Source organism: Burkholderia cepacia, from assembly GCF_001039005.1.
In the GTDB taxonomy this organism is placed as follows: domain Bacteria; phylum Pseudomonadota; class Gammaproteobacteria; order Burkholderiales; family Burkholderiaceae; genus Burkholderia; species Burkholderia theae.
The window spans coordinates 56,384-138,008 of sequence record NZ_LDWR01000067.1; the positions used below are offsets into that span (position 1 = coordinate 56,384).

The 81,625-nt window shown below is 67.2% G+C and carries 75 protein-coding genes and 1 other RNA gene (1 of these 76 only partly in view); 54 read left to right on the plus strand and 22 right to left on the minus strand.

Annotated features, from left to right (window positions below; translation table 11 throughout):
- From accC to VL15_RS33870, 5 genes are all read right to left on the minus strand, one after another.
- Positions 1–847, minus strand: the 5' portion of a protein-coding gene (accC, locus tag VL15_RS33850) for an acetyl-CoA carboxylase biotin carboxylase subunit (RefSeq protein ID WP_048251162.1). Its footprint begins 521 nt before the window's first position; the window shows 847 of its 1,368 coding nt (coding positions 1–847); its start codon is at positions 845–847; its stop codon lies off the left edge, out of view.
- A gap of 84 nt (positions 848–931) precedes the next feature.
- Positions 932–1,402, minus strand: coding sequence for an acetyl-CoA carboxylase biotin carboxyl carrier protein (accB, locus tag VL15_RS33855; RefSeq protein WP_048251163.1), 471 nt, complete (start codon positions 1,400–1,402; stop codon positions 932–934).
- A 66-nt stretch (positions 1,403–1,468) separates the two neighbouring features.
- The gene (gene aroQ, locus VL15_RS33860) at positions 1,469–1,921 is read right to left on the minus strand and encodes a type II 3-dehydroquinate dehydratase (protein WP_011350880.1); all 453 of its coding nucleotides are present in this window, start codon (positions 1,919–1,921) and stop codon (positions 1,469–1,471) included.
- A gap of 194 nt (positions 1,922–2,115) precedes the next feature.
- A complete protein-coding gene (locus VL15_RS33865; protein WP_048251164.1) occupies positions 2,116–2,667 on the minus strand; it encodes a TlpA family protein disulfide reductase in 552 nt (183 codons plus the stop codon).
- Between the two features lie 7 nt (positions 2,668–2,674).
- A complete protein-coding gene (locus VL15_RS33870) occupies positions 2,675–3,319 on the minus strand; it encodes a hypothetical protein (protein WP_048251224.1) in 645 nt (214 codons plus the stop codon).
- A 235-nt stretch (positions 3,320–3,554) separates the two neighbouring features.
- Here VL15_RS33870 and mpl point away from each other — a divergent pair, with 235 nt between their 5' ends.
- The 17 genes from mpl (at position 3,555) to pyrF (ending at position 22,149) form a co-directional block, all read left to right on the plus strand.
- The gene (mpl, locus tag VL15_RS33875; RefSeq protein WP_048251165.1) at positions 3,555–4,940 is read left to right on the plus strand and encodes a UDP-N-acetylmuramate:L-alanyl-gamma-D-glutamyl-meso-diaminopimelate ligase; all 1,386 of its coding nucleotides are present in this window, start codon (positions 3,555–3,557) and stop codon (positions 4,938–4,940) included.
- Positions 4,937–5,506 (plus strand): YqiA/YcfP family alpha/beta fold hydrolase, encoded by a 570-nt coding sequence (locus VL15_RS33880; protein WP_048251166.1) that lies wholly within the window; start codon positions 4,937–4,939, stop codon positions 5,504–5,506. Before mpl ends, VL15_RS33880 begins: the two co-directional genes overlap by 4 nt.
- A gap of 80 nt (positions 5,507–5,586) precedes the next feature.
- Positions 5,587–7,680, plus strand: a complete 2,094-nt coding sequence (locus VL15_RS33885) for an RNB domain-containing ribonuclease (protein ID WP_048251167.1) — start codon at positions 5,587–5,589, stop codon at positions 7,678–7,680.
- Positions 7,677–8,543: a shikimate dehydrogenase gene (aroE, locus tag VL15_RS33890; protein ID WP_048251168.1), complete on the plus strand. Its 867-nt coding sequence runs from the start codon at positions 7,677–7,679 to the stop codon at positions 8,541–8,543. Before VL15_RS33885 ends, aroE begins: the two co-directional genes overlap by 4 nt.
- 14 nt (positions 8,544–8,557) lie before the next feature.
- Positions 8,558–9,295 (plus strand): monofunctional biosynthetic peptidoglycan transglycosylase, encoded by a 738-nt coding sequence (mtgA, locus tag VL15_RS33895; RefSeq protein WP_048251169.1) that lies wholly within the window; start codon positions 8,558–8,560, stop codon positions 9,293–9,295.
- 423 nt (positions 9,296–9,718) lie between these two features.
- A complete protein-coding gene (locus VL15_RS33900) occupies positions 9,719–11,329 on the plus strand; it encodes a S10 family peptidase (RefSeq protein WP_048251170.1) in 1,611 nt (536 codons plus the stop codon).
- 82 nt (positions 11,330–11,411) lie between these two features.
- Positions 11,412–11,810 (plus strand): EF-hand domain-containing protein, encoded by a 399-nt coding sequence (locus VL15_RS33905; RefSeq protein ID WP_048251171.1) that lies wholly within the window; start codon positions 11,412–11,414, stop codon positions 11,808–11,810.
- Between the two features lie 348 nt (positions 11,811–12,158).
- The gene (locus tag VL15_RS33910) at positions 12,159–13,058 is read left to right on the plus strand and encodes an IclR family transcriptional regulator (RefSeq protein ID WP_048251172.1); all 900 of its coding nucleotides are present in this window, start codon (positions 12,159–12,161) and stop codon (positions 13,056–13,058) included.
- Positions 13,055–14,080, plus strand: a complete 1,026-nt coding sequence (locus VL15_RS33915) for a 2-dehydro-3-deoxygalactonokinase (RefSeq protein WP_048251173.1) — start codon at positions 13,055–13,057, stop codon at positions 14,078–14,080. The genes VL15_RS33910 and VL15_RS33915 overlap by 4 nt, the downstream gene beginning before the upstream one ends.
- A 23-nt stretch (positions 14,081–14,103) precedes the next feature.
- Positions 14,104–14,781 (plus strand): 2-dehydro-3-deoxy-6-phosphogalactonate aldolase, encoded by a 678-nt coding sequence (locus tag VL15_RS33920; RefSeq protein ID WP_048251174.1) that lies wholly within the window; start codon positions 14,104–14,106, stop codon positions 14,779–14,781.
- Positions 14,781–15,560, plus strand: coding sequence for an SDR family oxidoreductase (locus VL15_RS33925; RefSeq protein WP_048251175.1), 780 nt, complete (start codon positions 14,781–14,783; stop codon positions 15,558–15,560). The genes VL15_RS33920 and VL15_RS33925 overlap by 1 nt, the downstream gene beginning before the upstream one ends.
- 102 nt (positions 15,561–15,662) lie before the next feature.
- Positions 15,663–16,658, plus strand: a complete 996-nt coding sequence (locus VL15_RS33930) for an arabinose ABC transporter substrate-binding protein (RefSeq protein WP_048251176.1) — start codon at positions 15,663–15,665, stop codon at positions 16,656–16,658.
- Positions 16,659–16,726: 68 nt separating this feature from the next.
- Positions 16,727–18,238, plus strand: coding sequence for an L-arabinose ABC transporter ATP-binding protein AraG (gene araG, locus VL15_RS33935; protein ID WP_048251225.1), 1,512 nt, complete (start codon positions 16,727–16,729; stop codon positions 18,236–18,238).
- Positions 18,239–18,308: 70 nt separating this feature from the next.
- Entirely contained in the window at positions 18,309–19,325 is a 1,017-nt protein-coding gene (gene araH, locus VL15_RS33940) for an L-arabinose ABC transporter permease AraH (protein WP_048251177.1), read from the plus strand.
- Between the two features lie 29 nt (positions 19,326–19,354).
- Positions 19,355–20,170 (plus strand): SDR family NAD(P)-dependent oxidoreductase, encoded by an 816-nt coding sequence (locus VL15_RS33945; RefSeq protein WP_048251178.1) that lies wholly within the window; start codon positions 19,355–19,357, stop codon positions 20,168–20,170.
- 50 nt (positions 20,171–20,220) lie between these two features.
- Positions 20,221–21,282 (plus strand): aldose 1-epimerase, encoded by a 1,062-nt coding sequence (locus tag VL15_RS33950; protein WP_048251179.1) that lies wholly within the window; start codon positions 20,221–20,223, stop codon positions 21,280–21,282.
- A 39-nt stretch (positions 21,283–21,321) separates the two neighbouring features.
- The gene (pyrF, locus tag VL15_RS33955) at positions 21,322–22,149 is read left to right on the plus strand and encodes an orotidine-5'-phosphate decarboxylase (protein ID WP_048251180.1); all 828 of its coding nucleotides are present in this window, start codon (positions 21,322–21,324) and stop codon (positions 22,147–22,149) included.
- A gap of 60 nt (positions 22,150–22,209) precedes the next feature.
- On the opposite strand, the gene VL15_RS33960 is transcribed toward pyrF, so the two are convergent.
- Genes VL15_RS33960 through thiL form a run of 3 tightly spaced genes read right to left on the minus strand, consistent with a single transcriptional unit; the run spans position 22,210 to position 24,275 of the window.
- The gene (locus tag VL15_RS33960; RefSeq protein WP_034186407.1) at positions 22,210–22,710 is read right to left on the minus strand and encodes a CinA family protein; all 501 of its coding nucleotides are present in this window, start codon (positions 22,708–22,710) and stop codon (positions 22,210–22,212) included.
- Positions 22,711–22,741: 31 nt separating this feature from the next.
- Positions 22,742–23,287 (minus strand): phosphatidylglycerophosphatase A, encoded by a 546-nt coding sequence (locus VL15_RS33965; RefSeq protein ID WP_048251181.1) that lies wholly within the window; start codon positions 23,285–23,287, stop codon positions 22,742–22,744.
- The gene (thiL, locus tag VL15_RS33970) at positions 23,277–24,275 is read right to left on the minus strand and encodes a thiamine-phosphate kinase (RefSeq protein ID WP_048251182.1); all 999 of its coding nucleotides are present in this window, start codon (positions 24,273–24,275) and stop codon (positions 23,277–23,279) included. The genes VL15_RS33965 and thiL overlap by 11 nt, the downstream gene beginning before the upstream one ends.
- Positions 24,276–24,411: 136 nt before the next feature.
- Between thiL and VL15_RS33975 the strand changes: the two genes are divergently transcribed.
- The 4 genes from VL15_RS33975 to VL15_RS33990 all read left to right on the plus strand — a co-directional run bounded on the left by VL15_RS33975 (position 24,412) and on the right by VL15_RS33990 (position 29,097).
- Positions 24,412–26,754 carry an NADP-dependent malic enzyme gene (locus VL15_RS33975; protein WP_329955979.1) on the plus strand — a complete coding sequence of 781 codons (2,343 nt, stop codon included), beginning with the start codon at positions 24,412–24,414 and terminating at the stop codon, positions 26,752–26,754.
- A 377-nt stretch (positions 26,755–27,131) separates the two neighbouring features.
- On the plus strand, positions 27,132–27,563 hold the full coding sequence (locus tag VL15_RS33980; RefSeq protein WP_048251184.1) for a ribonuclease domain-containing protein: 432 nt from the start codon (positions 27,132–27,134) through the stop codon (positions 27,561–27,563).
- A 16-nt stretch (positions 27,564–27,579) separates the two neighbouring features.
- Positions 27,580–28,146, plus strand: coding sequence for a barstar family protein (locus tag VL15_RS33985; protein WP_048251226.1), 567 nt, complete (start codon positions 27,580–27,582; stop codon positions 28,144–28,146).
- Between the two features lie 207 nt (positions 28,147–28,353).
- Positions 28,354–29,097 (plus strand): hypothetical protein, encoded by a 744-nt coding sequence (locus VL15_RS33990; protein ID WP_048251185.1) that lies wholly within the window; start codon positions 28,354–28,356, stop codon positions 29,095–29,097.
- A 19-nt stretch (positions 29,098–29,116) separates the two neighbouring features.
- Here VL15_RS33990 and VL15_RS33995 read toward each other — a convergent pair whose 3' ends face one another.
- Genes VL15_RS33995 through speE form a run of 3 tightly spaced genes read right to left on the minus strand, consistent with a single transcriptional unit; the run spans position 29,117 to position 31,225 of the window.
- A complete protein-coding gene (locus VL15_RS33995) occupies positions 29,117–29,884 on the minus strand; it encodes a 16S rRNA (uracil(1498)-N(3))-methyltransferase (protein ID WP_048251186.1) in 768 nt (255 codons plus the stop codon).
- A 17-nt stretch (positions 29,885–29,901) separates the two neighbouring features.
- On the minus strand, positions 29,902–30,318 hold the full coding sequence (locus VL15_RS34000) for a VOC family protein (protein WP_048251187.1): 417 nt from the start codon (positions 30,316–30,318) through the stop codon (positions 29,902–29,904).
- Positions 30,319–30,367: 49 nt separating this feature from the next.
- Complete coding sequence (gene speE / locus VL15_RS34005) at positions 30,368–31,225, minus strand: polyamine aminopropyltransferase (RefSeq protein WP_048251188.1); 858 nt, start codon at positions 31,223–31,225, stop codon at positions 30,368–30,370.
- Positions 31,226–31,442: 217 nt separating this feature from the next.
- Between speE and tkt the strand changes: the two genes are divergently transcribed.
- Together tkt and gap are read left to right on the plus strand one after the other, a co-directional pair.
- Positions 31,443–33,515 (plus strand): transketolase, encoded by a 2,073-nt coding sequence (tkt, locus tag VL15_RS34010; RefSeq protein ID WP_048251189.1) that lies wholly within the window; start codon positions 31,443–31,445, stop codon positions 33,513–33,515.
- 87 nt (positions 33,516–33,602) lie between these two features.
- Positions 33,603–34,613, plus strand: a complete 1,011-nt coding sequence (gene gap, locus VL15_RS34015) for a type I glyceraldehyde-3-phosphate dehydrogenase (RefSeq protein ID WP_014898111.1) — start codon at positions 33,603–33,605, stop codon at positions 34,611–34,613.
- Positions 34,614–34,690: 77 nt separating this feature from the next.
- On the opposite strand, the gene VL15_RS34020 is transcribed toward gap, so the two are convergent.
- A complete protein-coding gene (locus VL15_RS34020; RefSeq protein WP_048251190.1) occupies positions 34,691–35,581 on the minus strand; it encodes a LysR family transcriptional regulator in 891 nt (296 codons plus the stop codon).
- A gap of 151 nt (positions 35,582–35,732) precedes the next feature.
- Between VL15_RS34020 and VL15_RS34025 the strand changes: the two genes are divergently transcribed.
- Together VL15_RS34025 and VL15_RS34030 are read left to right on the plus strand one after the other, a co-directional pair.
- The gene (locus VL15_RS34025; protein WP_048251191.1) at positions 35,733–36,506 is read left to right on the plus strand and encodes an SDR family NAD(P)-dependent oxidoreductase; all 774 of its coding nucleotides are present in this window, start codon (positions 35,733–35,735) and stop codon (positions 36,504–36,506) included.
- Between the two features lie 9 nt (positions 36,507–36,515).
- Complete coding sequence (locus VL15_RS34030) at positions 36,516–37,574, plus strand: L-idonate 5-dehydrogenase (protein WP_048251192.1); 1,059 nt, start codon at positions 36,516–36,518, stop codon at positions 37,572–37,574.
- Positions 37,575–37,669: 95 nt separating this feature from the next.
- On the opposite strand, the gene VL15_RS34035 is transcribed toward VL15_RS34030, so the two are convergent.
- A complete protein-coding gene (locus VL15_RS34035) occupies positions 37,670–38,869 on the minus strand; it encodes an MFS transporter (RefSeq protein ID WP_048251193.1) in 1,200 nt (399 codons plus the stop codon).
- Positions 38,870–39,179: 310 nt separating this feature from the next.
- On the opposite strand from VL15_RS34035, the gene cynR reads away from it, so the two are divergent.
- A complete protein-coding gene (cynR, locus tag VL15_RS34040) occupies positions 39,180–40,070 on the plus strand; it encodes a transcriptional regulator CynR (RefSeq protein ID WP_048251227.1) in 891 nt (296 codons plus the stop codon).
- Positions 40,071–40,100: 30 nt separating this feature from the next.
- Here the strand turns inward: cynR and VL15_RS34045 are convergent, their stop codons facing one another.
- Positions 40,101–40,823, minus strand: a complete 723-nt coding sequence (locus tag VL15_RS34045) for a FadR/GntR family transcriptional regulator (RefSeq protein ID WP_080971041.1) — start codon at positions 40,821–40,823, stop codon at positions 40,101–40,103.
- A 215-nt stretch (positions 40,824–41,038) separates the two neighbouring features.
- Here VL15_RS34045 and VL15_RS34050 point away from each other — a divergent pair, with 215 nt between their 5' ends.
- From VL15_RS34050 to VL15_RS34060, 3 genes are all read left to right on the plus strand, one after another.
- A complete protein-coding gene (locus tag VL15_RS34050; RefSeq protein ID WP_048251228.1) occupies positions 41,039–42,361 on the plus strand; it encodes a C4-dicarboxylate transporter DctA in 1,323 nt (440 codons plus the stop codon).
- Between the two features lie 107 nt (positions 42,362–42,468).
- Positions 42,469–43,476, plus strand: coding sequence for an allantoicase (gene alc, locus VL15_RS34055; RefSeq protein WP_048251195.1), 1,008 nt, complete (start codon positions 42,469–42,471; stop codon positions 43,474–43,476).
- Positions 43,477–43,489: 13 nt separating this feature from the next.
- A complete protein-coding gene (locus VL15_RS34060; protein ID WP_048251196.1) occupies positions 43,490–44,014 on the plus strand; it encodes an ureidoglycolate lyase in 525 nt (174 codons plus the stop codon).
- 172 nt (positions 44,015–44,186) lie between these two features.
- On the opposite strand, the gene fur is transcribed toward VL15_RS34060, so the two are convergent.
- On the minus strand, positions 44,187–44,615 hold the full coding sequence (gene fur, locus VL15_RS34065) for a ferric iron uptake transcriptional regulator (RefSeq protein ID WP_011350926.1): 429 nt from the start codon (positions 44,613–44,615) through the stop codon (positions 44,187–44,189).
- Between the two features lie 141 nt (positions 44,616–44,756).
- Between fur and bamE the strand changes: the two genes are divergently transcribed.
- From bamE to VL15_RS34110, 9 genes are all read left to right on the plus strand, one after another.
- The gene (bamE, locus tag VL15_RS34070) at positions 44,757–45,575 is read left to right on the plus strand and encodes an outer membrane protein assembly factor BamE (RefSeq protein WP_048251197.1); all 819 of its coding nucleotides are present in this window, start codon (positions 44,757–44,759) and stop codon (positions 45,573–45,575) included.
- 65 nt (positions 45,576–45,640) lie between these two features.
- Positions 45,641–46,438, plus strand: coding sequence for a 4-hydroxy-tetrahydrodipicolinate reductase (dapB, locus tag VL15_RS34075; protein WP_048251198.1), 798 nt, complete (start codon positions 45,641–45,643; stop codon positions 46,436–46,438).
- Positions 46,439–46,456: 18 nt separating this feature from the next.
- Positions 46,457–47,125, plus strand: a complete 669-nt coding sequence (locus VL15_RS34080; RefSeq protein WP_048251199.1) for a MotA/TolQ/ExbB proton channel family protein — start codon at positions 46,457–46,459, stop codon at positions 47,123–47,125.
- Positions 47,126–47,149: 24 nt separating this feature from the next.
- Positions 47,150–47,608 carry an ExbD/TolR family protein gene (locus tag VL15_RS34085; protein ID WP_048251200.1) on the plus strand — a complete coding sequence of 153 codons (459 nt, stop codon included), beginning with the start codon at positions 47,150–47,152 and terminating at the stop codon, positions 47,606–47,608.
- Positions 47,609–47,861: 253 nt separating this feature from the next.
- A complete protein-coding gene (gene leuS, locus VL15_RS34090) occupies positions 47,862–50,456 on the plus strand; it encodes a leucine--tRNA ligase (RefSeq protein ID WP_048251201.1) in 2,595 nt (864 codons plus the stop codon).
- 38 nt (positions 50,457–50,494) lie between these two features.
- On the plus strand, positions 50,495–51,046 hold the full coding sequence (lptE, locus tag VL15_RS34095) for an LPS assembly lipoprotein LptE (RefSeq protein WP_048251202.1): 552 nt from the start codon (positions 50,495–50,497) through the stop codon (positions 51,044–51,046).
- Between the two features lie 18 nt (positions 51,047–51,064).
- A complete protein-coding gene (gene holA / locus VL15_RS34100) occupies positions 51,065–52,159 on the plus strand; it encodes a DNA polymerase III subunit delta (RefSeq protein WP_048251203.1) in 1,095 nt (364 codons plus the stop codon).
- Positions 52,160–52,296: 137 nt separating this feature from the next.
- Positions 52,297–53,568 (plus strand): glutamate-5-semialdehyde dehydrogenase, encoded by a 1,272-nt coding sequence (locus tag VL15_RS34105; protein ID WP_048251204.1) that lies wholly within the window; start codon positions 52,297–52,299, stop codon positions 53,566–53,568.
- Positions 53,569–53,585: 17 nt separating this feature from the next.
- The gene (locus VL15_RS34110; RefSeq protein ID WP_006760213.1) at positions 53,586–54,008 is read left to right on the plus strand and encodes a CopD family protein; all 423 of its coding nucleotides are present in this window, start codon (positions 53,586–53,588) and stop codon (positions 54,006–54,008) included.
- A gap of 87 nt (positions 54,009–54,095) precedes the next feature.
- Here the strand turns inward: VL15_RS34110 and VL15_RS34115 are convergent, their stop codons facing one another.
- Entirely contained in the window at positions 54,096–54,944 is an 849-nt protein-coding gene (locus VL15_RS34115) for a MurR/RpiR family transcriptional regulator (RefSeq protein WP_027783542.1), read from the minus strand.
- Positions 54,945–55,237: 293 nt separating this feature from the next.
- On the opposite strand from VL15_RS34115, the gene edd reads away from it, so the two are divergent.
- The 4 genes from edd to VL15_RS34135 all read left to right on the plus strand — a co-directional run bounded on the left by edd (position 55,238) and on the right by VL15_RS34135 (position 59,842).
- On the plus strand, positions 55,238–57,094 hold the full coding sequence (gene edd / locus VL15_RS34120) for a phosphogluconate dehydratase (protein ID WP_048251205.1): 1,857 nt from the start codon (positions 55,238–55,240) through the stop codon (positions 57,092–57,094).
- Between the two features lie 19 nt (positions 57,095–57,113).
- Positions 57,114–57,740: a bifunctional 4-hydroxy-2-oxoglutarate aldolase/2-dehydro-3-deoxy-phosphogluconate aldolase gene (gene eda / locus VL15_RS34125; RefSeq protein ID WP_048251206.1), complete on the plus strand. Its 627-nt coding sequence runs from the start codon at positions 57,114–57,116 to the stop codon at positions 57,738–57,740.
- Between the two features lie 223 nt (positions 57,741–57,963).
- Complete coding sequence (locus VL15_RS34130; RefSeq protein WP_048251207.1) at positions 57,964–59,325, plus strand: GntP family permease; 1,362 nt, start codon at positions 57,964–57,966, stop codon at positions 59,323–59,325.
- Between the two features lie 13 nt (positions 59,326–59,338).
- Complete coding sequence (locus VL15_RS34135; RefSeq protein WP_048251208.1) at positions 59,339–59,842, plus strand: gluconokinase; 504 nt, start codon at positions 59,339–59,341, stop codon at positions 59,840–59,842.
- 74 nt (positions 59,843–59,916) lie between these two features.
- Here the strand turns inward: VL15_RS34135 and VL15_RS34140 are convergent, their stop codons facing one another.
- The gene (locus VL15_RS34140) at positions 59,917–60,564 is read right to left on the minus strand and encodes a TetR/AcrR family transcriptional regulator (protein ID WP_048251209.1); all 648 of its coding nucleotides are present in this window, start codon (positions 60,562–60,564) and stop codon (positions 59,917–59,919) included.
- A gap of 275 nt (positions 60,565–60,839) precedes the next feature.
- On the opposite strand from VL15_RS34140, the gene VL15_RS34145 reads away from it, so the two are divergent.
- Entirely contained in the window at positions 60,840–62,261 is a 1,422-nt protein-coding gene (locus VL15_RS34145) for an NAD(P)/FAD-dependent oxidoreductase (protein WP_048251210.1), read from the plus strand.
- A gap of 70 nt (positions 62,262–62,331) precedes the next feature.
- Here the strand turns inward: VL15_RS34145 and purB are convergent, their stop codons facing one another.
- A complete protein-coding gene (gene purB / locus VL15_RS34150) occupies positions 62,332–63,720 on the minus strand; it encodes an adenylosuccinate lyase (RefSeq protein ID WP_048251211.1) in 1,389 nt (462 codons plus the stop codon).
- Positions 63,721–63,949: 229 nt separating this feature from the next.
- On the opposite strand from purB, the gene VL15_RS34160 reads away from it, so the two are divergent.
- The 6 genes from VL15_RS34160 to VL15_RS34185 all read left to right on the plus strand — a co-directional run bounded on the left by VL15_RS34160 (position 63,950) and on the right by VL15_RS34185 (position 69,790).
- A complete protein-coding gene (locus VL15_RS34160; RefSeq protein WP_048251213.1) occupies positions 63,950–64,903 on the plus strand; it encodes a LysR substrate-binding domain-containing protein in 954 nt (317 codons plus the stop codon).
- Between the two features lie 263 nt (positions 64,904–65,166).
- Positions 65,167–66,453, plus strand: a complete 1,287-nt coding sequence (locus tag VL15_RS34165; protein ID WP_048251214.1) for a Glu/Leu/Phe/Val family dehydrogenase — start codon at positions 65,167–65,169, stop codon at positions 66,451–66,453.
- 219 nt (positions 66,454–66,672) lie between these two features.
- Complete coding sequence (locus VL15_RS34170; protein WP_048251215.1) at positions 66,673–67,566, plus strand: glutamate/aspartate ABC transporter substrate-binding protein; 894 nt, start codon at positions 66,673–66,675, stop codon at positions 67,564–67,566.
- 84 nt (positions 67,567–67,650) lie between these two features.
- Positions 67,651–68,391: an amino acid ABC transporter permease gene (locus VL15_RS34175; RefSeq protein ID WP_048251216.1), complete on the plus strand. Its 741-nt coding sequence runs from the start codon at positions 67,651–67,653 to the stop codon at positions 68,389–68,391.
- Entirely contained in the window at positions 68,391–69,068 is a 678-nt protein-coding gene (gene gltK, locus VL15_RS34180) for a glutamate/aspartate ABC transporter permease GltK (protein WP_048251217.1), read from the plus strand. The genes VL15_RS34175 and gltK overlap by 1 nt, the downstream gene beginning before the upstream one ends.
- Positions 69,065–69,790: an amino acid ABC transporter ATP-binding protein gene (locus VL15_RS34185; RefSeq protein WP_046544940.1), complete on the plus strand. Its 726-nt coding sequence runs from the start codon at positions 69,065–69,067 to the stop codon at positions 69,788–69,790. The genes gltK and VL15_RS34185 overlap by 4 nt, the downstream gene beginning before the upstream one ends.
- A 122-nt stretch (positions 69,791–69,912) precedes the next feature.
- On the opposite strand, the gene VL15_RS34190 is transcribed toward VL15_RS34185, so the two are convergent.
- Entirely contained in the window at positions 69,913–75,183 is a 5,271-nt protein-coding gene (locus VL15_RS34190; RefSeq protein ID WP_048251218.1) for an autotransporter outer membrane beta-barrel domain-containing protein, read from the minus strand.
- 646 nt (positions 75,184–75,829) lie between these two features.
- The gene (locus tag VL15_RS34195) at positions 75,830–76,741 is read right to left on the minus strand and encodes a class II glutamine amidotransferase (protein WP_048251219.1); all 912 of its coding nucleotides are present in this window, start codon (positions 76,739–76,741) and stop codon (positions 75,830–75,832) included.
- Positions 76,742–76,946: 205 nt separating this feature from the next.
- Between VL15_RS34195 and pyrC the strand changes: the two genes are divergently transcribed.
- Positions 76,947–78,011, plus strand: a complete 1,065-nt coding sequence (gene pyrC, locus VL15_RS34200) for a dihydroorotase (RefSeq protein WP_048251220.1) — start codon at positions 76,947–76,949, stop codon at positions 78,009–78,011.
- Between the two features lie 137 nt (positions 78,012–78,148).
- Positions 78,149–78,560: RNase P RNA component class A (rnpB, locus tag VL15_RS39160), an RNA gene on the plus strand.
- A gap of 70 nt (positions 78,561–78,630) precedes the next feature.
- Here rnpB and VL15_RS34205 read toward each other — a convergent pair.
- Together VL15_RS34205 and VL15_RS34210 are read right to left on the minus strand one after the other, a co-directional pair.
- Positions 78,631–79,095 carry an OsmC family protein gene (locus VL15_RS34205; protein WP_196319659.1) on the minus strand — a complete coding sequence of 155 codons (465 nt, stop codon included), beginning with the start codon at positions 79,093–79,095 and terminating at the stop codon, positions 78,631–78,633.
- A gap of 420 nt (positions 79,096–79,515) precedes the next feature.
- Positions 79,516–79,818 (minus strand): DUF1090 family protein, encoded by a 303-nt coding sequence (locus VL15_RS34210; protein ID WP_048251222.1) that lies wholly within the window; start codon positions 79,816–79,818, stop codon positions 79,516–79,518.
- Between the two features lie 311 nt (positions 79,819–80,129).
- On the opposite strand from VL15_RS34210, the gene rplM reads away from it, so the two are divergent.
- The 3 genes from rplM to erpA all read left to right on the plus strand — a co-directional run bounded on the left by rplM (position 80,130) and on the right by erpA (position 81,551).
- Positions 80,130–80,558, plus strand: coding sequence for a 50S ribosomal protein L13 (gene rplM / locus VL15_RS34215; protein ID WP_009687896.1), 429 nt, complete (start codon positions 80,130–80,132; stop codon positions 80,556–80,558).
- A gap of 10 nt (positions 80,559–80,568) precedes the next feature.
- Positions 80,569–80,961 (plus strand): 30S ribosomal protein S9, encoded by a 393-nt coding sequence (gene rpsI / locus VL15_RS34220; protein WP_048251223.1) that lies wholly within the window; start codon positions 80,569–80,571, stop codon positions 80,959–80,961.
- A 218-nt stretch (positions 80,962–81,179) separates the two neighbouring features.
- Positions 81,180–81,551 carry an iron-sulfur cluster insertion protein ErpA gene (gene erpA / locus VL15_RS34225; protein ID WP_011350956.1) on the plus strand — a complete coding sequence of 124 codons (372 nt, stop codon included), beginning with the start codon at positions 81,180–81,182 and terminating at the stop codon, positions 81,549–81,551.
- The last annotated feature ends 74 nt before the right edge of the window (positions 81,552–81,625 follow it).

Genomic DNA, 81,625 nt, shown 5'->3' on the forward strand with positions numbered 1-81,625 from the left:
CGTTGTTCTCGTACAGGAATTCGAACGTGCCCGCGCCGAGGTAGCCCATCTTCTTGCATGCGTCCGCGCAGCGGTCGCCGATGCGGTCGATCAGGCGGCGCGGAATGCCGGGCGCCGGTGCTTCCTCGATCACCTTCTGGTGGCGGCGCTGCATCGAGCAGTCGCGCTCGCCGAGCCAGATCGCGTTCTTGTACGCGTCGGACAGCACCTGAATCTCGATGTGGCGCGGGTTCTCGAGGAACTTCTCCATGTACACCTGCGGGTTGCCGAACGCACGGCCGGCTTCCTCGCGGGTCATGTTGACCGCGTTGACGAGCGCGGCCTCGGTGTGCACGACGCGCATCCCGCGACCGCCGCCGCCGCCGGCGGCCTTGATGATGACCGGATAGCCGATCGCGCGCGCAATCTTCACGATCTCTTTCGGATCGTCCGGCAACGCGCCTTCCGAACCCGGCACGCACGGCACGCCGGTCTTGATCATCGTCTGCTTCGCGGTGACCTTGTCACCCATCATGCGGATCGTTTCCGGGCGCGGGCCGATGAACGTGAAGCCCGACTGTTCGACGCGCTCCGCGAAATCGGCGTTTTCCGACAGGAAGCCGTAGCCGGGGTGGATCGCCTCGGCATCGGTGACTTCCGCGGCGCTGATCAGCGCCGGCATGTTCAGGTAGCTCAGGTTCGACGGGGCCGGGCCGATACAGACGGCTTCGTCCGCGAGGCGCACGTACTTGGCTTCCTTGTCGGCTTCCGAGTAGACGACCACCGTCTTGACGCCGAGCTCGCGGCACGCGCGCTGGATGCGCAGCGCGATTTCACCGCGATTGGCAATGAGGATTTTTTCAAACATAGCGAGTATTCGTCTCTTCGAGGGGCGCGCGAACGGCGCCTGGCGAGCATCGGCGGCGCGCGGCCGGCTGGCCGCGCGGCGGGCTTAGCCGATCACGAAAAGCGGCTGGCCGTATTCGACGGCCTGGCCGTTCTCGACGAGGATTTCCTTGACCACGCCGGCCTTGTCCGACTCGATCTCGTTGAGCAGCTTCATCGCTTCGATGATGCAGATCGTCTGGCCTTCCTTGACCGTGTCGCCGACCTGGACGAACGGGTCGGCGCCCGGCGACGGTGCGCGATAGAACGTGCCGACCATCGGCGACGTCACGACATGGCCCTGCGGGACGGCGGGCGCTGCAGCGCCTGCCGCCGGCGCAGCGGCACCTTCGGCCGGCAGCGCGACCGACGGAGCGGGCGCGCTGAATTGCGGGGCATACCCAGCCGTCGGCTGTACGTAGACCGGCGGCGCGTTCTTGACGATGCGCACCTTGCCTTCGCCTTCCGTCACTTCCAGCTCGGAGATGCCGGATTCGGAGACGAGGTCGATCAGAGTTTTCAGCTTACGAAGATCCATCGGGAATTCCCCTTTCAATACGTAAAAGCGCCGGTTAGGGGCCGGCGCTGAATCTAGATCGCGAAATCAGCCGCGCGACGTGCCTTGCAGCTTGTCCAGCGCGTACTCGAGCGCGTACAGATAACCTTTCCAGCCGAGCCCGCAGATCACGCCTTCGGCCTGGTCGGAAAAGTAGGAGTGGTGCCTGAACGCTTCGCGGCGATGCACGTTCGACAGGTGAACCTCGACGAACGGGATGCCAACGCCGGCGATCGCGTCCCGGATCGCGACGCTCGTATGCGTATACGCGGCCGGATTGATCAGGATGAAATCGGTCTGTTCCTCCCGCGCGGCCTGGATGCGGTCGACCAGCGCACCTTCATGGTTGCTCTGGAACGACGACAGTTCGGCACCGGCTTCCCGGGCGCGTGCGGCAAGCGCCTGATCGATCTGCGCCAGCGTGACGCGGCCGTACACCTCCGGTTCCCGGGTGCCGAGAAGGTTCAGGTTGGGGCCGTGCAGCACCAGCAATCGTGTCATGGTCGCTTCTATTTCTGCGGAATTGCGCGAACTTTAGCGCTATTTAGAGAATTTTGTCTAGTTTCGCCGAACGGCCGCGCGCGCCGGACCCGCAAGAATTACCGGTGCGGATGCAAAGTATCGGCGAATTCACGTGAAATTGCGGCGATCGACCCACAAATCGCCGCCAACGTGCGGGCTGCCGTTCGGGCAGATTACAGCGCGTCGAGCGTCTTTTTCAACTCGGCCGGCTGGATTTGTCCCAATTTTGTCTCGCGAATCTTGCCGGTCTGGTCGATGACGACCGTGAACGGCAATGCGCCGGCGGTATTTCCAAAATTACGGGCCAGATCGGCGCCGGCATATCCACTGACGAAAACCGGATAGTCGACCTTCACTTTCTGCAGAAAGTTCTTCACGTTCTGCCCGGAATCGACACCGATCCCGATGAAACGGATGCCTTTCTGCTTGTACTGGTGCGACAGCGCGACGAGCTCGGGCATCTCCTCGACGCACGGGCCGCACCACGATGCCCAGAAATTGACGACGACCTTCTGGCCCTTGAAGGCCGCCAGCGTGGCCGGCTTGCCGTCGACGTCGGTCAACGACGACGCCCACAACTGGTCGACCGGGTTGCCCTGTGCGGCGGGCGCGGCGACGGCGATACCGACGTCGGTACTGCCGCGGAACCAATGGCCGGCGGTCATCCCGCCGGCAACGGCGGCGGCCGCGACCACCGCGAGCGTGATCATGCGTTTCATCATCATCGTTGAATCATTCCGGTTCGGAAGGGGCCTTGCCTGCCTCGACGAGCGCGCGCAGCGCGGTGGCATCCGCGCGGGCGACGCGGCCGCGCGCGTCGGCCTTGACCGCGCCGCGCAGGTCGTCGCTCGCATAGAGCGCGAGGTGGATGCCGATTGCGTCCACGTCGCGCCGCGGGCGCCACAGGAAACTCAGCGTCTCGACGTCGTTGCGGCCCGCGAAGTGCCGCGTCTCGGACACGTCGTACTGGACGTTCTGGTTCAGCAGGTAAATGGAGACGTCCTTCGGGTTGTCGGTGAATGCCTGCAAATGAATGTCCGAATGCGCGTTCGCGGTGCCGTTCAGCACGGCGCCCGTCACATAAGGACGGAACTCGGCGAGCCGCTGCATCCAGTCGAGCGCGACCTCGCGCAGGCGGCGCAGTTCGTCCGGCTGCGTGTCGCTCTGGAACAGGGCGAGGTACTCGCGCAGTTCTTCCTCGATCTGGTCGTTATCCGGCAGCCATTCGCCGGCAACGCGCGAATCGCCCAGCAACTGGCGCGCGGCCTTGCGTTTCGCGCTGGCGTAGTCCAGGCCGTCCTCCGCGATCAGGCGGGCGGCGGACTGGGCGATTTCCTCGCGGACGCGCCGCGGGTCGACAAGAGGTTTGCGAGACATGATCCGGCAATCATACTCGATCGCTGCAGCGCCCGAGCACGGGTACGGCCGCCTGCCGCCCGGCGCGCAGGCGCCGTTCGCGCGCATCGTTCGGGCCGCCGGGCATGGCAGGCCGTCAGTTACAATACTGCTCTTTGTGTCGCGGCGACGAGCGCCGGTCGCACGGCCTGTCCGGCGCGCCGCAGACGCATCTTTTCCGAATCGACGGCGCCCGGCGGCGCGAAAGCATTCATCTATGCACATCCACATTCTTGGCATCTGCGGCACCTTCATGGGCGGTCTCGCCGTACTCGCGCGCGAGGCGGGCCACACGGTGACGGGTTGCGACGCGGGCGTCTATCCGCCGATGAGCACGCAGCTCGAGGCGCAGGGCATCACGCTGACCGAGGGCTACGGCGCCGAACAGATCGACCTGAAACCGGACCTGTTCGTGATCGGCAACGTCGTCACGCGCGGCAACCCGCTGATGGAGGCGGTCCTCGATCGCGGCCTGCCTTACGTATCGGGCCCGCAGTGGCTCGGCGAGCACGTGTTGGCCGGCAAATGGGTGCTGGCGGTGGCGGGTACGCACGGCAAGACGACCACGTCGTCGATGCTCGCGTGGTTGCTGGAAGACTCGGGGCTGAACCCGGGTTTCCTGATCGGCGGCGTGCCGCTGAACTTCGGCGTGTCGGCGCGGCTTACCGATTCGAGCTTCTTCGTGATCGAGGCCGACGAATACGATACGGCGTTCTTCGACAAGCGCTCGAAGTTCGTCCACTACCGGCCGCGCACCGCGGTGCTGAACAATCTTGAATTCGATCACGCCGACATCTTCCCGGATCTCGCCGCGATCGAGACGCAATTTCATCATCTCGTGCGTACCGTGCCCGGTGTCGGCCGGATCGTCACGAACGGTCGCTCGGACGCGCTCGAGCGCGTGCTGGCGCGCGGCTGCTGGAGCGAGGTCGAGCGGTTCGGCGTCGACGGCGGCTGGCAGGCGCTGCCGGCCGAGGATGGCGTGCCGGTCGACGAGCGCTTCGCGGTGTATTCGCACGCCGAACGCGTCGGCGAAGTCGCGTGGCAGGTGCAGGGCGATCACAACCGGATGAACGCGTTGGCGGCCATCGCCGCCGCGCGCCACGTCGGCGTGCCGCCCGCGCAGGCCGCCGCGTCCCTCGCATCGTTCCGCAACGTGAAGCGCCGCATGGAAGTGCGCGGCAGCGTGGATGGCGTGACCGTCTACGACGACTTCGCGCACCATCCGACCGCGATCGAAACCACGATCGCCGGCCTTCGTGCGCGCATCGGCCGCCAGAATGCCCGTATCCTCGCGGTGCTTGAGCCGCGCTCGAACACGATGAAGCTCGGCGTGATGAAGTCGCAATTGCCGGCGAGCCTGGCCGATGCCGATCTCGTGTTCGGTTACGGCGCGCCGACGGGACGCGACGCGCTCGGCTGGAATCTTGCCGAGGCGCTTGCGCCGCTCGGCGGCAACGCGCGCGCGTTCGACGATCTCCACCTGCTGGTGAAGGCCGTCGTCGAGGCTGCCCGCCCGGGCGACCACGTGCTCGTGATGAGCAACGGCGGCTTCGGCGGCGTGCACCAGAAGCTGCTCGATGCGCTCGGGAGCCGCACGTGATCCTGTATCTGCACGGCTTCCGGTCGTCGCCGGAATCGCAGAAGTCGCGGCTACTCGCCGCGCGCATGGCCGAACTCGGCCGCACGGACGAGTGGCGCTGCCCGTCGCTGTCGGTGTCGCCGCTCGAGGCGATCGCCGTCGCGGAAGCCGAGGTCGCGGGCGCACGCGACGTGACGGTGATCGGCAGTTCGCTCGGCGGCTATTACGCGACCTGGCTGGCCGAAAAGCACGGCTGGAAGGCCGTGCTGCTGAATCCGGCCATCGTGCCGCAGCGCGATCTCGAGCAGCATCTGGGCGAACAGCCGCTGTGGCACGGCGGCGGCACGATCGTCGTCGAGCGCCATCACCTGCACGAGCTCGACGCGCTGCGGGTGCCGGCAATCACGCGTGCCGAACGCTACTATCTGTTCGCGGCGACCGGTGACGAAGTGCTCGACTACCGCGAGATGCTGGCCCATTACCCGGGCGCGAACACCCGCGTGATCGACGGCAGCGATCACGGGATCAGCGAATTTGCCGATTATGTCGACGACGTTCTCGCGTTTTGCGACGGAAAAGCGCGATAAACCGGCCCTGTGCCGATCGAATCCCCATCATCATGCGGCGCCGCCGACGCGGCGCCCGGCAGTCTGAACGAGAGTACTGAGTGAACGTTTTCTTCGAGGAATCGGGCAGTTTCAAGGCGGGCAGCGTGCTGTCGCGCCAGGGCGACGCATTTCAGGTCGAGTTGCCCGGCGGGCGGCGTGCGAAGGTGCGCGCGAAAGACGTGCTGATCGAATTCGACAAGCCGGCCGCGGGCGAACTGATGCAGGAGGCCGACACGGCCGCGCAGCAGATCGATCTGGATTTCCTGTGGGAATGCGCGCCGTCCGACGAGTTCGCGTATACGGCGCTGGCCGCGGAGTACTTCGGCGCGACGTACGGCCCGGTCGAGCGCGCGGCACTGGTGCTGCGGCTGCACGGCTCGCCCGTCTATTTCCGCCGCAAGGGGCGCGGCCAGTACCAGCGCGCGCCGGAAGAGCAGCTCAAGATGGCGCTCGCGTCGCTCGAGCGCAAGCGCCAGCAGGCGCTCGTCCAGGTGCAGTATGAAGAGGAACTGAAGGCCGGCAAGCTGCCGGACGCGTTCGCGGGCAAGGTGCTCGGGCTGCTGACGCGGCCGGACAAGAACGCGATCGAATACAAGGCGATGGAAGCCGCGGCCGGCGCACGCGGCGTGTCGCCGGCGCGCCTGATGCTCGACTGCGGCGGCATCGCGTCGCCGCGCGCGTTGCACGAGGCGCGCTTCCTCGCGGAGTTCTTCCCGCACGGCACGGGCTTTCCGCCCGTCACGGTCGGCGCGCTGCCGGACGACCTGCCGCGCGCGGACGTCGAGGCTTTCTCGATCGACGACATCACGACGACCGAAATCGACGACGCGTTCTCGGTCGAGCACCTGTCCGACGGCCGCGTGCGGATCGGCGTGCACATCGCTGCGCCGGCGCTCGGCATCGTGCGCGGCGACGCGGTCGACGCAATCGCGCGCACGCGCCTGTCGACCGTCTACATGCCGGGCGACAAGATCACGATGCTGCCGGACGACGTCGTCGACGTGTTCACGCTGAAGGAGGGCGATTACCGCCCGGCGCTGTCGCTGTACATCATCGTCAACCGCGAAACGCAGGACATCGTCGCGAACGAGACGCGCGCCGAACTCGTGTTCGTGAAGAACAACCTGCGTCACAACACGCTCGACGAGCTCGTCAACGAAGAGACGCTCGCGGCCGGCACCGGCGAGTATCCGCACAAGGACGACATCGCCGTGCTGTGGCCGCTCGCGCAGGCGCTGTTCGAGAAGCGCCAGCTTGCGCGCGCGGGCTACGGCCTGAAGCGCGAAGTGCAGCGCAACACCGACTACAACTTCTACGTCGACGGCGAGCACGTGTCGATCACGCCGCGCCGTCGTGGGTCGCCGCTCGACCTGATCGTGTCGGAGCTCGCGATCCTCGCGAACTCGACCTGGGGCGCGTTCCTGCACGACCACACGGTGCCCGGCATCTACCGCTCGCAGCGCGGCTTCGGTGCGCCCGGCCCGAAGCGCACGCGGATGCAGACGACGGCCGCGCCGCACGAAGGCCTCGGCGTGCCGCAGTACGCGTGGAGCACGTCGCCGCTGCGCCGCTACGTCGACCTCGTGAACCAGTGGCAACTGCTCGCGTGCGTGCAGCATGGTGTCACCGCGAAGCTCGCCGCGCCGTTCAAGCCGAAGGACGCCGACCTGTACGCGGTCGTGCAGGGCTTCGACGATACCTACACGGCCTACGCCGACTACCAGCGCCGGATGGAGTATTTCTGGTGCCTGCGCTGGCTCGCGCAGGAGCAGAAGAAGCAGGTCGTCGCGGCGGTCGTGAAGGGCGATCTCGTGCGCCTCGAGGAAATTCCGCTGCTGCTGCATGTGCCGGGGCTCGGCGTGCATGCGCGCGGCACGCGCGTGCTGCTCGACGTGATGTCGCTCGACGAGCTGACGATCGAGGCGTCGGTGCGGTTGCTGAACGTGCTCGATGCGCCGACCGTGACGAGCGGCGATGCGGCCGAGGAAGAGGATGACGCCGAAGCCGGCGACGACACGCTGATCGACGCGGAAGACGCCACGGCGGAAACCGAGGCGGAAGCGCTGGCCGAAGCGGACGGTGCGACGGCAGGCGTCGACGGCGAAGCCGCGAGCGGCAACGGCAACGATAGCGAAGAGGGGCGCGCATCATGAATGCGGCTGCGTCGACGAGCGGCGCCGACCGCTACGTAGTGTTCGGCAACCCGGTGGCGCACAGCAAGTCGCCGTTCATCCACGCGCAGTTCGCCGCGCAGACGGGCGAGCCGATCGACTACACGCACCGGCTCGCGCCGGTCGACGGCTTCGAGGCGGCCGTGCGGGCGTTCGTCGCCGAAGGCGGTCGCGGCGCGAACGTGACGGTGCCGTTCAAGCTCGAAGCGCATGCGCTCGCCGATATGCTGTCGCCGCGCGCGGCGGCGGCGGGCGCGGTGAACACGTTGCGCATCGACGCCGACGGCCGTATCCACGGCGACAACACCGATGGCGTTGGCCTCGTGCGCGACATCGAGTCGAACCTCGGCGTGTCGCTCGCGGGCGCGCGCATCCTGCTGCTCGGCGCGGGCGGCGCCGCGCGCGGCGTCGTGCTGCCTTTGCTCGACCGCGCACCGCTGTCGATCACGATCGTGAACCGCACCGCGAGCAAGGCCGAGGCGCTCGTCGGCCAGTTCATGCAGGCCGCGCACGATGCGGGCTGCACGCTCGCGGGCGGCGGCCCCGACGTGGTGCGCGCGGAGCCGTACGACGTGATCGTCAATGCGACGGCCGGCAGCCTCGACGCGGCGCTGCCGGCGTGCGACCCGGCCGCGTTCGGCGCGGGCACGCTGGCGTACGACATGATGTACGGCGCGCAGCCGACCGTGTTCATGCAGCATGCTGCGTCGCTCGGTGCGCGCACGGCCGATGGGCTCGGGATGCTCGTCGAGCAGGCGGCCGAATCGTTCTTCATCTGGCGCGGCGTGCGGCCGGACGGTGCACCGGTGCTTGCCGCGCTGCGCCAGGCGCTCGCGGCGAGCTGAACGGAGCGCGGCAGGTGGCGGCGGTGAGCGGCACGCAGCGCACGCGGACGGTCAGCCCGGCCCGCTGGATCGTCTATGCGGGGGCGGTGTTCGCGGGCGCGTGGCTCGCGACGCAACTGTTCTATCTCGCGCAGATCGCGCTGTGGTCGTTCGTGAATCCGGGCTCGACCGCGTTCATGCGCACCGACGCATGGTGGCTGTCGCGCGAGCAGCCGCCCGCGCAGATCCAGCACCAGTGGGTGCCGTACGACCAGATCTCGCGCAACCTGAAGCGCGCGCTGATCGCGTCGGAAGACTCGACCTTCGCGACCAACAACGGCTACGACGTCGACGCGATCCTGCAGGCGTGGGAGAAGAACAAGGCGCGCGGCCGGATTGTCGCGGGCGGCTCGACGATCACGCAGCAGCTCGCGCGCAACCTGTTCCTGTCGCGCGAGAAGAGCTACATCCGCAAGGGACAGGAGCTCATCATCACGTGGATGCTCGAAACGGTGCTCGACAAGGAGCGGATCTTCGAGATCTACCTGAATTCCGTCGAGTGGGGGCGCGGCGTGTATGGCGCCGAGGCGGCCGCGCGCTATTACTACAAGATCCCCGCGAGCCGGCTCGGCGCGTGGCAGTCGGCGCGCCTCGCGGTGATGTTGCCGAAGCCGCGCTGGTTCGATGCACACCGCGGCTCGGCCTACCAGGCGCAGCGCGCGGCGATCATCGCCCGCCGAATGGGCGCGGCCGCGCTTCCGCAATCCGAGTGAGCGGCGCGTTCGCGCCGCCGCATTGTCCGTTTCGCCGCCGACGCGCCGTTTGTGCGCTGCGGCGCATTCGTGTCGCGCGCATTTCGGGCCATATCCTTTAGACGAATTCGTCTATTTCGCTTTACTGAGCAATGCGCGCGATCGCGCGATTTTATTGGGCGATATGGCACGAAATCCGCGCTTTTTTAGTATTGCCGAGTAAACGCGAAAATCGATGAAAGGCGCATGAAATGCAACGTTTCATGAATCGAAGTGTTTCTGAAAGGTGTGCGCTGCACCGGTCTCCCGCCAAATATTTCAAAATTTTTCAAAGCTGACGGGCTCGCGTATATTGGCCAGCGCCTCGGCTTATCGGCCGCAATCGAGGCGGGGGGCGGCTTATCCGGCTGCTCGACACAAAAACATCCGAGAAGGAAAGCAACAATGCCAGCGAGCAAAGCCAAGCTGTTGTTGGGGGTTGTGTTCTCTTCGCTGATTCTGACGGCCTGCAACGACGACGTGACGTCGTCCGCCGCGACCAGCGCCGACAATTCAGCTGATCCCGCCAGCCAGGTGGACAGGGCGTACAACGATCCCAACAGTTATTCGTCGAGCGCGACCGCGTCGCTCGACGCGTCCGCCGCGGTGGAAAAGGCCGCCGTCACGCATCACCAGATCACGCTGAACGGCAAGACGATCCATTACACAGCCACGACCGGCCACCTCGTCGCACGTAATCCGCAGACGGGCGCGCCCGAAGCGTCGTTCTTCTACGTCGCCTACACGGCCGACAACCAGCCCGCGGCGAAGCGGCCCGTCACGTTCCTGTACAACGGCGGCCCCGGCTCGGCATCGGTGTGGCTGCACCTCGGCTCGTTCGGCCCGCGGCGGATCCAGACGGGCGACCCGAACGCGAACACGTCGACGTTCCCGTTCGTCGACAACCAGGAAAGCCTGCTCGACACGACCGACCTCGTGTTCGTCGATGCAATCGGCACCGGCTTCTCCGAAGCGATTGCGCCGAACACGAACCAGTCGTTCTGGGGCGTCGACCAGGACGGCGGCGCGTTCCGCGATTTCGTGGTCCGCTACCTGACCGTGAACCAGCGCAACGATTCGCCGAAATACCTGTTCGGCGAGTCGTACGGCACGCCGCGCACCGACGTGCTCGCAAACCTGCTCGAGACGGCCGGCGTGAAGCTCGCCGGCCTCGTGCTGCAGTCGTCGATCCTGAACTACAACACGAACTGCGACATGGCGAGCGACTACATCGGCAACTCGAACAACGGGTCGAGCCCGGTGAGCTGCGCGGGCTTCGTGCCGTCGTACGGCACCGTCGGCGCGTACTACCAGCTCGACAACCCGAACCCGTCGAACCTGCCGCAGTATGCGGACCAGATGCGGCTGCTGACGGCCGGCAGCTACGCGCCTGCCGTGAACGCGTACCTCGCGAGCCATACGCCGCCGCCGCCGAATCTGGTCACGACGATGGCGAACTCGACCGGCGTGAAGCAGGCGCTGTGGAACGCGAACTTCAACGTGATCCCGACCTTCTTCGACAACAGCTTCCAGTTGTCGCTGGTCCCGGGCACGCTGATCGGTCGCTACGATGCGCGCGTGAACGTGCCGGTATCGAGCCCGCTGGCGTCGGGCGGCGATCCGTCGAGCACGTACATCACGCAGCCGTTCACCGACACGATCGGCCGCTACCTGCCGAACGAGCTGAAATACACCGCGCAGTCGGCCTACTCGTTGAGCAGCAATGCGATCAACACGTGGGACTGGACGCACGACGGCCTCGCGATGCCCGACACGATCCCCGATCTTGCCGCGGCGCTGACGCTGAATCCGTCGCTGAAGGTGCTGTCGCTGAACGGGTATCACGACATCGCGACGCCGTTCTACCAGACCGAGCTCGACCTCGCGCGGCTCGGGTCACAACCGAACCTGACGATCAAGGACTATCAGGGCGGACACATGGTCTATCTCGACGATACGTCGCGTCCGCAGGAGAAAGCCGACCTCGTGACCTTCTACAACGCGGCCGCGCACTGATGCGATGCGCGAGGCCGGCGACCGGCGCCCACGGTGGCGCGTCGCCGGCCGTCGACGACCTCATTCCAGACTGGAGCCTGATATGAAGAATCGTTTCATCGTCGTTGCCGCGGCGCTCGTTTGCGCCGGCGCCGCAGCATCCGTATCCGCGTTCGCGCAGGCGAGCGACACCGCCGCACCGGCGCGCGCGCGCCAGGCGCAGCTCGGCGATCCGTACGTGCCGCCGGCCGCACGCAAGCCGACGGCCGGCACGCAGACGACGGGCGCCGCGCTGCATGCGCAGGTGGTGCGCAAGCTCGCGCGGCAGTTCGACGCGGCCGATACGCAGAGCACGGGTTCGATCACCGAGGCGCAGGCGCGCGCGGCCGGCCTCGGTTATGTCGCGAACCACTTCCGGCAGATCGACTCGGGCGGCAATGGCCGCGTGTCGTTCTCCGACGTGCAGCGCTACATGCAGGCACGCAGCACAAGCCAGCAGTAAGCGCGACGTATGTGGACAAACGGGGGCGGAACCTGCGTGACAGCGGGTTCCGCCCCCGTGCACTTGGCGCGGTCGTTTTATCTCGCATGTGGCGGATGTCCGCCGAATTCTCATTATCTGGGCAACGCATTCAAATATTGGAGGCAAGTGCGTGCGCTCCTACAATCCGAAGCACATCGACAGCTTCGGACCCACGCATCGCGCGGCGCCCGACGCACACGGAGACACATTCCATGAAGTTCGCCGGGCGCTTCCCTCGGTGCATCGACCGCCGCCACGCCGCAGCACCGGACGCAGTTCCGGCGCCGCGCGAGCGGCTTCACCGATTCCGTTGAAGAAGCCCGCTCCATGACCAAGATGCCCGTACCCCTTGCCCTCGACACCCGGCGCGCGACGCCGGACGATACGTCGCTGACCGACAGCATCGGCGCGACCAGCACGCCGCTCGATCTCGCCGCGCAGCAGGCCGGCACGCAGACGCTGCTGCGCGGTCTCGCGATCCTCGAGGCGATCGCGAACGGCGCGCGCGACATGCGTGCGATCGGCGCCGCGCTCGGCACGACGCGCAGCACGACGCACCGCCTCGTCAGCAGCCTCGTGCAGGCGCGCTACCTGCGCCAGGTGCAGGGCGGCTACCTGCTCGGTCCGAAGCTGATCGAGCTCGGCACGATCGCGCTCGAACAGATGCCGCTCACCGCGGTGGCGCGGCCGCATCTCGAAGCGCTCGCGGAAGCGACGCTCGACACGATCCATCTCGGCGTGCGCGACGGCGACGACGTGCTGTACATCGACAAGATTCCCGGCACGCGAGGCCTCGAGATGCGCTCGCGCGTCGGCCACCGGATGCCGCTCGCATCGACGGGCATCGGCAAGGCGATGATGCTCGACCTCGATCCCGATCTGTGGCGCTCGCTGTTCGAGGCCGCACGGCGCGCGCTGGCCGGCGTCAATTTCAAGCCCGACAACCGGCCCGAGACGAGCGCGTTCCTGCAGCGCATGGCCCATTACGCGGCCGGCGGCTATACGTTCGATCTCGAGGAGAACGAGGCGTCGATCCGCTGCGTCGCCGCGCCGATCCGCGACGCATCGGGCGCGGTGGTCGCGGCCGTATCGGTCGCAAGCACGATTCCGTACATGCCGCATGACCGGATGGACGAACTGATTCCGCTCGTGCAGCGCGAAGCGCGAGCGATTTCCGCGGAACTGGGCTGGAGCCCGCCGCAGGGTACCCGCAGGATCAAACGATGACGACTTCGACCCGGCCCGTTCCGGATGCCAGCTCCGCCACCCCGTCGCTGATCGCGCTCGACTGGGGCACGACGTCGCTGCGCGCCTATCTCTACGATGCGCATGGCGCGCTCGTCGACTCGCGCAGCCGTGCGGCAGGCGTGATGCATGTCCCGGGCGGCGGCGCGCGCGCGTTCGACGCGGTGTTCGAGGAAGCGTGCGGCGACTGGCTCGACCGCACGCCCGGCCTGCCGGTGCTCGCCGCCGGAATGGTCGGCAGCGCGCAGGGCTGGCGCGAGGCGCCGTACGTCGCGGTGCCGGCCGGTGCCGACGCGCTCGTCGCGGGCCTCATCACGGTGACGACGTCACGCGGCGCGACGGTATCGATCGTGCCGGGCGTGATCGCGACGGGCGAATTGCCCGACGTGATGCGCGGCGAAGAAACGCAGATATTCGGTGCACTCGCGAGCGATCCCACGCTTGGCACCGATCGTTCAGGGGTACTGATCGGCTTGCCGGGCACGCACGCGAAATGGGCGTGGGTGAAGGACGGGCTGATCGAGCGCTTCCAGACCTTCATGACGGGCGAGCTGTTCGCGGTGCTGCGCGATCACACGATACTCGGCCGCACGATGCGCGCGGGCGCGTCGCCCGACCACGCGGCGTTCGTGCGCGGCGTGTCGGTCGCACGCGGCGCGCAGCGCACGGGGCTGCTCGCGACGATTTTCAGCACGCGCACGCTCGGGCTGACCGACCGGCTCGCGCCCGATGCGCAGGGCGACTACCTGTCGGGCCTGCTGATCGGCCATGAACTCAATGCGCTCGACGCGATGCTCGCGGAGCGCGGCATCGCGCTCGCGGCCCAGCCGCTGCTGTTGATCGGCGACGACGGCCTGTGCGCGCGCTACGTCGCCGCGCTCCGCGAATTCGGCCACACGCATGCACGAGTCGTCGCGCATGCGACCGAGCGCGGCCTGTGGCGGATCGCGTCGCGCGCCGGGCTCGTGCGTGCGGACGGCGAGCCCGTCTTCGCCGACCAATGAACCGATTGCAGAGGAACCCCGTCATGCCGTCCGACCTTACGTTGCCCGCGCCGTACACGCCCCACGCCGCACTGATGCGCGCGTTCGATGCGTGTCCGCTGATCGCGATCCTGCGCGGAATCACGCCCGCCGATGCGGCCGACCATGGCCTTGCGCTCTACGAAGCCGGCTTCCGGATCGTCGAGGTGCCGCTCAACTCGCCGGACCCGTTCGGCAGCATCGCGGCGCTGCGGCGCGCGCTGCCCGACGACGCGATCGTCGGTGCCGGAACCGTACTGCGCGCCGAGTATGTCGACCGCGTGCAGGACGCGGGCGGCGCGCTGATCGTGATGCCGCACAGCGACGCGGCCGTGATCCGCCGCGCCCGCGAGCGCGGCCTCGCGAGCGCGCCGGGTGTCGCGACGCCGACCGAAGCGTTCGCGGCGCTCTCGAACGGCGCCGACGTGCTGAAGATGTTCCCGGCCGAGCAGCTCGGCGTGATCGTCGTGAAGGCGTGGCGCGCGGTGATCGACCGCGCGGTGCCGCTGATCCCGGTCGGCGGCATCTCGCCCGACAACATGCAGCCGTTCCTCGCGGCCGGTGCGAACGGCTTCGGGCTCGGCTCGGCGCTGTACCGGCCCGGCCAGCCGGCCGACGCGACCGCGGCGAACGCGCGCGCGTTCCAGGCCGGATTGCGCGTCGCGCGCGGCGGAGCCGCATGATGGGCCGCCTCGCGGGCAAGGTCGCGATGGTGACGGGCGCGGGCCGTGGCATCGGTGCCGCGATCGCCCGTGCGTTCGCTCGCGAGGGCGCGGCTGTCGCGCTCGTCGATCTCGACTTCCCGCAGGCGCAGCACACGGCCGCCGCGATTGCGCACGACATCGACGGCGCGCGCGTGCTGCCGCTGCATGCGGACGTCGCGCGGCAGGATGCGGTGCGCGCCGCGCTCGTGCAGACCGAGGCGGCGTTCGGCCCGCTCGACGTGCTGGTGAACAACGCGGGCATCAACGTGTTCGCCGATCCGCTGACGATGACGGACGACGACTGGCGCCGCTGCTTCGCGGTCGACCTCGACGGCGTGTGGCATGGCTGCCGCGCGGCGCTGGAAGGCATGGTCGAACGCGGCCGCGGCAGCATCGTGAACATCGCATCGACGCACGCGTTCAGGATCATCCCGGGCTGCTTTCCGTACCCGGTCGCGAAGCACGGCGTGCTGGGCCTCACGCGCGCGCTCGGCATCGAATACGCGGCGCGCAACGTGCGGGTGAACGCGATCGCGCCGGGGTACATCGAGACGCAGCTCACGCGCGACTGGTGGGACGCGCAGCCCGATCCGGCCGCCGCGCGCGCCGAGACGCTCGCGCTGCAGCCGATGAAGCGGATCGGCCGGCCGGAGGAAGTCGCGATGACGGCCGTGTTCCTGGCGTCCGACGAGGCGCCGTTCATCAATGCCGCGTGCATCACCGTCGATGGCGGGCGCGCGGTGCTGTATCACGACTGACGCAACGATTCGAAAGACCGCACGTGCGAAGGCCGCGCGCACGCTGCGTCGAAACCAACAAGCGGCTGCATCCTGTTCGATGAAGACAAGGAGACACTGGAGATGAAACGCAGAACGTTCGTTACGCTGGCCGCTGCGGCCGCGGTGGTGATGGGGAGCCCGGTCGCGCACGCGGCCGATCCGGTCAAGATCGGCTTTCTGGTGAAGCAGCCGGAAGAGCCGTGGTTCCAGGACGAGTGGAAGTTCGCCGAGGCGGCGGCGAAGGAAAAGGGCTTCACGCTCGTGAAGATCGGCGCGCCGTCCGGCGAGAAGGTGATGAGCGCGATCGACAACCTGTCCGCGCAGCAGGCGCAGGGCTTCATCATCTGCACGCCCGACGTGAAGCTTGGGCCGGGCATCGTCGCGAAGGCGAAGTCGCACAACCTGAAGATGATGACGGTCGACGACCGCCTCGTCGACGGCGCGGGCAAGCCGATCGAGTCGGTGCCGCACATGGGGATCTCCGCGTACAACATCGGCAAGCAGGTCGGCGACGGCATCGCGGCCGAGATCAAGAAGCGCGGCTGGAACATGAAGGACGTCGGCGCGATCGACATCACCTACGAGCAGCTGCCGACCGCGCACGACCGCACCAGCGGCGCGACCGACGCGCTGGTGGCCGCCGGTTTTCCGAAGGCGAATGTGATCGCGGCGGCACAGGCGAAGACCGACACCGAGAACGCGTTCAACGCGGCGAACATCGCGCTCACGAAGAACCCGCAGTTCAAGCACTGGGTCGCGTACGGCCTGAACGACGAGGCCGTGCTCGGCGCGGTGCGCGCGGCTGAAGGGCGCGGCTTCAAGGCGGACAACATGATCGGTATCGGCATCGGCGGTTCCGATTCGGCGCTGAACGAATTCAAGAAGCCGCAGCCGACGGGCTTCTACGGCACCGTGATCATCAGCCCGAAGCGCCATGGCGAGGAAACCTCGGACCTGATGTACACGTGGATCACGCAGGGCAAGGCACCGCCGGCGCTGACGCTGACGACGGGCATGCTCGCGACGCGCGACAACGTGTCGAAGGTGCGCGAGGAGATGGGTCTCGCATCGAAGTAAGCGGCCCGCCGGCTGCCGCGGCGATGCGGCGGCCGGCGGTCGATCGATTTCGGAAGTGGGGAGACGACGTGTCAGCGGCACTGCGTTTTGACAATATCGGCAAGGTATTTCCCGGCGTGCGCGCACTCGACGGCATTTCGTTCGACGTGCATGCGGGCGAGGTGCATGGCCTGATGGGCGAGAACGGCGCGGGCAAGTCGACGCTGCTGAAGATTCTCGGTGGCGAATACCAGCCCGATGCGGGCAGCGTGCTGGTCGACGGCCAGCCCGTGCAGTTCGCGAGTGCGGCCGCGTCGATCGCGGCCGGCATCGCGGTGATTCACCAGGAGCTGCAGTACGTGCCCGACCTGACGGTCGCGGAAAACCTGCTGCTCGGCCGCCTGCCGAACGCGTTCGGCTGGGTGAGGAAGCGCGAGGCGAAACGCCATGTGCGCGAGCGGCTCGCCGCGATGGGCGTCGATCTCGATCCCGACGCGAAGCTCGGGCGGCTGTCGATCGCGCAGCGGCAGATGGTCGAGATCTGCAAGGCGCTGATGCGCAATGCGCGCGTGATCGCGCTCGACGAACCGACCAGCTCGCTGTCGCATCGCGAGACCGAGGTGCTGTTCAAGCTCGTCGACGACCTGCGCGCGCAGGGCCGTGCGCTGATCTACATCTCGCACCGGATGGACGAGATCTACCGGCTGTGCGACGGCTGCACGATCTTCCGCGACGGGCGCAAGGTCGCGTCGCACGCGTCGCTCGACGATGTGCCGCGCGAGCGGCTCGTCGCCGAGATGGTCGGGCGCGAGATTTCGGATATCTACCATTACGCGCCGCGCGCGCTCGGCGATGTGCGGTTCTCTGCCGAAGGCGTCGACGGCCCGGCGCTGCGCGAGCCCGCGAGCTTCGCGGTGCGCGCGGGCGAGATCGTCGGCTTCTTCGGGCTGGTCGGCGCGGGCCGCAGCGAGTTGATGCGGCTGGTGTACGGCGCGGACCGCCGGCGTGCGGGCGTGCTGACGCTCGACGGCGCGCGCATCGACGTGAAGCGCACCGGCGACGCGATCCGCCACGGCATCGTGCTGTGCCCCGAGGACCGCAAGGAAGAAGGGATCATCGCGATCGCGTCGGTGGCGGAGAACATCAACATCAGCTGCCGCCGCCATTCGCTGCGGGCGGGGCTCTTCATCGACCGCAAGACCGAAAACGAAACGGCCGACCGCTTCATCCAGCGGCTGAAGATCAAGACGCCGAACCGGCGGCAGAAGATCCGCTTCCTGTCGGGCGGCAACCAGCAGAAGGCGATCCTGTCGCGCTGGCTCGCGGAGCCCGACCTGAAGGTCGTGATCCTCGACGAACCGACGCGCGGGATCGACGTCGGCGCGAAGCACGAGATCTACGACGTGATCTATCGGCTTGCCGAGCGCGGTTGCGCGATCGTGATGGTGTCGTCGGAACTGCCGGAAGTGCTCGGCGTGTCCGATCGCATCGTCGTGATGCGCGAAGGCCGGATCGCCGGCGAGCTGCCGCGCGAACAGGCGAACGAGCACGCGGTGCTGAACCTCGCGCTGCCGCAGACGAGCGCCGCCCAGGCGGCCTGACGCGGCGCACGACATTCGAATCGACCAGGCGCGGCGCGGGCCGCGCGATGCAGGAGCAGGAGACACAATCATGCAAGTCAGGGAAAACCTCGCCAGCGCAGCCGTGAAGCCGTCGGCCGACACGCTGGTACCGCAGCAGAACGACCGCCAGAAGTGGTGGCAGCATCTGACCGAATACAGCCTGATCGCGATCTTCGCGGTGATGTTCGTGACGATGTCGCTGACGGTCGATCACTTCTTCTCGATCGACAACATGCTCGGGCTCGCGCTGTCGATCTCGCAGATCGGCATGGTCGCGTGCACGATGATGTTCTGTCTCGCGTCGCGCGATTTCGACCTGTCGATCGGCTCGACCGTCGCGTTCTCGGGCGTGCTGTGCGCGATGGTGCTGAACGCGACCGACAACACGTTCGTCGCGATCGTCGCGGCGGTCGCGGCGGGCGCCGCGATCGGCTTCGTGAACGGCGCGGTGATCGCATACCTGCGCATCAACGCGCTGATCACGACGCTCGCGACGATGGAGATCGTGCGCGGGCTCGGCTTCATCGTGTCGAAGGGGCAGGCGGTCGGCGTGTCGTCGGATACCTTCATCGCACTCGGCGGGCTGTCGATGTTCGGCGTGTCGCTGCCGATCTGGGTCACGCTGCTGTGCTTCATCGCGTTCGGCGTGCTGCTGAACCAGACCGTGTACGGCCGCAACACGCTCGCGATCGGCGGCAACCCGGAGGCATCGAGGCTCGCGGGGATCAACGTCGAACGCACGCGCGTGTACATCTTCCTGATCCAGGGCGCGGTGACGGCGCTCGCGGGCGTGATCCTCGCGTCGCGCATCACGTCGGGCCAGCCGAACGCCGCGCAGGGCTTCGAGCTGAACGTGATCTCGGCATGCGTGCTCGGCGGCGTGTCGCTGATGGGCGGCCGCGCGACGATCTCGGGCGTCGTGATCGGCGTGCTGATCATGGGCACCGTCGAGAACGTGATGAACCTGCTGAACATCGACGCGTTCTATCAATACCTCGTGCGCGGCGCGATCCTGCTCGCGGCCGTGCTGCTCGACCAGCTGAAGAACCGCGGCGTACGCGACTGACCCGACCCGCCTTCACGGAGACGAACCGCATGACCATCGACACGTCCGCGCACGACCCGCTCACCGCGAGCCCTGCGCGTTATGCAAGTTACCCGAGCCTCGCGGATCGCGCGGTGCTGATCACGGGCGGCGCGACCGGCATCGGCGCGTCGTTCGTCGAGCACTTCGCGCAGCAGGGTGCGCGCGTCGCGTTCGTCGACCTCGACGCGGCCGCCGGCACGGCGCTGGCGGAAAGCCTCGCGCATGTGCCGCATGTCCGTCACGCGCCGCTGTTCATCCAGTGCGACCTGACCGACGTCGACGCGCTGCGCCATGGGATCGATGCGATTCGCGCGCGGATCGGCGCGATCGCGGTGCTCGTGAACAACGCGGCGAACGACGCGCGCCACGCGATCGGCGACGTGACGCCCGCATCGTTCGACGCGGGCATCGCGGTGAACCTGCGTCACCAGTTCTTCGCCGCGCAGGCGGTGATCGACGATATGAAGCAGCAGGGCGGCGGCTCGATCGTCAATCTCGGCTCGATCAGCTGGATGCTGAAGAACGGCGGTTATCCCGTCTACGTGATGGCGAAGGCGGCCGTGCAGGGCCTGACGCGCGGCCTCGCGCGCGACCTCGGCCCGTTCGGCATCCGCGTGAATTCGCTGGTGCCCGGCTGGGTGATGACCGACAAGCAGCGCCGGCTGTGGCTCGACGACGCGGGCCGCGCGGCGATCAAGGCCGGCCAGTGTCTCGACGCCGAACTGCTGCCCGGCGACCTCGCGCGGATGGCGCTGTTCCTCGCGGCCGACGACAGCCGGATGATCACCGCGCAGGACGTGATCGTCGACGGCGGCTGGGCCTGACCGTTCGCACCGACCTGCATCGTTTCTTCGACGAAGGAAAGGAGCTCATCATGACCGCCACGTCCTCGCACGCGTCGTCGTCCACCAGCCAGTCGCGCCGCGCCCGGCTGGCCGCCGCCGCGCAGCCGGTCAGCCCCGGCCCGCAGACGGCCGCCTTCGCGCAGGGCGTCGGCGCCGCGCATGCGGCGGCCGTCACGCTGTCGAACGCGTCGCTGCGGCTCGACGTGCTGCCGCACCTGGGCGGCGGCATCGCGCGCTTCGACTGGCGCGGCGACAACGGCGCGCTGATGCCGGTGTTCCGCCGCTGCGAGCATCCGGAAACGGCGACGGACCCGAACGAGCTCGCGTGTTACCCGCTGCTGCCTTACTCGAACCGGATCGGCGACGGGCGTTTCGAATGCGATGGGCGTAGCGTCGCGGTGCCGCGCAACCGCCGCGACGAGCCGCTGCCGATCCATGGCGACGGCTGGCTCGCGCCGTGGCAGGTGGACGATGCGACTGACACGACGCTGCAGTTGTCGCTCGATCGCACCGGCGGCGCGCCGTATGCGTTCCGCGCGATCCAGTCGTTCGAACTCGACGAGGCGACGCTGTCGATCGCGCTGTCGATCGAGAACGCGGGGCGCGCCCGGCTGCCGTTCGGCCTCGGCGTGCATCCGTTCCTCGTGCGCGATGCCGTGACCGAGCTGGCCGCGGCCGCGGGCGGGCTGTGGCTGTCGGGCGCCGATTTCCTGCCGGTGCGGCACGTGAGCGTGCCGCCGGCCTGGCAGTTCGGCGTCGCGTATCCGTTGCCGGCCGCGCTCGTCAATCATGCGTTCACCGGCTGGGGCGGCCACGCGACGGTGAGCTGGCCGCGCCGCAGGCTGTCGCTGACCGTCGCGGCCGACACCGACGCGTACGTGCTCTATACGCCGCCCGGCGAGGATTTCTTCTGCTTCGAGCCGGTCGATCATCCGATCAATGCGATGAATCTGCCGGGCGGCGCGGTCGCGCACGGGATGACGCTGCTCGCGCCGGGCGAGCGGCTCACGCGGCGTTTTGCGTTCACCGTCGAGCGCGCCGATGCGCGCAGCAATGCCGCGACACGCGAGGGACGCCGGCGACGCGGGTAAAATACGCGGTCTACCAACGGTTTGCCGCGAGTACCCGCCATGTCTTCCCCGCTTACTTTCATTGAATCGCTGCGCGCCGCGTGGCAGCGCACCAACTCGCTGCTGTGCGTGGGCCTCGATCCCGAGCCGTCGCGCTTTCCCGTGCAGTTCGACGGCCAGCCCGACGCGATCTTCGAATTCTGCCGGCAGATCGTCGACGCGACCGCGCAGTACGCGAGCGCGTTCAAGCCGCAGATCGCCTACTTCGCCGCGCATCGCGCGGAAGACCAGCTCGAACGGCTGATCGCGCACATCCATCTCCAGCATCCGGGCCTGCCCGTGATCCTCGACGCGAAGCGCGGCGACATCGGCAGCACGGCCGAGCAGTACGCGCGCGAAGCGTTCGAACGCTATCGCGCGGACGCGGTCACGGTGAACCCGTACATGGGCTACGACTCGGTCGAGCCGTATTTCGAGCATGAAGGCAAGGGCGTGATCGTGCTGTGCCGCACGTCGAACCCGGGCGGCTCCGACCTGCAGTTCCTCGATACGAACGGCCGGCCGCTGTACCAGGTCGTCGCGGATCTCGCGGCGAACAAGTGGAATGCGAAGAACGGCCAGCTCGGCCTCGTGGTCGGCGCGACGTTCCCGAAGGAAATCGAGATCGTGCGCGGGATCGTCGGCGACATGCCGCTTTTGATTCCCGGCATCGGCGCGCAGGGCGGCGACGTGCAGGCGACCGTCAACGCGGGCCGCACGGCCGACGCGACGGGCATGATGATCAACTCGTCGCGCGCGATCCTGTACGCGAGCAACGGCGAGGATTTCGCCGAAGCCGCGGCGCTCGCCGCGCAAAAGACCCGCGACACGATCAACGCGTATCGCTGAAATGTGCAGGCCGCCCGCCCGGGCGGCCTGTTGCCGAGCCCGCGCCTAGCGGGCCGCGCTTCAGCCTTCGCGCTCGTCGAGCAGCTTCAGGAGCCCGCGCAGCGCATGCGCGGCCGCCTGCGTGCGGATCTGTTCGCGGTCGCCCTTGAACACGAGCGTCTCGACGTCGGTATGCAGCCGGTTGCTCCAGCCGAACGACACGGTGCCGACCGGCTTCTTCTCGCTGCCGCCCGCCGGGCCCGCGATGCCCGTGACGGACAGCGCGACCTGCGCGCGGCTGTTGCGCAGCGCGCCTTCGGCCATCGCGCGCGCGACCGGCTCGCTGACGGCGCCGTGCTTGTCGATCAGGTCGGGCGGCACGCCGATCATCTCGATCTTGGCCTGGTTCGAGTAGGTGACGAAGCCGCGCTCGAACCACTGGCTGCTGCCGGAGATGTCGGTGATCGCCGCAGCGATCATGCCGCCCGTGCAGGATTCGGCGGTGGCGAGCGTCAGGTGCTCGTCACGCAACTTGTTGCCTGCGCGGATCGCAAGCTGGTGGACGACGGAATCGGTTGGCATGCGCGTCGGGAAACGGGAGTCGGGAAATCGGTCAGCCGACGACGGAGCGCCACAGGGCGATCACGAGCAGCGTCATGAACGCGGCGATCAGGTCGTCGACCATGATGCCGAGCCCGCCTTTCAGGCGACGGTCGAAATAGCGGATCGGCGGCGGCTTGAGCATGTCGAAGAAGCGGAACGCGACGAACGCCCACAACTGGCCGATGAACGTCGCGGGCGTGACGAACAGCATCACCAGCCAGATCGCGACGATCTCGTCCCAGACGACGGGCCCCGGATCGGACGTGCCCATCTTCCTCGCGGTGAAGCCGGTGATCCACGTGCCCGCCACGAAGCCGGCCGCGATCAGCCCCCACCATTCGGGCACCGTCAGGTAGCGGTTGAGCACGACGAACGTGAGCCAGCCGAACAGCGAGCCGAACGTGCCGGGCATGATCGGCGCGAGCCCGCTGCCGAAGCCGAGCGACACGATGTGCGCCGGGTGCGACAGCATGAAGCGCGCGCTCGCGCGTTTCGGCGCGTTTTGTGCGGCGTCGGGCTCAGCCGCGGCGTGCGCGGACGTCGGGTCAGTCTGCATGGAAGTGATCGAAACCGTGCAACGTGAGAGCCAGGGGGGCGCCGGCGGCGTCGCGCCACGCGATCGCGGGCTGCTCCGACGGGGCGGACAACGCGCGTATTGTACCGACTCGCGTGACCGGAACGCCGGCCGTTGCGCCGGCCGCTTCGACCGCCGCGCGGGCCGCGGCCGGCGCGGTGAAGCACAGCTCGTAGTCGTCGCCGCCCGCCAGCGTGCAGCGGTGCTGCACGTCGGGCGGCAGCGTCGCGAGCGCGGCCGAGCGCGGCACCGCATCGGCGTCGATCTCGGCGCGCACGTTCGAGCGCGTGAGGATGTGTTGCAGGTCGCCGGCGAGGCCGTCCGAGATGTCGAGCGCCGCGTGCGCGACGCCCGCCAGCGCAAGGCCGAGCGCGACGCGCGGCTCGGGGCGCTCGAGTGCGCGCCGGAACGCGGCCGCTTCGTTCGCACCGGCGGCCCATTCGCCGCGTGCGACGCCGAGGCCGGCGCGCGCATCGCCGAGCGTGCCGGACACCCAGACGTCGTCGCCGTCGCGCGCGGCGTCGCGTCGCAGCGCCGCGTCGGGCGCGACTTCGCCGAAGACGGTCACGCACAGGTTCAGTGGCCCGCTGGTCGTGTCGCCGCCGATCAGCTCGCAGCCGAACCGTTCGGCGAGCGCGAACAGCCCGTTGCTGAACGCCTCGAGCCATGCCGCATCGGCACGCGGCAGCGCGCACGCGAGCGTGAACGCCCGCGGCTCGGCGCCCATCGCCGCGAGGTCGGACAGGTTGACCGCAAGCGTTTTGTGGCCCAGCGCGTCGGGCGCGACGTCAGGGAAGAAATGACGGCCTTCGACCAGCATGTCCGTCGAAATGGCCAGCAATTTCCCAGATCGGGGTGTGATCAGCGCGCAATCGTCGCCGATGCCGAGCGTCGACGCGCGCGTGCCCTGTGCCGCGCGGCGCGCGAAGAAGCGTTCGATCAGCGAAAACTCGGAGAGGGCGGCTGGCACGGCGGATGGATCCGATACGGTTGAAGGAACGGCATTGTACGAGGCGAACGGCGGGTGTTCGTGTACCGTTCTGGACATTTTTGTCGCGGCTGTCGCACCCGAAACGCCGGTCTGGCGGCCGGTGATTGGCGCTACAATGCCGTCGAAGAGTTATTCTAATCCGCCCGTCAAGAGACACATGTCCACGCAAGCCTCCTCCAAAGCCAAGCTCCGCGAAGCCGCGCTCGACTATCACGAATTCCCGACCCCCGGGAAGATCGCGATCGCCCCGACCAAGCAGATGATCAACCAGCGCGACCTCGCGCTCGCGTATTCGCCGGGTGTGGCGTTCGCGTGCGAGGAGATCGTCGAGAATCCGCTCAACGCGGCGCGTTTCACTGCGCGCAGCAACCTGGTCGGCGTCGTCACGAACGGCACGGCGGTGCTCGGTCTCGGCAACATCGGCCCGCTCGCGTCGAAGCCGGTGATGGAAGGCAAGGCGGTGCTGTTCAAGAAGTTCGCCGGGATCGATGTGTTCGACATCGAGCTGAACGAGTCGGACCCGCACAAGCTCGTCGACGTGATCGCCGCGCTGGAGCCGACCTTCGGCGGGATCAACCTGGAAGACATCAAGGCGCCGGACTGCTTCATCGTCGAGCGCGAGTGCCGCAAGCGGATGAAGATCCCGGTGTTCCACGACGACCAGCACGGCACCGCGATCGTGGTGGCCGCGGCCGTCACGAACGGCCTGAAGGTCGTCGGCAAGGACATCAAGAAGGTGAAGCTCGTCGCGTCCGGCGCGGGCGCGGCCGCGCTCGCGTGTCTCGACCTGCTGGTCGACATCGGCCTGCCGATCGAGAACATCCTGGTGACCGACCTGGCCGGCGTGGTCTACAAGGGCCGCACCGAACTGATGGACCCGGACAAGGAGCGTTTCGCACGCGAAACGGAAGCGCGGACGCTGGCCGAAGTGATCGACGGCGCGGACATCTTCCTCGGCCTGTCGGCCGCGGGCGTGCTGAAGCCGGAGATGGTGAAGGGCATGGCCGAGCGCCCGCTGATCCTCGCGCTCGCGAACCCGACGCCGGAAATCCTGCCGGAAGCGGCGCTCGAAGTGCGTCCCGACGCGATTCTCGCGACCGGCCGTACCGACTACCCGAACCAGGTCAACAACGTCCTGTGCTTCCCGTTCATCTTCCGCGGCGCGCTCGACGTCGGCGCGACGACGATCACGCGTGAAATGGAGATCGCCGCCGTCAACGCGATCGCCGAGCTCGCACAGCACGAGCAGAGCGACATCGTCGCGACCGCGTACGGCATCCAGGACCTGTCGTTCGGGCCCGAATATCTGATTCCGAAGCCGTTCGATCCGCGCCTGATCGTGAAGATCGCGCCGGCCGTCGCGCAGGCCGCGATGGACGGCGGCGTCGCGACGCGCCCGATCGAGGACATGGACGCGTACCGCGTCCACCTCCAGCAGTTCGTGTATCACAGCGGCACGACGATGAAGCCGATCTTCCAGATCGCGCGCGCCGCGCCGGAAGAGAAGAAGCGCGTGGTGTTCGCGGAAGGCGAAGAAGAGCGCGTGTTGCGTGCCGTTCAGATCATCGTCGACGAAAAACTCGCGACGCCGATCCTGATCGGCCGCCCGTCGGTGATCGACCACCGTATCCAGCGCTACGGCCTGCGCCTGAATCCGGGCGTCGACTTCACGGTCGTCAACACCGACCACGACGAGCGCTACCGCGACTTCTGGCAGACGTACTACAAGCTGATGGCGCGCAAGGGCATCAGCGAACAGCTCGCGCGCGTCGAGATGCGCCGCCGCACGACGCTGATCGGCGCGATGCTGGTGAAGAAGGGCGAAGCGGACGGGATGATCTGCGGCACGATCAGCACGACGCACCGCCACCTGCACTTCATCGACCAGGTGATCGGCAAGCGCCCGGGCTGCAGCGTGTACGCGGCGATGAACGGCCTCGTGCTGCCGGGCCGCCAGATTTTCCTGGTCGACACGCACGTGAACGTCGATCCGACCCCGGAACAACTGGCCGAGATCACGATCATGGCCGCGGAAGAAGTGCGCCGCTTCGGCATCGAGCCGAAGGTCGCGCTGCTGTCGCACTCGAATTTCGGCACGAGCAATGCGCCTTCGGCGAAGAAGATGCGCGATACGCTCGAGATCCTGCAGGAACGCGCACCGGAGCTGAAGGTGGACGGCGAGATGCACGGCGATGTCGCGCTCGACGCGGCGCTGCGCAAGGAAATCCTGCCGGAATCGACGCTGGAAGGCGAAGCGAACCTGCTGATCCTGCCGAACATCGACGCCGCGAACATCGCGTACAACCTGCTGAAGACGGCCGCTGGCAACAACATCGCGATCGGGCCGATCCTGCTGGGCGCTGCCCAGCCGGTGCATGTGCTGACCGAATCGGCGACCGTTCGCCGCATCGTCAACATGGCGGCGCTGCTGGTCGCCGACGTCAACGCCACGCGCTAAGCAAAAACGAACGCGCCAGGCCGGTCGAACCGGCGTGGCGCGTCGGGCAAAATTGTAAACAAAAGAAAAAAGCGGCGTGCCCGCAATGGGCACGCCGTCGGGCAGGGCGCAAACGCGCTTCCCTCAAGCAACAGCAGCATCTCTCACCGCTCCGGGTAGCGAGCGTGGCAAGGAGGCAGGTCTTGCCATGGAGAAATGCCGCTTGTATTTTATCCTGTGCAAGATAAATGTAGTGTAATTTCGGTAAGAAATGCGCAAATCCGCGCGTCGTCGGGCTTTCGATTCCCAAACGGACATTGATTCGCGCGGCCAATAACGCTACGCTAACGCCTTTGTTGGTCGTCAACTACTTGATTTAACAGCGGGAACCCTGGTTCATGGCACGCAAGTGGCTCCGCAACGGCGCGCTCGCGTCCGTCTTCGCGATGTTCGCGATGGGTATCGTCGGCACGCCGACGGGCAGTCTGGTTTCCGCCGCTTACGCACGGGAGGCCGTTTCGGCCGACGTGGCCGCGAGCGGGCTCGATACGATTCCGACCGCCAGTCTTCCGCGCGAGGCCGTGACCACGCTGGGCCTGATCGGCGCCGGCGGTCCCTATCCGTACGAGAAAGACGGCGTCGTGTTCGGCAACCGCGAGCGGATCCTGCCGAAGGCGAAGCGCGGCTACTACCATGAGTACACGGTGCCGACGCCGCGTGCCCGCAATCGCGGCGCGCGCCGGATCGTCTGTGGCGGGCCGTTGCGCCGGATCGACAACTGTTATTACACGGGCGACCACTACAACAGTTTTAAACGTATTGTTGAATGACTTCGGGATGAATGGCATGAGCGACTCCATCTACGCGCACGATACGGCGACGGCGGCGGAACTGTTCGCGACCGGCGACGGCAATCTGTTTCAGCGCGTGATCCAACTTCACGCGGCGGCGCAGGCCGGCAGTGCGCCGGAGCAACAGGAAGCCGAGCCCGGGCTTTCATCGAACGAGGAGCCTATGAGCCTTTTCACGAGCGTGCGACCTAATCTCGTGCAGTCGATCCGCGCGTTCCGCGTGCAGGATCTCGCCGACGAAGCCACCCGGCTCGGCCAGCATTTCCTGTACGCGTTTTGCGGCGCCGCGCAGTCGAAGCAGGAAGTGATGGAAACGATCGCAACGTCGTTCCTGTTTCCGAAGCATTTCGGGAAGAACTACGATGCGCTGTACGACTGCCTGACCGACCTCGTCGCGAAGGCCGGCGCGCAGCCCGGTTTCGTGATCGTGCTCGAAGGGCTGCCGATCGCGCAGAAATTCGACAAGGAAGGGCGCGAGACGCTGCTCGACGTGTTCCGCGAAGCGGCCGAGTTCTGGGCCGAGCGCAAGGTCGCGTTCCGGGTGTTCTACTCGTTCGCGTAAGCGCGAACCGGCCCGCAGCCGACCCGGAGAAAAGCCCGCTTCGAGCGGGCTTTTTTGCGTCCGTGCCCCGGGAGATTTCTGTCGCCGGTCTCATCCCGACGAAGTCCTTTCGTCGCGCCCCTTTTATATGGACAATCGCATCCGTCCCGGACGACTGATTGCGTCGCCGGACGACATTCGAACAATCCGAGAGAGGGCCGTATTCCCATGAATCAACCCCGTTTCGCGCCGGGCGTCGTCGCTCGCCGTCCGCGTGCACGCGCCGTTCGTGCGCTCGTGGTTTCCGCGCTGGTCGTTGCGGCAGGTGCCGTGCACGCCGCGCCGCTGACCCCCGAGCAGACCGTCGACCTGTATCTGGGCATGTTCGTCAACGGCGATGCGTCGAAGGCCGCCCAGTACAACGACGCGGTTCGATCACAATACGACGGCAAGGACCCGATCGATACCGATGCGATTGCGCATCTTGGCGACGGCATGAAGAAGGAGATGGCCGACGGGATGCTGTCCCGGATGCCGCCGAAGACGCGCGCGGCGCTACGCGCGCCGGTCGATGCGATGGTCACGTCGTATCTGCGCGCGCTTCAGCGCACGCAGTGCAAGTCGACCGGTTCGACGCAGGCGCCGAACGAATACATCGAAGGCCAGCAGATCGCGACTGTCGCGTTCGAATGCCGCGTCGCGGATGTGGAGCCGGGGGCGAAGGCGCTGCAGGCACAACTGGGTGGACGCAAGCCGAAGGGCGACAAGGCGATGATCGCCACGTTCACGGCGATCTACTCGGGCATGACGCGCATCTTCGACGATGCGCCGATGAACCGGACGGTATCGTCGAAGTTCGACGTTTATGGCACGAACGGCAAGGGCTGGTTCAACGGCCGGCCGGGCGAGGTGCTGTCGCCGGTCATCGATGCGCTCGTCGACCCGATTCCGGTGCCGGGCGACGCAAAGTAGTACGCGGCAGCGGGCGGGCTTACCACCCGCCCCAGCGCGCCGCGAGCGCCGCGAGCACGGCCGCGCCGGCCGTCTCGGTACGCAGCACGCGGGGTCCGAGCGACAGCGCGGTGAACCCGCGCGCACGCGCGGCGTTTTCCTCGTCGGGCGACAGCCCGCCTTCGGGCCCGATCAGCAGCGTGACGGGCGCCGCGGGCGGCGTGCCGGGCAGCGACGCGAACGGGATGCTCGCGCGCGGCGACAGCAGCAGACGCAGCTCGCCGTCGGCCGGCACGGCCGGCAGCGCATCGAGCCATGCGTTGACGCCGAGCACCGGCGCGACGTCGGGCATGCGGTTGCGCCCGCACTGTTCGCACGACGCGCGCACGACGCCGCGCCAGTGCGCAACGCGCTTGTCCGCGCGTTCGCCGGACAGCTTCACGACGCCGCGCGCGGTCGACAGCGGCACGACTGCCGCGACGCCGAGTTCGACGGCCTTCTCGATCACCCAGTCCATCTTGTCGCCGCCGGCGATCCCTTGCGCGAGCGTCACGCGGTAGGGCGGCTCGGCCTCGGCCGGCTCGAATGCATCGATCTGCGCGATCGCGCTGCGCTTGTCGATCTCGACGAGCCGTGCGCGGTACTGGCCGCCGGTGCCGTCGAACAGCGCAAGCACGGCGCCGGGCTGCAGGCGCAGCACCTGTGCGTGGCGCGCGACGTCGGCCGGCAGCGCAAGCGTGGCGTCGGCGCGCAATGCCGCGTCGACGAAAAAGCGCGGCACGGCCGCGGTGGTGGTGGCTTCGTTCATGCGTGTGGCGATTCCGCTCATGCGTCGAGACGGCGCGCAAGCGCCCATCGGTAGCCGTCGAGATCCTCGATCTGTGCGAACCGGTCGCCCCAGAACTGATCCTGCGGCGCGGACAGCGATTTCGCGCCCGTATCGAGCGCGCGCTGCCAAGTGGCGTCGACATCGTCGACGTACAGATAGAACGATTGCGGCGCGGTGGCGTTCGCGCTCTTCGGCGTGAGCGCGGTCGAGCCGAACGCGCCTTCGGGCGCGAACATCACGATCAGTTGGCCGCGATAGGCCATCTCGACGTGCATGATCGCACCGTCCTCGTCGTGCACGTCGCGCAGCTCGAAGCCGAATGCGGCCTTGAAGAAATCGATGGCCGCGCGCGCGTTGCGTACGGCCAGGTAGGGCGTCAACCAAGGCACGTTGGCCGGACGTGGATCGGTCATCGGTAGTTCTCCTGCGTGGGAAAGCGGAACGGCTCGGCCGCCCGGGTGCTCAGCGGCGAGCGCCCAGTGTATCGCGCAGCGCGCAGGGCAGGGCAAAGAGGGACGCATGCAGCCGCGCGTCGTAGTAGCGCAAGCCCTGCACGCGGCGGGCGGCGAGGCGGTCGTCGATGTCGTGCGCGAACAGCGCGGCCGCATCGAGCGTGTCGCTCGCGATCGCCATCAGCCACTGCGAGCCGTACAGCGGCACGTGCGCGGACAGCGGATCGACGACCGCGAAGCTCGCGCGCAGGTCGTCGAGCAGCGCGGCGATGCGCGTCGCATGGAACACGGGCGAGCCGAGGTGCATCGAGATCGCGCCGCACGGCGTGAGGATCCGCTTGAGCCGCGCGTAGAACGCGCGCGTATAGAGGCCGGCGGCCGGCGAATCGGGCGGCGTGAGGTCGAACACGACGAGATCGAAATGCTCGACGGTCGATTCGACGAAATGCGCGGCGTCGCCGATCACGACCTCGACGCGCGGGTCGTCGAGCGCCCCCTGGTGCACGTCGTCGAGATAACGGCGCGCCATCCCGACCACCTCGTCGTCGAGTTCCGCGATCACGATCCGCTCGATGCACGCGTGCTTGAGCAACTGGCGCGCCGCGCCGCCGTCGCCGCCGCCGAGCACGAGCGCCTTCCTGGGCGACGGATGCGCGAGCGCGGCCGGGTGCGTCATGCACTCGTGATAGACGTACTCGTCGCCGACCGACGTCATCGGCTGGCCGTCCAGCGTAAACAGGCGACCGAGCTGCGGCGTTTCCCAGACCTCGATCTGCTGGTGCGGGGATGCGACATGCGCGAGCCGCCGCGCATTCGGGAAGCCGTAGGTGGCGTCGGGCGTAGGGTGAAAGAGAAGCGTGGTGCTCACGGGCGGGGCCGCTGAGGGCAGGCAGTTCTGACGTCTGAATTATAGGAGGCGCGCGGTTTGACGGAAAACCGTGCCGGAACACTACGCGCGGACAAGGGAAATGTCAGCCCATCTGTTAAAATGACGAGCTTTGCAGCCCCGTCCGTAGGCTCCGTCCGCTTCGCGTCCGTCAGGCGCCGCACCGCGCGCCGGGAACGATTGACGCTCGAGCTTCCGGATGCCGCCGTGCCCCCGTTTCCTCGACTCGTTCTCCGGACTCGACATGACGACTTCGTCTCCCGCCTCCACCACCCTGATGGCCAACGCGATCCGTGCGCTCGCGATGGACGCCGTTCAGCAAGCGAACTCCGGCCACCCCGGCATGCCGATGGGCATGGCCGAAATCGGCGTCGCGCTCTGGTCGCGCCACCTGAAGCACAACCCGACGAACCCGCACTGGGCAGACCGCGACCGCTTCGTGCTGTCGAACGGCCATGGCTCGATGCTGCTGTACTCGCTGCTGCACCTGACCGGCTACGACCTGCCGATCGAAGAACTGAAGAATTTCCGCCAGCTGCACTCGAAGACGCCGGGCCACCCGGAATACGGGATCACGCCGGGTGTCGAGACGACCACCGGCCCGCTCGGCCAGGGTCTCGCGAACGCGGTCGGCATGGCGCTCGGCGAAGCGCTGATGGCCGACGAGTTCAACCGTGACGGCGCGAAGATCGTCGATCACCACACGTACGTGTTCCTCGGCGACGGCTGCCTGATGGAAGGCATCTCGCACGAAGCCTGCTCGTTCGCGGGCACGCTGAAGCTGAACAAGCTGATCGCGCTGTACGACGACAACGGCATCTCGATCGACGGCGACGTCGTGAACTGGTTCCACGACGACACCCCGAAGCGCTTCGAAGCGTACGGCTGGAACGTGATCCCGAACGTGAACGGCCATGACGTCGACGCGGTCGACGCGGCCATCGCGAAGGCGAAACTGTCGGACAAGCCGACGCTGATCTGCTGCAAGACGGTGATCGGCAAGGGCGCGGCGACCAAGGCCGGCGGCCACGACGTGCACGGTGCGGCGCTCGGCGCGGAAGAAATCGCGAAGACGCGCGAAGCGCTCGGCTGGAAGTGGGAGCCGTTCGTGATTCCGCAGGAAGTCTATGCGGCATGGGACGCGAAGGAAGACGGCAAGCGCGCCGAGACCGAATGGGATGCGACGTTCGCGCAATATCGCGCGCAGTTCCCGGCGGAAGCGGCCGAATTCGAGCGCCGGATGGCCAACCAGCTGCCGGCCGACTGGGCCCAGAAGGCGGCGGCGATCATCGCCGGCGCGAACGAGCGCGCCGAGACGGTTGCGACCCGCAAGGCGTCGCAGCAGGCGATCGAAGGTCTGGCAGCCGCGCTGCCCGAGCTGCTCGGCGGCTCGGCCGACCTGACCGGCTCGAACCTGACCAACTGGAAGGCATCGAAGGCCGTTCGCGCGAATCCGGAAGGCGCGGGCGTGCTGCTCGGCAACCACATCAACTACGGCGTGCGCGAATTCGGCATGAGCGCCGCGATCAACGGCCTCGCGCTGCACGGCGGCCACAAGCCGTTCGGCGGCACGTTCCTGACGTTCTCCGACTACAGCCGCAACGCGCTGCGCGTGGCCGCGCTGATGAAGGTGCCGTCGATCTTCGTGTTCACGCACGATTCGATCGGCCTCGGCGAAGACGGCCCGACGCACCAGTCGATCGAGCACGTGTCGAGCCTGCGCCTGATCCCGAACCACGACGTCTGGCGTCCGGCCGACACGGTCGAAACCGCTGTCGCATGGACCCACGCAGTCGCCGCGGATCGTCCGTCGAGCCTGATCTTCAGCCGCCAGAACCTCGCGTTCAACCCGCGCACCGACGCACAGATCGCCAACATCGAGAAGGGCGGTTACGTGCTGAAGGACTGGGACGAAGAGATCGTCGCGCGCAAGATCATCCTGATCGCGACGGGCTCGGAAGTCGAGCTCGCGATGAAGGCCGTCGAGCCGCTCGCGCAGCAGGGCATCGCGGCGCGCGTCGTGTCGATGCCGTCGACCAACGTGTTCGACCGCCAGGATGCCGAATACCGCGAACGCGTGCTGCCGCACGGCGTGCGCCGCGTCGCGATCGAAGCGGGCGTGACGTCGTTCTGGCACAAGTACGTCGGCCTCGAAGGCGGCGTCGTCGGGATCGACACGTTCGGCGAATCGGCGCCGGCCGGCGTGCTGTTCAAGTACTTCGGCTTCACCGTCGAGCACGTCGTCGAGACCGCGAAGGCCGTACTGGCCTGACTGTATTCGCGACGCGCGCCACCCCTCGCGCGCGTCGCACCGTGAAGCTGCACGAAACGAATTTTTTCAGCCATCAGGAGATAGACCATGACGATTCGCGTCGCAATCAACGGCTACGGCCGCATCGGCCGCAACACGCTGCGCGCGTTTTATGAAAACGGCAAGAAGCACGATCTCGAGATCGTCGCGATCAACGACCTGGGCGATGCGAAGACCAACGCGCACCTGACCCAGTACGACACCGCACACGGCAAGTTCCCGGGCGAAGTGTCGGTCGACGGCGACTACCTCGTCGTGAACGGCGACAAGATCCGCGTGCTGGCGAACCGCAACCCGGCAGAACTGCCGTGGGGCGAGCTCGGCGTCGACGTCGTGATGGAGTGCACGGGCTTCTTCACGACCAAGGAAAAGGCAAGCGCGCACCTGAAGGGCGGCGCGAAGAAGGTCATCATCTCGGCGCCGGGCGGCAAGGACGTCGACGCGACGATCGTCTACGGCGTGAACCACAACGTGCTGAAGGCCGAGCACACCGTCATCTCGAACGCATCGTGCACGACGAACTGCCTCGCGCCGCTCGTCAAGCCGCTGAACGACAAGATCGGCCTCGAAACCGGCCTGATGACGACGATCCACGCGTACACGAACGACCAGGTGCTGACGGACGTCTATCACGAAGACCTGCGCCGCGCGCGTTCGGCCACGCATAGCCAGATCCCGACGAAGACGGGCGCTGCTTCGGCCGTCGGCCTCGTGCTGCCGGAACTGAACGGCAAGCTCGACGGTTACGCGATTCGCGTCCCGACGATCAACGTGTCGGTCGTCGACCTGTCGTTCATCGCCAAGCGCGACACGACGGTCGAGGAAGTCAACGCGATCATGAAGGAAGCGTCGGAAGGCGCGCTGAAGGGCATCCTCGGCTACAACGACGCACCGCTGGTGTCGATCGACTTCAACCACAACCCGGCTTCGTCGACGTTCGACGCGACGCTGACCAAGGTGTCGGGCCGCCTCGTCAAGGTGTCGAGCTGGTACGACAACGAGTGGGGTTTCTCGAACCGCATGCTGGATACGGCTGTCGCGTTCGCGAACGCGAAGTAATCCCGCACGTTGCGCGGCCGCCGCAACGCGGCGCGCGCGGCGAACGAGCCCGGCCCGGGTTTCCGGCCGGGCTTTTTTTATTGCGCTGACGCTGCCGTCACCTGCTCGAGCGCGTCAACGAAGGCGCGCTTCAGCGGGCTGTCGAGGTCGGTCCATGCGAGGCCGATGCCGGTCCGGTGCCCGGCCAGGTCGAGCGGCCGCGCGAGCACGTTCGGCGGCAGCGCGCTCGCGGCTTCCGCCGGGATCAGCCCGATGCCCATGCCGGCCGCGACGAGCGCCAGCATCGTCGTGAATTCCCCGAACTCCTGCGCGATCTCGAGCGTCGTGCCCGCGCGGCTCAGCGCGAGCAGCATGTCGTCGTGAAAGCCGGGTGCGTAGCGGCGCGCGAGCACGAACGCGGGCTGGCCGCGCAGCGCGGCCGGCGGGATCGCGTCGTGGGCGGCGAGCGGGTGGTCGAGCGGCAGCGCGACGACGAAACCTTCCTCGAGTACCACGCGCGTGTCGATGCCCGCATACGCGGCCGGCAGCCGGATCATCCCGAAATCGATCCGCCGATCGCGCAGCGCGGCGATCTGGTCGGGTGTCGGCATGTCCTTCAGTTCGAGCGCGATCAGCGGATAACGCTCGCGCATCGTGCGCAGCACGGCCGGCAGCAGCGTGGGCAGCACCGACGACACGAACGCGATCCGCAGCGTGCCGATCTCGCCGCGGCTCGACAGCCGCGCCATCTGTTCCGCGCGCGCGGCCTGCTGCAGCGTGGCCCGCGCTTCCGGCAGGAACACGCGCCCCGTATCGCTCAGTTCGACCTTGTGCCGGTCGCGCTCGAACAGGCGCGCGCCGAGTTCTTCCTCGAGCGCCTTGATCTGCATGCTCAGCGCGGGCTGCACGATGAACAGGCGCTGCGCGGCGCGCCCGAAATGCAGCTCTTCCGCGAGCGTGACGAAGGCGCGCAATTGCTTGAGTTCCATGGGCGGCGGGCAGGCGAGGGCGGTAATCAGATTTCATGATAACCGCATCAAAAAAGACCATTGGCGCGGTGCCCGGCCGGCAGCCGAAGATACCGTTAACGAGAGACCGGCCGCGACGGGCGCCCGGCTCCACCGGCACGAGGAGACATGCATGACGAACGCGCTTGAACGGTTCCGCCTGGACGGCCGCCGCGCACTGATCACGGGTTCCGGACGCGGGATCGGGCTGACGCTCGCCCGCGGGCTCGCGGAAGCCGGCGCGGCGATCGTCATCAACGATCGCAATGAGGAAAAGGCCGCGACGCTCGCGCGCCATTTCCGCGAGGAAGGTTTCGCGGCCGACCATGCGGTGTTCGACGTCGCCGAGCATGCGCAGGTGCGCGCGGCGATCGACGATTTCGAGACGCGCGTCGGCGCGATCGACATCCTCGTGAACAACGCGGGCATCCAGCGCCGTGCGCCGCTCGACACCTTCGAGCCCGACGACTGGCATGCGCTGATGCGCGTGAATCTCGACGGCGTGTTCAACGTCGCGCAGGCCGTCGCGCGTCACATGATCGTGCGCGGCCACGGCAAGATCATCAACATCTGCTCGGTGCAGAGCGAGCTCGCGCGGCCGACGATCGCGCCGTACGCGGCGACGAAGGGCGCGGTGCGGATGCTGACGAAAGGGATGTGCGCCGACTGGGCGCGCCACGGCATCCAGGCGAACGGCCTCGCACCCGGCTATTTCGAGACCGAACTGAATCGCGCGCTGGTCGACGACGCGGCGTTTTCGGACTGGCTGTGCAAGCGCACGCCGGCCGGCCGCTGGGGGCGCGTCGACGAGCTGTGCGGCGCGGCGATCTTCCTCGCGTCGGCCGCCTCCGATTTCGTGAACGGCCAGACGCTGTTCGTCGACGGCGGGCTGACCAGCGCCGTATAGGAGGACGTTATGCGTATGCGTTGCATGTGTGTCGTGATCCACGGGCCGAACGACCTGCGGGTCGAAGAGCAGGATGCGGGCGAGATCGGCCCGGGCCAGGTGCGCGTCGACGTCGCGATGGGCGGCATCTGCGGCTCCGATCTGCATTACTTCCGGCACGGCGGTTTCGGCGCGATCCGGCTGCAGCAGCCGATGGTGCTCGGCCACGAGGTTGCCGGCACGGTCGCGGCGGTCGCGCCGGACGTGACGTCGGTGAAGGTCGGCGATCGCGTCGCGGTCAATCCGAGCCGGCCGTGCGGCGCGTGCCGCTATTGCCTCGAAGGCCTGCCGAATCAGTGTCTCGACATGCGCTTCTACGGCAGCGCGATGCGGATGCCGCACGTGCAGGGCGCGTTTCGCAACGCGCTCGTGTGCGACGCGGTGCAGTGCGTGCCGGTTGCCGATCACGTGCCGCTGTCGCTCGCGGCGCTCGCCGAGCCGTTCGCGGTCGGGCTGCATGCGGTGTCGCGCGCGGGTCCGCTGATCGGCAAGCGCGTGCTGGTGTCGGGCTGCGGGCCGATCGGCGTGCTGGCGGTCGCGGCGGCGCGCGTGCACGGCGCGGCGGAGATCGTCGCGACCGATGTCGTCGATGCGCCGCTGGACGTGGCGCGCGCGCTCGGCGCCGACCGCACGATCAACGCGGCGACCGATGCCGGATGGGTCGCGCGCTACGCCGCCGACAAGGGCACGTTCGACGTGATGATCGAGTGTTCGGGCAATGCGCGTGCGCTGCGCGACGGTCTGGACGTGATGCGTCCGCGCGGGGTCGTCGTGCAGCTCGGGCTCGGCGGGGATGTCAGCCTGCCGCAGAACGTCGTGGTCGCGAAGGAGCTGTCGATTTGCGGATCGTTCCGCTTCCATGCGGAATTCGCGCTTGCGGTGCAGTTGATCAACGCGGGGCGCGTCGACCTGCGGCCGGCCGTGACGCGTGTGTTCCCGATGCGCGATGCGCATCTGGCGTTCGAACTGGCCGGCGACCGGCAGCGCGCGATGAAGGTGCTGATCGATTTCGCGGACGAGTCCGCCTGATCGTCCGGCGCCAGTCCACAACACGACGGCGCAAGCAAAAAGGCACGCCCGCGGTTCGCGCGGCGTGCCTTTTTTCGTGGCGATCTGGAAACGGATTACTGCGTGACCTGCCGTACGCCGACGCGCTGCGAAGCGAGCCACAGCGCGATCAGCACGCCGGCAAGCGCCGCGCCCGCGATACACACGCCGCGCCAGCCGTCGATGCCGTAGGCGACGCTCGCCGCGAACGACCCGAGCGCGCCGCCGATGAAGTAGCTCGTCAGGTAGATCGTCGTCACGCGGCTGCGCGCGTTGCCCGCCAGCGCATAGATCACGCTCTGGTTCGAGATGTGCATGCCCTGCACGCCGACGTCGAGCAGCAGGATGCCCGCGATCAGCGCCGCGAGCGAGTGCGCGCCGGTCGCGATCAGCGCGAACGACGCGAGCACCGCCGCCGCGAACAGCCCCGTCGCCGCATTGCCGTGGCCGCGATCGACGAGCCGGCCGGCCGACGTCGCCGCGAGCGCGCCCACCGCGCCGACGATCCCGAACAGGCCGATCCGACCTTCGGAATAGCTGTACGGCGGCTGGCTCAGCAGGAAAGTGAGGCCCGTCCACAGCAGGCTGAAGCACGCGAACACGAGCGCGCCATAGGTGGAGCGCAGCGCGATCAGCGGTTGCGCGCGCACCAGTGCGACCAGCGACTTCATCAGCGCCGCATAGTCGACGCGCGTATCGCGGCGATCCTTCGGCAGCTTCACGGCGAGCACGCCGGTCAGCGCGAGCACCATCACCGCGGCGATGCCGTACACCGCGCGCCAGCCGAACCCGTCGGCGATCGCGCCGGCCGCGACGCGCGCGAGCAGGATGCCGAGCAGCAGCCCGCTCATCACGGTGCCGACCGCGCGGCCGCGCGAACGTGCGTCGGCGAGCGATGCCGCGAACGGCACGAGCAGCTGCGTCGAACAGGTGACGAAGCCGACCGCGACGTTCGCGACGACGAACATCGTGAAGTTCGTGCTGAACGTGACCGCGACCAGCGCGACGACGTTGAGCATCAGGAGCCGCACGATCAGCGTATGGCGGTTGACCGCGTCGCCGAGCGGGACGATCAGCAGCAGGCTCGCCGCGTAACCCAGTTGCGTCAGCGTGACGAGATAACCGAGCTCGGTCGGCGCGCGCCCGAAGCTTCGCGCGATCGCGGCGAGCAGCGGCTGCGCGTAATAGATGTTGCCGATGACGATGCCGCACGCGCAGGCGAACAGCAGCGTCATGCCGCGGGTCAGGGGAGGATGGGTGTCGTGATGCGGTTCCATGGTCGCGAAAAACAGCGGCGCCGGCCGGCGGCACGGGGCCGTTGGCTGCGCGGGGTGACGGAAATCGGGGCCGGCGTCGACGGATCGGCGGTGAACCGATGCGCGCCGGGCGGATCGCGGCCGATGCCCGGATCGGGCGGGCGGCGAATCGCCGTGCGGCGGGCGAGGGCAGGCGGGCCCGGGCGTGCCGTTCCGGTGCGGCCAGGCGCGGTGCAGCGGAACGGATGTGCGTATGATGCGGGAATCGAACCATAGCGTCCAAGACTGGATCGTTATGGTATTCATTGGTAAAACCAATACGTTGACCGCGATGCTTCTCCGCCATATCCGCTATTTCCTGGCCGTCGCCGAGCAGCGTAGTTTCACGCGCGCGGCCGACGCGCTGCACGTGTCGCAGCCGACGCTGTCGCAGCAGATCCGCCAGCTCGAGGAAACGCTCGGCGTGCAGCTGTTCGACCGCTCGGGCCGCACCGTGCAGCTCACCGAATTCGGCGAGGTCTATGCGCGCCACGCGCGTGCCGCGCTGCACGAACTCGATACGGGGCAGCGCGCGTTGCACGATGTCGCCGATCTCGGCAGCGGCTCGTTGCGGCTCGCGATGATGCCGACCTTCGCGGCCTACCTGAGCGGATCACTGATCGACGCGTTCCATGCCGATTATCCGAACGTCGCATTGACGATCGACGCGATGCCGCAGGAGCGCATCGAGGCGCTGCTCGCCGACGACCGGCTCGACGCCGGCTTCGCGTTCGTGCCGCCGCGCGCGCCGGATATCGACGCGCTGCCGTTATGGGACGAACCGCTCGCGCTCGTGACGGGGCGCACGCACCGCCTCGCGCGGCGCCGCCGCGCGCTGACGCCGGCCGAGCTGAGCGGCGAGCCGCTGGTGCTGCTGAGCCGCGCGTTCGCGACGCGCGAGAGCATCGACCGCTATTTCATCGAGCATGACGCGCGGCCGTTGATCGCGATCGAGACGAATACGATCAGTGCGGTGCTGGAACTCGTGCGCCGCGGCCGGCTCGCGACGGTGTTGCCCGATGCGGTCGCGCGCGAAAGCGCCGGCCTGTGCGCGCTGGAGATCGATCCGCCGCTGCCGACCCGCACGGCCGCGCTGCTGACGCGCAAGGGCGCATACCGCAGCGTCGCGGCGCGCGCGTTCATCGAGCGCGCGCTCGCGTATCGCGATCCGTCGGGAGGTTGACCGGTACGACCGGCTTGCGGCCCGGGCGCGTTACGCGCCCGGTGTCGGGAAGAAGATGCCCGCGCGCTGCGCGGCGTTCGCGATATGCGTTTCGATCGCGGTGCCCGCGGCGGCCGCATCGCGCGCGATCAGCGCGTCGACGATCGCGCGGTGCTCGTGCCACGTCGACAGCAGCAGCTCGCGCCGGTAGAACGGCATGCGCTGGCTTTCCTTCATGATGTCCGCGCTGCTGCGCAGGACCGATTCGATCGCCGCGTTGCCGGCGAGATGGATGATCCGCATGTGGAAGTCGAAGTCGAGCTGCGACGCCGCGTCGAGTGCGCTCTCGGTCAGCGCGACGTGCAGGTCGGCGAGGTTGTCCTCGAACCATGCGATGTCGTCATCGCTGACGACGTGCGCGGCCATCCGCGCGGCAAACCCTTCGAGCGCATAGCGCATCTGGTACGTGTCGGGCGGCGACGATTGCTCGGCGAACCGCCATGCATGCGCGGCCGTTGCCTGCGCGCTTTCGACGTACACGCCCTTGCCCGCGCGGATGCGCAGCATCCCGAGCGCCTCGAGCGTCGACAGCGCCTCGCGCAGCGACGCGCGGCTGATCTCCAGCTCCTCGGAGAGCTGACGCTGGGCCGGCAGCAGGCTGCCGACCGGATAAACGCCTGCCTCGATCCGGTCGCGGATCGTCGCGATGGTGGCGTCGGTCACGGTATGCGGAACATTTTTCATGATGTGAACGATGGCCGGTCTGACCGGCATTGTAATCCGCACATGCGCGGTGCATGACCGCCCTACGGGTAAGCCACGATCAGGCACGCTTTCGGGGCAACGGGACGCGTGCGGAGGGGGGGCGGGAAATCCCTATTTTGTCCGTCCTTGACGCCACTATATCGGCTTCCTACTATCCTCCATAACATCACTGGTCTTACCAGTATGAACAGACGAAACTGCAACCGTTGGATCGGGAGAGCGCCGTGTCGAAATTCTTCAATTCGCTGTTTGGCCGGGTAGTCGTCGCATTGATCCTGGGGGTCGCGCTAGGCGCGTTCTTCCCGCATTTCGCCGAGTCGTTGCGACCGCTCGGCGACGGCTTCCTGAAGCTCATCAAGATGGTCATCGGCCCGATCGTGTTCTGCGTCGTGGTCAGCGGGATGGCCAACGCGGGCGACCTGAAGAAGGTCGGCCGGGTTGGCCTGAAGGCCGTCATCTACTTCGAGATCATGACGACGCTCGCGCTCGGCATCGGCCTCGTGCTCGCGTGGCTCACGCGCCCGGGCGTCGGGATGAACATCGACCTGCGCTCGCTCGACGCGTCGTCGCTCACGTCGTACGCGAAGAACGCCGAAAGCCTGAAGGATACGGCCGGCTACCTGATGAAGATCATCCCCGAGACCGCGATCGACGCGTTCGCGAAGGGCGACATCCTGCAGATCCTCGTGTTCGCGGTGCTGTTCGGCTCCGCGCTGTCGCTGCTCGGCGACAAGGCGCAGCGCGTCAACTCGCTGATCGAGGAACTGTCGCACGTGTTCTTCCGGATCATCGGCTTCATCATCAAGCTCGCGCCGCTCGGCGTGCTCGGCGCGATCGCGTTCACGACCGGCAAGTACGGCGTCGCGTCGCTCAAGCAGCTCGGCTACCTGGTCGCCGTGTTCTACCTGAGCTGCTTCGTGTTCGTCACGGTCGTGCTCGGCATCGTGATGCGGCTCGCGGGTTTCTCGGTGTTCAAGCTGATCCGTTACCTGCGCGAGGAACTGTCGATCGTGCTCGGCACGGCGTCGTCGGATGCGGTGCTGCCGCAGGTGATGCGCAAGCTCGAATACATGGGCGTCAAGGATTCGACGGTCGGTCTCGTGATCCCGACCGGCTACTCGTTCAACCTCGACGGCTTCTCGATCTACCTGACGCTCGCCGTGCTGTTCATCGCGCAGGCCACCAACACGCCGCTGTCGACGCATGACCTGATCGTCGTGCTGCTCGTGTCGCTCGTCACGTCGAAGGGCGCGCACGGCATCCCGGGTTCGGCGATCGTGATTCTCGCGGCGACGCTGTCGGCGATCCCGGCGATTCCGGTGCTCGGCCTCGTGCTGATCCTGCCGGTCGACTGGTTCGTCGGCATCGCCCGCGCGCTGACCAACCTGATCGGCAACTGCGTCGCGACGGTCGTCGTCGCGGTGTGGGAGAACGACATCGACCGCGCCCGCGCAACACGCGTGCTGAACCGCGAACTGCGCTACGTGCCGGCCGAAGAGGAAGGCCGCACGGCGCCGGTCGCCGGCGACCAGGCCCACGCGCTCTGAGCGCGCCGCCGCGCGGGGCGTCCCCTGCCCCCGGTAGTCCCGCGCGATCGTAAGACATGCGGCCGGCGCCTCGACGCGCCGGCGCTTTTAAACATAGTGGAGACGACATGGCAGCCCCCATCCTCGATCCGAACGCGCCGGCGTTTACGCGGCGTTACATGAACCTCGCCGACCCGCGCCTCGGTGCGCAGGCGCTCTTCGCCAGCGACGAATTCTTCGCGCCGAAGGAACGCATGCTGAATCCCGAGCCGGCCGTGTTCATTCCCGGCAAGTACGACGACCACGGCAAGTGGATGGACGGCTGGGAAACGCGCCGCAAGCGCACGACCGGCCACGACTTCTGCGTGGTCCGCCTTGCGCGCCCGGGCGTGATCCACGGCGTCGATCTCGACACGAGCCACTTCACCGGCAATTTCCCGCCGGCCGCGTCGATCGAAGCGTGCAGCGCCGACGGCGACACGCCGCCCGACGACGCCGAGTGGCGCACGATCGTCCCCGCGACGACGTTGCAAGGCAATTCGCATCACTACGTGAGCGTCGACGACGCGAAGCCGGTCACGCACTTGCGCGTGAACCTGTATCCGGACGGCGGGCTGGCGCGGCTGCGCGTGTACGGCCAGCCGCAGCGCGACTGGCGCGACGTGCCGGCCGGCGAGCTCGTCGATCTCGCGGCGATCGAGAACGGCGGTCATCTCGTGGCCGCGAACAACCAGCACTTCGGCCCGGCATCGCAGATGCTGATGCCGGGGCGCGGCGCGAACATGGGCGACGGCTGGGAAACGCGGCGCCGCCGCGAGCCCGGCAACGACTGGGCGATCGTCGCGCTCGCGCGGCCGGGCATCATCCGGCGCGTCGAGGTCGATACGGCGTTCTTCAAGGGCAACTTCCCCGACCGCTGCTCGCTGCAGGCCGCGCGGGTCGCGGGCGGCACCGACGATTCGCTCGTCACGCAGGCGATGTTCTGGGCCGAACTGCTCGGCGAGCAGAAGCTGTCGATGGACCACGTGCATACGTTCGACCAGCTCGCGGCGCTCGGCCCCGTCACGCACGTGCGTTTCAACATCTTCCCGGACGGCGGCGTGTCGCGCCTGCGTCTGTGGGGCGAGCCGGCTTGAAGGGGGTAACGGCATGAGCGGACCACACATCCTGCGCGTCGAGCGCCTGACCCGCGAAGCGTTCGCGCCGTTCGGCGACGTGATCGCGCTCGAAGGCGCGCGGCATTTCCCGATCAACGGCGGCACGACCGAACGCTTCCACGATCTTGCGACGATCGACGTCTGTGCGGACGGCGGCCGGCCGCTCGTCAGCGTGTTTCGCGCGCAGCCGCGCGCGCTGCCGGTCGCCATCACGCTGATGGAGCGCCATCCGCACGGCAGCCAGGCTTTCATCCCGCTCGCGGCCGTGTCGCGCTACGCGATCGTGGTCGCGCCGGCCGGCGAATTCCGGCCCGACGCGATGCGCGCGTTCCTGGCCGAAGGCTGGCAGGGCGTGAACTATGCGAAGGGCGTCTGGCACCATCCGCTGCTCGCGCTCGACGCGGTCAGCGATTTCGTGATCGTCGATCGCGGCGGCTCGCAGCCGAATTGCGACGAGATCCCGCTCGACGTCGCATGGGCGCTCGAGTTCGAGCCGGCCTGCGCGAGCACGGCCTGACGCGACGCGCAGCCGGCGCCGGGTTTCGGGCGCGGGCGGCGTGAGACGGCCGAAGGGCTTTCGTAAGCGTTCCGAACCGGTCCGCGCGCGGCGCGCGGCACGATCCCGAAAAGAACACGGCCCGGGCGGCGAAATGCCGGCCGGGCCGTGCTGCGTGCGCGGGTCGCGCGCTTCAGTGCTTGCGGTGCGGGCAGTTTTCGGTGGTGCAGGAACCGTACATCGCGAGCGAGTGTTCCTGGAGCCGGAAGCCGCGCTCCTTCGCGATGGCCTGCTGGCGGCCCTCGATCTCGGCGTCGAAGAATTCCTCGACGCGGCCGCAATCGAGGCACACGAGGTGGTCGTGGTGCGAACCTTCGTTCAATTCGAACACGGCCTTGCCGGATTCGAAGTTGCTGCGCGTGAGCAGGCCGGCCTGCTCGAACTGCGTGAGCACGCGGTAGACGGTGGCGAGCCCGATGTCGAGCTGCTCGTTGAGCAGGTTGCGGTAGACGTCTTCGGCCGTCAGGTGGCGCACCGGACTCTGCTGGAAGATCTCGAGAATCTTGAGGCGCGGTAGGGTGGCCTTGAGCCCAATATTCTTGAGATCCGTCGGATTGGTCATGGCTAGGCATCCCTAGAGTACAATGCAGGGCTTCAATGTTACCGGCTTTTCGCCGTTCCAGAAACACGCGCGGCCTGCACACGGGCCAGCACGGTGAAGGAAATGATCCCAGAATCGCTTTCGCACTTTCAGAGGAGTCGCATGCGGAGTGCCATCATCGCTGCCGCCGCCGTTGCGGCGCTGGCTGGTTGTTCGTCGTACGACAGCGTGACGCAGCGCATCGCGCAGAGCATCACGCCCTATCGGATCACCGTCGTGCAGGGCAACTTCGTATCGCAGGAGAAAGCCGCGCAACTGCAGGTCGGCATGACGCGCGAGCAGGTGCGCGCGTTGCTCGGCACGCCGCTGCTGGCGGACATGTTCCACGCCGACCGCTGGGATTACCTCTTCTACTTCAAGCGCGGCTCGACGGCGGTCGTCCAGCAGCGCGATCTCGTCGTGACCTTCGCGGGCGATCGCCTCGCGGGCTGGACCGGCGCCGACAACCTGCCGTCCGAGCTCGACCTGCTGGCCGACATCGACGGCGACCGCGGCGGCAAGAAGGCGAAGGCGGCCGCGGCGGCGAGGGCCGCTTCCGAGGCGGCTGCCGCGCGCGCTGCGCAAGCGGCGAGCGCGCCGGCGCCGGATACCGTCGCCAGCCCGTCCGTCGTGCCGGCGTCCGGCGCGGTGGTCGACCAGGATGCGAACGCGCAGGCTGCCCGCGCGGCAAACCGCGCGACCAACCAGGTGTCGGGTCAGGGCTCGAACGCGCGCCGCTTCGCGCCGTCCACGCAGGCTGCCGGCGGTGCGCCGGTGCCGGGCGGCCAGCCGCCGGGCGCGGTTCCGGCGATCCAGCCGCAGTTCCAGTTCCATCGTCCGCCGCAGCCGAACGTGTCGAACGAGGCGGCGCCGCCGGTCGGCCCGCAAGGCTCGGACACGCTGCAGAACCAGCCGATCACCGCGCCGGCCCAGTCGCAGTAAGCGGCCGGCAAGCGGAAACAGGGCGGCATGTGCCGCCCGCCTTTAGACCTGTCGTGTAGAAAGCCATGAAGATTGCGATTGCCGGCGCATCGGGCCGTATGGGCCGGATGCTGATCGAAGCCGTTCTCAATGATCCCGATGCACAGCTCGTCGGCGCGCTTGACCGCGCCGATTCGCCGTTCCTCGGCCAGGACGCCGGCGCGTTCCTCGGCAGGGAAACCGGGATCAAGCTGACCGACGACCTCGACGCCGTATTCGCGCAGGCCGATTACCTGATCGATTTCACGCGTCCGGAAGGCACGATCGCGCACATCGAGGCCGCGCTGCGCCACGACGTGAAGCTCGTGATCGGTACGACCGGCTTCACCGCCGAGCAGAAGGCCGAACTGCAGGCCGCGGCCGGCAAGATCGGCATCGTGTTCGCGGCGAACATGAGCGTCGGCGTGAACGTCACGCTGAAGCTGCTCGAATTTGCGGCTAAGCATTTCTCGCACGGCTACGACATCGAGATCATCGAGGCGCATCACCGCCACAAGGTCGATGCGCCGTCGGGCACCGCGCTGATGATGGGCGAAGCCGTCGCCGGCGCGCTCGGCCGCTCGCTCGACGATTGCGCGGTGTACGGCCGCCACGGCGTGACGGGCGAGCGCGATCCGTCGTCGATCGGCTTTGCCGCGGTCCGCGGCGGCGACATCGTCGGCGACCACACCGTGCTGTTCGCCGGGATCGGCGAGCGCATCGAGATCACGCACAAGTCGTCGAGCCGCGTGTCGTACGCGCAGGGCGCGCTGCGCGCGGTCCGCTTCCTGTCGGCGCGCGGCGCCGGCCTGTTCGACATGCAGGACGTGCTCGGCCTGCGCTGACACAATGGGGAAACTCCGATGGCGATTCCCACCGGCGTTGTCCACTACCTCGAAAGCGGCGATGCGATCACGCACGCCGTCGCCTATGTGCTGCTGGCGATGTCCGTCGCCAGCTGGTGCTTCCTCTTCATGAAAGCCTGGCTGCTGGTCCGCGCGAAGCGGCAGGGGCCGCGTGCGCTCGCCGCGTTCTGGCGCGCGCCGTCGCTTGACGCGGGCATCGCCGCGCTCGCCGGCGCCGATCGCGAGCGCGTGTTCGTGCCGCTCGCCGAAGCCGCGCGCGATGCGGCCGACGACCACGACCCGGCCGCACTGGCCGCGCGCGTCGAACGCAACGAACGCGTGCTGCGCGCGTTGCGTCACGCGATGCTGCGCTCGCAGCGGCGTCTCGAATTCGGTCAGGTGCTGCTCGCGTCGATCGGCAGTACCGCGCCGTTCGTCGGGCTGCTCGGTACCGTGTGGGGCATCTACCATGCGCTCGGCAGCATCGCCGCGAGCGGTCAGGCGCAGATCGAGAACGTCGCGGGGCCGGTCGGCGAGGCGCTGATCATGACCGCGTTCGGGCTCGTCGTCGCGATTCCGGCGGTGCTGGCCTACAACATCCTCGGGCGACTCGTGCGGCAACTCGCCGAGGAACTCGACGGCTTCGCGCGCGACCTGCACGTGTTCGTGTGCGCGCAGGAATCCTGACGCGCCCATCCCGGAGGAGCAACCATGGCATTCGGCGGACTCGAGCACCACAAGACGTCCGCGCCGATGGCGGAGATCAACATGACCCCGCTGATCGACGTGATGCTCGTGCTGCTCGTCATCTTCATCATTACCGCGCCGCTGATGACGCACGCGATCCGGCTCGACCTGCCCAAGGTCGCGGCCAGCGTCGCGCGCGACACGCCGCAATCCGTCACGCTGTCGATCGACGACGCGGGCAAGCTGTACTGGGACGACGCGCCCGTCGCGCTCGACGCGCTGCCGGCGCGCTTCCGGGCCGCCGCCGCGGGCGCCGCGCCGCCCGAGCTGCGGCTGCGCGCGTCGCGCGCGACCCGCTACGACGTGATCGCGCAGGTGATGGGGGCCGCGCAGGCCGCGGGCCTCACGCGGATCGGCTTCGTGACCGACATGCCGCCGCAGGCGGGCGCCGCCGCGCCGACCGCCGCCGGCGCGAAACCCTGACACCTCGTCGTGTTGAGGGCCCAGGCCCGCGAGACCGGCCGTGCGGGCCGGCGCGGGCGGTATAATCGACGTTTTTCCCGGTCTGCAGGGTTTCCCTGGTCATCCGGAGCTCGTCCGGGCATTCCGGGTTCTTCCGGCAACCGCGGTCGGGCCTGGAAACCGCCAGCCTGTTCCCGCGCCGGGCAAGCGCGATTTTCGATCCACACCTGCGCGCGAGCCGTCGCGCCGCTTAAAGCCTAGTCCGAACCACACCATGCACGAGAGATACGTACCCGCCGACGTCGAAGCCGCCGCCCAGGGCGACTGGCGCGCAGCCGATGCCTACAAGACGAAGGAAGATTCGCAGAAGCCGAAGTTCTACTGCGTGTCGATGCTGCCGTACCCGTCCGGCAAGCTGCACATGGGTCACGTGCGTAACTACACGATCAACGACGTGATGTACCGCTATCTGCGGATGAACGGCTACAACACGTTGATGCCGATGGGCTGGGATGCGTTCGGGATGCCGGCCGAGAACGCCGCGATGGCGAACGGCGTGCCGCCCGCGAAGTGGACCTACGACAACATCGACTACATGAAGGGCCAGATGCAGTCGATGGGCCTCGCGATCGACTGGTCGCGCGAAATCGCGACGTGCAAGCCCGACTACTACAAGTGGAACCAGTGGCTGTTCCTGAAGATGCTCGAGAAGGGCATCGCGTACAAGAAGACGGGCACCGTGAACTGGGACCCGGTCGACCAGACCGTGCTCGCGAACGAGCAGGTGATCGACGGCCGCGGCTGGCGTTCGGGCGCGCTCGTCGAAAAGCGCGAGATCCCGATGTACTACCTGCGGATCACGCAGTACGCGGATGAGCTGCTGAACGATCTCGACGGCCTCGGCTGGCCCGAGCGCGTGAAGATCATGCAGCAGAACTGGATCGGCAAGAGCTTCGGCGTGAACTTCGGCTTCCCGTACGAGCTCGACGGCGAGCAGAAGCTGCTGCGCGTGTTCACGACGCGCGCCGACACGATCATGGGCGTCACGTTCTGCGCGGTCGCGGCCGAGCACCCGCTCGCCACGCGCCTCGCGCAGGACAAGCCCGAGCTGCTGGCGTTCATCGACGAATGCAAGCGCGGCGGCGTCGCCGAGGCCGACGTCGCGACGATGGAGAAGAAGGGCGTCGCGACGGGCTTCTCGGTCAAGCACCCGCTGACGGGTGAGCCGGTCGAGGTGTGGATCGGCAACTACGTGCTGATGAGCTATGGCGAAGGCGCGGTGATGGGCGTGCCGGGCCACGACGAGCGCGATTTCGCATTCGCGAAGAAATACGACCTGCCGATCAAGCAGGTGATCTCGGCCGAAGGCCAGGCTTATTCGCTCGACGCCTGGCAGGAGTGGTACGGCGACAAGGAAACCGCGGTCTGCGTGAACAGCGGCAAGTACGACGGCCTGCGCTATGCGGACGCGGTCGACGCGGTGGCGGCCGACCTGAACGCCGGCGGCTTCGGCGACAAGCAGGTCACGTGGCGCCTGCGCGACTGGGGCGTGTCGCGCCAGCGCTACTGGGGCACGCCGATCCCGATCATCCACTGCCCGTCGTGCGGCGACGTGCCGGTGCCCGAGCAGGATCTGCCCGTCGTGCTGCCGGAAGACCTCGTGCCGGACGGCTCGGGCAACCCGCTCGCGAAGTCGGAAGCGTTCGTGAACTGCGCGTGCCCGAAGTGCGGCGCGGCCGCGAAGCGCGAAACCGACACGATGGACACGTTCGTCGATTCGTCGTGGTACTTCTCGCGCTACACGGCGCCGGACGCCGAGACCATGGTCGACGCGCGCACCGACTACTGGATGCCGATGGACCAGTACATCGGCGGCATCGAGCACGCGATCCTGCACCTGCTGTATTCGCGCTTCTGGACCAAGGTGATGCGCGACCTCGGTCTCGTGAAGTTCGGCGAGCCGGCGAAGAACCTGCTCACGCAGGGGATGGTGCTGAACGAAACGTTCTACCGCGAAGACGCATCGGGCAAGAAGACCTGGTACAACCCGGCCGACGTGACGGTCACGCACGACGACAAGGGCCGCCCGGTCGGCGCGACGCTGAACACGGACGGCGAGCCGGTCGTGCTCGGCGGCATCGAGAAGATGTCGAAGTCGAAGAACAACGGCGTCGATCCGCAGGTGCTGATCGACCTGTATGGCGCCGATACCGCGCGCCTGTTCACGATGTTCGCCGCGCCGCCCGAGCAGCAGCTCGAGTGGTCGGGCGCGGGCGTCGAGGGCGCGAGCCGCTTCCTGCGCCGCGTATGGAGCTTCGGCTACGGCAACAACGAAGCGCTCGCCGCGCGCGCGGGCTTCGATGCGGCCGCGCTCGGCGAAGCCGACAAGGCGCTGCGCCGCGAGATCTACAGCGTGCTGAAGCAGGCCGATTTCGACTACCAGCGCCTGCAGTACAACACGGTCGTGTCGGCCGCGATGAAGATGCTGAACGCGATCGACGGCGCGAAGGGCGCGACGCCCGGCGTGCTGCGCGAGACGTACGGCGTGCTGCTGCGCGTGCTGTACCCGGTCGTGCCGCACGTCACGTTCGAGCTGTGGAAGACGCTCGGCTACGCGGACGAATTCGGCACGCTGCTCGATGCGCCGTGGCCGAAGGTCGACGAGGCTGCGCTCGAGCAGGCCGAGATCGAACTCGTGCTGCAGGTGAACGGCAAGGTGCGCGGTGCGTTGAAGGTCGCGAAGGACGCGAGCCGCGAGGCGATCGAAGCCGCGGCAGTGGCCGACGACGCGTTCGCGAAGTTCAGCGACGGCAAGCCGGCGAAGAAGATCGTCGTCGTGCCGGGCCGCCTCGTGAACATCGTCGTCTGACGGCCGCCGGCCGTCGGACGTACACAGAAGGAGCGAAGGTGATCCGCAGATCGTTTTTGATGCTCGTCGGCAGCGCGGTCGCGCTGTCGGCATGCGGCTTCCAGCTGCGCGGCCAGCAGGACTACGCGTTCAAGCACCTGCTGGTGGCCGGCGCGTCGGCGCCCGTCGAGGCGCGGCTGACGCGCCTCGTCCAGGCCGGCAGCGACACGAAGATCGTCAAGTCGGCGGATGACGCCGACGCCGTGCTGCGCATGTGGGAGTCGCGTGGCCAGAACACGCTGACGCTCAACCAGTTCGGCTCGGCGCAGGAATACGCACTGTTCTATACGCTGAACTACACGCTGACGAGCAAGGACGGCACCGTACTGATCCCGCCGAGCGCGATCGCGCTGAACCGCGCGATGACGTACAGCGACCAGTACACGAACGCGAAGGCGCAGGAAGCCGACATCCTGTACGGCGACATGCAGAACGATGCGGTCGACCAGCTGATGCGGCGTCTCGCGATCGTCCACTCGCTGACGCCGGCGCCGGAGGACGTGGTGCCGGGCGTCGCGCCGCGCGCGCCGCTGCCGCCGCCGCCGCTCTGATCGACGGCGCACGCACCGATGCAATTGCGACTTGATGCGCTGGAGCCGCACCTCGCGAAGGGGTTGGCCGGGCTCTATACCGTCTACGGCGACGAGCCGCTGCTCGCGCAGGAAGCGTGCGACCGCATTCGTGCGGCCGCGCGCGCGGCCGGCTTCACCGAGCGATCGGTGCATACGGTCGAGCGCGGCTTCGACTGGAGCGTGCTGCTCGGCGCGACTCAGGCGATGTCGCTGTTCGGCGAGCGCCAGCTGATCGAGCTGCGCATTCCGTCGGGCAAGCCCGGCAAGGAAGGCGCCGATGCGCTGAAGACGCTCGCGGCCACACCCAACCCCGATGCGCTGATGCTCGTCACGTTGCCGCGCCTCGACGCGGCCACGCAGAAATCCGCGTGGTTTACCGCGCTGCAGAACGGCGGCGTCGCGCTGAAGATCGATCCGGTTGACCGCGCGCAACTGCCGAACTGGATCGGCCAGCGTCTCGCGATGCAGGGCCAGCGCGCCGCGCCCGGCGAGGACGGGCGGCGCGCGCTGCAGTTCATCGCGGAGCGCGTCGAGGGCAACCTGCTCGCCGCGCACCAGGAAATCCAGAAGCTCGGGCTGCTGTATCCGCAAGGCGCGCTGTCGTTCGAGCAGGTGCACGACGCGGTGCTGAACGTCGCGCGCTACGACGTCTTCAAGCTGAACGAAGCGATGCTCGCCGGCGACGCCGCGCGGCTCGCGCGGATGATCGACGGGCTGAAGGGCGAGGGCGAGGCGATCGTGCTCGTGATGTGGGCCGTCGTCGAGGAGTTGCGCACGCTGCTGCGGATCAAGCGCGGTGCGGACGCCGGCAAGCCGTTGGCGACGCTGCTGCGCGAGAACCGCGTGTGGGGGCCGCGCGAGCGGTTGATCGGCCCCGCGCTGAACCGCGTGTCGGCACCCATGCTCGAGAAGGCGCTCGCGTTTGCCGCGAAGCTCGACCGGCAGGTCAAGGGGCTCACGGCCGTCATGCCGGGCCGCCGCACGCAGGACGAGCCGCCGCCCGATCCGTGGGACGGGCTGTTCCAGCTCGCGATGACGGTTGCGGGCGCACGCGGCGAACGACCGCCGACCGCGGGTCGCGTGCGGCGTTAAGTCCCTCCGGGCCGTCAGCGCGCACTGCGCAACCCGCTTACAATGCTTCGATGGTCGGGGCGGCCATCCGGCCGCCGCCCCACATGCTTCCCCACGAATTCATGCCGCCCAGCGCGGCTCGCTTCTCGAGTCACACGATGGATATCGATCAGTACATGACCGACCTGGGCCGCCGCGCCCGGCACGCTTCCCGCGCGATGGCGCGCGCCAGCACGGCCGCGAAGAACGCGGCGCTCGACGCCGTGGCGCGCGCGATCGAACGCGACGCGCAGGCACTGAAGGAGGCGAACGCACGCGATGTCGCCCGCGCCCGTGAAAAGGGGCACGATGCGGCGTTCATCGACCGCCTGACGCTGTCGGACAAGGCGCTGAAGACGATGGTCGAGGGCTTGCGCCAGGTCGCATCGCTGGCCGATCCGATCGGCGAGATCGGTAACCTCAAGTTCCGCCCGAGCGGGATTCAGGTGGGCCAGATGCGCGTGCCGCTCGGCGTGATCGGCATCATCTACGAATCGCGCCCGAACGTGACGATCGACGCGGCCGCGCTGTGCCTGAAGTCGGGCAACGCGACGATCCTGCGTGGCGGCTCCGAAGCGCTCGAATCGAACGCGGCGCTCGCGAAGCTGATCGGCGAAGGTCTCGAGGCGGCCGGCCTGCCGCAGGATGCGGTGCAGGTCGTCGAGACGGCCGATCGCGCGGCGGTCGGCAAGCTGATCACGATGACCGACTACGTCGACGTGATCGTGCCGCGCGGCGGCAAGAGCCTGATCGAGCGCCTGATCAACGAGGCGCGCGTACCGATGATCAAGCACCTCGACGGCATCTGCCACGTGTACGTCGACGATCGCGCCGATCTCGACCGCGCGCTCACCGTCTGCGACAACGCGAAGACGCACCGCTACGGCACCTGCAACACGATGGAGACGTTGCTCGTCGCAAGCGGCATCGCGGCGACGCTGCTGCCGCCGCTCGGCAAGCTGTATCGCGACAAGCAGGTCGAGCTGCGCGTCGATGCGGCCGCGCGCACGGTGCTCGCCGATGCGGGCGTCGGGCCGCTCGTCGATGCGACCGAGGAAGACTGGCACACCGAATATCTCGCGCCGGTGCTCGCGATCAAGGTCGTCGACGGCCTCGACGCCGCGATCGAGCACATCAACCATTACGGCTCGCATCACACGGATGCGATCGTCACCGAGGATCACGATCGCGCGATGCGGTTCCTGCGCGAGGTCGATTCGGCGAGCGTGATGGTCAACGCGTCGACGCGCTTCGCGGACGGCTTCGAATTCGGCCTCGGCGCGGAAATCGGCATCTCGAACGACAAGCTGCACGCACGCGGCCCCGTCGGCCTGGAAGGGCTGACGTCGCTGAAGTACGTCGTGCTCGGACACGGCGAAGGCCGCCAGTAAAGCGAGGCGCACAACCGATGGCAATGCTCTGGGTCAAGACGTTCCATATCGTTCTGATCGCCGCGTGGTTCGCGGGGCTCTTCTACCTGCCGCGCATCTACGTGAACCTGGCCATGGAGACCGATCCGGCCGCGGTGCGGCGCCTGCTGCTGATGGCGCGCAAGCTGTTCCGCTTCATGACGATGATCGCGGTGCCGGCGCTGGCCTGCGGGCTGTGGCTCTGGCTCGTGATCGGCATCGGGCAGGGGCAGGGCTGGATCCATGCGAAGGTGACGGTCGTGCTGCTGCTCGTCATCTATCACGCGTACTGCGGGCACCTGCTGCGGGTGTTCGAGCGCGGCGAGAACCGCCGCACCGACAAGTGGTATCGCGTGTTCAACGAGCTGCCGGTGCTCGGCATGCTCGCGGCGGTCGCGCTGGTCGTGATCAAGCCGTTTTGAGCGGTGTGGCCGGCGAGGCTGCTGGCGTCGATCCATGCGCAACGGCGCCCTGCGGGGCGCCGTTTGTCGTTTACGCGTGGTTCTTTTTCAGTCCTTCGTGCCGTCGTCGATCCGGCGGCGCGTGATCGCTTCCTTCGCGCGGCCGACCCGTTCCATCAGCGCGGGGCCGCGCGACAGCGCGACGCCGACCGCGAGGATGTCGCCGATCGCGAGATGCGACATCCGCGACGTCATCGGCGAGAACACGTCCGTTTCCTCGGCGACGTTCGATGCGAGGCTGACCGTCGCGAGCTTCGCGAGTGGCGAATGGCTCTGCGTGATCGCGACGACCTTCGCGCCGCACGCGAGCGCGGAGCGCGCGGCGTCGACGATGTCACGCGTGCGGCCGGTGTTCGAGATCGCGACGACGACGTCGTGCGGGCCGAGCAGCGCTGACGACATCGAGAACGTATGCGGATCCGAATACGCGACGCTCGGCACGCCGAGCCGGAAGAACTTGTGCTGGATGTCCTGCGCGGCGATGCCCGAGCCGCCGGCGCCGTAGAACTCGATGCGCGACGCGTTCGACAGCAGCGCGATCGCGTCGGCGACGCTACCGGCCGACAGGCTGTTGCGCACCTCGATCAGCGCGCCGATCGTGCGATCGAACACCTTGCCGATGATGCCGGGCGCCGGTTCGTCGGGTTCGACGTCGCGATACACCGACGACACGCCCGGCGCGACGCTCTGCGCGAGCCGGATCTTGAATTCGCGAAAGCCGCTGCAGCCGAGCGCCTGGCAGAAGCGTGCGATCGTCGGCTGGCTGACGCCCGCGCGCGTCGACAGCTCGGTCATCGCGAGGTCGAGCACCTCGCGCGGCGCGGCGAGGATGTAGTCGGCGAGCTTGCGCTCGGACGGGCGCAACTCGGCGCGGATCGCTTCAATGCGAGGCAGCATGGGACGGCAGGCGGTAATCTGGTTCGGATGAGCGAGTGTATCGCAATCGAATTGTAGAAAATCTACATAAAAATACTAGCTACATTATTGCTCTTTCGTGGTGTCGTGGGTGGAGGTGGTTAGGGTTTTCACTAGGTAAAGCCTTGCTGGTGGCGGGAGTAAGGGGTGCGAGTGAATCGATCCGCATTGCATGCGTGTAGTTTTTCTACTAGACTGACTTCGTTCTGTCGATGCATTCGACCGTCCCCACGATTCCAACCGCCGGTGTCGGCCGGCATACAGGAGCGCCCAGCATGACGTCGCTGCACCCCACTCTGGCGAAGGTCACCGAACGCGTGATCGCCCGCAGCCAATCGACCCGTTCCGCCTATCTGCAGCGCATCGACGGCGCGCAGGGCAAGTTCCCGGCGCGCGGCGCGCTGTCCTGCGCGAACCTCGCGCACGGCTTCGCGGGCCTCGAGGGCAACGACAAGTTCGCGATCAAGGCGATCCGCGAGCCGAACATCGGCATCGTGTCCTCGTACAACGAGATGCTGTCCGCGCACGCGCCGTACAAGGATTTCCCCGAGATCATCAAGGCCGCCGCGCGCGAGAACGGCGGTGTCGCGCAATTCGCGGGCGGCGTGCCGGCGATGTGCGACGGCGTCACGCAGGGCAATCCGGGGATGGAGCTGTCGCTGTTCTCGCGCGAGGCGATCGCGATGGGCACGGCGATCGCGCTCACGCACAACATGTTCGACGCGGCGCTCTGCCTCGGCATTTGCGACAAGATCGTGCCGGGTCTCCTGATCGGCGCGCTGCAGTTCGGCCACCTGCCGACGATCTTCGTGCCGGCCGGCCCGATGACGAGCGGCCTGTCGAACGACGACAAGGCGAAGATCCGCCAACAGTTCGCGACCGGACAGGTCGGCCGCGACGCGCTGCTCGAAGCCGAATCGGCCGCGTATCACGGCCACGGCACCTGCACGTTCTACGGCACCGCGAACAGCAACCAGATGCTGATGGAGCTGATGGGGCTGCATCTGCCGGGTTCGGCCTTCGTCCATCCGCACACGCCGCTGCGCACCGCGCTGACGGCCGAGGCCGCGCGCCGCGTGCTCGACCTGACCGTCGAGCGCGGCCACTACACGCCGATCGGCCATGTGATCGACGAGAAGGCGATCGTCAACGGGATCGTCGCGCTGCTCGCGACGGGCGGCTCGACCAACCACACGCTGCACCTCGTCGCGATCGCGCGCGCGGCCGGCGTGCTGATCGACTGGAACGATTTCGACGAGCTGTCGGCCGTCGTGCCGCTGCTCGCGAAGATCTACCCGAACGGCAAGGCCGACGTGAACCATTTCCACGCCGCGGGCGGCGTCGCGTTCCTGGTGCGCAACCTGCTCGAAGGCGGGCTGCTGCACGAGGACGTGACGACGGTCGCCGGCAAGGGGCTGTCGCACTACACGAAGGAGCCGAAGCTGATCGACGGCAAGCTGACGTGGGTCGACGGCGCGGCCGAGAGCCACGACACGAAGGTGCTGCGCGGTATCCGCGACCCGTTCCAGCCGGACGGCGGTTTGCGCCTGATGCAGGGCCGGCTCGGCCGCGGCGTGATCAAGATCTCGGCGGTCGCGCCCGAGCACCGCAAGGTGACGGCGCCCGCGATCGTGTTCGATTCGCAGGAAGCCGTGCAGGCGGCATTCGATCGCGGTGAGCTGAAGCGCGATTTCGTCGCGGTGGTGCGCTTCCAGGGCGCGCGCGCGAACGGGATGCCCGAGCTGCACCGTTTGACGCCGCTGCTCGGCGTGCTGCAGGATCAGGGTTTCCACGTCGCGCTGGTGACCGACGGCCGCATGTCGGGCGCGTCGGGCAAGGTGCCGGCGGTGATCCACGTGTCGCCGGAGGCGCTGCTGGCCGGCCCGCTCGGCAAGGTGAAGACGGGCGACACGCTCGTGATCGACGCGGAAGCCGGCGTGCTCGACATCGAGGTCGACGACGCCGAGTGGCACGCGCGCCCGGTCGCGCAGCCGCAGCATCAGGCCGAGAATGAAGTCGGTTTCGGGCGCGAACTGTTCGGCGTGTTCCGCGCGGCCGCGGCGCCGGCCGAGCAGGGCGCATCGGTTTTCGGGACGCTGGTCGGCGAAACGGCCGTCCACGTCGCCGCTTGAATTTCAAGGAGTGTTATCGATGAAGACGATTGGTGAAATCGTGAAGCTGGGCCCGGTCATTCCGGTGCTCGCATTCGACTCGGTCGAGCAGGGCGAACAGGTGTCGCGCGCATTGCACGCGGGCGGCGTGAAGGTGCTCGAGATCACGCTGCGCACGCCGGCCGGCCTGGAAGCGATCCAGCGCGCGAGCCAGCTCGCGGACGACATCGTCGTCGGCGTCGGCACGATCACGAAGCCCGAGCATTGTGCGCAGGCGAAGCGCGCGGGCGCGAAGTTCGGCGTGTCGCCGGGCCTGACGAAGGACCTGCACCTCGCGTCGCTCGACGCGGGCCTGCCGCTGCTGCCGGGCGTGATGACGCCGAGCGACATCATCCAGGCGCTCGAATTCGGCTACGAGATCGTGAAATTCTTCCCCGCGCAGCAGGCGGGCGGCGTGCCGATGCTGCAGGCGTTCCACGGCCCGTTCCCGGCGCTGAAGTTCTGCCCGACGGGCGGCATCACGGTCGAGAGCGCGCCGAATTTCCTGAAGCTGCCGAACGTCGTCTGCGTCGGCGGCTCGTGGCTCACGCCGAAGGCCGCGCTCGCCGCGCAGGACTGGGCCGAAGTCACGCGCCTCGCACAAGCCGCGAGCCAGCTGCCCCGCTAAGACTTGTACGAAATGGTAGTCCGACCCTCGGAGAACAAGCGCTTAGTGCTTGTTTTACTGAGGGTTTTTGCTGATGGAACCGGTTCTATCCGTGGACCGTAAAGAAAAGTAAAATTCAGCGTCCTGACGGCGGGTGGGGGACCTCCCGTGTTTCGGAGACCTGCATAGCCGGGCATACTCGCAACGACTCGCCCGGTTCGAACAATTCTAGGAGGAGTGCCACATGGGGGCTGTCCAAGGCAGCATGCTGCTCGTATTCACGCTGATCGCGATTGCCGCGCTGATCCTGATGATCGCGCGCTACAAGATCTACCCGTTCCTGGTGCTGATCATCGTTTCGCTCGGCCTCGGTCTCGTCGTCGGCATGCCGATGGACAAGATCGTCAAGTCGTTCGAGACGGGCACCGGTGGCACGCTCGGCCACATCGCGATCGTCGTCGGCCTCGGCACGATGCTCGGCAAGATGATGGCCGAATCGGGCGGCGCCGAACGGATCGCGACCACGCTGATCGACTGGTTCGGGGAAAAGAACATCCACTGGGCGATGATGTTCGTCGCGATCATCGTCGGCCTGCCGGTGTTCTTCGAAGTCGGCTTCGTGCTGCTGATCCCGATCGCGTTCAACGTCGCGAAGCGCACCGGCAAGTCGCTGCTCGTCGTCGGTCTGCCGATGGTGGCCGGCCTGTCCGTCGTGCACGGCCTGATTCCGCCGCACCCGGCCGCGCTGCTGGCCGTCCAGCAATACGGCGCCGATATCGGTAAGACCATCGCGTTCGGCCTGCTCGTCGGCGTGCCGACCGCGATCATCGCGGGCCCGATGTTCGCGCTGATGATCTCGAAGTTCGTGAAGCTGCCGGAACATAACCCGCTCGCCGCGCAGTTCGTCGATTCGCACACGGATGGTCGCAAGCGCGAACTGCCGAGCTTCGGCATCACGCTGTTCACGATCCTGCTGCCCGTCGTGCTGATGCTCGTCGGCAGCTGGGCCGACCTGCTGTTCACGCCGAAGTCGCTGCCGAACAACCTGCTGCGCTTTGCCGGCAACTCGGACGTCGCGCTGCTGATCGCGGTGCTGGTCAGCTTCTGGACGTTCGGCGCGAAGCAGGGCTTCAACCGCGACCAGATCCAGAAGTTCTGCAGCGAGTGCCTGGCGCCGATCGCCGGCATCACGCTGATCGTCGGCGCGGGCGGCGGCTTCGGCGGCGTCCTGCGCGACAGCGGGATCTCGCAGCAGATCGTCGAGACCGCGAAGCACGCGCACCTGTCGCCGCTGCTGCTCGGCTGGTTCGTCGCGGCGCTGATGCGTCTCGCGACGGGTTCGGCGACGGTCGCGATGACGACGGCCTGCGGCATCGTCGCGCCGATCGCGGCGGCGGCCGGCACGACGGTCAGCCCGGAGCTGCTGGTGCTCGCCACGGGCTCGGGCTCGCTGATCTTCTCGCACGTGAACGACGGCGGCTTCTGGCTGATCAAGGAGTACTTCGGGATGACGGTCGGTCAGACGTTCAAGACCTGGTCGTTGCTCGAAACCATCATCTCGGTGCTTGGTCTTAGCTTCACGCTGCTGCTGAGCCTGGTTTTGTAACAAGGGGTAGTCAATGATTCTGATCGCAATGGGCGTGTCGGGCGCGGGCAAGTCGCGAATCGGCGAAATGCTGGCGGAACGCCTGTCGTGCAGCTATACCGACGGCGACGCGTTTCACAGCGCGGCGAACAAGGAAAAGATGCACCACGGCATTCCGCTGACCGACGACGACCGCTGGCCGTGGCTGCGCGCGATTCGCGCGGCCATCGAGGAAAAGCAGCGCGCGGGGGAGACGGCCGTCTTCACCTGCTCGTCGCTGAAGCGGTCGTACCGCGACGTGCTGCGCGGCACCGACGCCGACGTGCGGTTCGTGTATCTGCAGGGTTCGTTCGAGGTATTGCACGAGCGCCTGAAGACCCGCACCGGCCATTTCTTCGATCCGTCGCTGCTGAAGAGCCAGCTCGACACGCTCGAGGAACCGGGCCCGGACGAAGCGATCGTGGTCAGCATCGAGCTGACGCCCGAGCAGATCGTCGATCAGGTGATAACGAAGATCGACGGCGCGCATCAGCACTGAGCGCGGTTCGCGGCAATACGTGATGAAAAAGGCGCCCTGCGGGGCGCCTTTTTCGTTGGCGGCCCGCCGGCCGGTCAGGCCGCGTGCGCGCGCTTCGCGATGCCGTCGAGCAGCACGTCGAGCATCGTGTCGTGCACGGCCGCCGGATCGAGCTGCGCATAGAGCGGCGCGGCCGACCGGACGAGCGGGTGCTCGGTGTCGGACAACGCGTGCATTTCCGCGAGCTCGACCTCGTTCGCGGGCCGCGTGAGCCCGCCGGCCTCGGCGGCGGCGAGCCCGATCACGCTCGCATACCAGCCGACGCACACGGCCGGCAGCGCCGCGCGCGGGATGCCGGCGTCGACCAGCGCGCGATGCACGGCCTCGATGTGCGCGAGATCGGCGGGCCCCGTGCTCATGTGGCGCTGCAGGAGCGCGAACGCGGCAGGATGGCGCAGCGCGAGCGCGCGGTACTGGCGCGCGAGGTCGCGCAGCCGGTCGCGCCACGGCAGCGCGTCGTCGACCGGCACGAGCGAGCGCGACAGCGCGTTCGCGATCGCGCGGCTCAGGCCATCCTTCGACTTGAAGTGGTACAGCACGCTCATCGGATCGCAGCCGACCGATTGTGCGAGCTTGCGCACGCTGAACGCGGCTTCGCCGACGTCTTCGAGCAGCGCGAGCGCGGCCGCGACGATCGCGTCCTTGTCGAGGCCGCGCGGGCCCTGGGCGGGTTTGTCTTTCATCGATGCGGGCTGGTGGCCGGCGCAGGCCCGGCCGTAAACTTGACGAAAGCTTATTCTACACTGTAGAATTATTTCTGCGATGTAGAAATTGGGTGTCCCGGCACCTTTCAATACGTGCTTTCGCACAGTCCGGGATCCAGGCGGCACGAGCGTGCCCGCCGTCAACACGGGCCATTGCGCCCCTTTTCTCGTTGACACCCATGTGGAACCGGCTGCCCCACACGCAAAGCCAGAAGGCTCTTCGACAGGCGGCCCAAGACCATGCAAGTGCAATCATGATCTCCAGCAATCAACCCCTGATCCAGGGCGAATCGCGTTTCGAGCAAACGCAACTGAACATCGAAAAAGACAACTGGAACTGGTGCGATCCGGCCCGCTACGACGGCGAACGTCCGGCCAACTGGTACGAGGCGTCGCTGTCGCGCCACGCGAACACCGCGCCGCTCGCGCACGACGCCGTATGCGACGTGCTCGTGATCGGCGCGGGGCTGCTCGGCGCGTCGGCCGCGCTGCATCTCGCGGAAGCGGGCGTCGACACGATTCTCGTCGACAAGCATCACGTCGGCTCGGCGGCATCGGGCCGCAACGGCGGCCAGCTCACGCCCGGCCTCGCGCGCTGGGAAGCCGCCGACATGATCGATCACCTGTCGCACGACGATGCGAAGCGGCTGTGGCGCTTCGCGTCGACCGAATCGATGGGTCTGATCGATGCAATCGGCGCGCGTTACGCGCTCGATCTCGACCGCAAGCGCGGCCACATCACGGCGGCGGTCCACCCGGGCCACATGAGCGCGCTGCTCGACGGCGCGGATGCGCGCCGTCATCTCGGCGACGCGGGCGTGACGCTCGTCGGCCGCCATCAGCTGCATGACGAATACGTGCGGTCGGGGCTGTACCACGGCGCGGCGATCGACTCGATCGGCGGGCAGATTCACCCGCTCGCGCTCGTGCGCGGCCTCGTGCACGGCTTCCGGCTGAACGGCGGCGCGCTGTTCGAGGGCACCGAGGTGCTCGAGCTCGACGACACGCCGGCGGGCGTCGTCGCGACGACGCCGGGCGGCACGATCACCGCGCGCAAGGGTGTCGTGCTCGCGCTGCACAACACGACGTTCCGGCTGCTCGACGACGGCGCCGCGACGACCGTGCCGTTCTTTACCTACGTGAGCGTGACGGCGCCGCTCGACGTCGACGTCGCGACGCTGATGCCGGCCGGCATGCCCGTGTACGACACGCAGTTCCAGATCGACTACTACCGGCCGGTGCGCGGCAACCGCCTGCTGTTCGGCGGGCAGGGTACCGGCAGCTGCTGGGCGCAGCCCGACGTCAACGCGTATCTGCTGACGCGGCTGAACACGGTGTTTCCGCAGGTCGACGGCCAGTTCGCGCTCGACTACTGCTGGAGCGGCGTCAGCGATTTCACCCTGAACGGCGCCACCGACAGCCGCAAGACCGACGGCCGCGTGCCGATGTACATGGTGCAGGGCTGGAGCGGCCACGGCGTCGCGCAGACGGTGCGGATCGGCAAGGCGATCTGCGACGATTTCGTCGGACGCAACGACGATTTCTCGATGCTCACCGGCATCGACCACCGCGCGATTCCGCTCGGCCGTCAGTTGTCGCCGATCGCGATCCCGGCCGCGAAGGCGGCGATGAGCGTGATGAGCGCGCTCAACCCGGGCCGGATGATTTCGTTCTGAGCGCCTGAAAGGAAAAAAGCCCGATGCGATTGCTCGCATCGGGCTTTTTCGCGTCTGGCGACGGCGGCGCTTACGCGATCCGCTTCGCGAGTTCGACGGCCTTGCCGATGTACGACGCGGGCGTCATCTCGAGCAGGCGATCCTTCGCATCCTGCGGGATCGCGAGCGTGCCGACGAACTGCTGCAGCGCTTCGCGCGTGATGCCCTTGCCGCGCGTCAGTTCCTTCAGCTGCTCGTACGGGTTCTCGATGCCGTAGCGGCGCATCACCGTCTGCACCGGCTCGGCGAGCACTTCCCAGCAGTTGTCGAGATCTTCGTTCAGGCGCTGCGGATTCACTTCGAGCTTGTCGAGGCCGCGGATCAGCGAGTCGTACGCGAGCAGCGAGTAGCCGAGCGCGACACCCATGTTGCGCAGCACCGTCGAGTCGGTCAGGTCGCGCTGCCAGCGCGACACCGGCAGCTTGTCGGCGAGGTGGCGCAGCGTCGCGTTCGCGAGGCCGAGGTTGCCTTCCGAGTTCTCGAAGTCGATCGGGTTGACCTTGTGCGGCATCGTCGACGAGCCGATTTCGCCGGCCTTCGTCTTCTGCTTGAAGTAGCCGACCGAGATGTAGCCCCACACGTCGCGGTCGAGGTCGAGCAGGATCGTGTTCGCGCGTGCGACCGCGTCGAACAGCTCGGCCATGTAGTCGTGCGGTTCGATCTGGATCGTGTACGGGTTGAACGTGAGCTTCAGGCGGTTTTCGATCACGTCGCGCGAGAACGCTTCCCAGTCGAATTCCGGATACGCGGACAGGTGCGCGTTGAAGTTGCCGACCGCGCCGTTCATCTTGCCGAGGATCTCGACCTTCTCGATGCGGACGATCGCACGGGCGAGGCGCGCGGCGACGTTCGCGAGTTCCTTGCCGAGCGTCGTCGGGCTGGCCGGCTGGCCGTGCGTGCGCGACAGCATCGGCTGTTCGGCGTGCGCGTGTGCGAGCGCGACGAGGCGCTGGTAGACCGTGCGCAGCGCCGGCACGATCACGTGTTCGCGCGCGCCGGCGAGCATCATCCCGTGCGACGTGTTGTTGATGTCCTCGGACGTGCACGCGAAGTGAATGAATTCGCTCGCCTTCTCGAGTTCGGCCTGGCCCTTCACCGATTCCTTCAGCCAGTATTCGACGGCCTTCACGTCGTGGTTCGTCACGCGCTCGATTTCCTTGATGCGTGCGGCGTCGTGCGCGGTGAAGCGCTCGGCGAGCTGCAGCAGGAACTGCTCGGCGGCGTCGGAGAAGCGCGGGACTTCCGCGAAGCCGGCGCGCGACAGCGCGATCAGCCAGTGCACCTCGACGGTGACGCGGTGGCGCATGAAGGCGGCTTCGGAGAGCCAGTCGCGCAGCGCTTCGGTCTTGCTGGCGTAGCGGCCGTCGATGGGCGAGAGCGCGGTGAGGGCGAAAAGCGTATCGGGACGAGTGTCGGACATGATCGGGCGGGCCTTGAAGCCGGGGCAGCGAGGGGAGGAGAATCCGGTATTTTACCATCGGCGCGGGACGATCCCGGCCGCGGCCGGCCGGCGGGTGCCGTCGCGGGCGAACGCCGCGCCGGCGCCCGTCCGCAGCGGGCCGCCGGGCCGCTCGCCACGCCGCCGGCCGGGCCCGGCCGCCGGTAGAATGCAGGCTTCTACCCGACCGCCGCCCGCCGCGCCCGCCTGCATGGAACTGAAATGGCTCGAAGACTTCGTTTCGCTCGCGGAAACGCGCAGCTTTAGCCGGTCCGCCGAACTGCGGCACGTGTCGCAGCCGGCGTTCTCGCGGCGCATCCAGGCGCTCGAGGCATGGCTCGCGACCGAACTGATCGATCGTTCGGTCTATCCGACGCGCCTCACGCAGGCCGGCCAGATCTTCTACGAGCAGGCGCTGACGATGCTGTCGCAGGCGCACGAGGCCCGGACGCTGTTGCGCGGCCACGTCGGCGCGCCGGTGCCGACGATCGAGTTCGCGGTGCCGCACACGCTGTCGCTCACGTATTTCCCGCGCTGGCTGCAGCGGATCGAGGCGAAGATGGGTCAGGTCCACACGCGGCTGCGCGCGCTGAACGTGCACGACGCGGTGCTGTCGCTCGTCGAGGGCGGCTGCGATCTCGTGATGGGCTACCACCACCCGAGCCATCCGGTCGCGCTCGACCCGGCGCGCTACGACATGCTGGTCCTCGGCAGCGAGCCGATCAGCCCGTTCTCGGCACCCGGCCGCGCGGGCCGGCCGCGTTATACGCTGCCCGGCACCGCCGACGCGCGCGTGCCGTACCTGTCGTATACGCCGAACGCGTATCTCGGCCGGATGACGGAAGTCATCGTCGCGAACGCGCCGACCCGGCTGTTCCTCGATCGCGTCTATGAAACCGACATGGCCGAAGGGCTGAAGGCGATGGCGCTCGCGGGCCACGGTGTCGCGTTCCTGCCGCACAGCGCGGTCGAGGACTCGGTTGCCGGTGGCCGCCTGATCCGGCTCGACCGGTCGGTGCGCGGCGGCGCGCATCCGTTCACGCTGACGATGGAGATCCGGCTGTACTGCGACAAGCTCGCGCTGCAGGGCGATGATCCGCGCCAGAAGCTGGTGCGGGCGCTGTGGGACGTCGTGCGCGACGAGCTGCGCGATACCGACGCCTGATTGTGGCCGCCTGAAGGCGGCGGGCTGACGGCGACCTTGCGGCGCCTGTCGGACGGCTGTCCGGTGGCCGGCCCGCACACGGGCAACACGATTTTTCGCGGACGCGATGCATGACCGATCGCGTGCGTTCTTGCGCAAATCGACCGCAGATTTGCGAAAAATCGCGATCATGCAAGAAACGCATAATCGAATAAGCAAACGGCATTGGATAAAAAAAACGGGTTTTTCGACAATGTGCGCACCTGTTGACCGTTGGAGCATCCATGTCTTCGCAATTGCAGTCCATCCCGTCCTACCTGCACGCCGACGATCTCGGCCCGTGGGGCAACTACCTTCAGCAAGTCGATCGCGTCGCGCCGTACCTCGGTTCGCTGTCGCGCTGGCTCGAGACGCTGAAGCGTCCGAAGCGCATCCTGATCGTCGACTGCCCCATCGAGCTCGACAACGGCACCGTCGCGCACTTCGAAGGCTATCGCGTGCAGCACAACGTGTCGCGCGGCCCGGGCAAGGGCGGCGTGCGCTACCACCAGGACGTGACGCTGTCGGAAGTGATGGCGTTGTCCGCATGGATGTCGGTCAAGAACGCGGCCGTGAACGTGCCGTACGGCGGCGCGAAGGGCGGTATCCGCGTCGACCCGCGCAAGCTGTCGCGTGGTGAGCTCGAGCGCGTGACGCGCCGCTACACCAGCGAAATCGGCATCATCATCGGCCCGAACACCGACATTCCGGCGCCGGACGTCAACACCAACGAACAGGTGATGGCGTGGATGATGGACACCTACTCGATGAACCAGGGCCAGACGTCGACCGGCGTCGTGACCGGCAAGCCGATCGCGCTCGGCGGTTCGCTCGGCCGCAAGGAAGCAACGGGCCGCGGCGTGTTCGTCGTCGGTTCGGAAGCGGCGAAGAAGAAGGGCCTCGAAATCGCAGGCGCGCGCATCGCGGTGCAGGGCTTCGGCAACGTCGGCGGCATCGCGGCGAAGCTGTTCCAGGAAGCGGGCGCGAAGGTGATCGCGGTGCAGGATCACACGGGCACGATCTACCAGCCGGCCGGCCTCGATTCGAACAAGCTGCTCGACCACGTCGCACGCACGGGCGGCGTCGCGGGCTTCGAAGGCTCGGAACCGATGCCGAACGACGAGTTCTGGACGGTCGAGACGGACATCCTGATCCCGGCGGCACTGGAAAACCAGATCACCGAGAAGAATGCAGCGAAGATCCGCACGAAGATCATCGTCGAAGGCGCGAACGGCCCGACGACGACGGCGGCGGACGACATCCTGAGCGCAAACGGCGTGCTCGTGATCCCCGACGTGATCGCGAACGCGGGTGGCGTGACCGTGTCGTACTTCGAGTGGGTGCAGGATTTCTCGAGCTTCTTCTGGACGGAAGACGAGATCAACCACCGTCTCGAGCGCGTGATGCGCGATGCGTTCGCCGGCGTGTGGGCGGTCGCGGAAGAGCACAAGGTGTCGGTGCGCACGGCGGCGTTCATCGTTGCGTGCAAGCGCATCCTGATGGCGCGCGAAATGCGCGGCCTCTACCCCTGATCGTCGACTTCGATCGATTCATGACGCAATCCATCCGATTGCGGATATGAACCCTCGCGGGCGGTGCCGGATCCGGCACCGCCCGCGCGCGCATTCGGGGTGCCCGGAGCCGGGAGGAAGGCTTCGCACGGGGCGATTCGTAGTGCGGTAAACAACCAGTACTTTCAAAAATATTACTTTGATACACTGGCGCGGGTTTTAGCCAAGGAGATGACCAAAATGAAATACCAAAAGGCTGTCCTGATGATCGCGGCGCTTTGCGCATTCGCAAGCGGCGCGCATGCTCAGGAGACGGGCACGCTGAAGAAGATCAAGGACACGGGCGTGATCGCGCTGGGCCACCGCGAATCGTCGATCCCGTTCTCCTACTACGACCAGAACCAGCAGGTGGTCGGTTATTCACGCGAATTCCAGATGAAGGTGGTCGACGCGGTGAAGAAGAAGCTGAACCTGCCGAACCTGCAGGCGAAGAACATTCCGGTCACGTCGCAGAACCGCATTCCGCTGGTGCAGAACGGCACGGTCGACATCGAGTGCGGCTCGACGACCAACAACGCCGAGCGTCAGCAGCAGGCCGCGTTCTCCGACACGATCTTCGTGATCGGCACGCGCCTGATGACGAAGAAGGATTCGGGCGTCAAGGATTTCGCGGACCTGAAGGGCAAGACGGTCGTGACGACTGCCGGCACGACGTCCGAACGCCTGCTGCGCAAGATGAACAACGAGAAGCAGCTCGGCATGAACATCATCAGCGCGAAGGATCACGGCGATTCGTTCAATACGCTGGAATCGGGCCGCGCGGTCGCGTTCATGATGGATGACGCGCTGCTCGCGGGCGAGCGTGCTAAGGCGAAGCAGCCGGGCGAGTGGGTGATCGTCGGCACGCCGCAATCGGAAGAGGCGTACGGTTGCATGATGCGCAAGGGCGATACCGATTTCAAGAAGGTCGTCGACGACGCGATCTCGCAAGTCGAGAAGTCGGGCGAAGCCGCGAAGATCTACGCGAAGTGGTTCGAGAACCCGATTCCGCCGAAGGGGCTGAACCTGAACTTCCCGCTGTCCGATTCGATGAAGAAGCTGTACGCGAACCCGAACGACAAGGCGCTCGACTGACCGCACGGCCGTTGATGCAGAAATGACGCTAATGAGACGGAAGAGGCCACGCTTCTTCCGTCTCTTTTTGCTGGAGTCTTGCCCATGTCTTACCACTGGAACTGGGGCATCTTCCTGAGCCCCGTGTCGACCGGCGAGCCGACGACTTATTTCGGATGGCTGATGTCCGGCTTCTGGGTGACGATCGAAGTGTCGCTCGCCGCCTGGGTCATCGCGCTGATCGTCGGATCGCTGTTCGGCGTGCTGCGCACCGTGCCGAACAAATGGCTCTCCGCGCTCGGCACCTTGTACGTGTCGATCTTCCGGAACATTCCGCTGATCGTGCAGTTCTTCGTCTGGTATCTCGTGATACCCGAGCTGCTGCCCGCGTCGATCGGCACCTGGATCAAGCAGTTGCCGCCCGCCACGCAGTTCTTTACCGCGTCGATCATCTGTCTCGGCCTGTTCACGGGCGCGCGCGTGTGCGAACAGGTGCGCTCGGGCATCAATGCGCTGCCGAAGGGCCAGCGCGCCGCGGGCTTCGCGATGGGCTTCACGCAATGGCAGACGTACCGTTACGTGCTGCTGCCCGTTGCGTACCGGATCATCGTGCCGCCGCTCACGTCGGAATTCCTGAACATCTTCAAGAACTCCGCCGTCGCGTCGACGATCGGCCTGCTCGACCTGTCCGCGCAGGCGCGCCAGCTCGTCGACTACACCGCGCAGACCTATGAGTCGTTCATCGCGGTCACGCTCGCGTACGTGCTGATCAACCTGATCGTGATGGCGTTCATGCGCTGGATCGAAGGCCGTACGCGGCTGCCCGGCTATATCGGAGGCAAGTGATGCATCAGTTCGACTGGAGTAGTATTCCCGGCGCGCTGCCGACGCTGTGGACGGGTGCGATCGTCACATTGCAGATCACGCTGATCGCGATCGTGATCGGGATCGTCTGGGGCACGCTGCTGGCGCTGATGCGGCTGTCGGGCGTCAAGCCGCTCGCGTGGTTCGCGCAGGGCTACGTGACGGTGTTCCGCTCGATCCCGCTCGTGATGGTGCTGCTGTGGTTCTTCCTGATCGTGCCGCAGCTGCTGCAGGGCGTGCTCGGGTTGTCGCCGACGATCGACATTCGCCTCGCGTCGGCGATGGTCGCGTTCTCGCTGTTCGAAGCCGCGTATTATTCAGAGATCATCCGCGCCGGCATCCAGGCGGTGCCGCGCGGGCAGGCGAATGCCGCGTTCGCGCTCGGCATGAACTACGCGCAGGCGATGCGCCTCGTGATCCTGCCGCAGGCGTTCCGCGCGATGGTGCCGCTGCTGCTCACGCAGGCGATCGTCCTGTTCCAGGATACGTCGCTCGTGTACGTGATCAGTCTCGCGGACTTCTTCCGCACGGCCGCCAACGTCGGCGATCGCGACGGCACGACCGTCGAGATGGTCCTGTTCGCCGGCGCATGTTATTTCGTGATTTGCTCGTTGGCGTCTGCTCTCGTCAAGGGTCTCCAGAAAAAGGTCACACGATGATTTCCATCAAGAACGTTTCGAAGTGGTACGGCCAGTTTCAGGTCCTCACCGACTGCACGACCGAGGTCAAGAAGGGCGAAGTGGTCGTCGTGTGCGGCCCGTCAGGTTCCGGCAAATCGACGCTGATCAAGACCGTGAACGGCCTCGAGCCGTTTCAGCAGGGCGAGATCCTGGTGAACGGCCAGTCGGTCGGCGACAAGAAGACGAACCTGTCGAAGCTGCGCTCGAAGGTCGGGATGGTGTTCCAGCATTTCGAGCTGTTCCCGCACCTGTCGATCACCGAGAACCTGACGCTCGCGCAGATCAAGGTGCTCGGCCGCGGCAAGGACGAGGCGAACGAGAAGGGCATGAAGCTGCTCGATCGCGTCGGCCTGAAGGCGCATGCGCACAAGTTCCCGGGCCAGCTGTCGGGCGGCCAGCAGCAGCGTGTCGCGATCGCGCGCGCGCTGTCGATGGACCCGATCGCGATGCTGTTCGACGAACCGACGTCCGCGCTCGATCCCGAGATGATCAACGAAGTGCTCGACGTGATGGTCGAACTCGCGCAGGAAGGGATGACGATGATGGTCGTCACGCACGAGATGGGCTTCGCGAAGAAGGTCGCGCATCGCGTGATCTTCATGGACAAGGGCGCGATCGTGGAGGACGACCGCAAGGACGATTTCTTCTCGAATCCGAAGTCGGAACGCGCGAAGGACTTCCTCGCGAAGATCCTGCACTGAGCGTTCGCGTATCGCGTGCGCTTCATGCGCGCCCATGCGAAACCGCCCGGCCGAACGCCGGGCGGTTTTTTTTCGCCGGCTGCCGTTGCTCGCAGCCGGCGGACGGGGCCGTGCGCCGTTCGTTACCAGCTGTACCGGTAGCCGACCTGCCCGACGACGCCGCGCCGATACGCGCCGCCGATGTTGCGCGCGATCTTCGCATTCGCGTACAGCTCGCCCGACTTGCCGAAGCCCGCGGTGACGCCGACGCCGAGCTCGTACCACGTGCGGCCGAGATGCGTCGCGAACGGCGTGCCGCCGACGACGGTCTGGCCCGGCGACAGGAAGTCGTGCAGCACGTCGGCCGTGAAGTACGGGGTCGCGGCGCCGCCGCCCGAATCCGCGGCGAGGTTCGGCCGGAAGATGCGCACGCCGACGCGGCCGCGCAGCGCGTTGGTCGTCGTGCCCGACACGGCCGACACGTTGTCGTTGAACCCGTTCAGTTTCAGGTACTGATACATCAACTGCGCCTGCGGCTCGACCGCGATCGGCGTGTTGCCGATCGCGAACGGCTTGCCGACCTCTTGCGACAGCGCGAAGCCGAAGCCGTTCTGCGACGCCTCGTTGCCGTAGCTGTCGCGATAGCGGTTGCCGTAGTGCGTGACCTGACCGACGCTGTCGAAGTACGTGCCGTCGGAGAGATAGCGCGTCCAGTAGCCGCCGACGCTCTGCGCGTGCATCTCGACCGAGCCCGTCGACGTCGACAGGTTCGGTGAGCCGGCGCGCGCCATGTCGCTGAAGCTCGCGTTCGACACGCCGATGCTGGCCGTCACGCCCGCATGCGTGCTGCCGCCGCCGTTCGGCGCCTGGTCGAGCGTCCAGTCCTTGCCGAACTGCGCGAAGAACGTGCGTTCGTCGGCCGCGAAGCGGCCCGCGTCCGCATCGAGGCTCTCGCCGCCGATGCGCCCCCACACGCCGTCGCGGTTGCCGGGCTGCTGCTTCCCGAGGTTGTCGATGTCGCCCACGCGCTCGTGCAGCTTGCCGAGGGTCGAGAAGCCGTAGTCGGCGTTCAGCAGCGGCGTCAACGCGTAGCCGGCGACGCCCGGGCGATACGCGAGTGTGCCGCCGTTGCCATTCCCGTTGCCGCCACCGCCGCCGTTCGTGGTGGACGGATCGATCGGGTCGCCCGGGTCCGTCGAGTCGAGTTGCGAACGCAGGTACCAGTTGTTCGTGCCGCTCTGGCCGCCGCGGTAGAGCCGGTACTCGTAGGCGCCGGCCTGCACGGGGCCCGCCAGCTGGAATGCCGATGCCGTGGTGGTGCCGCCGTTCGTGGCGACGACCACCGGAATCCCGTCGCCCTTGGTCTGTGCGCCGGTGCCGGCCGTATTGGCGATCTTCAGGCCGGTCGTGCCGCTCGCGGCACCGCCGTTCACGATCAGCTGGTCGGTCGGCGACGCATCGGCGCCGAGATACGTGTTGAGCGCAATTGTGCCGCCGTTGCCGACGTAGCTGCCGGTCGTCAGCGTCTTGTAGCTGCCCGAGAGCGTCGGCGAGCCGACCGGCGCGGCGAACGCAACCAGGCCCGCGTTGTTCAGGCTGCTCAGCACCGAGCTGCCCGTCATGCGCCATGTGCTCGTGCCGTCGATCGTCAGCGCGACCGGATCGATCTTGCCCGTCAGCGTCGTGCCGTTCGCGAGGAACACGTTGCCGGTGCTCGATGCGTCGGAGACGATGTCGCCGGCGAGGTTCACCGCCGACGCGTTGAACGTCACGTTGCTGCCGTTCACGAGATTCAGCAGCGTACCGTTGCCGGCCGTCACGACCGTGCCGTTGCGCACCGCGATGTCGGCCGTGCCGCCGCGTGCGAGGAATGCCGGCCCGGCGGTCGACGTCACGCTGCCGCCGTCGACGAGTACCGAGCTCGTCGCGCCGTTCGCCAATGTGTCCGACGTCAGCACGCCGGCCGTCGCGCCCTTGAGTGTTGTGCCGGTCAACGCGAGCACGCCGCCGCTGTCCGCGGTCGCGCCATTGCCGGCCGCGCTGGCGATCGACGACCCTGCATCGGCGACGCGGCCGCCGTTCTGCGCGACGACGCCATCGGCCGCGCCGCCCGACGCGGTGATGGTCGCGCCCGACAGCAGCGCCGTCGCACCGCCGTCCATCACGATCGCATGCGCGCCGGCGCCGGTCGTGGTGACGGTCGTGCCGTTGGCCGCGAGCGTCGAGTCCGCGCCCGACACGAACAGGCCGCGCGCGTTGGCGCCGGCGGTGCGGACGACCGTTGCCGCATCGGTCGCGATGCGTGCGCCCGCGCCGGTCGACGTGAGGCCATCGGCGCCGTTGCCGGTGGTGGCGACCCGCGTGCCGGACAACGCGATCGTTGCATTCGCACCGAGGTTGCGGATCCCGCTGCCCGATCCGCCGACCGCGATCGACGTCGCGCCGGCCGCGAGCCCGCCGCCCGAGACGGTCGCGTCGATCAGCACGCCGTCGGCGCTGCCGTTCGCGATGACGGTGCCCGCGCCCGACAGTGCGACCGACGCGCCGGCGCCCGTCAGGCGCACGCCCGCGATGCCGTCGTCGGCTTCGATCGAACCCGTGTTGGCGAGCGTCGCGGACGCGCCCTGCACGAGCGCGCCGGTGCCGTCGGAGACGCGGATCGTCGACGCGTTGTTCACCGTGCCGAGCGCGCCGGCCACGACGCCGGTCGAGCCGGCGCCCGTCAGCATCACCGTGTCGCGGTTCTCGAGCGTGCCGAGGTTTTGCGCGACGAAGCCCGTCACGCCGGCGGTCGACGACGTGACGGCGGCGTCGTTGATCAGCGTCGTCGCGGCCGGCGCGCCGGCATTCGCGCCGGTGAGGTCGTGCGCCTGGCCGTCGACGACGCCCGCGATCGCGCCGGCCGCGTTCAGGTTGATCGTCGCACCTGCGTCGATCGTGCCCTTCGCGCCGCCTTCGACCGCGATCGCGATGCCGTTCGCGCCGTTCACGTTGTAGATCGCGTTGCCGGTCGACAGCGTGGTGCCGGCGTCGGTCGCGAGCACGCCGTGCGCGCGCTGGCCGTTGACGTCGGTCGTCAGCGCGCCGGCCGTCGACGCGCCGGTGTAGGCCGCGCCGCCCGCGACGCGGAACAGCGTCGAATCGTCGGTGTCGACGCTGAGGTGCTGTGCGGCGACGTTGATCTTCGAGCCCGCGCCATACGCGTAAAAGCCGATCTGGTTGGTGCCCGACATGAACGCGGGCACCGCGTTCGTGCCGACGTCGATCGTCGCGCCCGAGCGTGCGTGCACGCCGATCGCGCCGGTGCCCGTCAGGTTGAGCGCGCCGTCGAGCGTGGCCTTTGCAAGCGGCCCTTCGGCCCACACGCCGTAGTTGCGCGTGCCCGATGCGGGATCGAGGCCGCCGGCCACGTTGATCGTGCCGGTCGAGGTCGCGGCGGTCGCGTTCGTGCCGGTTCCGACGACCATGATGCCGATGCCGTTCACGCCGTTCAGCGTGATGGTGCCCGTGTTGGTCACGGTCGCGGCGGTGTCGGAGGCCAGCATGCCGACGTTGGCGAGCGGCGTGCCGGGCGCCGCGCCGTTGACGACGATCGTGCCCGCGTTGCTCAGCGTGCCGGACGACGAGCCGATGCTCGCCAGCGCGGCGCCGTTCTGCGTCTGCGAGCCGATCACGATCGTGCCGAGGTTGCTCGCGGTGCCGGATGCGCCGAGCAGGATGCCGTACGCGTGCGCGGACAGCGCGACGTCGTTCGCGGCTTCCGGCGACGCGGCGTCGTACTGGGCCGCGCGGCCGAGGTAGATCGTGCCGCCGGCTTCGTTCGTGAAGCTGCCGCCGTCGACGAGGCCGCCGATCACCTGGCTGTCGAGCTTCGTTGCGTTGACGCCGACGTTGATCGTGCCGGCGTTCGATGCGCTCGCGCCGCCGGTCGCGGCCACCGCGTAGTTCTGCAGGTCCGGGCGCGTGCTGTTGAAGCTCCACGCGCCGACGTTCATCACGCCGTGGTTGACGAACGTCGTGCCCGCACCGTTCGCGTAGACGCCGTTGCCTTCGGTGTACGCGTTGAGGCTGAAGTTGTCGGGCAGCGCGGTGCCGCCCGTGTTGAAGTTGTCGCCGGCGGCGTAGCCGGACGAGATCACGCCCTTGTTGACGCCGCTCGCGCCGGTCAGCAGGCGCACGAGCGTGAAGTCGCCCGACAGGCGTCCGTCGTTGACGAAGTGCGCGCCGTTTTCCGCGAGGACCGCCGAGCTCGAGGCGATCGTATTGGTGCCGCGGAAGTCGATCTGGCCGTCCTTGCCGATGTGCAGCGTCGCGTTCGCGCCCGTGCCGTGCAGCACCGACAGATAGTTCAGCGGCAGCGCATTCTTGTCGCCCGGCGACACGTTGTTCGCATACTGGAAGGATTGCGTGGAGAACGTGACGGCCTGGCTGAACGCGTTGTCGTAGGCGGCCTGCGAACCGAGCGCGCCGTTCTGGACCGACCGCACGAGAAAGTTGTTGTACGCGGCGAGCGACGCGGCATCGGTGACGGTCCACGCGCTGCCGTCGAACGCGGTGAAGGTGCCCGCATAGGCCGGCACGTCCAGCAGGACATGGCTGACGGGGCCGCCGCTCGCGAGATAGTCGCCGGTGCCGAGCCAGATCTGGTTGCGCGAATTCCAGTTGACGACGCTTTTCGCGGCGCCCGTGCCGTCCGCGACGAACAGGTCGCTGTTCTTCGGCGCCATCGTGATCGCGTTGCCGGCAGCCGCGGGCGAGCCCGCCGGGTTACCGATCGACACGTCGAGCGTGCCGCCGGAGCTGTCGACCGTCCCGATCCGCGTGTTCACGTACTGGTTGCCGTTCACGTTGTGATAGACGGGCACGCTGGTCGAACCCGCGCTCGACGCGGCAAACGCGGTCGAGTCGTAGGTGGCGACCGACGCATGGCCGCCGGTGATCGCATCGGGCGTGCTGACGCTCTGCGTCTTGCCGCCGATCGACAGCAGCGGCTGGTTGAGGTTGCCCGACACGACGGACGTGCCGCTGAGCGGCGTCAGCGTGTAGCCCATGTCGCCGGTCGCGCCGGTCCATGCGCCCGTCAGGCCGACCCGGTCGCCGCCCGACACGGTCGTGGCGCCGGCCAGGTTGTCGTTGACGGTCGGGCTGAAACTGCCGAGCGCGCAGTTGCCGCCGCTCGCGACCGCCGCGCCGCTGCCGCACGTCGACGCATACGCGGAGCCGGCCGACAGCGCGGTCAGCGCGGCGCTCAGTGCCGCGACGCGAAGCGGCGACCGGCGCGCTGCCGCGCGTACTGCACGGCGGCTTGTGCCCGATTCGCTGCCCGAACGCTTGCCGCGCGCCCGTGTCGTTTCCGCAACCGCGACCCAGCAGCCGGCGGTCTGGCTCCATATCGATCGAAATGAGTGATTCACGACAAGCCTCTCTTTCTTTTTTTGAAATGGTATTCACCGCGCTGCGGTGAAATCGCAATCCGCGGTGGAGAAATGGCCTGAATGGACGTGCAGCGGCCGTGGCCGTTTCTGCGCCAAGCGTGATTCGTTACACCGAGGATGAGCGGAGTCTACTGATCGAGAGGGCGCTCGATTATCAAAAAAATAATGAATGTGGTGATAATGCCGACTTCTGGCGGTATATTTTGATTGTGTGATGAATCGAACTGAAAGCCTTTGTGGATAAGGCTCATGGCGATTTTATCGACATCAATGAATGAATGCCGGATCGGTGGGGTGGCGCACGGTTTGTGTCGGGATGGTGCGCTAAAATATGGCTTCCGGATTATATATATTGCGAATCCGCTGATTTATTTGTTTTTTATTTATGTTATTTTCGCTTGGAAATTAATTAAATCAAGCGAATGTTGTGCGGTGTTGATTCGATACGTCGGATTGTGGTTCGGATGAAACGAATTCGGCGCCGGGCGAGCGATTTTCTCCGGCCGCGAAGGTCGCCGCATCGCGTGCGCACGCAACCGAACGCCGCAACCGGGCGTTACGGGCGATTGTCTTGCGGTGTCGTGTCGTCGCGGAAACGGAAGAAAAGGGCGCCGCCGCGCCGCGCTCAGAAGTCGATCGCGTCGTCCGAATCGCCATCGGCCGCGGTTGCGAGCGCCTCGCGGGCGTCGCGCGGCGCCGATGCCGACGCGTCGAGCGTCGGATTGCGCAGCTTCTCGAGCACGCGCTCGGGCACCGGGATCTGCATCCGCGCGGCGACGTCGCCGCACTGGAACATGATCAGCTCGCCCGGCTCGAACGCGGTCCAGACTTCGTTGTCGGTGAGCGGCTGCGTCGCGATCACCGCGACGCGATCCTCGGGCGTCGTGTATTTCGCGAAGTCGATCGACAGGTCTTCGTCGACCAGATGCGCGGTCGAGAACGGCCAGCGCCGCACGAGGTAGTGCAGCCGCGTCGAGCAGTGTGCGAAGAGCGCCTGACCGTTCGACATCAGGAAGTTGAACACGCCGTGATCGGTGATGCCGCGCGTCAGCTCGCCGACCCGCTCGAACAGTTCGGGCAGCGGCGGCTGCGCGCCGGGAAATGCCTCGCGCAGCCCCTGCATCAGCACGCAGAACGCCTGTTCGCTGTCGGTCGTGCCGACCGGATGGTAGACGCTGCCGTCCATGTCCGGTGCGTAGTCCTGCAGGTCGCCGTTATGCGCGAAGATCCAGTGCCGGCCCCACAGCTCGCGCATGAACGGATGGCTGTTCTCGAGCAGGATGTGCCCTTGCGTCGCCTTGCGGATGTGCGCGATCGTGTTCTTGGACTTGATCGGGTAGCGCTTCACCATTTCGGCGATCGGCGAGGTGGCCGATGCCTGGTGATCGATGAACAGGCGGCAGGCCTTGTCCTCGAAGAACGCGATGCCCCAGCCGTCGGCATGGTGATCGGTAAGCCCGCCCCGGGCCGCGAAACCTGTGAAGGAGAATGTGACGTCCGTCGGCGCGGCGCAGTTCATTCCTAAGAGTTGGCACATTTTACTTGGGGCGGCAGGCAGAGGCGGGGGGTAACGAACCGGGCGAACCCCGGTACAATGCGGCTTCTAGCATATCACCGAGCCCTCAGCGGTAAAAAGCGGATTCCGCCGGCCGAAGGCCTCGTGTTGCGGTTTGCCGTCAGTCGGCCCGCGCACGCGGGTTCCGGCCCCGCCGATGGCCGGCACGTTCCTCACGATGCCTCCTATGACTGCCTCGAACGCTTCCTCCCCGGCGACGCTCTCGTTCGCCCGTCCCGACGACTGGCACCTGCACCTGCGAGACGGCGACATGCTGGCCGCCGTGCTGCCGCACACCGCGCGCCAGTTCGGCCGCGCGATCGTCATGCCGAACCTGAAACCGCCGGTGACGACCACCGCGCAGGCGCAGGCCTATCGCGAGCGCATCCTGGCCGCGCTGCCGGCCGGGATGACGTTCGAACCGCTGATGACGCTGTACCTGACCGACAACACGCCGCCCGACGAGATCCGCCGCGCGCGCGAAAGCGGCTTCGTGCATGGCGTGAAGCTGTACCCGGCCGGCGCGACGACGAATTCCGACCATGGCGTGACCGATCTCGCGAAATGCGCGAAGACGCTCGAGGCGATGCAGCAAACCGGCATGCCGCTGCTCGTGCACGGCGAGGTGACCGATGCGTCGATCGACCTGTTCGACCGCGAGAAGGTCTTCATCGACCGCGTGATGACGCCGCTGCGCCGTGATTTCCCGGGCCTGAAGGTCGTGTTCGAGCACATCACCACGAAGGACGCGGCCGACTACGTGCGCGATGCCGACGCCGCGCCCGGCCTGCTCGGCGCGACGATCACCGCGCATCACCTGCTGTACAACCGCAACGCGCTGTTCGTCGGCGGGATTCGCCCGCATTACTACTGCCTGCCCGTGCTGAAGCGCGAGACGCATCGCGTCGCGCTGGTCGAAGCCGCGACGTCGGGCAACCCGCGCTTCTTCCTCGGCACCGACAGCGCGCCGCATGCGCGCGACGCGAAGGAAACCGCGTGCGGCTGCGCGGGCTGCTACACGGCGCTGCACGCGCTCGAACTGTATGCGGAAGCGTTCGACCACGCCGGCGCGCTCGACAAGCTGGAAGGTTTCGCGAGCTTCTTCGGCGCCGATTTCTACGGGCTGCCGCGCAGCGCCGAGACGGTCACGCTGCGCCGCGAGGCGTGGGAGCTGCCGCGCGAGATCTTCGCGGGCGATACGCCGGTCGTGCCGTTGCGCGGCGGCGAGACGATCGGCTGGAAACTCGCGTGACCGGTGCGTCGCCGCGCAAAGCTGGCCACACGGCCGGCAGCGGGGCGGCGAATTTCGCGCGGACCGACTCGTTCCCGCCGTGGCTTGCGCATGTCGCGGAGCCCGGCCGCGTCGCGCAGTGCTAGAATGCGCGTCGCAAAGCAGGCCAGGCAGTCGCGGCCTCGCCGCCTTCGGGCGCGCGGGGGCGAGGAAAGTCCGGACTCCACAGGGCAGGGTGATGGCTAACGGCCATCCGTGGCGACACGCGGAACAGGGCAACAGAAAGCAAACCGCCGATGGCCCGGCGCAAGCCGGGATCAGGTAAGGGTGAAACGGTGCGGTAAGAGCGCACCGCGGCGACGGCGACGTTCGCCGGCACGGTAACCTCCACCCGGAGCAATTCCAAGTAGGCAGGCGCGCATTTTCGGATGCAGGACGGGGCCCCCGTCTCGTCTGCGGGTAGGAAGCTTGAGCGCGTCAGCAATGGCGCGCCTAGAGGAATGGCTGCCACGCGCTGTGCGCTTCGGCGCGCAGCGTGCACAGAATCCGGCTTATCGGCCTGCTTTGCCGTTCGAATGCGAAAGGGCCGGCGTCTCCTTGCGGAGCGCCGGCCCTTTTTTCATGCGCGCGCGCCGTGGGTTCAGGCGGCGACGATGTCGAACGAGTGCGTGAGTTCGGCCGTTTTCGCGACCATGATCGACGCGGAGCAGTACTTGTCGTGCGACAGGTTGATCGCGCGCTCGACCGTGGCCGGGCTCAGGTTGCGGCCGGTGACGGTGAAGTGGAAGTGCACCTTCGTGAACACCTTCGGATCTTCGCTCGCGCGCTCGGCCTTCAGCGTGACCGAGCAGCCGGTAACTTCCTGGCGGCTCTTCTTCAGGATCAGCACGACGTCATAGGCCGTGCAGCCGCCGGTGCCGAGCAGCACCATTTCCATCGGGCGCGGCGCAAGGTTGTGGCCGCCGCCTTCGGGCGCGCCGTCCATCGCGACGAGGTGCCCGCTTCCGGTCTCGGCGGAAAACGCCATGCCGTCCTGACCCATCCAGCTTACTTTGCATTCCATGCTTGCACTCCAGCGTTGCCTGATTCGGATTCGATCCGGCATTGTAGCCCGCAGCGCAACGCTCGGCTGATGCACCGCACGACGTGAAATGCCGGACCCGGGCGGGCGCGGCGCGGCAGCGCGTCGGACGACAATTTCCTTGCTGTTTTTAGGGGTTTTACTCTAGGTGGGGCGGATTTGCGATGGCGTTATCGGGCCTTATGCCACTGATTTCAAAGAAGAAATGCTTTTTCGAAGCGCCTTGTCATAAATTCCACATTATGGTGTTTGATTTCGTAATGCAAATTTTCTTGTGAAGTCGGCGACGCGTTCGTATAATGAGCCTCATTGGTTGTCGCGCTGCGGCAACCTCCGCATGTCTCCTCCACCCTCCTCCTAAGGTGGATTAAGCCCGAACCAGCCGTTCGGGCTTTTTTTCGTCCCATGCAAACATCGTCGCGCGGTTTGCGCGCCCCGGCATCGTCATGCGGGCTGTCGTGCGGCCGGCTGCGACGTCGCGTCGGGCGCGGTGACGCGCGAGCGTGCATCAGGCGCCGGCGCGTGGACGGCCGACGCATGGCCGTGGCCGCGTGCGCAGAAGTGGCGTACGCGTTCGCGCACCGCGCGCAGGCGGGCGACGCGATCCTCGGCATGGGCGGTCCGGGCTTCGGCAATGCGCGCATCGAGCGCGTCGAGCTTGGCTTCGCAGCCGGTGTGGGCGACGGCAGGCGCCGCGGCGGCCAGCAGCGTGGCCGCGAAGAAGGGCGTAAGTCGTTGTTTCATCATGCTTGCTTGTTGTTTTCCGTGTTCGGCCGGTCTGGCGCGGCAAGGTCATGTGCCGCACGTCGATGGGTGCCTCCCCGGGCGCTCGGATCGCCTGGCTTGTCGGGGCACGAACGGATTTTGGCCCATTTCGGGCGCCGCGGACACGGGACGTGGATTCCCTTTGACCGCGTTGCCGTATTTCCTTTATAATTCAGAGCTTTTCCGCATTCATGCCCACGGAAAAAGAACAGGGAGAGCCTGCACCGCGCCTCGAAGCGCACACAGACAAGCAGGAAGAACACACCGGGCAAAGCATTTTTTTTGGATCGATCATGAAGACGTTTTCCGCAAAAGCCCATGAGGTGACGCGCGAATGGTACGTGATTGACGCGACGGATAAGGTTCTCGGCCGTGTTGCCAGCGAAGTGGCACGCCGTCTGCGCGGCAAGCACAAGCCTGAGTTCACCCCGCACGTCGACACTGGTGATTTCATCATCATCATCAACGCCAGCAAGTTGAAGGTCACGGGCAACAAGACTCTGGACAAGAAGTACTACCGTCACTCGGGCTACCCGGGCGGCATCTATGAAACGACGTTCGGCAAGATGCAAGAACGCTTCCCGGGCCGTGCGCTCGAGAAAGCGGTCAAGGGCATGCTGCCGAAGGGCCCGCTCGGCTACGCGATGATCAAGAAGCTGAAGGTCTACGCAGAAGCGACGCATCCGCACTCGGCTCAACAGCCGAAGGCGCTCGAGATCTAAGGGGACCCACATGATCGGTAACTGGAACTACGGTACGGGCCGCCGCAAGAGCGCAGTCGCTCGTGTCTTCATCAAGGCTGGCAAGGGCGACATCGTCGTCAACGGCAAGCCCATCGCCGACTACTTCTCGCGCGAAACGTCGCTGATGATCGTGCGTCAACCGCTGGAACTCACGAACCACGGCCAGACGTTCGACATCAAGGTGAACGTGAATGGTGGCGGTGAAACGGGTCAGGCAGGCGCAGTGCGCCACGGCATCACCCGTGCACTGATCGACTACGATGCGACGCTCAAGCCGTCGCTGTCGAGCGCAGGCTTCGTGACGCGCGATGCGCGTGAAGTCGAGCGTAAGAAGGTCGGTCTGCGCAAGGCACGCCGCGCCAAGCAGTTCTCGAAGCGTTAATTTCGCTTCATGGCTTCGCCGCTTTCGGGCGGCGTCCGCCGGAAAAACCGCCAGCTTTCACGCTGGCGGTTTTTTTATGCCCGCTTGCATGCCCGTGCCGCGGCGGTCCGCACGGGCCCGTTTGATGAAATCGACAAGAACCTATTGATTTCATGGACTTCAGCACGATCTTCTGATCGGCCCTACAATAGCGGCTAAAGCTTTTTGGAGAGTTCGCAATGAACGCTGTTACCGAATCCGCAGCAACGACGGCCGAAATGCCGGTTCCGTTCGTCTTCACCGACGCCGCGGCCGACAAGGTCAAGCAACTGATCGACGAAGAGGGCAATCCCGACCTGAAGCTGCGCGTGTTCGTGCAGGGTGGCGGCTGCTCCGGCTTCCAGTATGGCTTCACGTTCGACGAGGAAGTCAACGAGGACGACACCGTGATGAACAAGAACGGCGTCCAGCTCCTGATCGACTCGATGAGCTACCAGTACCTGGTCGGCGCCGAGATCGACTACAAGGACGACCTCAACGGCGCCCAGTTCGTGATCAAGAACCCGAATGCGAGCACCACCTGCGGGTGCGGTTCGTCGTTCTCGGTCTGAGCGCACGGCAGATTCTTTCCGGTTCGCCGGAGTGAAAAACGGGGCTTCATGCCCTAATGCCGTTCAGTTAAGCA

Bases quoted from the DNA above. Each gene is read 5' to 3' on its own strand.
- bamE (WP_048251197.1), top strand. From the start codon at position 44,757: ATGCGGAGTGCCATCATCGCTGCCGCCGCCGTTGCGGCGCTGGCTGGT.
- VL15_RS34145 (WP_048251210.1), top strand. From the start codon at position 60,840: ATGATCTCCAGCAATCAACCCCTGATCCAGGGCGAATCGCGTTTCGAG.
- accB (WP_048251163.1), bottom strand. From the start codon at position 1,402: ATGGATCTTCGTAAGCTGAAAACTCTGATCGACCTCGTCTCCGAATCC.
- VL15_RS33930 (WP_048251176.1), top strand. From the start codon at position 15,663: ATGAAACGCAGAACGTTCGTTACGCTGGCCGCTGCGGCCGCGGTGGTG.
- VL15_RS33920 (WP_048251174.1), top strand. From the start codon at position 14,104: ATGCCGTCCGACCTTACGTTGCCCGCGCCGTACACGCCCCACGCCGCA.
- VL15_RS34130 (WP_048251207.1), top strand. From the start codon at position 57,964: ATGGGGGCTGTCCAAGGCAGCATGCTGCTCGTATTCACGCTGATCGCG.
- rpsI (WP_048251223.1), top strand. From the start codon at position 80,569: ATGATCGGTAACTGGAACTACGGTACGGGCCGCCGCAAGAGCGCAGTC.
- VL15_RS33905 (WP_048251171.1), top strand. From the start codon at position 11,412: ATGAAGAATCGTTTCATCGTCGTTGCCGCGGCGCTCGTTTGCGCCGGC.
- VL15_RS33995 (WP_048251186.1), bottom strand. From the start codon at position 29,884: ATGAACGAAGCCACCACCACCGCGGCCGTGCCGCGCTTTTTCGTCGAC.
- VL15_RS34140 (WP_048251209.1), bottom strand. From the start codon at position 60,564: ATGAAAGACAAACCCGCCCAGGGCCCGCGCGGCCTCGACAAGGACGCG.
- VL15_RS34165 (WP_048251214.1), top strand. From the start codon at position 65,167: ATGTCTTCGCAATTGCAGTCCATCCCGTCCTACCTGCACGCCGACGAT.
- VL15_RS34205 (WP_196319659.1), bottom strand. From the start codon at position 79,095: ATGCCGGATCGAATCCGAATCAGGCAACGCTGGAGTGCAAGCATGGAA.
- VL15_RS33975 (WP_329955979.1), top strand. From the start codon at position 24,412: ATGCCGTCGAAGAGTTATTCTAATCCGCCCGTCAAGAGACACATGTCC.
- VL15_RS34210 (WP_048251222.1), bottom strand. From the start codon at position 79,818: ATGATGAAACAACGACTTACGCCCTTCTTCGCGGCCACGCTGCTGGCC.
- edd (WP_048251205.1), top strand. From the start codon at position 55,238: ATGACGTCGCTGCACCCCACTCTGGCGAAGGTCACCGAACGCGTGATC.
- VL15_RS34135 (WP_048251208.1), top strand. From the start codon at position 59,339: ATGATTCTGATCGCAATGGGCGTGTCGGGCGCGGGCAAGTCGCGAATC.
- purB (WP_048251211.1), bottom strand. From the start codon at position 63,720: ATGTCCGACACTCGTCCCGATACGCTTTTCGCCCTCACCGCGCTCTCG.
- aroE (WP_048251168.1), top strand. From the start codon at position 7,677: ATGAATGCGGCTGCGTCGACGAGCGGCGCCGACCGCTACGTAGTGTTC.
- VL15_RS33985 (WP_048251226.1), top strand. From the start codon at position 27,580: ATGAGCGACTCCATCTACGCGCACGATACGGCGACGGCGGCGGAACTG.
- eda (WP_048251206.1), top strand. From the start codon at position 57,114: ATGAAGACGATTGGTGAAATCGTGAAGCTGGGCCCGGTCATTCCGGTG.
- tkt (WP_048251189.1), top strand. From the start codon at position 31,443: ATGCCGCCGTGCCCCCGTTTCCTCGACTCGTTCTCCGGACTCGACATG.
- VL15_RS33950 (WP_048251179.1), top strand. From the start codon at position 20,221: ATGACCGCCACGTCCTCGCACGCGTCGTCGTCCACCAGCCAGTCGCGC.
- dapB (WP_048251198.1), top strand. From the start codon at position 45,641: ATGAAGATTGCGATTGCCGGCGCATCGGGCCGTATGGGCCGGATGCTG.
- pyrC (WP_048251220.1), top strand. From the start codon at position 76,947: ATGACTGCCTCGAACGCTTCCTCCCCGGCGACGCTCTCGTTCGCCCGT.
- mpl (WP_048251165.1), top strand. From the start codon at position 3,555: ATGCACATCCACATTCTTGGCATCTGCGGCACCTTCATGGGCGGTCTC.
- rplM (WP_009687896.1), top strand. From the start codon at position 80,130: ATGAAGACGTTTTCCGCAAAAGCCCATGAGGTGACGCGCGAATGGTAC.
- VL15_RS34085 (WP_048251200.1), top strand. From the start codon at position 47,150: ATGGCATTCGGCGGACTCGAGCACCACAAGACGTCCGCGCCGATGGCG.
- gltK (WP_048251217.1), top strand. From the start codon at position 68,391: ATGCATCAGTTCGACTGGAGTAGTATTCCCGGCGCGCTGCCGACGCTG.
- VL15_RS33925 (WP_048251175.1), top strand. From the start codon at position 14,781: ATGGGCCGCCTCGCGGGCAAGGTCGCGATGGTGACGGGCGCGGGCCGT.
- VL15_RS34035 (WP_048251193.1), bottom strand. From the start codon at position 38,869: ATGGAACCGCATCACGACACCCATCCTCCCCTGACCCGCGGCATGACG.
- VL15_RS34175 (WP_048251216.1), top strand. From the start codon at position 67,651: ATGTCTTACCACTGGAACTGGGGCATCTTCCTGAGCCCCGTGTCGACC.
- VL15_RS33945 (WP_048251178.1), top strand. From the start codon at position 19,355: ATGACCATCGACACGTCCGCGCACGACCCGCTCACCGCGAGCCCTGCG.
- leuS (WP_048251201.1), top strand. From the start codon at position 47,862: ATGCACGAGAGATACGTACCCGCCGACGTCGAAGCCGCCGCCCAGGGC.
- VL15_RS34030 (WP_048251192.1), top strand. From the start codon at position 36,516: ATGCGTATGCGTTGCATGTGTGTCGTGATCCACGGGCCGAACGACCTG.
- araH (WP_048251177.1), top strand. From the start codon at position 18,309: ATGCAAGTCAGGGAAAACCTCGCCAGCGCAGCCGTGAAGCCGTCGGCC.
- VL15_RS34170 (WP_048251215.1), top strand. From the start codon at position 66,673: ATGAAATACCAAAAGGCTGTCCTGATGATCGCGGCGCTTTGCGCATTC.
- VL15_RS33865 (WP_048251164.1), bottom strand. From the start codon at position 2,667: ATGATGATGAAACGCATGATCACGCTCGCGGTGGTCGCGGCCGCCGCC.
- aroQ (WP_011350880.1), bottom strand. From the start codon at position 1,921: ATGACACGATTGCTGGTGCTGCACGGCCCCAACCTGAACCTTCTCGGC.
- fur (WP_011350926.1), bottom strand. From the start codon at position 44,615: ATGACCAATCCGACGGATCTCAAGAATATTGGGCTCAAGGCCACCCTA.
- VL15_RS33980 (WP_048251184.1), top strand. From the start codon at position 27,132: ATGGCACGCAAGTGGCTCCGCAACGGCGCGCTCGCGTCCGTCTTCGCG.
- VL15_RS33915 (WP_048251173.1), top strand. From the start codon at position 13,055: ATGACGACTTCGACCCGGCCCGTTCCGGATGCCAGCTCCGCCACCCCG.
- VL15_RS34080 (WP_048251199.1), top strand. From the start codon at position 46,457: ATGGCGATTCCCACCGGCGTTGTCCACTACCTCGAAAGCGGCGATGCG.
- VL15_RS34195 (WP_048251219.1), bottom strand. From the start codon at position 76,741: ATGTGCCAACTCTTAGGAATGAACTGCGCCGCGCCGACGGACGTCACA.
- cynR (WP_048251227.1), top strand. From the start codon at position 39,180: ATGCTTCTCCGCCATATCCGCTATTTCCTGGCCGTCGCCGAGCAGCGT.
- VL15_RS33990 (WP_048251185.1), top strand. From the start codon at position 28,354: ATGAATCAACCCCGTTTCGCGCCGGGCGTCGTCGCTCGCCGTCCGCGT.
- VL15_RS34185 (WP_046544940.1), top strand. From the start codon at position 69,065: ATGATTTCCATCAAGAACGTTTCGAAGTGGTACGGCCAGTTTCAGGTC.
- VL15_RS34115 (WP_027783542.1), bottom strand. From the start codon at position 54,944: ATGCTGCCTCGCATTGAAGCGATCCGCGCCGAGTTGCGCCCGTCCGAG.
- VL15_RS33965 (WP_048251181.1), bottom strand. From the start codon at position 23,287: ATGCAGACTGACCCGACGTCCGCGCACGCCGCGGCTGAGCCCGACGCC.
- VL15_RS33900 (WP_048251170.1), top strand. From the start codon at position 9,719: ATGCCAGCGAGCAAAGCCAAGCTGTTGTTGGGGGTTGTGTTCTCTTCG.
- VL15_RS34025 (WP_048251191.1), top strand. From the start codon at position 35,733: ATGACGAACGCGCTTGAACGGTTCCGCCTGGACGGCCGCCGCGCACTG.
- VL15_RS33960 (WP_034186407.1), bottom strand. From the start codon at position 22,710: ATGCCAACCGATTCCGTCGTCCACCAGCTTGCGATCCGCGCAGGCAAC.
- gap (WP_014898111.1), top strand. From the start codon at position 33,603: ATGACGATTCGCGTCGCAATCAACGGCTACGGCCGCATCGGCCGCAAC.
- VL15_RS34045 (WP_080971041.1), bottom strand. From the start codon at position 40,823: ATGCCGGTCAGACCGGCCATCGTTCACATCATGAAAAATGTTCCGCAT.
- alc (WP_048251195.1), top strand. From the start codon at position 42,469: ATGGCAGCCCCCATCCTCGATCCGAACGCGCCGGCGTTTACGCGGCGT.
- VL15_RS34020 (WP_048251190.1), bottom strand. From the start codon at position 35,581: ATGGAACTCAAGCAATTGCGCGCCTTCGTCACGCTCGCGGAAGAGCTG.
- VL15_RS33870 (WP_048251224.1), bottom strand. From the start codon at position 3,319: ATGTCTCGCAAACCTCTTGTCGACCCGCGGCGCGTCCGCGAGGAAATC.
- VL15_RS34105 (WP_048251204.1), top strand. From the start codon at position 52,297: ATGGATATCGATCAGTACATGACCGACCTGGGCCGCCGCGCCCGGCAC.
- erpA (WP_011350956.1), top strand. From the start codon at position 81,180: ATGAACGCTGTTACCGAATCCGCAGCAACGACGGCCGAAATGCCGGTT.
- VL15_RS34160 (WP_048251213.1), top strand. From the start codon at position 63,950: ATGGAACTGAAATGGCTCGAAGACTTCGTTTCGCTCGCGGAAACGCGC.
- VL15_RS33910 (WP_048251172.1), top strand. From the start codon at position 12,159: ATGACCAAGATGCCCGTACCCCTTGCCCTCGACACCCGGCGCGCGACG.
- VL15_RS34060 (WP_048251196.1), top strand. From the start codon at position 43,490: ATGAGCGGACCACACATCCTGCGCGTCGAGCGCCTGACCCGCGAAGCG.
- VL15_RS34110 (WP_006760213.1), top strand. From the start codon at position 53,586: ATGGCAATGCTCTGGGTCAAGACGTTCCATATCGTTCTGATCGCCGCG.
- holA (WP_048251203.1), top strand. From the start codon at position 51,065: ATGCAATTGCGACTTGATGCGCTGGAGCCGCACCTCGCGAAGGGGTTG.
- pyrF (WP_048251180.1), top strand. From the start codon at position 21,322: ATGTCTTCCCCGCTTACTTTCATTGAATCGCTGCGCGCCGCGTGGCAG.
- VL15_RS34000 (WP_048251187.1), bottom strand. From the start codon at position 30,318: ATGACCGATCCACGTCCGGCCAACGTGCCTTGGTTGACGCCCTACCTG.